The organism is Polaromonas sp. (genome assembly GCF_029945685.1).
GTDB lineage: Bacteria > Pseudomonadota > Gammaproteobacteria > Burkholderiales > Burkholderiaceae_C > Polaromonas.
On sequence record NZ_JAQSDA010000007.1, the window covers coordinates 167242 to 265430 of the forward strand.

The following is a 98189-nucleotide window of genomic DNA, read 5'->3' on the forward strand; positions in this document are numbered from 1 at the left end:
TCACCGGCCGACGCGGTGATGGCTGTCGAAGCCGCCGCCGAAGCCTTCAAGACCTGGAGCGAAACCGGACCGAGTGCGCGCCGCGCGCTGCTGCTCAAGGCCGCCGATGCGCTGGAGGCCAAGACGCCGCAATTCATCGAAGCCGTGGCCGCCGAGACCGGGGCTTCCGGCATGTGGGCCGGCTTCAACGTGATGCTGGCCGCCGGCATGATCCGCGAGGCGGCCTCGCTGACCACGCAGATCAGCGGCGAAGTCATTCCGTCCGACGTGCCCGGCAGCCTGGCCATGGGCGTGCGCCAGCCGGCCGGCGTGGTGCTTGGTATCGCGCCGTGGAACGCGCCGGTCATTCTCGGCGTGCGTGCGATCGCCACGCCGCTGGCCTGCGGCAACACCGTGATCTTCAAGGGCTCGGAGAACTGCCCGCGTACCCACCAGCTGATCGTGGAGGCGTTTGCTGATGCCGGCTTTCCCCCCGGTGTCGTCAACTACATCACCAACGCGCCCGCCGACGCCGGCGCCGTGGTTGAGGCCATGGTGGCGCACCCGGCGGTGCGGCGTGTCAACTTCACCGGCTCAACCAAGGTAGGCAAGATCATCGCGATGACCTGCGCGAAATACTTGAAGCCTGTGGTGCTGGAGCTCGGCGGCAAGGCGCCTCTGGTGATCCTGGACGACGCCAACATCGACGACGCGGTCAACGCCGCCGCCTTCGGCAGCTTTGCCAACAGCGGCCAGATCTGCATGTCCACCGAACGCATCATCGTGGACCAGAAAATCGCCGACGCCTTTGTGAAGAAGTTCGCTGCCAAGGCCGGCACCTTGCCGGTGGGCGACCCACGCAACCCCGAGCCGGTGGTGCTGGGCTCGGTGATCGGCATGGGGACGGTCGAGCATTGCAACGCGCTGATCGACGACGCGCTGGCCAAGGGCGCGAAGCTGGCCTGCGGCGGCAAGGCCGAAAACACGCTGATGCCCGCCACCGTGCTGGACCATGTGACGCCGGCCATGCGCATCTACCACGAGGAGACCTTTGGGCCGGTCAAGTGTGTGGTGCGTGTCAGCGGCGTCGAGGAAGCCGTGGCCTGCGCCAACGACAACGCCTACGGCCTGTCGGCCGCTGTGTTCGGTGGCGACATCGCGCGTGCCTTCAACGTAGCCAGGCGCATCGACTCCGGCATCTGCCACGTCAACGGCCCGACGGTGCACGACGAGGCGCAGATGCCGTTTGGTGGTGTGAAGGGTAGTGGGATTGGGCGCTTTGGTGGCAAAGCGGGGGTGGCCGAGTTCACCGAGCTGCGCTGGATCACGATCCAGACGACACCGCGGCACTACCCTTTCTGATCTGGTGTTCAACGGCGGGACGGGGATTCATTGCATCACGCTGCGACTGCGATGCGCTCTGGATAGTAGGGTGGACTCCCCACTCCCTCCCCCCGCCCCTCCCTCGCCCCGCTGGGCGATGGCGGGGAGCTTCATTTGGCCACGTGTGTTGCGTCCACGTGCAAACATGACGGCCGCTTGACTCCGACATGACGCGCTTTGCGTGTCATGTCTCCCCGCCCCCGATCCCGAATTCGTTTCCCCCACCCGTCGGGCTGGGCCGAGGAGCGCAGCCAAAAGCGGATCAGGGCGAGCGATTGTCTGAGCCGAAGGCGAGTTCGAGCTCGACCCCGCTTTCGGCGAGCACCGGAGGTTGCCTGCAGCGAAGCGGAGGGACCCAGACCATCGGAGCGCCTTTCTTTTCCTTAGGTTTCTTTGGCGACGCAAAGAAAAGTAAGTCGCCCGCCGGGGCGAGACCCGGCTTGTTAGCGAGCCATCAAGCCGGAGCTTGCAACGGTTCCCACAGCGACACCGCGTCAGGCGCAGTCGCCAACTCCAACCGCGTCAACCAAACCAACGCAGCCGGCGCACTCGCACCACACATCTCCACCGACGGCATCAACTGCCCACACACCGCCGGCCGCTCAGGCTGACCAAAGATGCGGCAGGCATTGGCCTCATCCAGCTGCACACAGCGCACTCCGGCCGGCTTGCCCTGTGGCATGCCTGGAATGGCGGAGCTGATGGAGGGCGCGATGCAGCAGGCGCCGCAGCCTGGGCGGCAGTTCATGGATTACCGGTCGCTATTAAAACAATAGCTGCTTGCGCCCATCCCAAAAGGGCTTGGAGCACATTGAATGCAGAGGAAACGGGTAAACCCATCAAGCCGCCTTTAATCGGGCTTGATCTTCGCGCGCGCCACCACCTGTTTCCAGCGCGCCTGCTCCTGGGTGATGAAGGCGGCGTACTGGGCGGGGGTGTCGCCGACCGGCTGTGCGGTGTCGCCGCGCAGGCGCTCGGTGGCCAGCGGGTTGCGCATGGCCTTGGCGCAGGCTTCGGCAATCCTGTCGATGGCGGCTTGCGGCATGCTCGGTGGCGCGTTCAGGCCGTACCACTGGGTCATCTCGAAGCCGGGGTAACCGCTTTCCGCCACCGTGGGCACATCGGGCAATTGCGGCAGGCGCTCCCTGGTGCCGGTGGCGATGCAGCGCAGGCGGCCGGACTTGATGTGCCCGAGGATGGCCGGCGCACCGACACTTGCGGCGTCGAGCCGGCCGGCCAGCAGGTCGGTCAGTTGCGGGCCGGTGCCGCGGTAGGGCACATGCAGTACAAAAATATTCGCCGCCATCTTGAGGTACTCGAAAGCCAGGTGGCCGGCGCTGCCGTTGCCGGCCGAGCCGTAGTTGAGCTGGCCCGGCTTGGCCTTGGCCAGCGCGATGAACTCCCGGAGGTTTTTGGCCGGCACGTCGCTGTTGACCACGTACAGGCTGGGTACCTTGGCGAGCAGCGAGATCGGCCGGAAGTCGCGGTTGGTGTCAAAAGGCAGCTTGTCGAAGATGTAGGGGTTCACCGCCAGCGTGCCGATGTGGCCGAGGATCATGGTGTGGCCGTCGGTGCTGGCCGCGCATTCCTGCATCGCAATGTTGCCGCTGGCACCGGGCTTGTTTTCGACAAACACGTTCTGGCCCAGGCTCTTGCTGATTTCACCGGCGGCCGAACGCGCCACGATCTCCGAGCTGCCGCCGGGCGCAAAGGGGACCAGCAGGCGAATCGGCTTGGTGGGCCAGGCGGCCTGGGCGTGAGCGCTGCTCCACAAACCAGGGAAGGCCGTGGCCGCGACCAGCGCGGTGCCGGTGCGCAGGCCGGTTCGAAGGGCGCTGCGGCGGGATGGGGGGGTGTTCATTCGGACCTCGGGGTGTAAGACGGTGGGGCTTCGACTATAGAGGGCCGGGTGGGCGGCCTGCTAGGGATTTGCGAGCAGCCGCAGGCCGTCAGGGCGCCAGGCGTCCGGCCGCAAACAGCACCTGGTCGATCACCGCCTGCACGTTCTTGCGGTGGGCTTCGTTGACCAGTTGGCCGTCGGCGTCAAACGCGTCACCGGCGCGGCCCAGTGCAAAGGCTTTGGGCGCGACCCAGCACTGCGCATTGAGCAGCAGCGGCACCAGGTGGCTTTGCGAGCGCAGGCCGCCCAGGGCGCCGGGCGAGGCGCTGAGCATGCCCACGACCTTGCCGCTGAAGGACTTGAAGCCATCCTGCCAGGCCGGGTCGGCCTTGACCGGGCTGGAGACCCAGTCGATGGTGTTCTTGAGCAGGGCGGTGTAGCTGCCGTTGTATTCGGGTGAGCAGATGATCCAGGCCGGGTGCTCGAACATCAGCTGCTTGAGCTTCATCACGTCGGCCGGTGTGCCTCGGGCTTCGAGGTCGGCGTTGTACATCGGGATGTCGAAATCCGCCAGCTCGATGTGGGTGACGTCGGCGCCGCTGTTGCGCGCCAGCTCGGCGGCCGCATGGGCGAGTTTGCGGTTGAAAGAGGCGAGCCGGGTGCTGCCGGCGAAGATCAGAAATTTCATGCCCCTATTGTGCTTGTGTGCCGGTGCCTCCGCCCTCTTGCCGGGCTGAGCACCCCTGTTGCCATGTTTCAATGGCTGTTTTGGGTTTGAGCCTTATGCAGTAAGCGCGAGCAGCTATTAAAAACATAGCAACTCATTGGTCGTGCCAATAGAAGGAAGAGCATGGGCCTTGTTGGGGGCCGGCAGCACAAAAAAGAGGCACCCTGATAAAATCATGCCTTTCGTCCCGTGAAAGCGGCAAGCCGTTTGCTGACTCCGCCGGTTCAGCCGGTCTTTTCCAGGGCGCGCAGGCATCTCGCCTGACGACTGCTTTATTGAAGGAGGCGTGATGCACTCGCCTTATGTATATCCGCAAGAATTTGACGTGATCGTGGTCGGTGGCGGCCATGCCGGCACCGAGGCCGCGCTGGCTGCTGCCCGTATGGGCTGCAAGACCCTGCTGCTGACACACAACATCGAGACCCTGGGCCAGATGAGCTGCAACCCCTCGATTGGCGGCATCGGCAAGGGCCACCTGGTCAAGGAGGTGGACGCCATGGGCGGCGCGATGGCGCTGGCCACCGACGAGGGCGGTATCCAGTTCCGCATCCTCAACAGCTCCAAGGGCCCGGCCGTGCGGGCCACCCGGGCGCAGGCCGACCGCATCCTGTACAAGGCGGCGATCCGCCGCAGGCTGGAAAACCAGCCCAATCTCTGGCTGTTCCAGCAGGCGGTGGACGATTTGATTGTCGAAGGCGACCGGGTGGTGGGCGCGGTCACGCAGGTCGGCATCAAGTTCCGCTCGCGCACCGTGGTGCTGACGGCCGGGACCTTTCTGGACGGCAAGATCCATGTCGGGCTCAACAACTATGCCGCGGGCAGGGCGGGTGATCCGCCGGCGGTGTCGCTGAGCGCGCGCCTGAAGGAACTCAAGCTGCCGCAGGGCCGTCTGAAAACCGGCACGCCGCCGCGCATCGACGGGCGCAGCATCGACTTCAGCAAGTGCACGGTGCAGCCGGGCGACGGCATGCCGGGGGGCACACCCGGGCCGGTGCCGGTGTTCAGCTTCATGGGTGGGCGCATCCAGCACCCGAGGCAGATGCCTTGCTGGATCACGCACACCAACGAACGCACCCACGAGATCATCCGCTCAGGGTTTGACCGCAGCCCCATGTTCACCGGCAAGATCGACGGCGTGGGCCCGCGCTACTGTCCGAGTGTGGAAGACAAGATCAACCGGTTTGCCGGCAAGGAAAGCCACCAGATTTTTCTGGAACCGGAAGGCTTGAGCACCCACGAGATTTACCCCAACGGCATCTCGACCAGCCTGCCGTTTGACATCCAGTACGCCCTGGTGCGCTCCATGGCCGGCATGGAGAATGCCCACATCCTGCGGCCCGGCTATGCCATCGAGTACGACTACTTCGACCCGCGTGCACTGAAAACCAGCTTTGAAACCCGGGCCATTGGCGGACTGTTTTTCGCCGGGCAGATCAACGGCACCACGGGTTACGAGGAAGCAGCGGCCCAGGGCATGTTTGCCGGCATCAATGCCGCGCTGCAATGCCAGGGGAAAGAAGCCTGGCTGCCGCGGCGCGACGAAGCCTATCTGGGCGTGCTGGTGGACGACCTGATCACCAAGGGTGTGACCGAGCCCTACCGCATGTTCACCAGCCGGGCCGAGTTCCGCCTGATGCTGCGTGAGGACAATGCCGACATGCGCCTGACCGAAAAGGGCAGGGCGCTGGGCCTGGTGGACGATGCCCGCTGGGATACCTTCAACCGCAAGCGCGACGCTGTTTCACGTGAAACAGAACGTCTGCGTTCTGTCTGGGTCAACCCGCGCAGCCTGCCTCTGGCCGAGGCTGAGCGCGTGCTGGGCAAGGCCATCGAACGCGAGTACACCTTGCTCGACTTGCTGCGCCGCCCCGACGTGGGCTACGCCGCGCTGATGTCGCTGGATGGCGGCAAATATGCAAACGCCGAGCTGGCACCTCCCGCCGAGGGTGTTTCACGTGAAACAGAGGCGGCCGACATGGCGGCCAGCGTGATCGAGCAGATCGAGATCGCCGTCAAATACGCGGGCTACATCGACCTGCAGAAGACGGAAGTGGAGCGTGCCTCGCACTACGAAAACCTCAAGCTGCCGGCCGACCTGGATTACCTGCAAGTGTCGGCGCTGAGTTTCGAGGCGCGGCAAACCCTGGCCAAGCACCGGCCCGAAACGCTGGGGCTGGCCTCGCGCATCTCCGGTATCACGCCGGCGACCGTGTCGCTGTTGCTGGTGCACCTGAAGAAGAACCTCTGGAAAAACACGGTTCCCCTCAAACCTGCCGAACAAGCCGAAGCCTGATGCGCAGCAGTGAACAGGATTTGCGCGCCGGCCTGCAGGCGCTGCAGCTGGACCTGGACGATCAGCAGGTGGGGCAGTTGCTGGACTACCTGGACCTGATTGCCAAATGGACCAAGGTCTACAACCTGACGGCCGTGCGCGATCCGGTGGAAATGATGACGCATCACCTGCTCGACAGCCTGGCGACCATCGGACCGCTGCGGCGTCATTTGCAGCAGGCCGGATTGGGGCAGGGCGCCACCCTGCTCGACGTCGGTTCGGGCGCCGGTTTGCCGGGCGTGGTCATCACTGTGTGTTGCCCGAGCGTGGCCGTGACCTGCGTGGACACGGTGGCCAAGAAAGCCGCGTTCATCAAGCAGGCGGCACTGGCCCTGAAGTTGCCTAAGCTGACCGGCCTGCATGCGCGGGTCGAGACCCTTCGCCAGCCTTTTGACGTGATCTGCGCGCGCGCTTTTGCGTCGCTGCCCGACTTCACCCAATGGTCGGCCGGGGCGCTGGCGCCGCAAGGCGTCTGGATGGCCATGAAAGGCAAACACCCGGCGGACGAAATAGCCGCACTGCCGGCCACGGTCGAGGTGTTTCACGTGGAACAACTGGTCGTTCCCGGGCTGGACGCCGAGCGTTGTCTGCTTTGGCTACGACCCAAAACCGCGGATTAGTCTTAGTCTCGGGTGAAAAATCTGCCCATCCGGCGGCAATGAAGGGTGCAGGCGGATTTTCAGCCTGTGCGCTGACGTAAACTCAAAACCCTGTTTCCGGAGGTCTCCATGTTGGGTTCATTTGCCGGCGTCGCCGATTACGGCGCGTTTGTTGTCGCCATCCTTGTTTTTCTGCTGATTCCCGGCCCCGGCAACCTGGCCCTGATCACCTCGACCAGCAAGGGTGGCATCGCCGGCGGACTCGGCGCCACTTTCGGCGTGATCGCTGGCGACCAGGTGTTGCTCTGGGCCGCCGTGGCCGGCGTGTCAGCGGTGATGGCGGCTTACCCGACGGCCTTTCATGCGGTGCAGTGGGCCGGTGCAGCGTACCTCGCCTGGCTCGGCGTCAAGATGCTGATGGCCAAACCCGGCGATGCCCCCATCCAGCAGATCAAGCCGCGCCATTACTTCCGCCAGACCCTCTTGATCACCTTGCTCAACCCCAAGGCCATCGTTTTCTACATGGCTTTCTTTCCCCTGTTTGTCGATCCGGCCCGGCACCAGGGCCTGAAAACCTTTGCCGTGATGGCTGCCACCATTGCGGGGCTGACCTTTCTGTACGGCCTGAGCTCGGTGCTGATCACCTACTTTCTGGCCGCGCGTATCCGCGCCAACCCCAAAATTTCCGCGGTGCTGAACAAGGCGGCCGGCGTGTTCCTCATCGGCTTCGGCATCAAGCTGGCCATCTCCAAGTAAACCTTCCGATTTCCAGAACCCAAAGAACAACATGGCCAAAATATTCTGCGTTGCCAACCAAAAGGGCGGGGTGGGCAAAACCACCACCACGGTCAATCTGGCGGCGGGACTGGCGAAGGTGGGTCAGCGCGTGCTGATGATTGACCTGGACCCGCAGGGCAACGCCACCATGGGGTCGGGCGTGGACAAACGCAAGCTCGAACTCACGGTGTACGACGTGCTGCTCGAATCCGCCTCGGTGCTGGAGGCGCGGGTGCGCAGCGAGAAATGCGGCTACGACGTGCTCGGGGCCAACCGCGAACTGGCCGGCGCCGAGGTCGAGCTGGTCGATGTCGAGCGCCGCGAAAAGCGGCTCAAGCTGGCGTTGGCGGACGTCGGCGAGCACTACGACTTCGTGCTGATCGATTGCCCGCCCTCGCTTTCGATGCTGACGCTCAACGGCCTGTGCTGTGCCCACGGTGTGATCGTGCCCATGCAGTGCGAGTACTTTGCGCTGGAAGGCCTGACGGACCTGGTCAACACCATCAAGCAGGTGCACGCCAACCTCAACAAGGACCTCGCCATCATCGGCCTGCTGCGTGTCATGTTTGATCCGCGCATCACCTTGCAGCAGCAGGTCAGCGACCAGCTGAAAGAGCATTTCGGCGACAAGGTGTTCAACACCGTGATCCCGCGCAACGTGCGGCTCGCCGAAGCGCCGAGTTACGGCCTGCCCGGCGTGGTGTTCGACCCGGCCTCCAAGGGCGCGCAGGCATTTGTGGCCTTCGCCGAAGAGATGGTGCAGCGCATCAAGGCCATGTGATGGCCGGAGTTTCAAGTCAAATCGGCCTTCAGCCCTTGTGTCACCTGCGCAAGCAGCTATCAAAAACATAGTAAGTTTTCTTCTGCCCATGAAATCCTCGAACGTCCTGATCCTTCCCGGCTGGCAGAACAGCGGGCCCGGCCACTGGCAAAGCCTGTGGGAAACCGCACATGGCTACCAGCGTGTCGAGCAACACGACTGGATGCAGCCGCTGCGCGGCGACTGGGTTGCGCGGCTGGAGGACGTGGTGCTGGCCAGCAGCGAGCCGGTCGTGCTGGTGGCGCACAGCCTGGGCTGCATCCTGACCGCCGCCTGGGCCGCGCATTCGCGCAACACACATCGTGTCAAGGGCGCGCTGCTGGTGGCGCCGCCCGACGTGGACCGCGAGGAAGTGCGGCAACTGCTGACCAGCTGGGCGCCGGTGCCCATGAACACGCTGCCCTTCGCTGGCGTGCTGCTGGCCAGCAGCCGTGACCCCTATTGCCGGCCTGAGCGCGCGCGCGCGTTTGCGGCCGCCTGGGGCGCCGAATTTGTCGATGCCGGTCCGCTGGGCCACCTCAACGCCGACAGCGGCCTGGGTGACTGGCCGCAGGCACATCTCCATCTGCAGCGTCTGCAGGGGCTGAGGGCAGGCGCCACCCAACAGGCCGAGCCATGAAACCATTGCTGCAACCCCGCTTTCCTGTTCGCCTTGCCCTGCTGCTGGTGGCGTGTGCTGCCCTGGCCGCGCCCGCCGGCGCCGAACCTGACGAAGACCTGCTGGGCAAGTCGCAGCACTACCCGCTGGGAACCGCCGCCACCTGGTACAACAACCCGAACCGTGTCGGCGCCTGGTCGGCGCTGGACAAGGTGCCCGGCATACAGACCCGCGTGGTCGCACGCCCGGCGCAAGCCAGCCCCCTGCCGCCCGCCGCACAACCGCCGGCCATCAGCTACCGTTACCGCAACATTGGCTACACGCTGGCCGAGTACCTGGAGCGCCAGCGCGCCACTGGCTTGCTGGTGCTGAAGAACGGCGAGATCGTGGCCGAACACTACCGCTACGGGCGCAAGGACGATGCGCGCTTCATCTCGTTCTCGATGGCCAAAAGCGTCACCTCCCTGCTCGTGGGCCAGGCCCATGCGCGCGGGCTGATCGCCTCGCTGGACGATCCGGCGGAAAGATATGTGAAGGCGCTGGCGGGCAGCCCCTACGGCGCCACCACGGTGCGGCAGCTGCTGCGCATGAGCTCGGGCCTGACGTTCACCGAGCGCTACGACGGGACGGACGACATTTCGCGGCTGTCGCGCGCCGGTGCCGGTGCCCCGGGAGCCGGCACGCCGGTCGATGTGCTGCGTTCCATCACGACCCGTCACACGGCCGCCGGTGAAAAATTTGTCTACGCCAGCGCCGAGACCGACGTGCTGGGCCGCGTGCTGGCAGCGGCCACCGGCAAGAACATGGCCGAACTCACCAGCGACTGGCTGTGGAAACCCATGGGGGCGGAACATGACGCTTTCTGGCGCGTCTCCAGCGATGGCCAGGAGCAGTCTTACGGCGCCTTCAATGCGAGCCTGCGCGACTGGGGCCGGCTGGGCCTGTTGCTGGCCCATGACGGCAAGGTGGGCGCACAGCAGGTGGTCCCGCAGGACTATGTGTTCGACGCCACCGACCCGGCCCGCCAACTCCCCGCCTTCAAGCCGCGCAAGGCCACGCCGTATTTCGGTTATGGCTACCAGTTCTGGCTGATGCCGATGAAAGCGCGCACCTTTGCCATGCAGGGCATCCACGGCCAGACGGTCTATGTGCAACCGTCCTCGGGCGTGGTGATGGTGCTGACCTCGGTGTGGGAAAACGCCAGCGGCCGGCAGGACCCGCAACCCTATGAAGAACGCGACGCGCTCTGGCGCGGCGTGTTGCAGTCGCTGGGCGGCAGCACGGCCGAATAATCCACTTTGAATACTGAGAGAAAAGAAAACATGGTCACCAAAAAACCCAAAGGCCTGGGCCGAGGACTCGAAGCCCTGCTGGGCCCCAAGGTCAGCGAATCTGCCAGCGCCGACAACACCAACAGCAGCGCCACCAGCCCCGGTCAGCCCGCCTCGCTGCTGCTGACCGACCTGGTCGCCGGCCAGTACCAGCCGCGCACCCGCATGGACGAGGGCGCGCTCTATGAGCTGGCCGAGTCCATCAAGGTGCAGGGCATCATGCAGCCGATCCTGGTGCGCCGGCTGACCAGCGGCGCCAACGACGGCAAGTACGAAATCATTGCCGGCGAGCGGCGCTTCCGCGCGGCCAAAATCGCCGGGCTCGACAGCGTGCCGGTGCTGGTACGCGACGTGCCCGACGAGTCGGCCGCAGCCATGGCGCTGATTGAAAACATCCAGCGCGAAGACCTGAATCCGCTGGAAGAAGCCCAAGGTTTGCAACGCCTTATCAAGGAGTTTGGGCTCACTCACGAACTGGCGGCCCAGGCCGTGGGCCGCTCGCGCAGCGCCGCCTCCAACCTGCTGCGCCTGCTGAACCTGGCTGAACCGGTGCAGACCATGCTGATGGCGGGCGACATCGACATGGGCCATGCGCGGGCGCTGCTCGCGCTGGACCGGGCCACGCAGATCACCGCCGGCAACCAGATTGCCGCCAGAAAAATGTCGGTGCGCGAGGCCGAAAGCCTGGTCAAGAAGCTCAGCGCCGAGTTCTCGCTCAAGCCGCAGAAAAACACCAAGGAAAAGTCCCGCGACACCCGCCGGGTGGAAGAAGAGCTGGCGGACCTGCTGATGGCCGACGTGGAAGTGCGCGTCAAAAAGCAGGTCAAACGCAATGGCCGGCGCGAGGACACCGGCGAAGTTGCCATCCAGTTTGCCTCCCTGGACGAGCTCAACGGCCTGATCGAGCGCCTGCGCGGCACAAAATAGGCAGCGCAGTCTTCCTGTTTCCACGGAGCAAGTGCGCCTGCGTCCTACGTCCGAACAGGGGCTGCGCAGGCGGGCGAGCGCACAGGCCCGCAGACATCATGGCGGCATTGACTATTTCAGGCCGATCCATGAACCCCACCGCCCCCCAGCCGATTTCCCGTCCCTCGCTGGCCTTGCTTGGCACCGAGCCCTGGCGCGCCGCCTATGAATTTGCGCAGCACAAACTGGCCCGCCGGGCGCCGGTGCCGCCCGGCGACGGACACCCGGTGATCATCTTCCCCGGCCTGGGCACCGATGGTGCGGCCGTGGCGCCGCTACGCGACTATTGCGACATCCTGGGCTACAGCGCGATGGACTGGGGCCGGGGTTTCAACACCGGTCCGCAGGGGGATATTGACACCTGGCTGGCCGAACTGGCGGAGCATGTGTCCGGCCTGCTGGACGGACATTCGCAGCGTGCGACGCTGATTGGCTGGAGCCTGGGCGGGATTTACGCGCGCGAGCTGGGCAAGCTGATGGCGCCCCGCCTGCGCCAGGTCATCACCATCGGCACCCCGTTCAATGGCACACCTGACCACACGTATGCTGGCTGGCTGTTTCGCCTGCTCAATGGCGCTGCGCCGGCGACCGACCCGGCTTTGAGCGAGCGCCTGCGTACCCCGCCGCCCGTGCCGACCACCTCGATCTACAGCCGCTCCGACGGCGTGGTTGCCTGGCAAAGCTGCCGCCATGACAAGACCGGTGCGCAGGTCAGCGATGTCGAGGTCAAGGGCAGCCACATCGGAATGGGCTGGAACCCGGCCGTGCTGCAGGTGGTGGCGGAGCGGCTCGGCAAGCCGCAGTAGTGCCCGGCGCGGCCTGACGGCTGGCCGGTTGGCCGATTGGATCAATCCCTGTCTCGGCGCGGCCACATCCCCCGGCGTGAATAAGTTGCAGCCGGCCAGGCGCTTCGGCCGGTCTGGTGGCGCGCGCACGTGTGCTTCTCGCGCGGGTCCCAGCGGGCTCACCTGTTCATGGGATGGTTGGCGCGGCGGCCCACGGCCATACTAATTTGTAACCGGCGGCTGACATTTGGAGTGATGGGTTGCCGGTGGCGTTCGTTGACCGGACGTTTGTGCCCCCGTTGTCAGGAAAGAACCCCCATGTATTCATCTTCCGCCAAAACCGCCTGCCTGTTGTTGCTGGCTTGCAGCCTGGCCGCCTGCCAGACCAACCCGCCCCTGCAAAACGCCACCGGCGTTTCGTCGATGGATGTCGACCCGGGCCGCAAGGGGCCGGTGTCCGGCGTCGGCGTCGAAAGCCAGGACATCCTGGCCATGACCGACCAGATGATGCGCGACATGCTGGCCGAGCAGGTCTTTGCCGAAACCGGCAAGCGCCCGCGCGTCATCATCGACAGCCAGTACTTCGTCAACGAAAGCTCGCAGGCGATCAACAAGAACCTGATCACCCAGCGCCTGATGGTCAACCTGAACCGCGCCGCGCGTTCGCGCATGCAGTTCATCAACCGCCAGAACACGGCCATGATCGAGCAGGAGCGCGCGCTCAAGCGCAGCGGCACCACCGATGTCGGCACCACCGGCCTGACCAAGGCGCAGCTCGGCGCCGACTACCGGCTCTCCGGAAAAATCGGCTCGCTCGACAGCCGCAACACCAGGACCGGAATGATCCAGCGTTACACGCAGATCGCCTTCGAGATGACGGACCTGGAGTCCGGCGAAATCGTCTGGAGCGGCATCTATGAATTTGCCCGCGCCGCGGCCGACGACGTGATTTACCGCTGACCAGAACCACAGGGAGCTTTGCGCATGATCCGTCTTCTTCTTCTTCTTGCAGGTGTGACTGTGGCCGTGCTGGCCGGCTGCGCCCAGACCCAGTCCACCCCCCCGACTTTTTCCGGCTGTCGGACCTGGGAGCAGCAGGCCGGTGCGCCGCACCTGGTGTCGGTGGCCGTGCTCTCGCCCGAACTCGCGAAGGTCATCGGCGTGCAGGAGATCTCCACCTCGCGCACCGGCACCGGCCTGGCCGCCGTGCAGACCACGGTTTACAACTGCTCCGATGTCGATGTGGTGCTGACCATGCGCACGCGCTTTACCGGCAACCGCGGCCAGAGCGAGCCGCCCAGCGCCTGGAAAACCGTGTTCCTGGCGCCCCGTGGTCAGGCGACCTACGGCGAGTCGGCCATCTCGCAGGCAACCGACAAGGTGGCGGTGGACATCAACGACGGCAACCGCGGCCAGTCGCAATTCGCACCGGGTCAGACCTACCAGGTGCCGCTCAAATAAAAAAGGCAGGCCGCCCGGCCGCCCCACCCAAAGAGGCTTTCCATGAAGCGTCCTGCCCTGTCCCTTGGCCTGGCCGTGCTGGCTGCCGCCGCGTTTGCGCAGGCCCCGGCCCCCGTCATTCCTGAAAGCGCTTACCGCCGGGACATGCCCGACACGCTCACGCCGCCCCCGGTGGTCGTCACCACCGGGCCGCAGTTCAACCGCGCGGCTTTCAGCAGCGCTTACGCGCGTGCGGGCCGCCCGGCCATGGCGGTGTTGTGGAACCGCGAGTTCACCGACGTGCTGCAGCAAGGCAGTGCCTCGCAGGTCAGCATAGACACCTTGCGCGCCGGCGCGTCGAGCGGGGAGGCGGTGCGTGTGCCCGGTTATGCCGCGGCGCAGGTCAGCGGCGCGGTGGTCGGCAACACCACCATCACCTCCCAGGAGGTCAAAAGCCAGCAGGCGCAGCGCAGCGGTCCCGTCGAACGTGTGGACCTGCAGATGCGCAGCGCCTTCATGCAGACCCTCGCGGCATCGGGTGTCCGGCTGGTGGACCGCAACGTGGTCATGCGCACCACCGCGGCGCGACAGAAGGGCGGCAGCCTGGACACGCAGCAGGTCGAAACCGAGGCCCTGACGCAGAACGCCAGGTTGTTGATGGAAGTGCTCAACACGCGTGATGCATCGTCGCCCACCGGGTGGGCCACCTATGTGTCGATCAAGCGCCTGGCCGACGGCGTGGTGCTGGCGGAGGGCTACATGAACGGCCGCCCGCCCGAAGACGCGCCCAGGGCCGCGCCCCGCTTCGAGGCCGACCCGCGCGGCGGCTTCCGTGAAATCGTCAAGCCCGTCACCGTGGGCGACACCGGCAAGCTGGTGGCCGAACAGACGCTGGCCCGGCTTGGCGAGGCATTGGCCCGATAACCAGACCAGCAGGGGAGTTTTCATGATGAAGCGGTCGTTCTTCAGGACCCACCGTGGCGCTGCCGTGCTGCTGGCGGCGGTATTGGCGAGCCCGGCGCAGGCCCAGTTTGGCGGCATGTTCCAGAGCCTGATGCAGGCGCCCCTGCAGCCGGCCCAGCAGCAGGCGGCGGCCCAGGCCGCCGCCCAGGGGCGGGCCAAGCCCGCCAGGCGCTGGGCACCGGCCGCGCCGGTGCCGCCCGACACACTGGCCGCTGCCGCGGTGTTTGCCGAAAGAATGCCCAGCGTCGAACTGCGGCCGCTGTTCCAGCGTCTGTACATCGAAGGCGAGCGCAATGCCACGCTGAACTTCCAGCGCATCGGCATGGCGGCGCTGTCGCTGGGCAACATCGACCTGGCAGAAAAGGCCTTCGACGCTGCCGTCACCCGCATTGAGATGATTTATGCCGACAACCCCGAGGCGCAAAAAGCCAAGTCGCTCTGGACGGCCGAAAAAATCAAGGACTACAAGGGTGAGCCTTATGAACGTGCCATGGCGCATTTCTACCGCGGCCTGGTGTACGCGGCCAAAGGCGACTTCCAGAACGCACGCGCCCTGTTCAAGCAGGCCGACTACCAGGACACGGTGGCCGAGGCCGAGCAGTACGCCGGTGACTTCGGCCTGATGCCTTTCATGGCCGGCTGGGCCAGCTACTGCGATGGCAACACCGGCATGGCCCAGGATTTCCTGCAGCAGGCCATCAAGGGCGATGGCAACTACAGCGCGGTCCGCGTTGACCAGCCGGTGCTGGTGCTGTTTGAAAGCGGCCGCTCGCCTTACAAATACGGCAGCGGCAAGTCGGGCGAGATCCTCAAGTGGCAGTCCCATGAGCTGCCGGTGCCGACGGCGAAAAGCGCCTGTACCGCCGCCGGCACGTTGGACTGTGCGGTTGGCAGCTTCGTGATGGGCGCCGACCTCGGCTTTCAGGCGACCACGCGCGGCGGCCGGCCCATCGACGGTGTGCTTAACGGCAAGGCCTCGTTCAAGGAGGGCGCGCAAGGCGTGGCGACGGTGGCCAGCGCGGTGGGCGACATCGGGCTGCTCGCCGCGGCCACCACCGGCAACCGCGATGCCGCAGGCATTGGCATGATCGGGCTGTTCGCCGGCCTGGTGGCGCAGGGCATGGCCAATGCCACGCAGGCGCAGGCCGACATCCGTGACTGGGAGCAATTGCCCGCCACCATATGGGTGGGAACGGGCGCGCAGAAATCAGCGGCCAGCAGTTTGAGTGTGGCCCTGGACACGGCCGGCAGCGCATCGCAGATGACGGCAGCGCGACTGGTCAATACCCCGTCGTGCCAGCTTTACTGGGGCCGCTCGCTGGCGCCGCTGAGCCTGCAGGCGGAGGCCGGCCCGATCGAGCCCGGCGCGCACCCGCGCGACCCGGTGTTTCGCCGCGAGATCGAAGCTTCGCTGGTGAATTGACCGGCTGACAGACCACCAGGACCCGCGTGCGGTTTCCTGCTCCTGACGCGGCGCCGTCCGCTTCTCCCCGTCGGTGCAAGGCCCCCGCAGTTACGCCAGAAAACGCTTTCAGGTAGGATGAAAAATCCTCGATAACAAGCCGGTACGGCTGAGCTTCGTGGCCCAAGGATTGACCCCTGGCCTTGGCGTGCAGCGCCATCAGCCTTGACATTTTCAGCGTGGCACCGTTCGCAGGCGTAAAAACAGAGACGATGAAAAACTCCCGCCTGATGCTTGTCGACAGCGACGACTACACCTCGTCGGTTCTTCTGGCTGGTTTGGCCGAGCGGGGCTTTGGCACGGTGCAAGCGGTCGTCAGCACGCTGGGGCTTCCCAGGGTGCTCGAGGCCGAACCGCCCGACGTGGTGATCTTCAACTACCACGCCGACCAGCCTGACAGCCTGAGCGCATGCAGCACGGTCAAGGCGATGGTTCCCCGGGCCGCCACGATTGTCATCGTGTCGCCTGGTCCCGCGCTCAAGGCTGTCCGAGCCTGGGCCAGGCAAACGCGGAGCATCGACGTTGTCATCGAAAAACCGCTTTCTGACGAACGTTTCTTCATGACTCTGGAAGAGATGCTCCGGGTCAGGGCGTCTTCCCGCGAGGCGACCAGCCGGGCAGAACGCCTGGCCAGACTGGTGCCTGAAGGCGCCTTGCCCCTGATTGAGCAGGGCTCCCACAGAGAAGCCGAAATGTTCGATGCCGCGGTTCTGTTTACCGACATCCGGGGGTCTTCCCAGTTGATCCGGGAAATGCCGCCGCGGGATTTTTTTGAAGACCTGAACCAGTTGCTCAGCACACAGGCGCGGCATATCCAGAAATACCGGGGATCGGTCATCAAGTACACCGGAGACGGTGTCATGGCGGTCTTCAGGGGCATGGGGCGGTCCTATCTGGCCTTGCGTTGCGGGCTCGAACTTGCCGAACTCCACAACAACGAGAAATTTCCGTTCGGCATTGGCATGGCCCAGGGGCTGGTGCTGGCGGGGCTGATCGGGGACTCGAATCAGGCCGGGCAACGAAGCCAGTACGACGTGGTGGGCGCCACGGTGCACCTGGCATCGCGTTTGTGCGGGCTGGCCAACGCCGGTGAAGTGGTCACCACCAGGAGCATGAATGTGGCGGCGAGGGTGTCGATGCCGGAACCCAGGCCGCTCCCGGGTGTGTCGGTCAGGGGGTTTGACAAGGACATCGACTGTGTTGTGTTTGCCCCTTCAGTGGGTTTCACCAGAACTTCAGGAGCAACGTGAATGAAAGAGCAATTCAATCCCGCGCAGATCAGCAAGGTCATTGACCAGGCGCTGGTCTACCAGTGCGCCTGCCCGGCGCAGGTCTGCCGCGCCATTTTCGAGTTGCGCGAGTTGTACGAATACCAGATGAATTGCGCCAGCGATTCGGCCAATGACGAACTCGTGCACAAGACCATCGCAGCGGCGACCGAGAAAGCGCACGAGCTGATGGAGGAATGCCTGAAGAAAATCCTGGACATCGAGGGCTGGGATCAAGCCACGTTTGCGATGCCCGAAGGGCTGAAGAAAAGACCTGCGAAACCGCTTTGAGCCGGGCGGCCTCGCCGTGTCAGGGCGGCAGGTCCTGCTACTCGCGCGGCACCGCCAGCCACGCGCCCAGCCCGGCACCCAGGGCGGCCGCTGCCGTGCGACCGCTGCCGCCGCCAAAGCGGCTGCCCACCAGCCCGCCGACCAGCGCGCCACCGGCCGCCTCGTTGCTGTAGCCGCCTTGCGCCGCCATGGCGCCGGCCGCCGCGCCCATGGCGGCACCGGCGACCTGCCCATTGCCCTGGCCAAAGCGGCTGCCCACCAGCCCGCCAATCACGGCACCGGCCGCGACGCGGCCCCCATCGTTATGAAGTGCGGGCGCTGCCTGGCTTGCCGCCGCCTGGGTCAGTGCCGGGTGCCCGTAGTTGACCGGGGGTGGACGGGGCGCGGCGCAACCGGCCAGCAGGCCAGCGCCGAGTAACAGGGAAAGGACGGAAAGGGCGGACAAGGTTTTCATGCAGGCTCCCGTGTTGGAATGACGAGAATACCGCGCCGGGCTTCACATTTCAAGCCGAAATGGCCTCTAGACCCCGTTGATCGGGCGCCGACAGCTATAAATTCAATAGCAATTTGAAGAAAACCCAAGGGCCTGTTCCGCTCGTCCGCATCGTGGTGTGCGGAGAAGGCGCGGCAGCAAGCGCGTCAGGTCGCCGCGGCCTTCACAGGGTGAAAATCTTGCCCGGGTTCATGATGTTGTGCGGGTCCAGTGCGCGCTTGATGGTGCGCATCATGTCCACCGCGCCGTTGCCCGCCTCGGTCACCAGAAAGTCCATCTTGTGCAGGCCAACGCCGTGTTCACCGGTGCAGGTGCCTTCCAGGCGCAGGGCACGCGCCACCAGCGTGTGGTTCAGCGCCTCGGCCGCCACGCGCTCTTCTGGCTTGTCGGGATCAATCAGGTAGCCGAAGTGGAAGTTGCCGTCGCCCACGTGGCCGACCAGGAAGTAGGGGATGCCGCTGGCATCGGCTTCGCTGACCGAGTCCAGCAGGCAGTCGGCCAGGCGCGAGATCGGCACGCAGGTGTCGGTCGAGATCGCGCGGCAACCCGGCCGCGACTGGATCGCCGCGAAGTAGGCGTTGTGCCGCGCGGTCCACAGGCGCGTGCGTTCCTCGGGAGTGCTGGCCCATTCAAAGGCGTTGCCGCCCATGTCCGTCGCAATCTCCTGTACCGTCTCGGCCTGTTCCTTGACGCTGTTGGGCGAGCCGTGAAACTCCATCAGCAGCATGGGTTCCTCGCGCAGGCCGAGTTTGGCGTAGGCATTGACCATGCGCACGGTGTTGGCGTCAATCAGCTCGACACGTGCAATCGGAACACCGAGCTGGATGATCTGGATGGTGGTGCGCACCGCCGCCTCGATGCTCGGGAAGGAGCAGATCGCGGCCGAGATCGCCTCCGGCAGCGGATACAGCTTGACGGTGATTTCGGTGATCACGCCCAGCGTGCCTTCGCTGCCCACCATCAGGCGGGTGAGGTCGTAGCCGGCCGATGATTTCTTGGCACGCGTGCCGGTGCGGATGACCTCGCCGCTGGCGGTCACTACTTCAAGCGCCAGCACGTTTTCACGCATGGTGCCGTAGCGCACGGCGTTGGTACCGCTGGCGCGGGTGGCGCTCATGCCGCCTATCGTGGCATCGGCGCCCGGGTCGATGGGGAAAAACAGGCCGGTACTTTTGACCTCTTCATTGAGCTGCTTGCGCGTGACGCCGGCCTGCACCGTCACGGTCAGGTCCTCGGCGTTGATGGACAAGACCTTGTTCATGCGGCTCACGTCAATGCTGATGCCGCCCTGCACGGCCAGCAGGTGGCCTTCGAGCGAGGTACCGACACCAAAGGGAATGACCGGCACCTGGTACTGCGCAGCGAGCCTGACCGCATCGGCCACGTCGGCCGTGCTTTCGGCAAACACCACAGCCGCCGGTGGCGGCGCTGCAAACGAGGACTCGTCGCGGCCGTGCTGCTCGCGCACCACGAGGGCGGTGGAGCAGCGCTCGGCAAAACGCTCTTTCAGGGCCTCGATCAGGGCCTGCGGCACAGCGCGCAGATTGAGTTGGGGCAGCAGGTGGTCGGGATGGGTGGGGGCGTTCATGGTGTCTCCGGTCTGAGGCCCCAGTTTACGACGAGTCCCGGGCCCGTGGGGGGCCGTGCGGCGCCATCCCACGGGCTGCCTGGCCACCCGCTTCAGGACTTCAGCGCGATTTCAAACTCTTCGCGCGATACATGGCTGTCCTTGTTCGTGTCAATCTGGTCAAAGCGCTGCTCGACGGCGGGAAAACGGGCAGCCTCCTGTCGGCTGAGCTTGCCGTCCTTGTTGGCATCGGCACGGATGAAGGCCGCGCCCACCTCCTGGCTGGGGGGGCCGGACTGTGGGGAAGCACTCTGGGTAGAGGGGGTGCCCGGGGCGGTGCCCTGCGCGTGCGCAACCAGCGCGGCACCGACAGTCAGCGCGGCGAGCAGTGCAACACTGCGGAGCTCGAAGTTGGGAATAGAATGAAAAGCAGACGTCATCGAGACAAGTCCTTGAAGTTGAAGAAGCCGTCATTGCAACGCAGCGAGCCCGCGCCGGCCAGCACTCTTGCACGCTGTTGCCTCATTGACATCATCGGACGTTCCCCAACATCTTCTTTCCCCGCGTAACCTGCCGGACATTCACCCATGGCCAATCGACTCACACAAATAGCCACCCGCACCGGCGACAACGGCACGACCGGGCTCGGCGACAACACCCGCGTGTCCAAGGACAGCCTGCGTGTGCATGCCATGGGCGATGTGGATGAACTGAACTCGCAAATCGGCGTGTTGCTGTGTGAAGAGATGCCGGCCGACGTGCGCGAACTGCTGGTCGAGGTGCAGCACCAGCTCTTCAACCTGGGCGGTGAGCTGTCGATTCCCGGCTTCGAACTGCTCAAGCCCGAGGCGGTGGCGCTACTGGATGCGGCACTCGAAAAATACAACGCCACCTTGCCGCGCCTGCAGGAGTTCATCCTGCCGGCCGGGTCGCGCGCCGCCGCGCTGGCGCATGTGTGCCGCACTGTGGCCCGGCGCGCCGAACGTGCGGTGGTGGCCCTGGACAAGGCCGAAACGCTGAACGAGTCGCCACGTCAGTACCTGAACCGCCTGAGCGACCTGCTGTTCGTGTTGTCGCGCGTGCTCAACCGCATGAACGGCGGCGACGACGTGTACTGGAAAAGCGAACGCATGGCCCGCACGGCGGCGGACTGAGCTGCGCATCGCTACTGTATTGATAGCTGTTTGCGCTCGTCCCATAAGGGCTCAAGGCCGATTTGACTCTTAACGAGGCGCCAGCATCGCCATGGTGATGCGCGAGACGCAGGTCAGTTCGCCGGCCTCGTTGGTCAACTCAATGGCCCAGACCTGGGTGCTGCGGCCGATGTGCACCGGACGGGTGGTCCCGATGACCCAGCCGCTGGTGACGCCCTTGAGGTGGTTGGCGTTGATGTCCAGGCCCACCGTGCGGTGGCCTTGGGGCGCCGCAAAGGCGGCGCCGCAGGAGCCCAGCGTTTCAGCCAGCACCACCGACACCCCGCCGTGCAGCAGGCCATAGGGCTGGCGCGTGCGTTCATCGACCGGCACGCGGGCCCGGATGAAGTCGTCGCCGACCTCCAGGAATTCGATGCCCAGGTGCGTCACCGCGCTGTTGGCGTTGTTGAGGGTCAGCAGCTCGACAGAAATGGCTTGTTTCCAGATACGCATCGTGGTTCCACAGGGCTTCAAAAAGGCTTGAAGCCCAGACTATAAAGAGATTGCGGCCTACAAGCGGCGCGCGGCCGGTCTCGTATGCTGGCAAAAACAGGTGACAGACGGGGCAACAACCGCGGAAGGCAGCATGGCACGCAGGCAAACATGGATGGTGGTGGCAGGAGGTCTGGTGGTACTGCTGGGGGCCTTGTGGCTGGTGCTGGTTTGGCTCATCCCCAGTGACGACGATCTGGCCGCCCAAGCCGCTGGCGAGTTGCAGGCCCGGCTCGGCGTACCGGTGCGGCTGGGTGCGTTGCACTGGCGCCTGCTGCCGGTGCCGGCCATCGTGATGGAAGACTTGGCGACCGACCAGCCGCAGCCCATCACCGTCAAAAAACTCACCGCCTATCCGGAGCTGGCTGCCTTGCTGCAGCGGCGTGTGGTGCTGGACCGTGTGGAACTCGACGGCGCGGTGGTGCCGCAGCTGTCCTTGCGGGCGCTGGACGGAGCGTTGCGCGGCGCCCCCGCAGAAGCTGCTGAAGCTGCGCAGGCCGGGGCCACGCCGTTGGCACGTTTCGAGTTTCGCGACTTGACCTGGCTGTCGCGTTATGGCGTGGCGGTGGTGTATGACGGTGAGATCGATTTCGATCCGGGCTGGCGGCCGCGCCTGGCGGTGTTGCGGCGCCCCGGTGTCACGCCGGCCACCGACCTGAGCCTGACCCGGCAAGGACAGGAAGACCGCTGGGCCATCCGCAGCCATGTGGGCGGTGGCACGGCCGATGGCGAGGTCCAGTTGCAGAGCCGTACCGACGGCCGCCTCGCGCTGAACGGCCAGTTGCAGCCCCGTGGGGTCGATGTGGCCAGCGCGGCCACCGCCTTCAACCGCAAGCCGGTCATCGCCGGCAAGGCTTCGGGGAACACCGTGCTGTCGGCACAGGCGGAGACGCTGGTCGGACTGGCGCAGTCGCTGCATACAAAAACAGTGTTCACCATGGGTGCGTCCACCCTGTTGCGCGTCGATCTGGACAAGGCCGTTCGCAGCCTCGGCGAGGATCATGCGGGACAAACACCGCTCGACACCGTGTCCGGCCAGCTCGACACCCAGAACACGCCGCGCGGCATGGTGATGCAATTCACCGGAATCAAGGCCCGTTCCGGGGCTCTGAGTGCTTCCGGCCAGGCCCGGCTGGCCAACCGGCACATCGAGGCCGAATTCGCGGTGGACTTGGTGGACGGCATCATCGGTGTGCCGCTGGTGCTCAGCGGGCCGGTGGACAGGGTGGCGGTGTCGGTCCCCCGCGGCGCGGTGGCCGGCGCGGTGCTCGGCACGGCGGTGCTGCCCGGCATCGGGACAGCGATCGGCGCGCGCCTGGGCGCCACCCTGGGCAGGATCTTCAACTCCGGGCCGGCTCGCCAGTCCGGCACGGCCACACCCGCTGCGCCGGGAACGGCCCCCTGAGCGGAACCGGCCCGCCGCTCCCGTCGATTCCAGACGGCGCCTGAAGCCCGGCCGTGTGGGCACCGCTGGCCCCGGAAAGTGCATCTGGTTAACATAGGGGACGCAGGCGTCTTTGTGGCGTTGCACCCGTCGGTCGTCGTGCGCTGCCAGATCACTCCCATTTTTCCCGAGGTGTTCATCATGTCCAAGCCGTCACAACCGTCCCCGTCGTCTGCCCCCTCTGGAGATACGCCGCTGGAGCGCGCGCTTGATCGGAACGAAACGGTCGAGCAAACCGTGAAACAGTCCGGCGCCGAACTGTTTGTGATCAACGCGGTGCTCAAACAGGAAATTCCCGGGAGTGTCCAAACCGGCGATGTGGCCCAGGCGCTACAAAAGACCAGCGAACTCGAAGGCAAGATCCAGGAGTCTGCCCAGGATCTCGCGCATGTCAACGAGCTGCTGGAACAGGAAATTGACGAACGCGCTGATGTCGAGCGCGAACTCGCGGATACCAAGGCAGCCCTGGCCAAGGCCAAGGCCAAGTAGCAGCGCACCCCGAGCCGGGCGGCCGCTGGGGCCGCTTCCTGCTACTTCCGGCGGTTCAGCAGGGCGTACAGCAAGATGGCGCCGAAGGTGGCCGTCCCTATGCCGCCAAGCGCAAACTGGCCGAACTTCAGTGTGAAGTCCCCGGTGCCCAGCACCAGCGTGATGGCTGCGACCAGCAGGTTCCGGTTGTCGGAAAAATCGACCTTGTTGTCGACCCAGATCTTGGCGCCGGCCACCGCAATCAGGCCAAACACCACGATGCTGACGCCGCCCATCACCGGCAGCGGAATGGCCTGGATCAGTGCACCGAACTTGGGGCTGAAGCCCAGCACCACCGCAATCAGGCCGGCGACCACAAACACCGCCGTTGAGTAAATTTTGGTGGCAGCCATCACGCCGATGTTTTCAGCATAGGTGGTGACGCCGGTGCCGCCCGAGGCGCCGGACACCATGGTCGCCACACCGTCGCCGATGAAGGCGCGGCCCATGTACTGGTCGAGGTTTTTGCCGGTCATCGCGGTCACGGCCTTGATGTGGCCGAGGTTTTCCGCCACCAGGATGATGGCCACCGGCGCAATCAACAGCATGGCATTGGCGCTGAACACCGGGGCGGCGAAGCCGGGCAGGCCGAACCAGGCGGCATTGGCAATCGGCGAGAGGTCCACCGGCTTGCCCAGCCCGAGTCCGTTGGTCAACACCGCATACACCAGCGTGGCGACGATCAGGCCGACCAGGATCAGCAGGCGTTGCACCATGCCGCGTGTCATCACGGCGACGAGTGCCACGCTGACAAAGGTCACGACCTGCATCCAGGAGTCAAAGTTGCTGGCGGCCATGTTCTTGATCGGGATGCCGGCCAGGTTCAGGCCGATCACCGCCACCACGGCGCCGGTAACCACCGGTGGCATGAAGCGCTCGATCCAGCCGGTGCCGATGGCCTGCACGATGGCGCCGATGACTGTGTACAACACGCCGCAGGCGATGATGCCCCCGAGTGCCACGCCGATGTTGGGGTTGGGCCCCTTGCCGGCGTAGGCGGTGGCAGCGATCACCACGCCGATGAAGGCAAAGCTGGAGCCGAGGTAGCTGGGCACCTTGCCGCCGGTAATCAGGAAAAAGATCAGCGTGCCCACGCCGCTCATCAGGATCGCGATGTTGGGGTCAAAACCCATCAGGATGGGCGCCAGCACCGTGGCGCCAAACATCGCAATCACGTGCTGCACACCCATCACCGCCGTTTGCGGCCAGGGCAGGCGTTCATCCGGCCCGATCACCCCGCCCTGCTGCAGCACCGCGCTGCTTTTCTCTGTCCAGTCCAGCATCCCCATGGCATTCCCTCCAGTTTTTGTCAAATGGGGCAATGCTAGGGGTTATGGCGGGCGCGCACAAGCTGTTTGATGGCTGTGCTGGCGCCGCAAGGGTTGCGTATTTTCAGGCGAAGTTTTGCTGAAACAGCCCTATCGCGTGCAGGCCCGCCGTGTCCGGTGCGCGCCCGGGCGAGGGTTTGGGCGCATGGCTGGTTTCAGGCCAGGAACGCGGCGACCTGTCCCAGCACCGCGTCGTCCTTGAGGAGCCTGCGATGGCCCAGGCCCTCGGTGGCCAGCAGGCGTGCACCTTCAATCGTCTCGCTGTAGGCCACGCCGTCGGCAAAAGGGTTGATGCTGTCCTGCCGGTCATGCACCACCAGCGTGGGCAGGGTGATACGCGGGCCGACAGCGGCGGGTTCGAACTGCGGCATCAGGATGGCTTCGCGCGCTTCAATGCGTTGCTGCATCGCCGCCCGGGTGGTTTCTCGCAGGCCAAACACATGCGCGAACAGGCGGGTGTATTCATGCGGGGAAGCCGGCGGTGCCAGCAGCACCAATCTATCCACCGGCAGGCCGCGGCTGACCGCGTAGGCGCTGGCGTTGGCAGCCAGCGAGTGCGCAACCAGCGCGTGCACCTGGTGGCCTTCTTGCCGCAGGCGTGCCACGGTGTAGTCGATGGCACGCGCAAACTGCGGCAGGTTGCTGGTCGAGCCCGCACTGCGTCCGTGTGCCGGCATTTCAAGCAGTACCGGCCGCAGCCCCTGCGCCCGCAAGGCATCCGCCAGTGCCAGCATCTGGCCGGCGTGGCCGCCCCAGCCATGCACCAGCAGCGCCAGCGGGCCATACGGCGCCACCGGCCGGTCATAGACGGTCAGGCAGGCGTGCTCGAAGGACCATTGGATGATGTGCCAGTCTTGCGACCAGCTTCTGCGCCGGTGCAGCCATCGGGGCGGCAGGGGTGTGCCAAACAGGCGATGGGCGGCGCGCACGGCCAGGGCCGGCCAGAGGTGCTGCGACGCGCGCAGGCCCCAACGGAACAGCCGGGTCACGGGGCTGGCGCCATAGAAGGCAGCGGTGGCTTCAAGTGAGGTGCGTGTCATGGAAAATTCCTGGTTGGTTTTTCCGGTTCAGTACCAGATCCAGTCTTCATTGCTGTGCGGCAGGCAGCGCAGCGATGCGAGGGCGGATTGCGCGGCACGGCCGGCCGCCAGCACGGTAATGGCGAGGAGGAGGAACAACATGGCAGTTTCCTTTCTTCGCACGATTGTGCGAAATATGGACCAACAAAAAGCCCTTGTGGGGCTGACAAAAAATCATGGCTGGAAACTTGGCTGGTAACTTTTGACCAGGCGCTGCCAGCTGGCCTGCGCCCGTTCCGAGGCGCGGGGGTCGCGCAGGAAGCGCGTGTCGTGGATCAGGCCCAGCATCAGGGCGTAGATTTCGGCCACCAGCTGCTCGGGGTCGGTGTCTGACCGGAGGTCGCCGCTTTCAACGGCCTGCACGATGGTGCGGCGCAGCGCGGCGCGCCAGCGTGTGATCTCGCCGTGCAGGTGGTCGCGCAGGGGGCCTTCGCGGTCGTCCAGTTCAAAGGCGCCGGCGCTGTACACGCAGCCGGTATGCGCCTCCACGTCCCGCGTGCGCACAATCCAGCGCTGCACAATCGCGTTCAGCCGCGGCAGGCCTTTGGGTTGCTGGACGGCGGGTACAAACACATCGGCCAGAAAACGCCTGCCGAACTCGTCGATCACGGCTTTCTGCAGGGCCTCGCGCGAACCGATACGTGAAAACACCCCGCTCTTGGACAGACCGAGGCGGTCGGCCACAGCCTGCAGTGTGATGGTCTCCAGTCCCTCGGCCAAGGCGAGATCCAGCGCCGCACCCACAATGGCGGCGCGGGTCATCTCGCTTTTCTGGGTTCTGGCATCCATGAGCAGATATTAGCACAGTCGTGCGATTTTTGGGTGGACACGCTTTTTTTGGCTGAGGGGCGAGGCCGAGGACCCGACAGACCCTGACGGTCGGCGCGGCGTTTCTCCTACAGCCAGGCCGCGCTGGTCGGGCAATGATCAGTTTGAGCACATCGCTCTCACATTTTTGGAGACCCCATGAAAAAGCAATCCCTTGTCCTGACCCTCGCCGCCCTGGCCTGTACCGCTGCCTTTGCCCAGGCACCCGCTGGCGTGGCTGCCACGCCTTCCGCACAAACCAACCCGACCGCATCCGGTGGCACCCCTGCCGCCAAGGCCGAGATGAAAGTTGACGCCAAGAAGGCCAATGGCTCGACCCTGTCCGCCCAAAACCCCGTGGCCGGTTCCGGCGGCGCTGCTGCCAACGCCCAGATCAATCCGTCTGCCTCCGGTGGCACGCCCGCCGCCAAGGCCGAGATGAAGGTCGGCGCCAAAATGGACAACACGGCCATGAACAGCATGGACACCAATGGCGACGGCATGGTTTCCTCGAAGGAGTGGAATCGTTATCAGATGGCGATGTGGAAAAGCATGAAGCCGACCAAAAACGGCATGGTGCCCATGACCGACGTTGAAATGATGATGAAGGGCACGCCCAAATAAGGGACGTGTTCTGCACCGGTTGCAGCGAGCGTCAACAGCGCCTGCTGCCATCACGCAGCGGGTCTTGACCCGCCTCTAGGCTGCCTTCTGGCGGCCTTCTGTTTTTGCGGTGATCAACCCGCCTGCCCGTCGCCAAGGCGGATGCCCGTGCGGCGGAGGGCCTGCTAAGCTTTACTCATGAGCGTCCCCTACCTTCCCCAGATCCGCCTGTACCAGAACTGGCTGCGCGACACGCACCAGCTGTCTTTTGACAACTATGACGCGCTCTGGCGCTGGTCGGTGACCGACCTCGACGCCTTCTGGCAAAGCATCTGGGACTATTTCAAACTGCAGTCGCCCACGCCGCCGACCGGCGTGCTGGTCGAGGCCAAAATGCCGGGTGCGCGCTGGTTTCCCGGGGCCCAGTTCAACTACGCGCAGCAGGTGTTCCGGCATGTCGACAGCGCCCATGCGGCGGGTTTTCCCGCATTGCTCAGCCACAACGAAAAAAGCCTGGACAGCTCGCCCGCACGCGAGCTGAGCTGGCCCGAATTGCGCCGCCAGGTGGCGTCGCTGGCGCTGCACCTCAAAGCCCAGGGCGTGCTGCCGGGCGACCGCGTGGCGGCCTACCTGCCCAACATTCCCGAGACCGCGGTGGCTTTCCTGGCCGTGGTCAGCATAGGCGGCGTGTGGAGCATCTGCGCCCCCGACATGGGCACGAATGCCGTGCTGGACCGCTTCCGGCAGATCGAACCCAAGGTGCTGATTGCCTGCGATGGCGTGAGTTACGGTGGGCGCGACATGGACCGCACGGCGGTGGTGGCGGAGATCCGCGCGGCCCTGCCATCGCTGCAGCATGTGATCGTCCACTACAACCTCGACGCTACAAATTTCATAGCTGACAGCGCACGGTTTGAAAGCGCTACCGCCCAAAATGATGCGAAAACTTCGGCGTTTGAACCGCTCTGGCTGCCGTTCGACCATCCGCTGTGGATCGTTTATTCGAGCGGCACCACCGGCCTGCCCAAACCCATCGTGCACGGGCATGGCGGCACGGTGCTGGTGGCGCTGGCGCTCAAGACCCTGCACAACGACATCGGCTGCAGCTACGCGGCCAACTCCCTCGGTGAGCGTTACCACTGGTACAGCTCCACCGGCTGGGTCATGTGGAACGCGCAGGTCAGTGGCCTGCTCAACGGCACGACCTGCTGCATCTATGACGGCAACCCCGGCGGCAGCAAGGACAAGCCGGACTGGACCACCCTGTGGCGTTTCGGCGCAAAACTGGGCGTGACGTTTTTTGGCGCCGGCGCGGCATTTTTTGGCAATTGCCTGAAGGCCGGTGTGGACCTGTCGACCTGTGGTGACCTCTCGTCCGTCCGCGCGCTGGGCACCACGGGTTCGCCGCTGTCGCCCGAGGCGCAGACCTGGGGCACCGAGCAGTTCCGGCGCATTGCCAGAACCGCAGCGCAACAGGACATCTGGTGGTGCAACATCTCGGGCGGTACGGACTTCGCGGGTGCCTTCATCGGTGGCAACCGAGAGTTGCCGCAGGTGCCGGGCGAGATGCAGTGCCGCCTGCTCGGCTGCGCGGTCGAGGCCTGGAACGAACAGGGCCAGCCGGTGATCGGCGAAGTCGGCGAGCTGGTCTGCAGCCAGCCGATTCCCTCGATGCCGCTGTACTTCTGGGGCGATACCGGCAACGCGCGTTATATCTCGAGTTATTTCGACATGTACCCCAATGTCTGGCGCCACGGCGACTGGCTCAAGATCACGCCCTCGGGCAGCTGCATCATCTACGGCCGCTCGGATGCCACCATCAACCGCCACGGCCTGCGCATGGGCACCAGCGAGCTGTACAGCGCGGTCGAGGCCCTGCCGGAAGTGATCGACGCCATGGTGGTGGACCTGGAATACCTGGGCCGCGAAAGCTACATGCCGCTGTTTGTGGTGCTGCGCGAAGGCGTAGCCCTGGACGATGCGATGAAGGCCAGGCTCAACCACGCCATCAAGACGGCACTGTCCCCGCGTTTTGTCCCCAATGAGATTTTCCAGGTGCCGGAGATTCCGCGCACCCTGTCGGGCAAGAAGCAGGAGCTGCCGATCAAGAAACTGCTGCTGGGCCAGCCGATCGACAAGGTGGTGAACCGCGACGCGATGGCCAACCCCGGTTGTCTGGACTGGTATGTGGCTTTCGCCGCAGCCCGGGCGTCCCAACCGGGCTGACCCGCAGGCAGGCCAGCCGCGTCAGGCCACCGGCTTGCGGTTGACCAGCACGATGCCCCGAGCCCCCGCACCAGCGCCGCCAGCAATCCGGGCGCCGCCGCTTCCTGCAGCAATAGCCTGCCAAACAAGGGCGCGAACGGCGGCGTCAAAAAATACGAAAACCGGAATCAGGCTCGCAGGCAAGCTCCCCACATGCCTATGCAGGTCAGGTAGCTGGCAAATACTCCGCCAGCCTCTGCCTGCCGCCGACCGCGCAGACCGGGGCCCGGCCACCTGAATCGAGTCGCCCCTGAGCTCCGATACGACGGCTCCAACCGGGTTGGGACGTGGCTCGGGCGTACTCGTCCTGTGTGGCGACTGTGGTCTGCGCGGTTACCGGCCGGACTCCCGCGCGCCATGCCGTGCCCTGTCGTGCCAAGTCACCCCTCCTCCTTCATGGCGAAGATGTCATGGTTGACTAAATTAGTCGGGATACTTATAGTTGACTAAATCAGTTGGGTATCCATTCTTTTATCAGGGATATCCCTCCCCGAAAGAATAACCAGGCGGTCGCAGACGGCGGCCCGGCAGCAACCCAGGAGTTTGAGCCATGACCATGACATTGACCGAGAACGCAGCCCTGCAGATCCAGCGCCGGCTTGAAAAGCGCGGCAAGGGCATTGCCCTGCGTATTGGCGTCAAAAAAGTCGGCTGCACCGGCCTGGCGCACACCTTTGAGCTGATCGACGAGCTCGGCCCGGGGGACCACAGCTTCGAGTCGCATGGCGCGCGCATCGTGGTCGATCCCGCCAGCTTTGAATTTCTCGACGGATCACGCATCGACTTTGTCACCGAGGGCCTGAAGCAGAGCTTCAAGTTCGACAACCCCAACGTCGACAGCGAATGCGGCTGCGGCGAAAGCTTCAACGTCAAGAAAAAAGCCGGCCCCGTCCCAACGCAAGCGACGTAACCGCCCCAGGCGACGTCAGGGCCTCACCGGCCGCGCTTTCTTCCAGCCATAACACAAGCCAGAAGGATCACCATGAGTGCAGTACTGCAGCAACTCGTCAACCAGCCCTACAAGCACGGCTTTGTCACGGACATCGAATCCGATGTCGCGCCCAAGGGGCTCAGCGAGCAAACCATCCGCATGATTTCGGCCAAGAAAAACGAGCCCGCCTGGCTGCTCGATTTCCGGCTCAAGGCCTACCAGGCCTGGCTGCAGATGACCGAGCCGGCCTGGCCCAACGTGCATTACCCGAAAATCGATTTTCAGGCCATCAGCTACTACGCGGCGCCCAAGCAAAAGCCCAAGCTGAGCAGCATGGACGAGGTCGATCCCGAGTTACTGCGCACCTTCGAGAAGCTCGGCGTGCCGCTGCACGAGCGCATGGCGCTGGCTGGCGTGGCGGTCGACGTGATTTTTGACAGCGTGTCGGTCGCCACCACTTACAAGGCCAGGCTGGCCGAGGCCGGCATCATTTTCTGCTCGATGTCCGAAGCCGTGCTGGAGCACCCGGAACTGGTGAAGCAGTACCTGGGCACGGTGGTGCCCACGGGCGACAACTACTACGCCGCGCTCAACTCGGCAGTGTTCACCGACGGCTCGTTCTGCTTCATCCCCAAGGGGGTCAAGTGCCCGATGGATTTGTCGACCTACTTTCGCATCAACACCGAGGAGTCGGGCCAGTTCGAGCGCACGCTGATCGTGGCGGAAGAGGGCGCTTCGGTGTCTTACCTCGAAGGCTGCACCGCGCCCGCCTTCAGCAGCAACCAACTGCATGCGGCGGTGGTGGAGCTGGTAGCGCTGGACAACGCCGACATCAAGTACTCGACGGTGCAGAACTGGTACGCGGGCGATGAAAACGGGGTGGGCGGCATCTACAACTTCGTCACCAAGCGCGGCCTGGCCAAGGGCGTGAACTCGCGCATTTCGTGGACCCAGGTCGAGACCGGCTCGGCCATCACCTGGAAGTACCCGTCGGTGATTCTGCGCGGCGACAACTCGGTCGGCGAGTTCTATTCGGTGGCGGTGACCAACCACCACCAGCAGGCCGACACCGGCACCAAGATGATCCACCTGGGCAAGAACACGCGCAGCACCATCGTCAGCAAAGGCATCTCGGCCGGACAGTCGAGCAACAGCTACCGCGGTCTGGTCAAGGTGGCGCCCACGGCCACTGGCGCGCGCAATTATTCGCAGTGCGACTCGATGCTGATCGGCGACAAGTCCGGCGCGCACACCTTTCCCTACATCCAGGTGCGCAACCCGAGTGCCCAGGTCGAGCACGAAGCCTCGACCTCCAAGATCGGCGAAGACCAGCTGTTCTATTTTGCCCAGCGCGGCATCAGCGCCGAAGCGGCGGTGTCCATGATCATCAATGGATTTTGCAAGGACGTTTTTCAACAACTGCCGATGGAATTCGCGGTCGAAGCGACCCAGCTGCTCGGCTTCAAACTCGAAGGAGCGGTCGGATGATTCACCCCAACAGCCCGGTTTTACTCGACGTGCGCGGCCTGTGCGCCAGCGTCAACGGCATCGACATCCTCAGGGGTCTGGACTTGACGGTCAGGCGCGGCGAGATCCACGCCATCATGGGCCCCAACGGCTCGGGCAAGAGCACCTTTGCCAAGGTGCTGGCCGGCCACACGGCCTACACGGTCACCGCCGGCAGCGTGCAGTTCGAAGGCCAGGACCTGCTGGCGCTGGCGCCCGAGGCGCGCGCCCTGGCTGGCATGTTCCTCGGTTTTCAGTACCCGATTGAAATCCCCGGCGTGGCCAACAGCCAGTTTTTGCGCCTGAGCTACAACACGCTGCAGGCGCAACGCGGCCGGGAAGAGCTGGACCCGCTGGAGTTTGACGACTTCGTGCGCGAGAAAATGTTGCTGCTCGAGATGAACCCCGACTTTCTGGACCGCAGCGTCAACGAAGGATTTTCGGGCGGCGAGAAAAAGCGCAACGAAATTTTGCAGATGGCGCTGCTGGAGCCGCGCCTGGCGATTCTGGACGAGACCGATTCCGGCCTGGACATCGACGCGCTGCGCATCGTCTCGCAGGGCGTGAACCAGCTGATCACGCCCGACAACGCCGTCATCCTGGTGACGCATTACCAGCGGCTGCTGAACTACATCGTCCCCGACTTCGTGCATGTGATGGAGGCCGGCCGCATCATCAAGACCGGCGGCAAGGAACTCGCGCTGGAACTCGAACAACGCGGCTACGACTGGGTCAGCGCCGAGCACGAAGCGGCGGACGGAGCGCGAGCCGAAGAGGTCAGCGCATGAGCAGCACCACCGCCCTTCGTCCGCCCGTGGTGGACCACCTGGGAACGCTGCTGGCCGGCCAGCAGCCGCGGGCGCCCAGCCCCTGGGCGCACGTCAACGCGCTGCGCGAACAGGCGCACACCGCTTTAGGCGCGCTCGCCATGCCGACGCTGCGCGACGAGGCGTGGCGCTTCACCGACCTGGCGCCCCTGCACCGGCTGACGTTCCAGCCGGTGCTCGCGGCTCCCCGGCTGCAGCCCGCCGACATCGCGCCGTTTGCCCTTGACGACGCTGCATGTCGGCTGGTGTTTGTCGATGGTGTTTATGCGCCGCAGCTGTCCAGCCCAGCCCCCGAGGGTGGCGTGGTCGTGACCGACCTCCCGACCGCCATGGCCACGCATGCCGCCGCGCTGGAGGCCCAACTGGGCGCGCGGCAGATGCTGGGTGACAACGTGTTTGCCGCGCTCAACACGGCTTTCTTGCAGGATTTGGCGGTCGTGATGGTGCCGCGTCATGTGGCGCTTGCCGCGCCGGTGCATCTGCTGTTCGTGGCCACGCAGGCGGGCGCGCTCAGCCATCCGCGCTGCCTCGTGCTGGCCGAAGCGGGCAGCCGCGTGACGCTGATCGAAGACTACGTGGCGCTCCAGGATGCGGCCAACCTCGCCTACCTGGTCAACGCGGTGACGGAAATCGTGCTGGCTGAGCAGGCGCAGCTCATGCACGTCCGCGTGCAGCGCGATGGAAGGCACGCGTTTCACATCGCCAACTGCGCGGTGTCGGTGGGGCGCTCGGCGAACTACCAGTCGGTCAGCGTGGCGATGGGCGCGCAGCTGTCGCGCTACCACCTGAGCGTGGTGCTGGGCGAGGGCGCCGAGTGCGCGGTCGACGGCCTCGCGCTGCTGGCCGGCAGCCAGCTGGCCGCCACCCACAGTTGCATTGACCACGCCCAGCCGCACGGCACCAGCCGCCAGCTGCACAAGTGCATTGCAGGCGAAAGCGCGCATGCGGTGTTCAACGGCAAGGTGATCGTTCGCCCCGGCGCGCAGCGCACCGACTCCGCGCAGTCCAGCCGTAACCTGCTGCTGAGCAGCCGGGCGCAAGTGGATACCCAGCCGCAGCTGGAGATTTTTGCCGACGACGTGAAATGCACGCACGGCGCCACCATTGGCCAGCTCGACGCCGAAGAAGTGTTCTACCTGCAGAGCCGCGGCCTGTCTGGGAGCGCCGCGCGCCAGCTGCTGACCTACGCCTTCGGCGCCGAGATCATCGAGCGCATTCCCGTGCCCTCGCTCAAGCACCAGCTGCAGCAGCGCATGCTGGATCAAACCGGCAACCAGCCATGAACGCACGCGCCGAGCCAACACACGTCACGCCGGCCTACGATGTCGAGCGTGTGCGCGCCGACTTTCCCATCCTGCAGGTCGAGGTCGAAGGCAAGCCGCTGGTCTACCTGGACAACGCCGCGTCGAGCCAGATGCCGCAGCCAGTCATCGACCGGCTGGTGCGTTACCAGACCACCGAGCACGCCAACATCCACCGGGCGGTTCACACGCTGTCTGAACGGGCCACCGCCGCCTACGAGGAAGCGCGCGCAAAGCTGCAGCGTTTCATCAACGCGCCCGACGTGCGTGAAGTGATCTTCACCAGCGGCACCACCGAGGCCATCAACCTGGTGATGCACGGTTACGGCCGCAGGTTCATCAAGGCCGGTGACGAGATTATCCTGACCACGCTGGAGCACCATTCCAACATCGTGCCGTGGCAGATGCTGGCCGAAGAAACCGGCGCCATCCTCCGCGTGCTGCCGATCAACGACGCCGGCGAGCTGTGCCTGGATGACTTCGAGCCGCTGTTCAACGCCCGCACCAAACTGGTCGGCGTGAGCCATGTTTCCAACGCGCTGGGCAGCATCAACCCGGTCAAGCAGATGATTGCGATGGCGCACGAGCGCGGCGTGCCGGTGCTGGTCGATGGCGCCCAGGCCGCGCCGCACTTGGCCGTAGACGTGCAGGACCTCGACTGCGACTTCTACGCCTTCTCGGGCCACAAGCTGTGCGGCCCGACTGGTATTGGCGTGCTCTACGGCAAGGCGGCGCTGCTTGAAAAAATGCAACCCTTCAAGGGCGGCGGCGACATGATTTTGTCGGTATCGTTCGAGAACACCGTCTACAACACGATTCCCTACAAGTTCGAAGCCGGCACGCCGCCGATTGCCGCCGCCATCGGGGTAGGCGCGGCGGTCGATTACCTGTTGGCCATCGGCATGGACACCATCGCCCGGCATGAGCACGCACTGCTGCAGTACGCCACCGGCCAGCTGAATGACTTGCCCGGCCTGCGCCTGATCGGCACCGCCCAGGACAAGGCGGCGGTGCTGTCCTTCACGCTGGACGGCATCCACCCGCACGACGTCGGCACGCTGCTGAACCAGGAGGGCATCGCTGTGCGCACCGGCCACCATTGTGCGCAGCCGGTGATGACGCGCTTCAAGGTGGCGGCCACCACGCGCGCCTCGTTTGCCTTTTACAACACCATGGCGGAAGTTGATGCGCTGGTGGCCGGCATCCGCGGCGTGCAGAAAGTGTTTGCTTAATGGCCGACTACAAAGCGCTCTACCAGGAAGTCATCCTGGACCACAACAAAAAGCCGCGCAACTACGGCACCCTGGAACACCCCAGCCACCACGCCGAAGGCCACAACCCGCTGTGCGGCGACCACCTCAGCGTGGCCCTGCAACTGCAGGACGAGACCATAGACGAGATCGCGTTCCACGGCGAGTCGTGCGCCATCTGCAAGGCGTCGGCCTCGATGATGACGGCCGCCGTGAAGGGCAAGACGCGCGAGCAGGCCCAGGCGCTGACCCAGGAGTTCCTGGCCATGGCCACCGGCAAGCTCGACCTGAGCCAGCCCAACCAGATCGGGCGGCTTGCGGTGTTTGCCGGCGTGCGCGACCTGCCCACCCGCGTCAAGTGCGCGATCTTGCCGTGGCACACACTGCAGGCCGCCTTCAATTCGCAGGGCACGGCCAGTACTGAAGCCTGATGTTGTTGATGACTGCCGACCCCCAGAAAGGACTCCATGCTGACTGCCCATGAACTGAAAAACTACATCGTCAACGGCCTGGCCTGCGACCACGCGGAGGTGCGGGGCGATGACGGCCAGCACTTCGAGGCCGTGGTCGTGAGCCCGCTCTTTACGGGAAAAACCCGGGTGCAGCAGCACCAGCAGGTCTACCAGGCGCTGGGTGATCGCATGCGCTCGGAAATCCACGCGCTGTCGCTGCAAACCTTCACGCCCGAGGCCTGGGCGAAATCAATCCCTCAATAACTCTGGAACCCCTCATGAACGTTCAAGAAAAAATTCACGCGCAGGTCAACGCCAACACCGTGGTGCTCTACATGAAGGGCACGCCGCAGTTCCCGCAGTGCGGCTTTTCAGGCGCCACGGTGCAGATGCTCCAGGCCTGCGGGCTGCGGGACTTCGCCGCCGTCGACGTGCTGGCCGACCCGGAGATACGGGCCGGCATCAAGGCCTATGCCAACTGGCCGACGATTCCGCAGCTCTACGTCAACGGCGAGCTGGTGGGTGGCGCCGACATCGTGCGCGAGCTGTACGAGCTGGGCGAACTCCAGGCGCTGGTCAACCCGGCAGGGACGCCCTGACCTTGACCTTGAAACTGCGCCCGCGCGGCCCCGCCAGGCGCTCATTTTTCAGGAGGCTTGAATGCCGAAAATTGCCGAAATTGACGACACCCCGAACCCGAATGCGGTCAAGTTCACGCTCCACGAGCCGTTGACCTGGGGGGTTTCGCATTCCTACGAGAACGCAGCGCAGGCCAGTGACGACGCGCTGGCCTCGGCGCTGTTCGCTATTCCCCATGTCAGCAACGTGTTCTACGTGGACCGCTGGCTCACGGTGACGCAAGACGGCGGCGCCGACTGGCCCGAACTGGTGCGGCTGATTGCTGTGCCGCTGCGCGCCGCACCGGCAGCGGCCGCACAGTCGGCCGCCGCCGTGTTTGCGGCGCGCGCGTCCATCGACGACATGAGCGAGGAGGACCAGGCGCGGCTCGACGTGATCAGCGAGCTGCTGGACCAGCGCATCCGGCCGTCACTCCAGGCTGACGGTGGCGACCTGCATGTGGTCGGGCTGGCTGGCAACTACCTCAGCATCCACTACCAGGGCGCCTGCGGCAGCTGCCCGAGCTCGATCTCGGGCACGCTGGCCGCCATCGAGAACCTGGTGCGCACGATCGAGCCGGACCTGGCCGTGGTCGCGGTCTAGCCTGCGGCCGCGACAGTCCGGCAGCCCACGACACGACATGCCGTGCCATGACCGTCCTTCAACCCCGAACCCACAAGGCAAGAAACACCGCCATGCAAACCACTGCCCCCGCACAACAGCCCACGCCAGGCGCGTTACCCCAGCCGGCCGCCGGCTCCGGGAAACTGCCGGGCATCCGTCACCTGATCGCGGTCGGCAGCGGCAAGGGCGGCGTCGGCAAATCCACGGTGAGCGTCAACCTGGCGCTTGCGCTGGCGCAGCGCGGGGCGCGTGTCGGGCTGGTGGACGCCGACATCCTGGGCCCCAGCATCCCCGGCATGCTGGGCATCCCGACCGGAGAGCCGCCCGAGATGACGGCAGACAGCCGGATGATCCCGGCCCAGCGCTACGGCCTGAAGGTCGTGTCCATGGGCATGCTGACCGGCGACGACCAGCCGGCCGTCCTGCGCGGACCGATGGTTGGAAAGTACCTCAAGATGTTTGTCGCTGGCGTGCAGTGGGGTGAGCTGAACTACCTGATCCTGGACCTGCCGCCCGGCACCGGCGACACCCAGCTGACGCTGGCGCAGAGCCTGCCGCTGTCGGGCGTGGTGATCGTGACGACGCCCCAGGCCGTGAGCCTGAAGATCGCTCGCCGGGGCTTGCGCATGTTTGAGAAAGTGCAGGTCCCGATTCTCGGCATCGTCGAGAACATGCGAACCTTCACCTGCCCGCACTGCGGCGAGACCACGGATATCTTCCGGCACGGCGGCGGCGAGCAGATGAGCCAGGAGCTCGGCGTGCCGTTCCTTGGTGCGCTGCCCCTGGATGCCGAGGTGGTGACCTGTGGTGACGAGGGCTGCCCGATCGTCGTTGACCAGCCGAAGTCGGCCAGTGCCCGCGTCTATGGCGCCATCGCCGGCGCGCTGGTGGCTCAGCTCGACACCGCGAACACCGGGCTCAAGCCCTTTGCCTGGAACTGGGACAGCAACGCGGGCGCGCCGGCATGGACGGAAGCCGCCGTGCAGCCGTCTGGCGCGCGCAATATCCCGGTCGGCCTGCTGCGCCGTGATCCGCGCACCTTGTCGCTGCTGTGGCAGGACGGCCATCGCGACGACCTGGATGTTCGCGACCTGCGCCTGGCCTGCCGCTGCGCCCTTTGCGTCGAGGAGATGAGCGGGCGCCCGTTGCTCGACCCCCGCACCGTGCGGGCGGATGTGAGCCCGCGCCGGATCGTCAGCATCGGCAACTACGCGATCCAGTTCGACTGGAGCGACGGCCACAGCAGCGGGATCTATGCCTTCAACGACCTGCGGGACCTCGGCGAGCACGCTGCCCTGCAAGGCGCCGAAGATGTCTGACGCCCCGGCGCCGGCCCTGGCGTGGGTGGATCAGCCGGTCAGCATTCGCGCCGAGGCTTCGCTCGCCGACCCCGACAGCTACAGGTTCATTGTGAGTTGCAGCCTGCATCCGGGCGGGCCCTGGTTTTTTGCCAGCCCGGAAGCGGCTGCCGGCTCGCCGCTGGGCGAGCGGCTGTTTGCGCTCGGCGGCGTGGCCAGCGTGCTGATGGCCGGCAACGTGGTCACCATCGGCAAGGCGCCGGGCGCCGCCTGGACCGGACTCAAGGCGGCCATCGGCGCGGCCCTGCGCGCGCAGCTGCTCAGCGGCCTGCCGGCGATTCTGGAGACGGCAGCCCCCGGCGGCGCGCCAGCCAGGTCAGACGCGGAGTTGGGTGCGGCGGTTCAGGAACTGCTGGACCGGGAGGTCAACCGCTCCATCGCCAGCCACGGCGGCAAGATTTCGCTGCTGGACGTGCAGGGCGGCCGGCTGTTCATCACCATGAGCGGCGGCTGCCAGGGCTGCGCCTCGTCGCAGGTCACGCTGCGCCAGGGCTTTGAAGTCATGGTCAAAAGGGTGGCGCCTGAAATCACGGCCATTGTCGATGCGACCGACCACGCAGCGGGTAAGCAGCCGTTCTACCCCCGGGCCGCGCCCGGTGTGCCGTCGGCCGCCTGATGGCCGCCCGCAGGCGGACCCCTATTTCAATCGCTGTATCAGTGCCCTGCACGTGACAACGCTAACCAGAACCCCTGCACCATGACCCTTGAGACCATCCGCTTCAGAAGCATCGTGTCGGTGCTGCCGCAGGCCGTTGGCATGTCCGGCCGGCCGGACCAGCAACGCGCCAGCCTCAAGACCAAGCGGGAACTGGCCGACCCCGATGACCGCCTGCCCAAGCCCGACTGGATCCGTGTCAAGGCGGCGATTCCCACGGGCCGATTTCGCGAGACCAAGGACATCGTGCGCGACCACCAGCTGGTCACCGTGTGCGAAGAAGCCTGTTGCCCCAACATTGGCGAGTGCTGGAGCAAGGGCACGGCGACCTTCATGATCATGGGCGACAAATGCACGCGCCGCTGCCGCTTTTGCAACGTCAGCACGGGCCGGCCGGACCCGCTGGACCAGGACGAGCCGGAGCGCCTGGCCCAGACCGTTGCGCTGATGAAACTCAACTACGTCGTCATCACCTCGGTGGACCGCGACGATTTGCGCGACGGGGGCGCCAGCCATTTTGTGCAGTGCATCCAGCGCATACGCGGGCTGGCGCCGGCCACCAACATCGAGATCCTGACGCCCGACTTTGGCGGGCGGCTGGACCTGGCGCTGGACATTCTGGGCGCCGCGCCGCCGGACGTGCTGAACCACAACATCGAGACCGTGCCGCGCCTGTACAAGGAGGCGCGGCCCGGCGCGGATTTCCAGAACACGCTGAACCTGCTGCAGCGCTTCAAGGACCGGCATCCGGCCATCCCGACCAAGTCCGGCCTGATGGGGGGGTTGGGCGAGACCGACGACGAAATTCTGGAGGTGCTGCGCGCGCTGCGAGCCCACCGCGTGGACATGCTGACCATCGGCCAGTACCTGCAGCCGTCCGGCGGCCACATGCCGGTGCGCCGCTATGTGCATCCGGACAGCTTCAAGCGTTATGCGGACGCCGCCTACGCGATGGGCTTTGTGCATGCCGCCTCGGGTCCGCTGGTGCGCAGCTCCTACCATGCCGACCAGCAGGCGCTTGCAGCCGGCGTGTTTTCAGTCCCGTCCCGCAACGCCTGTTGCCGCGCCAGGGCCGCCACAAGCCGCAGACTATCGGCTGGGGCACTGTGTTGGGGAACACCGGTTCTTGCACGGCGTGAGAGGCAACGCCGGCTATTGAGCCAGTTCGCTCGGCGCCGACCCGCCCGGCCAGGGCCGATTGCGTGGCCGCGTCGGACCCATCTCAGCTGCCGGGCTTGCGATTGACCAGCACGATGCCCGCCGCCACCAGCACCAGCGCCGCCAGCAGGCTGGGCGTGACGGTTTCCTGCAGCCACAGCGCCCCAAACAGCAAGGCAAACAGCGGTGTGAGAAACACAAACACCGAGATTTTGGTGGCCGGGTAATGCCCCAGCATCCACATCCAGGCCAGGTAGCTGGCGAAAGCACCGATCACCGTCTGCAACAACAGCGATGTGATGGCAAACGGGCTGAGGGTCCAGACCCATGGCTCTCCGAGCGCCAGCGACAGCACGGGCAAGGCCACGGTGCTGACCGCCACTTGGTAGAACAGCAGCTTTTCGGCGGACACCCGGCTCAGTGACGACGCGCGAATGACCACCGTGGTCAGCCCCCAGAACATGCCGGCGGCCAGCGCCAGCAGGTCGCCCGCCCAGGTGGACGCGGCTCCAGCGCTGAAACCTTCGCGCAGCGCAAAAACCACCGCTGCAAAAGCGCAGGCCAGGCCCGCCCACTGCAGGGTGCGCAGCTTCTCGGAGGCCACCCACAGCGGCAGCAAAATGGCCACCCAGAAGGGCGAGGTGTAGAGAAACACCGTCAGGCGCGAGGCGCTGGTGTACTGCAGGCCCACATACAGGCAGGCGAACTCGACGGCGAACAGGGCGCCGGCCAGCAACCCCGCGCCCAGTGTGCCGTCGCCGGAAAACAGCCGGACGCCGCGCCAGGCGCACCACAGCCACAGCAGCAAGGTGGCGCCGGCAAAACGGATGGACGCCTGAAACACCGGCGGCAGCTCGACCAGTGTGGCCTTGACCAGCACCTGCTGGAAACCCCAGAACAGGCAGCAGGCCAGCAGCAGGGAAATGGCGAGGGTGTCGAGATGGGTCTTGCGTGGCGTCATGCGTTCCGGAGGGTTATAGCCGGGGCTGTCAAAGCGGGTGCTCGGTATAAAACTTGCCACCGTGAAACAGCAGCGGCGCCGCGCCGGCTCGGTGGGCGCAGCGTTCGACCTCGCCGACAAAAATCACATGGTCGCCTTCGTCGTAGCGGCTGCGGTTGAAACACTCAAAGGTGGCCGCCGCACCCGCCAGCAGCGGCGAGCCACTGGCACCTTCGGTCCAGGCGACGCCGTCCCAGCGGCCTTCGCGCTGCGCCGCAAAACGCTCGGCCAGTGCTTTCTGGTCGGCCGCCAGAATGTTGATGGCGTAGTGCGAGCCGGTGCTCAGTGCGGGCATGGAGCCGGCCGCTTGCGCCAGGCTCCAGAGCACCAGCGGCGGCTCCAGCGAAACAGAGTTGAAGGAGTTGGCCGTCAGCCCGACCAGCTCGCCGCTGGCTGCACGCGCGGTGACAATCGTGACCCCGGTGGCAAACATGCCGAGGCAGGCACGAAACTCGCGCGGTGAAAAACTGGGGCGGCTGGCCCGGCGCAAGGCAATGGGAAGCGTCATGGGGGTAATTTACCCGAATGCCACGGGCCGTGATGGTGCCCAGGCCGTCGGGCGCCGCGCGTAAAATCGGGGCATGCGCTTGACCTGTACCGTCGCCCTCCTGACAGCTTCTTTTTTGATAGCGGCTGGCGCACAGGCTGCGGGGCCTTGTGATGATTTTGTTCGCAAACTGCCGAATCTCAAGCGCAGCCTCTGCGAGGCCGCCCGGCTGCAGCCCACGGCCGCCCGCTCGGTCAGGGGGCAGACCCTGTGGATGCGCGATGTCAAGCCCGAGGATGTTCGCCAGCGCGTGTTGGTGCTGGGCGCGATTCATGGCGATGAGCTGTCGTCGGCCTCGGTGGCCCTGCACTGGATCCGCCTGGCCGAGGAGACCACGGCGCCCTGGTCGCAGGCCATCCACTGGCGTTTCATTCCGGCCCTCAATCCCGACGGGCTGCTGGCCAGCCCGCCGCAGCGCGTCAACGCCAACGGCGTCGATCTGAACCGCAACTTTCCCACGCCCTTCTGGGAGCGCGACGCCAAGGTGTACTGGGAAAAACGCACCCGCAAGGACCCGCGCCGCTGGCCGGGCACCAAGCCGCTGTCCGAGCCGGAGTCGCGCTTCCTGTACCAGGAAATGCAGAGCTTCAAGCCCCACCTGATCGTCAGCATCCATGCGCCCTACGGCGTGCTTGACTTCGACGGGCCGTCGGTCCCGCCGTCCAGACTGGGGCGGCTGTACCTGGACCAGGTCGGCATCTTCCCCGGCTCGCTGGGCAACTACGGCGGTGTCCACAAGGGGGTGCCGGTGGTCACCATTGAACTGCCCAACGCGATGCGCACACCACTGGACGCCGAAATGCGCCAGATGTGGCTGGACCTGCTGCGCTGGATGACCGAGCGTGTGCCTGCGGGCGCCCCCGAGCCGTCGTCCCGCACACCCTGACGCACCACGGCCGCGTTCCGCCGGCTCGTCGCCCTTGGGTTGGATGTAAAAAGAAGCTGCAGCCCTTTTCCATTGTGCGTCAATAGCTATCAAATTAGTAGCAATCGACTGCCGAGGGGCGCTGTTTTACCGTTTGAGCCGGTCGTAGGTCTTGTCCATGGGAACACTATTGCCGGTGTCCTGCAGGCCCCGGCGCAGGTCCCGGCTGGCTTGCTGCACTTGCGGATCGGGCGGTGTATCGGTCATGTCGACGGACTGGTCACGTTCATGCGGCAGCGCCAGGCTGGCTTCGTCCGAGGCATCGCTGGGCGTTTCCGCGCGGCCGGGCCGCGGGCGTCCCGGTGCCGGGGTCTTGACCGGCATGCCTTCGCTCTGGCCGGGTTGGTCGCTGGCCTGCTTCCGCGCGGGTGGCGCAGGCTGGCTGGGCTGGGAGGTCTGGTCGGTCTGGTGGGGTAAAGGGCGGGCCACGAGCGTTCTTCCTGTAAGGGCAAGGGGTTCAGCGCCCCACTGTGCTGCCTTGGCCGGGGTGAATTTGTCGGTCTTATGAGCCTCCGGATGTAGGAGGACGGCGGTCGCTTGCCCGACGGGTGGTCATCGCCAGGTCAAAGTACTACGATGGTGCCGGGGTTTCAAAGTGCCGGTTTTGTAACAACCGTGGACCATGCGCGGTGAATAATGGCCCGCGCCGACCCCTGCAAGCGCAAGGCGCAAAGGAATGGCATGCTGAGTTCGCTGGGTCTTCGCACCCGTCTGCTGGTGTTGATCGTGGTGGCCTTGCTGCCGGTGCTGGCCCTGTTTGCCTGGGTCGCAGCCGACAAGCAGAGCGATGCCCTGAAGCTTGCGCGCTCCACACTGCAGTCCCAGGCGCTGCTGGCCGCCGCCAGCCAGCAGTCGCAGGTGGAGGCGATCAAACAGCTTCTGGGCGATCTGGCCAGCGCGCCGTCCATCAAGGGCCGGCTGCCGGGGCTGTGCAGCGAGTACCTTCGCAATTTGCATGCGGTGCACCCGCAATACACCGATCTGGGCGTGGTGAACCTTGACGGCACCGTGTTGTGCCACTCCGACGCGAGCGTCGTGGGCGCCGATGCCAGCGCCCGTCCATTTTTCAAACGTGTCCTCGCCAGCCGCCAGTTTTCGATCGGTGACTACGGGACCGGGAGGCGCAGTGGTCAGGCAGGCGTCGGTTTTGCGGCGCCCGTGCAGGACAACGCCGGGGCGCTGAGCGGGATGGTGTTTGCCGCACTTGGTGTGCAGGCTTTTGCCCCCCTGCTGGTGCAGGAGATGCCCACGCCTGGCGCCAGCATGGTGCTGACCGACCGTCAGGGCACCATCCTGGCCACCCAGCCAGCCATGCCCGGCGCGGTGGGCAGTCTGCAGAAAGATGCGAGCATCCGGGCCTTTTTGCAGGCCCCGCGCGCCGGCATCGTGGAGGCACGGGATGGTGACGGGGAGCAGCGCGTTTACGCCTTCGCCCCGGTCAGTGGTCCGGCGGCCGGCGCGCTGTTTGTGGCCGTCAGCATGACGCGCGCGCGGATTTCCGCCGAACCGACGGAGGTGCTGGCGCTGGAGCTGGCGGTCTTGCTGGCTGCTGTCATGACTGGCATGGCCTGCGCCTGGGTCATGGGCAAGCGCCTGATCGTCAACCCGGCCAGCGCCATGCTGCGCGAAGCCGACGAACTGGCCAGCGGCAACCTCGCGGCTCGCATTGAGCTCGGCCCGCTCTACCAGGGAGAGCTCGGGCACCTGGCACAAACCTTCAACCGCATGGCCGAATCGCTGGAGCGGAGCCACCACCAGCGCGACGCGTCGCTGGCCCGCATCGGCAAGGAGCGCGGCATGCTGGACATGATCATCAACAGCATGAGTGAAGGGGTGCTGGCGGTCGATGTCGAAGGCCGCTTTCTGCTGTTCAATGCGGCGGCGAAGAGGTTTTTTCCAGTCGACGCTGCGGGGATGTCACTGGCAGACTGGCGCGCGGACCACGAGGTGGTGCTGCTGGACGGCAAAACGGTATGTGCGCCGCACAATCGGCCGCTGAGCCGGGCCATTCGCGGCGAGAGCGTCGACAACTGGGATGTCCTGCTGCGCCGGCCTGGCGTCAGGGACCATGTGCTGCGCAACAACGTCCGTCCCCTGCATGACGAGGCGGGACAGCTGGTGGGCGGGCTGGTGGTGTTTTCCGATATCACCGAGCGAAAATTCACCGAGGAGTTTCTCCGCGACCAGGAGCAGGTGCTGGAGCTGATAGCCTACGGCGTGTCCCTGCCGCAGGCCCTTGAAGCCATTGTGGGCCTGATCGAGGGCCGTTCCGCCAATAGCCTGTGTTCCATTTTGCTGCGCGAGGGCCCGCGTTTGCGCCATGGCGCGGCGCCCAGCCTGCCGGCGGCCTTCAACCGGCAGATTGACGGGCTGGAAATCGGCGAAGACGCTGGCGCGTGCGGGACGGCCGCGTTCCGGAAAAAACCGGTCGTGGTGGAGCATTTCGCCAGTGATCCGCTGATGCGCAACTACCGCGAGCTCGGACGCGAATTCGACCTGCAGTCGTGCTGGTCCACGCCGGTGCTTTCTGCGGCGGGCGAGGTCCTGGCCACCTTCGCCATCTACCATCACACCCCGTACACGCCCCGGGCGGCGGACCAGGCCCTGGTGGACACGGCCGTGCGGCTGGCGCGCATTGCGATCGAACGCGCGCGCGCCGAGGCGGCACTGCTGGGCAGCGAGGCGCGCTTTCGCGAACTTGCCGAGAACATCAAGGACGTGTTTTACAACCGCGACTTTGCCACCGGACGTTTTCTCTATATCAGCCCGGCCTATGAGACCTTGTGGCGGCGTCGCCGGGAGGAGCTGTACGCAACTCCCGAAGCCTACCGCGAGTCCATCCATCCTGACGACCGGGAGGTGGAAGCGCAGACCAAACACCTTCAGGCCACAGGCGCCACCACCGACCTGGAATACCGGATTGTTCGCCCGGATGGCGAGGTCCGCTGGATTCGCGACCGTTCCTACCCGGTCCTCAACGAAGCCGGCGCGGTGGAACGCATTGTCGGCATCGCGCGTGACGTGACCGGCCGCAAACGTGCCGACCGTGAGCTGGCACGCACCAACCGGGCGCTGCAGATGCTCAGTCGCTGCAACCAGGCACTGACCCGCATTGACGACGAAGCCGAGCTGTTGCTGCAGGTGTGCCAGCTGGCGGTGGAAGTGGGCGGCTACCGGATGGCGTGGGTCGGGTATGCGCAGGACGACGCAGACCGCACCATCAAGCCCATGGCCCACGCGGGCCAGGAAGAGGGCTACCTGGCCAGGGTCAGGCTGACCTGGGATGCCGACCAGCCCACGGGGCGAGGGCCCGCGGGCCAGACCATACGCAGCGGGCAAGCCAGTGTCAGTGAAAACATTGCGCAGGGGGCCAACCAGTTTTACTGGAGCGAGGAAGCGGCAGAGCAGGGCTACCGCAGCGCGGTGTTCCTGCCGCTGTGTGATACCCATCGTGCATTCGGCTTGCTGGGCCTGTATTCGGAATCGCTTGAAAAGCTGGCCCCTGAGGAGATCCGGCTGCTGCAGGACATGGCCGACAACCTCGCGTTTGGCATTGGCAGCCTGCGCGCCCGGCTGGAGCGCCAACGCAGCCAGGAGGCGGTGCGGCTCGCGGCCGCCCAGGTGCGCGAGCAGGCTTCGCTGCTGGACCGGGCGCAGGACGCCATCATGGTTCGCAACCTGGACAGAACCCTTCGTTTCTGGAACAAGGGCGCGGAGCGCCTTTACGGCTGGACCTCTGACGAGGTGCTCGGCAAAACCATGGACCAGCTGATGTACCGCGACCCGCAGGTGCTGGTTGACGCCATGAACCAGACCCTGGCCAATGACGGGGACTGGACCGGGGAGATGGAGCAGGTGGCGCGGGACGGCACGACAGTCAGCATTGAGGCGCGCTGGACGGTGGTGCGCGACGAGCAGGGCCAGGTCAACGGCGTGCTGGGCATCAACACCGATATCCGCGAGCGCAAGCGGGCGCGCGAGGAAATCCTGCAACTCAATGCCAGTCTGGAAGACCGGGTTCAGCAGCGCACCGGCCAGCTCGAGTTTGCCAACAAGCAGCTTGAGGCCTTTTCCTATTCGGTGTCGCACGACCTGCGCACGCCGCTCAGTTCCATCGGGGGGTTCAGCAACCTGCTGGCCCGGGAGCTGGAGGACGGCGCGGCGGGTGAACGCAGCAGGCACTACCTGGCCCGCATACGTGCCGGCGTGGCGCAGATGGGCGAGCTGATCGACGCGCTGCTGTCACTGGCCCAGGTCTCGCGTACCAGCCTGCGCTGGGAGAGCGTCAACCTGAGCGCCATGGCGCAGAAGATACTGGAGGGTTGCCGCGAGCGTGAGCCTCACCGCACGGCCGTGCTCGACATCCAGCCCGAATTGATGGTCCAGGGTGATGCACGCCTGCTGCTGCAGGTACTGGACAACCTGCTGGGCAACGCCTGGAAGTTCAGCAGCCAGCAAGCGCAAACCCTGATCGAGTTCAGGCGCGAGCAAGGCCCTGGCGGTGAGGTCGTGTACGTGGTGCGGGACAACGGCGCGGGGTTTGACATGGCCTATTCAGAAAAGCTGTTCGGCGCTTTCGAGCGGCTGCACAACGTCGCGGAGTTTGCCGGAACCGGCATTGGCCTGGCGACGGTGCACAGAATCATCACGCGTCACGGTGGGCGGGTGTGGGCCGAATCCGCGCCGGGGCGCGGCGCTGCGTTCTACTTCACCCTGGGCGACGCCCCTGCCGGGGGGCTGGACGACGCCTGAGGGCGGTCTGGCTGCAAGGTCTCACGCAGCTTGTCCGCCTTGTCGGCGTCGAATGCGCCTTCGGCGCGGGCCAGCACGTCGCCCTGCCGGTTGATCACCACCGCATAAACCTCGTCGGTTCCGCGCAGGCCGGCGGAGCGGACAAAACGCTCTCGGTCGGTGAATACCGGCATCAGTCTCGTGCGCTCGGTGTCCGCCGGGTAGTTGCGCAGGAGTTTGGTCTCAATGGCGCTGCGAGCGGCGGTGTTGCCCGGGTCGTCGAGAACCGGCATGCGCAGCCAGGTGATCGAGGGATCGGCATGCAGGTTCAGGCCCTGGATCCAGCTGTCAATGTGGGCGCGCTGGCTGCTGCGAAAAGTGATGAGGGCCAGTGTCCGCTCGGCCGGCAGGCCGCCAGGCACCGCCATGGTCTGCTGGGCCAGGGTGCGTGCCATGAACGAGGGCAGCTGGCCCATGACACTGTTGTCATTGGGCGCTGCCAGCGCCAGGGCCAGTGCGGCAGAGACGGCCAGCAACCAGGCCACAGAGCCGGTCCAGGTGGTTTTCATGGTCTCGTGCTCCATCAGGAAGAAACAGGATGCCAGTGCCACACGGCATCAGCCACGCAAGGCAAGAGTAGGCAAGAGAATGCAAGATACATGCGCGCCACCCGAAGAGGCGCAACGATTGGGAATAAAGTGTCAGAAACTGTAAGGTTCAATTGTGACTGTACGGTAGAAAATAGATCAGTCACTCCCGATTCAGACGAGAGCGGCTAAAATATCGACATGACTACCTCTTCTACCGCGTCGGCCGTCAAGGCAAGGCCCGCTGCGCATGGCGGCCCCAAAATCTCTTTCAAGGCGCAAATGCTGGCGGCCCGCGAGGATGCCATTGTGAAGGCGGTCAACCGGCTGCTGGCGGAAAAGGGCTTTGACCTGATGACGGTGGACGAGGTGGCTGCCGATGTGGGCATTGCCAAGGCCAGCCTTTACAAGCATTTCCCCAGCAAGGAAGACCTCGCTGCAGCGGCCATGGTGCGCGTGGTGGGGCTGGCGCAGGCCTTTCTGGCCAGCCTGCCCCCGGACGCCCAGCCCCTGGCGCAGCTCAAGGCGATGGTGCGCTGGATGCTGCAGCTTCAGCTGGCCGGAGAAATGCCCTCACTGCCGCACCAGAACTCGAGCCTGCGCACCACGCTGATGAACAACAAGGCCTACCTCGACGGGCTGGTGCGTATCAGCGACCAGATTGGTGGCTGGATAGAACGGGCGCAGAAAGACGGCTCCCTGAGCACCAGCATTCCGCCGATTCTGGTGCTCTACACCTTGTATGCCCGGGCCTGCGACCCGGTGCTGGAGTTCCTGCGGGCCGGCGGTCAGCACAGTGATGAAGACATCATGGAGCTGGTGATTCGCACCTGCTTCGAGGGACTCTGCTCGCGCTAGGCACTGCAAAGCCGGCGGCCCCCCGGTGTTCGCAAAAGCCGGAATTTGAATTACATTGTGTAGTCCTTTGGTGTCTACTGTCCCTGTGGGTCAGCCTTCCGGTAAAAGGCAACTCGCTTCAACCCATGAGGTCGTCCGCTTTGCGCATCAACCCGCCCCAGCCGGCGCCTGACGTGGCCGTGCCGCACGACCGCGTCTCACAGGTGGTGCCGTACCGGCCATGACGCGTCAACTGGCGCCCTCGGACCCGCAGTCCGTCCGAAGCCAGCACCTGGCGATGGCCATGGCGGCGCTGGCCCTGGTGCTTGGCCTGCTTTTCACCGGCGTGGGCGTTTCCTTGTTGAACAACACGTTCCGGAGCCAGGCGAAGGAGCGTTTCGACCAGTTGGCAGACCGTGTCCAGAACGATGTGCAGGACCGCCTGAACGCCCCGCTGCGTGGTCTGCGCGGCGCCGCCGGGGTCTATGCGGCCAGCAACTCGGTCGAGCGGGGAGAGTTCCGCGCCTATGTGCAGTTCAGCGAACTGGGGCGCGACTTTCCGGGCGTGAGCGGCTTTGGCTTCATGGCCCGGGTCCTGCGGGATGACCTGGACCGCTTTGTCGCCGCCGAACGCGCCGACGACGAGCCGGCTTTCGCCGTCAGCACCATGCCCGGCTCGCCAACCACCAGCATGGCGACCGACCTGTATGTGGTGAAGTTCATGGAACCGCAGGCCCGCAACCAGGCGGTTCTGGGCCTGGACGTGGGGGCGGACCCTGTCCGGCGCGAGGCCATCGAACGTGCCGTGGCGACGGGCGAGCCCACCCTGACCAGAAAAACCATCCTCGTGCAGGATCCGCAGCAAAGGCCGGGATGGGTTTACCTTTTGCCGGTTTACCGCGCGGGTGGTGACATCTCCACGCCGGCGCAACGCCAGGCGCTCCTGATTGGCGTGCTGTTTGCGCCCATGGTGGTCAACGAGGTGTTGCAAGGGGCGGTCGAGGCCACCCAGGGGCAGGCGTATTTTGAGCTCTTTGACGCGGAACAGGTGAACGCCCAGACGCTGGTTTACGACCAGAGCCGGCATCTGGCGGCAGTCCGGGGCGAGTCTGCGCCGAACGACGCTGCCGGACGTCTTTTCAGCACCTTCCGGCCGGTGTCGGCTGGCGGGCGCACCTTGACCTTGCGGGTCAGCACCACGCCTGCGTTTGAAGCCGAGGCAGGCAGCCTCATGCCTGTCTTGCTGGGGCTGAGCGGGGTGTTGCTGAGCCTGCTGCTGGCCTTGTGCATCTGGCTGCTCGGCAGCAGCCGGGCCCGCGCGCTGTCTGTGGCCCAGCGCATGACACTGGACCTGGCCCGCGAGCAGCAGCGTCTGCTCAGCATTGTGGAGGGGACCAATGTCGGCACCTGGGAGTGGAATCTGCAGACGGGGGAAGCCCGCTTCGACGAACGCTGGGCGGCCATCAGCGGCCGCGCGCTCGACGAGTTGCGCCCCCTGAACATCCAGACCTGGCGCTCCCTGACGCATCCCGGGGACCTGCTCCACGCCGATCGGCTGCTTGAGCAGCACTTTGACGGCAGGACGCCCTACTTTGACTGCGAGGTGCGACTGCGCCACAAGGACGGCCGCTGGATCTGGGTGCTGTTGCGCGGCCGCGTCTGCGCATGGGTGGGCAACCGCCAGCCGGCGCTGATGGCGGGCACCTTGATGGACATCACCGAACGCCAGACCGCCCAGCTGGCCCTGCGCAACAGCGAGGAGCACTTCCGCCAGCTGTTCGAAACCAGCCTCGAATGCATTTTGCAGACCCGACCGGATGGACGGGTGCTCAATGCCAACCCCGCCGCCTGCGAGCTGTTTGGCATGAGCGTGGAGGAGTTGCGCGAGCGCAGCCGGGGCGGGCTGGTGGACCCTGGCGACGCACGTTTGCAGGCGCTGCTCGATGAACGCCAACGCGAAGGCAAGGCGCGCGGGGAGCTGCGCATGGTGCGCGGCGACGGGACGACCTTCGAGTGCGAGCTGTCGTCGTCGATCTTCCTGGATTCGAACAACGTGCCCTGCGCCAACATTGTCTTGCGCGACATCACCGCCCGCAAGCGTTCGGAAGCAGGCATCGCACGGCTCAACGCCGAGCTGGAGCAGCGGGTGGGGCGGCGGACCGCCCAGCTCGAGGCGTCCAACCGGGATCTGCAGGAATTTGCCCACTCGGTGGCCCATGACCTGCGTCAGCCCTTTATTGCGATTGGCGGCTTCAGTGGCCTGCTCGAGCGCCGGGTGACGGACGACCGCGCCAGGCATTACATCGACCGCATCAAGGCCGGCGTCAGGCAGGCCGGGGAGCTGACCGAAGCCCTGCTGGCGCTGGCCAACCTGTCGCGCGTGCAACTGCGTGTGCAGATGGTGGATCTCAGCGCCGTCGCGCACAGTGTGATGGGCGCCCTGCAACAGGAAGACCCTGCGCGCGCGCGCCGCATCAGCATCGAGGAGGGCCTGGTGGTGCAGGCCGACGCGATGCTGCTGCGGCTGGTGATGCAGGAGCTGCTGGGCAATGCCTGGAAATTCACATCGCGGCAGCAGCACACCGAGATCAGTTTTGGCCGGCAGTCCGCGCCAGCGGGCGACGGGCAAGCCGTCTACGTGGTCTGCGACAACGGTGAGGGTTTTGACATGGCCCATGTCGACAAGCTGTTTCGCAGCTTCCAACGTCTGCACGCTCCGCAGGATTTTCCCGGCGCGGGCGTGGGGCTGGCCAACATCCAGCGCATCATTGCGCGCCATGGCGGGCAGATCTGGGCAGAGTCGGCCCGTGGCGCGGGCGCCCGCTTCTTCTTCACGCTGGGCAGCCCCGCGGCGTAAGTTGTTTGCAGGAGGGCGCTATGTTTTATATAGCTGGGTACGCCCGCCACATATGGGCTAAGCCTAGATTTTTATCAATAAATCGGGCTTGAATCCGTCCTGTTCACCCTTGCGGGCGTAACCCAGCGGATTGGCCACCACCCGGCAGCCGTTTTTGACGTAGTCGTTGGGGCAATGCAGGTGACCGTGCAGCCACAGCTGCGCCTGTGCCAGCAGATCGTCCAGCGCATTGCAGAACCCCGCCGTGCCGGGCGCCAGGCCGTAGCGCGGGTCGCCGCTGAGCAGGCTGGGCGCAAAGTGCGTGACGACCACGGTCGGGCCGTCGAACGGGATCGCCAGCGCCTGCCGCAGCCAGGCCTGGCTTTGCAGCCCGAGTTCGCGTACGGCATCGGCCAGCATGGGCTGGCCGTCCCGGAAGGCGTGGTTTTTGCGAAGGTAGAAATTGGCGGCGCGAAAGGCCTTGTCACGCGCCTTCAGGACCTCGTCTGGGGTCAGGCTGCCGCCAGTCGCCTGCGCCGCCGTCAGTGCGTCAAAGTCGGTCCACAGGGTACAGCCGACAAAACGGACGCCTTGCCACTCAATCGCCTGGCGCTCCAGCCAGACCAGGCCCAGCCGCTCACAGGTCTCGCGCAGGCGTGTGTGGGTACTCTCAAAGTCCTGTCCGTCGTACTCGTGGTTGCCCGGCAGAAAAAAAACCGGCGTGGGCCATGCCGCGCCGCGCTGCGCCACCGGCAGGGGAGAAAAGCGGGCGAGGCCGAAGTCGCTGTCGTGCAGCTCTTCCAGCAGCGATCCCGGCTGGTAGGAGCCGATATCACCTGCCAGCACCAGCAGGTCAGCACCGGGGGCGGGTTGGGCCGGGAAATGCGGGTTGGATTCAAGGTGCAGGTCGGACAGAAGCTGGATGTTCACCTCACCGATTGTGCAGGAAGCCGGAGTCGGCAAGGGTCGGCGGCGTCTTGTCTGTCCGGGGATAGTCCACGGGCGCCGGAGGGCGGAAAGCCCTGCCCATGCCAGCTGGCAGGCTAACTATGCGTTCTGTGCATGGATATTGGCCCATACCGGGCTTGTAAACCTAGGGAAAACCCTTAATGTGGAGGTATCGCAATTTTCCGCCGCTGATTGGCGCCCATGACATGTACACGCTTCTTTCGCAGGTCTTCCGTTTTCTTCCTTTCCCCAGCGCCGTGGCGCCGGTTCACGGGGTGGCCCACAACCTGATGGAGCGTGCCGAAGCCCGTGCCGGACGCAACCCGCAGCAGGCCCTGGAGCTGCGCCGTGCGGCGCGCGCTTACCTCAGCGTGGTGCGCTAACGATTCCTGAAGCTTGATGCCGGCCCGGGTGCCCGCGAGGCCCGACCGTTGCTGCCTCGTTCGGCGGCGTCAGCCTGAAAAGGCCTTGTCGGCGGCCCGCACCAGTGCCTGGCGCAGCCAGACATGGGCGCCATGCTGCTGGGAGCGGCGGTGCCACACCGCATCGACGTGCACCGGGGACACGTCAAAGGGCAGCGGCCGCAGCACCAGTTGTTCGGCGATGCCGGTGACCCGCACAAAGTGGCGGGGCAGCACGGTGAGCAGATTGGAGTTGGCGACCACCCGGCCGGCGGTGAAGAACTGGTTGACGGTCAGCACCACCTTGCGTTCGCGGCCCAGCGACGCCAGTGACTCATCAATGAACCCGTAGGCGCGGCCGGAAAAACTCACCAGCATGTGGCGCGCTGCGCAAAACCGGTTCAGTGTGAAAGGGCCGCTGGCCAGCGGGTGGCCGGCGCGCATCACGCACACATATTCGCCGTCATACAGCCGCTGGTGCAGGAAAGGCATGACCTCGCCGCTCTGGGCACGGGCCGTCAGGTCCGCCAGCACGGCGGGAAAGTAGCCGATCGCCAGATCGCAGGCTTCCTCGTCCAGGAGTTTGCGCGGATCGCGTGTCGTCAGCGGCACCACGCGGATGGACACCCCCGACGCCTCATGCTCCATGATGTCCACCAGTCCGGGTATCAGCTCGGCGGCAGTTGCGTCGGCCATGGCCAGCACAAAGGTGGAACGGGCTTCGCCGGGCACGAAGGTGCTGGGAATGAGCGACTCCTGCAACTGTTGCAGCGCTTCGCGCACGGCCGGCCAGATCGCGAGCGCGCGGGGCGTGGGCGCCATGCCCTGGCCACTGCGCTGTACCAGCTCGTCGCCCAGCGTTTCGCGCAGGCGGCGCAGCGCATTGCTGACGGCCGGCTGTGTCAACGACAAGTTGCGTGCCGCCCGTGTCAGGCTGCGTTCGGCCATGACCTCGTCAAACACGCGAAGCAGGTTCAGGTCGAGGGTGCGGAAGTTCGGTGGGTTCACGAGGTAAGCCTGCGTCGGTCTCATGTCGTCGAAGTTATCACCTTAGTGAATATATCTAATCACAAAGATAAAGTTGAATAACACTAGTGTTAACCCTAATATCTCCTTGTGCCCAAGCCAATACCGGCCATGGTGCACTCATCAGGGGAACCATCATGACCAGCTTTGTCAACATCAACTATCCCGCCGAACATCCCGGTGTGGTCCGCTTTGAGTCTGCGGTGGGCGCGGCCCGTGAGCTGCGCAAAGGCTTTGACAGTACGCGTGGCCTCGCGGGCCTGTTGCTGGCGGCCATCGTGGCGGCCATGGTGGTGGTGGCCGACCAGCTTGTCGAGAACTGGGCTGAGGGCCACTTGCTGGTAGTCTGGGTCGCCATGTGGGCGGTCGCTTTCTCCGTCATGGCCCTGTTTGCGGGGACGGCCCGCCAGTTGGCGGCGCGAGTGCTGACCGCACTAGATGCCTGGTCCAGCGCCATTGCCCAGGCACGTGCCGATGTCCGGCTGTGGGAAGCAGCCAAGGCGGATCCCCGTGTGATGGCCGACCTGCAGGGCGCCATGGCGCGTCAGGAAAACATGGATGAAGCGGCCTCCCTGCCTTCCGTCGCGGTCGCCGCAGCGGTCAAAGTGCGGGAAGCCAAGCCGATCGACCTTGGCAGCCGCGTGCTGCGCGCTTACCCCAGCTACTACATTTAAGGGGTCAGGCTCGTTCACCGCGCCTGCGTTGCCGCGAAAAAAACCACCCGGTTGGGTGGTTTTTTTGCGTCCGGGCGGCTCGCCCATCACGCCTGTGGCGCAACGCAGATCATGCGCCGCGCCCTGACTTTTCCGGGGGCCGGTCAGGCCGCCAGACGGCGCTCAATCGCGGCTTTGGTCTCCCCCAGCTCTTTCGGCAGGTGATGTTCGAGTTGCTTGAACAGTTCGGCGTGCAGTTTCAATTCTTCAGTCCAGGCGGCCTTGTCAATGCTGGTCACGGTGTTGAACTGCTGGGCGCTGAAGTCCAGGCCGGTCCAGTTGATTTCGGCATATTGCGGTGCGACGCCGAAAATGGTTTCCCGGCCCTTGGCCTGGTTGTCGAGGCGGTCGATCATCCACTTGAGCACGCGCATGTTCTCGCCATAACCCGGCCAGACAAACTTGCCGGTCTCGTCCTTGCGGAACCAGTTCACACAGAAGATCTTGGGCAGGGTGTGGCCCAGGCTTTCGACTTTGTGCTCCATGTCCAGCCAGTGCTGGAAGTAGTCGCTCATGTTGTAGCCGCAGAAAGGCAGCATGGCGAACGGGTCGCGGCGTACCACACCCATCTGGCCGACGGCGGCAGCGGTGGTTTCGGAGCCCATCGTGGCGGCCATGTACACACCTTCCATCCAGCTGCGGGCTTCGGTGACCAGTGGCACGGTGGTGGAGCGGCGTCCGCCGAAGATGAAGGCGTCAATCGCCACGCCGTCCGGGTTGTCCCATTCCGGGTCGAGCGCCGGGTTGTTGACCGCTGCCACCGTGAAACGGGCGTTGGGGTGGGCGGCCTTGGCCCCGGTTTCTTTCGCGATCTGCGGCGTCCAGTCCTTGCCTTGCCAGTCGATCAGATGGGTCGGCAGGCTGCCACCATCCTTTTCCATGCCTTCCCACCACACGTCGCCGTCGTCCGTCAGCGCCACATTGGTGAAGATGACGTTCTTGTCCAGGCTCGCCATGCAGTTCGGGTTGGTGTGGAAGTTGGTCCCGGGAGCCACGCCAAAGTAGCCCGCTTCGGGGTTGATGGCGTACATCCTGCCGTCGGCGTGGGGCTTGATCCAGGCGATGTCGTCGCCAATCGTGGTGACCTTCCAGCCGTCAAAGCCGCTTGGCGGCACCAGCATCGAGAAGTTGGTCTTGCCGCAGGCGCTCGGGAAGGCCGCCGCCACATGGTATTTTTTGCCCTGGGGATTGGTGACGCCCAGGATCAGCATGTGCTCAGCCAGCCAGCCCTGGTCGCGGCCCATGTTCGAGGCAATCCGCAGCGCAAAACACTTCTTGCCCAGCAGCGCGTTGCCGCCATAGCCCGAGCCATAGGACCAGATCTCCCGCGTTTCCGGGTAGTGCACGATGTACTTGGTCTTGTTGCAGGGCCAGCTCACGTCCTTCTGGCCTTCGGCCAGCGGTGCGCCCACGGTGTGCACACAGGGGACAAACGCGCCGTCGACGCCGAGCACATCAAACACCGCCTTGCCCATGCGCGTCATGATCTTCTGGTTCACCGCCACGTAGGCGCTGTCGGTCAGTTCAATGCCGATGTGGGCGATGTGCGATCCCAGCGGACCCATGCTGAAGGGCACCACATACATGGTGCGACCCTTCATGCAGCCGTCAAACAGCGGCTGCAGCGTGCTGCGCATGTCGGCCGGGGCCATCCAGTTATTCGTCGGGCCGGCGTTTTCCTTGTCGGCCGAGCAGATGTAGGTGCGGTCTTCCACGCGTGCGACGTCGCTCGGGTCGGAGCTGGCCAGGAAGCTGTTGGGCCGCTTGGCTTCGCTGAGCTTCTTGAAAGTACCGGCGTCGACCAGTTGCTGGCACAGCCGCTGGTACTCGGCGTCGCTGCCGTCGCACCAGTACACGTTGTCCGGCTTGCACAGTGCAGCCATGTCGGCCACCCAGGCAATGAGCCTGGCGTTCCTGACATAACCGGGTGTGTTGAGGTTAAGCCCTTGCATCGCGGGGTGGTTCATCGGAAAGCTCCAAAGTTAAAAAGCGTCATTTCGGAAAACGCCGTCCCGCGGCCAACAGGGAGGTGGCTGCGAGGCGTTTGTCGAAATAAGGCTTGCGGGCGCGCATCACGCAAGGCTTCAAGCCATCGGACAGCAAGCAGGGCCTGCCATCGGCAAGTTCTGGTTTTGCAGGCGAGGCCACAGTCAGGATGTGCTGCGGGGCCAGGGTCGGAAAAAGCAGTTTGTGGCACGCTTTTCAGACGTCCGAGGGGAGGCTCGAAAAATCATTTTAAGAACATCGGCATGGGTTACCTCGACGTTACAGGCAAAAGATATGCAAAACCTGCATGATGTTATGCATATGCAGCGCGCAGGTTCGTGCAGTCGTGACCGGGAAAGATGAAATAGCGATTCGGCGCCAAAGCAGACGTTAGTGCGTGGCTTTGAACGCTCTGAGCCGGTCTCGGGGTGCAATGCCGCTTGTAAAAATCCGTCGGTCCAAACCCACCGGACTTGGGTTGACGGATGTTGGGACGGATAAACTCGCCGTGGAGGCGGTGGGTAGCGACGTGGGGCGGGGCCGCGTAAGTGGAGACGGCGTCGGTTGCGCCGAACGCCTCAACATGGGCAAAAATGGACTTGATGCGGCGCGATGAACCAAAGTCCAAGGGCGTTTAAATACCGACCCGGCCCTCCCTTATGCCTGGGGCCAAATCACGCCTGGCTTCATTCAACTCACGCCATGTAGATGGCGATAAAGGCCAGCAGGAACATCAAGACGCCGCCAGCGACCGGCAACACGATGGGCATCAGCGGCACAATGGCTTCTACCGCGTCCTGTTCCTGGGCGGGCGTAGGGCTGCTGTGGGCGGCGTTGGTGGAGCGATCGGCGGGGCTTGACATGGTGGTTCCTGCAAAACGGGGGAAACGGGATTGCGTGATTTTACCTTTTTTGGCCCGGGCGGCCGCAAGCTGCTGGGATGGGCTCACTCCGCAAACGCGAAAGGCAAGCCGTTGTTGTGCCGGCCGGCGGCATCCGGCTGGCGCTGCGGCAATTCACTCGGGAGTCGAAAACATGCACCGTAAGTTGAAACACCGGGCCGGCGCCTGTGTTCTTGCACTGGTACTGGGCGTCTTGCCGGGCTGCGCCAGCAATACCGGATCAGCCAGCCCGTCGGCGCGCCCCGTTCTGTATCCCAACGCCACGCTGAATCGCGTGGGCGACGCGCAGGGCCGGGCCGAGGCGGATGCCTGCATGGCCCGGGCTGCGGCTGCAGGATTGACGCCTGCCGAGAACACCAACGCGGTGGCCCGGGGGGCCGGGGTCGGTGCAGCCGCTGGCGGTGTGGCCGGCGCTGTGGGTGCCTTGATCACTGGCCGGGGTACCGAAGGCGTGATCCGCGCCGGTGCGGGCGCCGCCGCCGTGGGTGGTTCGGCAGGCGCTGTTCAGGGCGCTTTCCGCCATGACCGGCCCAGCAGCACTTACCGCACCTATGTGCAGCGTTGTTTGGGCGACAAGGGTTTCGACGTGATTGGCTGGAACTGAGCTTGTTGTCATCACAGCGACTGCTATCTGTGCAGCTTGCCACTGCCCGGCGCGTCAGCATGGGAGGGCGCCAGATACTCACGGCCATGGGCAAACAGGCCGTGGCCGGCCCGGTGCCCGTGTTGCCTATGGGCCTGCTCGGTGACGAACAGGCCGACCTGTCGGTGCACGGCGGGCTTGAAAAAGCCGTTTATGCCTACCCGGCCGAACACTACCCGTTCTGGCAGGCTGCGCGCAGGGAACGGGGACTGGATCAGATCGACGACAGCTTGCCCTTTGGCCGTCTGGGCGAAAACCTCACGTTGCAGGGGCTGCTGGAAAGCGACGTATGGGCCGGTGACGTGCTGAGGTTCCCGCACTGTGAACTGCAGGTCCGGATTCCGCGTGAGCCCTGCTACAAACTCAACGCGGCGATGGGTTTTCCGGGCGCATCCCGGTTGATGGCGCAGAGCGGCTTTTGCGGTTTCTACCTGTCCGTTCTCACGCCAGGCACCTTGAGCGCGGGGGACAGCTTCGAGCTCCTGCCCGGCCGGCGCAGCGTGAGTATTGGCCAGCTGTTTGCCGCCAAAATGGGCAAACACCTGCGTTAGAAAGACTTAAAGCAGGGCGTAGGTTGTCGTGGCGCGGCAAATGCTCTTGCCATCGTCCGCACCGCGAATGTCGATCTCCCCAAAGGCCAGTGACTTCCCGACGCGTACCACGCGCGCCTCGATCAATGCGTCCTGGTTTGACAGGGGCTTGAGAAAGCTGCTGTTCATCTGCACCGTGGTGCATGGTTTGAACGCGCCAAAATGGTTGATCAGCGCCAGCACCATGGCCGTGTCGGCGGCGGCCATCATGGCCTGGCCGCACAGCATGCCGCCCACCCGCGAGAGTTGCGGGCTCTGCGGCAGGCGCAAGGTCACGCTCTGGCTGTCAAGCGAAGCGACCTGCAGGCCCAAGGCCTGTACCCACGGCGCAAAATATTCGTGCACGGCGGCTTGCAGGGTGTCGGCGTCCATCATTGTTGCTCCACGGCTTCAAAGCCGGCGGTTTTCAGGACGTCCAGCACCTGCGCAATGTGCTCTCGCCCACGTGTCTGGATGACCAGTTCGATATCCACGTTCTGCGCAGCCAGCATGGTGAAGGCCCGCTGGTGATGCACCTCGTCGATGTTGGCGCCGGCATCAGCGACGGTGGCGGTGATTCTGGCCAGCGAGCCGGGCACGTCACGCGCGCTCACACGGATGCGCGCCAGCCGGCCGGCGCGCACCATGCCGCGCTCGATGATGGCCGCCAGCAGCAGCGGATCGATGTTGCCTCCGCAGAGCACCAGGCCGACCCTTTTCCCTTTGAAGCGATCGGGGTATTTGAGCAAGGCCGCGAGACCGGCCGCGCCCGCCCCTTCGACCAGGGTTTTCTCGATTTCGAGCAGCATGACGATGGCCTGCTCGATGTCGCCTTCTTCCACCAGCACGAGATCGTCCACCAGGCGCGCAATGATGGCTTGCGGGATCACGCCGGGCGTGCCTACGGCAATGCCTTCGGCAATCGTGCTGCTGCCCTGGGGGTAGTGGGTGCCCTTGATCGCATTGACCATGGCCGGAAAGCGCGAGGTCTGCACGCCTATGACTTCGATGCCGTGCCTCATCGCCTTGGCGGCCGTTGCCATGCCGGCGATCAGGCCGCCACCGCCAACGGCCACGATCAGCGTATCGAGGTCGGGGACGGCCTGCAGCATCTCCAGGCCCACCGTGCCCTGGCCGGCAATGATGGCTTCGTCGTCATAGGGGTGGATGAACACCAGGCCTTCACGCTCGGCCAGGGCCAGGGCGTGGCTGCGTGACTCCTCCAGCGTGTCTCCATGCAGCACGACCTCGGCGCCAAAGCCGCGCGTGCGCTCGATCTTGACGCCGGGTGTGAAACGCGGCATCACGATCACCGCGCGCAGGCCGAGGCGCTGCGCATGGTAGGCCACGCCCTGGGCATGGTTGCCCGCGCTCATCGCCACCACGCCGCGCCGGCCGTCTTCGCCTGAGAGCTGCACCAGCTTGTTGCAGGCGCCACGTTCCTTGAAGGAGGCGGTGTACTGCAGGTTCTCGAACTTCAGAAAAACGTCCGCCCCCGTGATTTGCGACAGGGTTTTGGATGCCACACAGGGGGTATCGAGCAACTGGCCCTGCAGGCGAAGCGCTGCAGCCTCAATATCGGGCAAAGCAAGCATGGGGAAGACCTCCGGAATAAGCGTTGATTGTGGCCGGGTTTGGGGCGCAATTCACACGGGGTATTCAGGCCGGCCCGGCTCACACTGTCTATGCCGGATGTATAAATGGTGTGAACAGGCCCTGGCGTCTTCCATCGGGCATGAAGCTGCGTTATGGTTAGGCATACGTTCTCACGGTGCATGTGTAACTGCTGTGGCCTTTTTCCGGGCCGGAGGTGTCTCAATGAGCAAGCGTTCGGGTAGTGCTGACAGGCATGGTCCGCTGCTGCTTTCTCCCGGCCTGAAAGAGGCGCCGGTGCTGGACCTGATGTGCTCGCATTTTGTGCTGACGCTGGCGGCCCGGCAGGGCGCCAAGTTCAATGTGCGGCGCGACTTGAACAGTCTGCTGTCGCTCTCGGGCCGCCACTTGGTGTGGCCTTTGCCTGCCCTGCAGCGCCTGCGGGAATTCCTCGCACGCCGTTGCCGGGACAATGAATTCTGGCAGGGCCACGAGGCCCTGGGTGACGCCGCGTTCATGAGCCGTCATGGAGCCTGGCGCGGCCCCTACGAGGAGGGCACACTGTTCTTTTACCTCGACGAATACGCCAAGGACCAGCCCCGGGACCTGCTGTCGGTTCTCTCGGCCACCGGCGACTGGCTGGCCCAGGCGCTCAAAAAACAGTCCACGCTGGTCGAGAAAAACATCGACGCCCTGGCCAATCTGCTGCAGTTGAACCAGGCAGAACGCGCCCTGCTGCTGTACGGGACGCTGGCGCGCTATCAGCGCGACCTGCGCTCCATGCTGGTGGAGTTCAAGGTCAGCAACGCGCCGGAAGCCTATGCCGCGATTGCAGAGGTGGCCGGCGTCAAGGCCAGCGAGGTGGCCGAAGCCTTGCGCGCGGGCTCGCGGCTGGAGCGTATCGGCATGGTTGAAAACCTGATTTCCGAGCACAACATCACCGACCTGGCGGACCTGATGAAGGTCAGCGAAAAACTGCCGCCGGTGCTGATGCGTGAGTACCGCGACCAGAACGAGCTGATGGCGGTGTTCACCCGTCCGGTGGACCGCAGCAGCCTGGCGCTGAACGATTTTGAATTCGCCCGGGACGATGTGCAGGTGCTGGTGGCGCTGCTGCGCAATGCGGTGGAGGGCAGGGAAATGGGGGTCAATGTGCTACTGTATGGTCCCCCTGGCACCGGCAAGACCGAACTGGCCAAGGTGGTCGCGCAGGCTGCCGGGCTCGATCTGTTCGAAGTCGAATACGCTGACCGTGACGGCAACTCCCTGAGCGGCAAGGACCGATACCGTTCACTGCAGATCGCCCAGGTCTTTCTGAAAGGCAGTGCCCATGCCGCGCTGCTGTTTGACGAGGTCGAGGACGTGTTTCCGGCGATTTCCAGCGAGGCCGCGCAACTGTTGGCGCGCTCCGACCAGATGACCGCGCCTGCGACCGGCTCCGTCAATGGCAAAGCCTGGGTCAACCAGATTCTGGAGTCCAATACCGTGCCCACCCTGTGGGTGACCAACCGCATCGAGCAGATTGACCCGGCCTTCCGGCGCCGCTTTGCCTACCACCTGGAGCTCAAGTCCCCGCCGCCGGGTGCGCGTGAAGCCCTGGTGCGCAAGACGCTGGAGGGCGTGCCGGTCAGCGAGGCCTTTCTTGCCAGACTCACCGCACGCAAGGGCCTGACCCCGGCGCAGATTCGCACGGCGGTACGTTTTGCCAAACTCGCCAGCGCGCCGGGCGCCGAAACCGATGGCGCCGGCATGGGCGCGATTTTGTCGGGTGGCCACGCTGCGTTGACCGAATCGCTGATCGAGCGGCAGCTCAAAAACGCCGACCAGGCGCTCGGCAACAAGGCCGACGCGGCTGGACGTCGCAGCGTCACCACTTACGACCTGGCCATGCTGAACGTGGAGTCGCGCTTTGAAATACCGCGCATCGTGGCTGCGCTGAAGGCCCGCGGTCATGGCGCCCTTTGTTTTTACGGTGCACCCGGCACCGGCAAGACGGCCCTGGCCGAGCACCTGGCCAATGCGCTGGAGCGCCCGCTGCTGATCAGGCAGGCGAGCAGCCTGATGAGCAAATACGTGGGCGAAACCGAGCAGAACATGGCCGCGATGTTTGCCGAGGCCGAAGCCGAAAAAGCCGTGCTGCTGCTCGACGAGGCCGACAGTTTTTTGCAGGACCGACGCGGCGCGCAGCGCACCTACGAGGTGACCGAGGTCAATGAAATGCTGCAAGGCATGGAGCGCTTCAGCGGCATTTTTGTCTGCACCACGAATCTGCTGGAAAGCCTGGACCAGGCGGCCTTGCGGCGCTTTACCTTCAAGATCAAATTCATGCCCCTGACCGCTGCACAGCGCGAAAAGATGTTTGTGACTGAAGCGCTGGCTGGCAACGCTTGCCTGATGGACGCCGGCTTGAGTCTGCGTCTGGCCCGCCTGGCACAGTTGTGCCCCGGTGACTTTGCCGCAGTCAGGCGCCAGACCGATATCCTGGCCGTGGAGTTCACCGCGGAAGAGTTTTTGAGCCAGCTCGAAGCCGAACACCGGATCAAGCCCGAAGTGCGGGAGGCGCGCAGCATGGGGTTTACTCCGTAAGAAACCAGCAGGCCTTTATGCTATACCTTTCATAGCTGCCTGCGCAATGCGCACCTGGGCTGCAGCCCGTTTTTCCTTCAAATCAGAGCTGGATCATGCGGATTGCCTTGCGCGAACCGTCGTTCATTTCCTTGGCCACCTGCATCATGCGGTCCAGGCAGGCCTGCGCCTGCTCAAGGGCAAGGCGTGCGGGCCCGGCCACGTAGCCGATCGCGATGTGGAACTGCAGCGGGTCGGCATCGGGCAATTCAGTCGTGGTTCGCAGGCCACTGGCCAGGATCTTGGTGGCCAGCCGGTTCACCGAGTCGCTGGTCATGGGCCCTTCCAGCAACAGGGCAAAGTGGCGGTCACCCACACGCGCCACCGTGTCGGTCGGCTTGGTCACGGCCAGTATCCGCGCTGCGGCCAGGACCATGGCGCGGTCACCGATTTCGCGGCCATGCTCGAGCTGCAGACGGGCGTGGTTGCTCAGGTCGATGACCAGCAGCGCGCAAGGCTGCTGGTAGCGCTCGGCGGTGCTCAGCGCCTGGCGCAGCCTGGCCAGCAGCGGCCGGGTGGTGAGCAGGCCGGTCAGCGGGTCGGTGGTGCGCAGGGTGCTGGCACGGGTGGAGGGTTCGACGCGCCGGGTCACGCGGCGCAGCAGGCCATAAAAAAGAATGGGCGCTTCGACGGCCGAGCCCAGAATCAGCGCGTTCTGGGTCAGGAAGCTTGACGCGATCAGACCAAAATTGCGCAGCAAGGGAAACAGGGTGGCCACAATGATGGGTAAAAAACCCAGCGCTATCCAGCGTGCATGGCGGTCGCCTTCCACCAGCGACACCCCGACCACCATCAGCAGCACCACCATGCCGGCGCTGACCAGAATGTTGATGAGTGCAAAACTTTCGGGCGTCGGGAAGGCGGCGTCAAGCAGTCCGACCAGCGGCGCCAGCCCCATCAGTGCCAGGATCAGCCAGTCCAGTGCCCTGAAAAAGCGTCCGGGGGTGGTGACGGTGCGCACAAACCATAACGCGGCTGCCGCGGCCAGTAGCGGCAGCAGGACAATCGTCATGTTGTTGAGCTGCGGCAGCTCCGGCCACAGGTAGAGGCCGCCCAGGCCTTTGAAGGCGGCCTGGGAGCCGGCAAATGTGCCCAGGTAAACCGCATAAGTCGCAAAACCACGGTCGCGGTAGGCCGCTGCATTGATCAGGGCCAATATCGTCACCAGCAAGGCCAGCCCGAAGTAGGCCCCCAGGAACAGGTGTTCCAGCTGGCGCGAAGTGGTCACCCGCTCGGCGCTCAGCACCCGGGGCAAGGCTGAGAAAGGAACGCGCGCATGCTCCACCCGCAGGTAGTACCGCACGCTGGCCCCGACCTCGTGGTTCAGGGAAAAAACCGGGTAACGGGCGGGCAGGGGCCATGCGCTGATGGGCAGGGTGTCGCCGGCCTGCTGCACCACCCAGCGGCCCAGGCTGTCACGGTAGTACAGCGCGACTTTGTCCACGCCGGACATCGGCAGTTCCAGTTTCCAGTGAACCAGGGGGTCTTGCACCGTGGCGTCGAAGCGCAGCCAGAGCGCCGCGTCGTCAAGCCAGTATTTTTTGTCGGGGACAACGGCGGCAAAGGGAAGTCGCCCGGCGCCGGCTTCAATTTGTTCCACCGGCGTCTTGCCGCCCGTATCCACCCAGTATTCCAGCGCCTGTGTCAGCGCCACCGGGCCGTTGTCGCGGCCCAGGGTCAGAGCTTCCCCGCCAGCCCATGCGGGGCCGGCCAGCAGCAGCACGTGAAGAAAAACAGCGCCCGCGAGGGCCTTCACCCCGCGTGCCAGTTCGGCACGCCAGAAGATGAGGGCTGGTACGTTGGACACGCGCCTATTGTGCCGCAGGTGCCTGGATTTCCCGGGCTCAGGCGGGCCCGCACACCCGCAGAACCTCGTTGCCGTAGGCTTCAAGCTTCTTCACCCCGATGCCGCTGATGCCCTCCAGGTCGGCCGTGCTTTGCGGCGCCCGCTCGGCGATCGCGCGCAGGGTCGCGTCGTGGAAGATGACGAAGGCCGGCAGGTTGTGTTCGCGCGCCACCTCGGCGCGCCAGGCCTTGAGCCGGGCCAGGCGCTCCAGCGCGCCGGCGTTGAGCGAGGCTTCGGCCAGGCCCTTGGCGGAGGTCTTGGTGCCTTTTTTGCTGCTGCCCTTGCGCCTGTCGGCCGAACCGCCCGGCGCCTGCTCGCGCAGCATCACGCTGACCTCGCCCCTGAGCACCTGGCGCGCATCGGGCAGCAACAGCAGGGTGTTGAAGGCGTCCGGATCGACCCGCACCATGCCCTTGGCGATCAGCTGGCGGAGCACGCCGCGCCACTGGACCTCGGCCAGGTCCGCACCGATGCCGAAGGTGCTGAGTTTGTCGTGGCCATGCTGCAGGACCTTTTCGGTCGCCTTGCCGCGCAGGATGTCCATCAGGTGGCCGGCGCCGAAGCTGATGCCGCTGGCCTGCTGCACGCGGTAGATGCAGCTGAGCATCTTGCGTGCGGCTTCGGTGGCGTCCCACACCTTGGGCGGATTCAGGCAGTTGTCGCAGTTGCCGCAGAAATATTGAGCCCCCACGCCCGTCACTGCGTGTACTTCGCTGCCCCCCGGGGGGGCTGGCCTTGCTAGGGGCGGCCCGTCGCTGCGGCCGCTCTCGAGGTCTTCGCCAAAGTACGCCAGCAGGCTGGCGCGGCGGCAGCGGGTGTCTTCGGCCAGCGTGAGCAGCGCATCGAGCTTGCCGCGCATCACCTGCTTGAACTCTTCGCTGGCCGCGTCGCTGGTATCTATCATGCGGCGCTGGTTGACCACGTCCTGCAGGCCGTAGGTCATCCAGGCATTGGCCGGCAGGCCGTCCCGGCCGGCGCGGCCGGTTTCCTGGTAGTAGCCTTCGATGTTTTTCGGCATGTCCAGGTGCGCCACAAACCGCACGTCGGGCTTGTCGATGCCCATGCCGAAGGCAATCGTCGCCACCATCACCATGCCCTCCTCGCGCAGGAAGCGGTCCTGGCGCTGCTGGCGCAGGCTGCTGTCCAGGCCCGCGTGGTAGGCCATGGCCTTGAGGCCGGCGTCTTCCAGCATGCCGGCAACTTCCTCCACGCGTTTCCTCGACTGGCAATAGACGATGCCGGCCTCGCCCGCGTGTTCGCTTTCGATGAAACGCAACAGCTGGTGCGTCGCGTTGGTTTTTTCGACGATGGTGTAGCGGATGTTGGGCCGGTCGAAGCTACTGACGAATTCGCGTGCGTCCTCGAGCTTGAGCCGCTCGATCATGTCCTGACGCGTCAACGCATCGGCGGTCGCCGTCAGGGCGATGCGCGGCACGTCGGGAAAGGTCTCGTGCAGCAGGCTCAGCGAGCGGTACTCGGGCCGGAAGTCGTGGCCCCACTGGCTCACGCAATGCGCCTCGTCGATGGCGAACAGGCTGAGCAGGCCGCGCCCGTGCAGCGAGCCCAGCAGGCCTTTCATGCGCGGCGTGTTGATGCGCTCCGGTGCCGCGTAGAGCAGGGTCAGCTCGTTGCGCAGCAGCTGCTTTTCCAGTGCACTGCTTTCTTCCTGTGTCTGGGTCGAATTGAGGAAGGCCGCCGCCACGCCGGCTTCGTGCAGCGCGCCGACCTGGTCGTGCATCAGCGCGATCAGCGGCGAGATCACCACCGTCACGCCGTGGCCGGCGTTCTGCCGGGCGATGGCCGGGATCTGGTAACACAGCGACTTGCCGCCGCCGGTGGGCATCAGCACCAGCGCGTCGCCGCCCTGCACCACATGGTCGACGATGGCCTGCTGCGGCCCGCGGAAATCCGGATAGCCGAAAACCTGGCCGAGGATCTCCCGCGGGGTGGGGTGGGGTGAAGTGTTCGGCAAGGTGGGGGGCGTCAAGACAGGCGGCAATATGCTACAAAAACAATAGCTGTTTGCGCCCGTGCAGTAAGGGATTTAGCCTGATTTTCCTCAGAATATCAGCTACATCTGCTCCCAGGGCAGACCGTCAAAGCGCCAGCCGCTCAGGGTCGAACGCTGGAACTGCTCGTCAAGCTCGCCTTCAAAACCGTGCACCACATTGATGACCTCGGCAAAACCCGCCGCCTCCAGCGCCTGGCCGGCGGCCAGCGTGCGCTGGCCCGAGCGGCAGATCAGCAACACCGGCTGGTCCTTGCCGCTGGCCTCGCGTTCGACAGCTTCGGCGAACCGGGCCGGGTCGGGGGTCAGGTCGGGGTACTCGTACCAGGGCACATTGACCACGCCGGGCGGACGGCCCACATACAGCGACTCGATTTCCATGCGCACGTCGACAAACAGGGCGTCGGGGTGCTGTTGCAGGAAGTCCCAGGCTTCTTTGGGTTGGAGGTGTTTCATGGCGGGGATTCAGACAGAAGCGCTATTGTCAGGGGAAAACAGGGCCCCCACGTTTTTCACCGCGTGTACTGCGCTGCCCCCCTTGGTGGGCGCCGCGCCTGCGGGCCCGCGAAACCGGACCCGCGGCCCCTGCGGGCAGGGCGCGGCAGGCCAATGGCCGCGTGTTTGTACGTCTATCGGTCGCCCCTTAAAATGGGGGCATGAAGCAAGCCATCTACACCCGCGGAGCCGCGCTCCCCGCCATCCTCGAAAAACGCATTGCCATTCTCGATGGCGCGATGGGCACGATGATCCAGCGCTTCAAGCTGAGCGAGGCGCAGTACCGCGGCGAACGCTTCAAGGACTTCCCCAAGGACGTCAAGGGCAACAACGAATTGCTAAGCCTGACGCGGCCTGACGTGATCCAGGACATCCACGAAGGCTACCTGGCCGCCGGCGCCGACATGATCGAGACCAACACCTTTGGCGCGACCACCGTGGCGCAGGCCGACTACGACATGGCCGACCTGGCTGTCGAAATGAACTACGAGTCCGCCCGCATTGCCCGCGCCGCCTGCGACAAGTTTTCCACGCCGGAAAAACCGCGGTTTGTCGTCGGTGCGCTGGGCCCCACGCCCAAGACCGCCAGCATCAGCCCCGATGTCAACGACCCGGGCGCGCGCAACACCAGCTTCGAGGAACTGCGCAAGGCCTATTACGAGCAGACCGAGGCGCTGGTCAAGGGCGGCGCAGACGTGCTGCTGGTCGAAACCATTTTCGATACGCTCAACGCCAAGGCGGCGCTGTTTGCGATTGACGAGTTTTTCGACAATTCCGGCGAACGCCTGCCGCTCATCATCAGCGGCACGGTCACCGATGCCTCTGGCCGCATCCTCAGCGGGCAGACCGTGACCGCCTTCTGGCACAGCGTACGGCACGCCCAGCCGCTGGCCGTGGGTCTCAATTGCGCACTCGGCGCGACGCTGATGCGCCCCTACATCCAGGAGCTGGTGCGTGTCGCCGGCGACACCTTCATCAGCTGCTACCCCAATGCCGGCCTGCCCAACCCGATGAGCGACACCGGTTTTGACGAGACACCCGACGTCACCTCGCGCCTGCTGCGCGAGTTCGCCCAGGAGGGCCTGGTCAACATCGTCGGCGGATGCTGCGGTACCACACCGGAGCACATCGGGGCGATCCACCAGGCGGTCGAGCCGCTGGCGCCGCGCGGCATCCAACGTGACTACTTCTACAAGGAAGCGGCTTAGGGAAGAATCCCCAGGTCTTCAGGCCCCTGGCAAGGTGAAGTAGATCGTCGCGCCCCGCTCAAGCTCGGCCTCGGCCCAGACACGCCCGCCGTGCCGCGCCACAATGCGCTGCACGATACTCAGCCCGGCGCCAATGCCCGGAAAATCCGAACTCACATGCATGCGCTGGAAAATGCCGAAGAGTTTTTCGGCATGGGCCATGTCGAAGCCCGCGCCGTTGTCCTTGAAGAAATAAACCGTCTCTCCGCCCGGCCCGGCCTGGCTGCCGACGGCAATGGCGGCGCGTTCTTTTTTCGCGCTGAATTTCCACGCGTTGCCGGCCAGGTGATCGACCAGCTGCTTGAGCAGTGCCGGGTCCCCCTGCGCAATGAGCGCCGGCTGCACCGTGATGCTGGCCGCCCGCTCGGGATCGACTTCCTGCAGCGCGGCAAACGCGGCCTCGGCCAGCGCGCCCAGGTCCACCGCCTGCGGCGCCAGCGGTGCGCGCAGCAGGCGCGAGACGGCCAGCAGAGCGGCGATCAACTCGTTGATGTTGCCCACGCCCAGGCGGATGCGTTGCAGGTAATGCGTGCTGCGTTCCGCATTGCCCTTGGCCACGGCACCCTCCAGCAACCGGCTGAAGCCGTCAATGGTGCTCAATGGCGCACGCAGGTCGTGCGAGACCGAATAGGAAAAGTTTTCCAGTTCCTTGTTGGCAGCCACCACCTGGGTACTGCGCTGGTTCAGCTCGTCTTCGAGAAGACCGGTGATGCGCAGGATTTCCTGCTCGGCCGCAGCCACATCGTCGCCATCACGTATTTTCTGCAGAAGCGCGGCCATGGCGGGCACGGCGCTGACGGCGACGGGTTCGGGGGGCTGGGTCATGACAGGCCTTGCGCTGGAGGGGTCGCTGCGTTAGGGCGACGGGTGCACGTTGTTGAGAGTGAGAAGGTCATCGGTGTCCCTGGATAACAGCGGGTGAGTGAGCCACTATGCATGGTGCCGTGCCCGGGCGTCAAGCAGCGGCGACCCCGACTTGGGCTCAGGGCGCACCGTCGTCGTCCGCCGCGCTGCCCGCACGGCGCCTGGCAGACGGGAGGCACTCGTCCGGGTTGGCGACCCACAGCCACCCGAGGGCCAGCGCCGCCGGAATGGCGAGGAACCACAACGGGTTGCCGGTGAACCACGTGCCCGCCATGCCGGCAGCGGCGCCTGCCGACAGGCACACGACGAACCACGCCAGACGGTTTCGGATGCTTCGGGGTTTTTTTCGTGAGGCGGACATGGCTCAGCCTTGCTTGCCTCAACTTGCGGCCGCCCGCTGCAGCCGGTCCCGCACACCATCCCAGGCCGAGTCGGTCGGCAGGTGTTCAATCCAGATCAGCTTGACGCCCTGGCCGTCGAAGCCGCGCAGCACGGCGAACAGCTGCTGCGCGGTGGCGGCGGCGTCGTCGGGCATGCGGCGGTACAGCACCTGCGCCGACTTGATGCGCACGATGCTGCGGGCATACACGGCAATGTGCGCGGCCTCTGCGCCGAGCACGTCGAGTGCGGTCTGGATCGCACCGGCGTCCATCAGGCGCACCCGGGCGTTGGGCGCGTAGTGCGAGACCAGCGTGCCGGACGCGCGCGGTGCCTCTCCCAGCGTGCTTTTTTCCTGCTGCCCATCGTCCTGGTCGAGCACCGGCTCGCCGCAGGCGACCTCGAGCTGCGTGCGTGTGAGCAGGCCGGGGCGCAGCAGCACCGGTCGGCCGCGCGTGCAGTCCACGATGCTGGACTCGATGCCGACGGCGCAGGGCCCGCCGTCAAGCACCAGCAAGGCATCGCCGAATTCTTCAGCGACATGCCGGGCGGTGGTCGGGCTGACGCGGCCGAAGCGGTTGGCGCTGGGGCCGGCGACACCGGTGGCGCAGGCCTTCAGAAAAGCCAGCGCCACCGGGTGCGAGGGACAGCGCAGGCCGATGGAGTCCTGCCCGCCGGCGGCGGCGGCGGCCACACCCGGCTTGCGCGGCAGGATCACGGTCAGTGGCCCGGGCCAGAAGGCCTGCATCAGGCGTGCGGCAAAAGGCGGCACGCTGCTCGCGTAGTCGGGTACCTGGGCGGCATCCGCCACGTGCACGATCAGCGGGTGATCGCTGGGCCGGCCCTTGGCGGCGAAGATGCCGGCCACGGCGCTGTCACTGGCCGCATCGGCGCCCAGGCCATACACCGTCTCTGTGGGAAAGCCCACCAGGCCGCCGGACCGGATCACGCGCGCGGCTTCCAGAATGGCCGCCGGGTCGGTGCCGTCACGAATCATGGCAAGGCATCCAGACCGGGCAGCCCCAGCCGCTGCGCGGCCTGGCGCGCGACCGCGGTGACGCCGGCCACGTCGGCGCCGGTGATGGTGAGGTGGCCCATCTTGCGGCCGGCGCGCGCTTCGAGCTTGCCGTACAGGTGCAGGTGCGTGCCCGGCAAGGCCAGCACGGCCTGCCAGTCGGGCGTGCGCAGCTGGTCGGCGGCGTCAAACCACAGGTCGCCGAGCAGGTTGAGCATGATGGCCGGCGAATGCTGGCGCGGCTGCGGCAGCGGCAAGCCGGCCATGGCGTGCACCTGCAGGTCGAACTGCGAGACGTCGCAGGCGTCCATCGTGTAGTGACCGCTGTTGTGCGGGCGCGGCGCCATTTCGTTGACCACCAGCGCGCCATCGGCACTGCCGTCGTCGATGACAAAAAACTCGACACACAACACGCCCACGTAGCCGATATGGTTTGCTATGGATTCCGTAGCTGCTCGCGCCCGCAGTGCAAGGGCTACAGGCATATTCCCCTCATAAGCCGCAGTGACGGCGAGGATGCCGTCCACGTGTACGTTGTACTGCGGCGCAAAGCCGGTGATGGCGCCGTCCCAGCCACGCGCAACGATGACCGAACATTCGGCCTTCAGCGGCAACCGTTTTTCCAGCACGCAGGGCACGCCCTTCAGCTCGGCCCAGGCCACCGCGAGTTCGGCCATGTTGGCAACGCGCACCTGGCCTTTGCCGTCATAACCCATGCGCGCGGTTTTCACAATGCCGGGCAGCAGATCGGGTGGTACGGCGGCCAGCTGCGCCGGCGTTTCGATAACGGCATACGGCGCGCAGGTCACGCCCGCCACACCGGCGCTGGCGGTGAAGTGGGCCTTTTCCTCGATGCGGTTTTGCGCAATGGCGACCGCAGCGGCGCCGGGCGCCACCGGCCGGTCCACGGCCAGGGTCTGCAGTGCGTCGGCCGGAACGTTTTCAAATTCGGTGCTGATGGCGGCGCACAGCGAGGCCAGCTGCGCCAGGCCGTTCTCGTCCCGGTAAGCGGTCTGGATGTGATAGTGGCTGACGCGGCCGGCCGGGCTGGTCGGATCGGGGTCGAGCACGGCCGTGAAATAACCGAGCCGCTGCGCCGCATGCACAAACATGCGGCCGAGCTGGCCGCCGCCCATCACGCCCAGGGTCGCAGGCTGACCCGCGGCATCCACGGAGCCGGGGAGAATCGGAAGACTCATGCCGGCGGCAGGGTCATGGCGCGGGCCGCGGCGGTCTGCTCGGCGCGGAAGGCCTGCAGCTTGTCGGCCAGGGTCTTGTCGTGCAGGGCCAACATGGCCACCGCAAACAGGGCGGCGTTGGCCGCACCGGCGTTGCCGATGGCAAAGGTCGCGACCGGCACGCCCTTGGGCATCTGCACGATGCTGTGCAGCGAATCGACCCCCTGCAGGTGGTTGCTGGCCACCGGTACGCCGAGAATCGGTACCGCGGTTTTGGCGGCCAGCATGCCCGGCAGGTGCGCGGCGCCGCCGGCACCGGCAATGATGGCGTGCAGGCCGCGCCCGCCGGCCTGTTCGGCATAGGCAAACAGTTCGTCGGGCATGCGGTGGGCCGAGACCACGCGCGCCTCGTGCGCCACCCCGAACTGCTGGAGAATCTGCACGGCATGCTGCATGGTGGTCCAGTCGCTGCTGGAACCCATCACCACACCCACCAGGGGTGGCTTGAGATCTTGCGTTGTTGTCATGTGTTGCCTTCCGGGCCTGCTGTGCGGTTAATCGTTGCCTGCCAGCGCTGATTTTACGGGCTGGTGGGCCGCCGGGGCCGGCCGCCGCATGCTATCGTGCCAGCGCGGCACCACCGTGCCTGTTGAAAACACCTTCACCCACCCCTATTTGTCCAGCACCATGATCGACGTCACCATTGCCAATTTTGAAGAGGAAGTTGTTGCGGCTTCCATGACCATCCCCGTGCTGATTGATTTCTGGGCGCCCTGGTGCGGACCCTGCAAATCCCTCGGCCCGATTCTGGAGAAGGTCGAGATCGCCTACGGCGGACGCTTCAAGCTGGTCAAGATCGACTCGGACCAGGAGCAGCAACTCGGCGCTGCCTTCGGCATCCGCAGCATCCCGACCTGCATCCTGATGATGAACGGCCAGCCGGTCGACGGGTTTGCCGGCGCGCTGCCCGAAGGCAAGGTCAAGGAGTTTCTGGACAAACACCTGCCGCCGGCCGAAGACCTGCCGCCCGCCGATGAAGCAATCGCCGAGCCGGAAGACACCAGCCCGGCCGCCGTGCTGGAAAAACTGCAGGCGGCCGTCGCCACCGACCCGGCCGACGACAACGCCCGTTTTGACTACATCCGCCTGCTGCTGCAGCACGGTCAGGTGGAACACGCCAGGGCCGCTTTTGCACCGGTGGCCAGCAAGGCGCCGACCGTGCGCAAGTTCGAGACCCTGCAACACTGGTTCAATGCTATTGAATCAGGAGCTGCTCACGCAGACGCGGCAAAGGCTCAAGCCGGATTTGACGCAAAACTTGCTGCCAACAAGCGGGATTTCGACACCCGTTACGCGCTGGCGCAGCTCCACATGAGCCAGCAGCGCTGGGTGCCTGCGATGGACGAGTTGCTGGAGATCCTGATGCGCGACAAGTCGTGGAACGGGGAGCTGGCGCGCAAGACCTTTGTGTCCATCCTGGAGATCATCGAGCCGCCCCGGGTCAAGGTCGCCGACGGCCAGATTCCGCCGGATGATCCTACCGTGGCGACTTACCGCCGGCGCTTGAGCAGCGTGGTGCTGAGCTGATTCCCTCCTTGGGCTTGTCATCCCAGGCTTGCTCCTGGAGCCATTTCTGGCAGCCTCGATGCTTGGTAGTTGGTGCGCGTCTGCTGGCCGGGGGTTGCCCGGCGGCAACTCACTTTTCTTTTGCGTCGCCAAAAGAAAAGTAAGCAAAAGAAAAGGCGACCCGATGGTCTGGGTCCCTCCGCTTCGCTACGGGCAACCTGCGGTGCTCGCCGAAAACGGGGTCGAGCTCGAACTCGCTTCGCTCAGACAATCGCTCGCCCTGATCCGTTTTCGGCTGTGCTCCTCGGCCCAGCCCGACGGGTGGGGGATGAAAGCGGGAGCGGATTCGGGGAGACGATGACGCGCTTTGCGCGTCATCGTCGGAGTCCGGGACCGTCATGTTTGCACGCAAGAGCAGCACACGCAGCCAAATGAAGTCCCCCTCCATCGCCCAGCGGGGCGAGGGCAGGGGTTAGGAGTGGGAGTGGGGAGTTGCGCCTACTGTCCATAGCGAACCCAAGCCGCAGCGTGATGCAACAACCCAACGCGGCGTCACCTCTCCTGCACCGCCCACTGGATCAATGCATCCAGCGCCGGCCGCGCCGCGATCGCATTCGGATGGTTGACCATGCCGACCACGATGTAACGCGCGCCGCTGGCGCCGTTGGCGTAACCGGCCACGGCCGTCACGTCGCGCAGCGAGCCGGTTTTCATGAAGGCCTGTCCGGTGACCGCGGTAGCGCGGTTGCGCATCGTGGCGTCCACGCCGGCGATCGGCAGGGAGTCGAGCAGGTCCTGCGCGACGCGGCCTTGCGCAGCGACCTGCAGCATGGCTGCCAGGCTGGCGGCGCTGATGCGTTCGACGCGGCTCAGGCCCGAGCCGTTGTCCATCACCGGGGCCTCCTGCCGGGGCAGGATTTTTTTCCACCAGGCCGCCAGCGCGGCACGGCCGGCTTCTGGCGTGCCTTGCGGGTTGTCGCCCGGCTGGGCGTTGCGCCCCAAGGTGAGGAAGAGGTGCTGGGCCATCACGTTGTTGGAGAACTTGTTGACGTCACGCACGATGTCGCGCAGCGGCAGCGAAGGCGCGTCCAGGCGCAGCGGCGCTTTTTCACCCGACAGCGTGCCGCGGGCGCGCAGCATGGCCAGCTCGGCCGGTGTGGCGTCGCGTGCGCTGCCGGTCAGCAGGCCGCCGAGCGCGCGCCACGAGCCTTCGATGGCGCGCGCCGCAAAGCTGGCGGGCTCGGCGTACGCCGTGGGCCAGAGGCGTTCGCCGCAGGCCGCCGAGTAGCTGCCGGCGAACTGGATGCGGTCGGGGCTGTGCACGCTGGCGCGCAGCTCGCTGCGCCAGTCACCGCAGCGGCTCACACGTGCCAGCGGCACCGTGTCATCCACCAGCAGGCCGGCCATGGGCGGCTCGCTCTGAACCCGCGCGTGGCCGTTGGCCGGGTCGGGCGTGAAGCGCATCACCAGCGACTTGAAGTTGATCAGCAGGGCATCGGGGCGCGCGTTGTAGGGTCGCAGCGGCTCGCCGTCGAACTCGCCGGCGTCCAGTGCCGGCACCAGGAAGGCGCTGCGGTCCAGCACGATGTCGCCGCGTATCACCTTCACGCCGCTGGCCTGCACCTGGCCCAGCAGCGCCTGCAGCCGCTCGACCACCAGCTTGGGGTCGCCGCCGCCGCGCACCACCAGGTTGCCGTGCAGAATGCCCTCCGACAGGCTGCCGTCCAGCGTCAGGCGGGTGTTCCAGGTGTAGTCGGGTCCGAGTACGTCGAGTGCGGCGTAAGTGGTCACCAGCTTCATGACCGATGCCGGGTTCATGGGCACCGTGCTGCGGTGTTCCAGGCGCGGCGGTTGCCGGCCCGAGGCGTCCAGCACCAGCAGCGTGACGGCGTCCGGCGGAACCTGCGCACGCACCAGGGCCTTGGCGATGGCCGGGGGCAGGGCCAGTTTGGGGGCGCGCACGGCTTTCTGGGCCAGTACCCAGCCGGGGGCCAGGCTCAGGGCGAGCGCGGCAGCCAGCCGGCAGAGCAACAGGGGAGAGGGGAGCATGGCTGATTATCGGCCTAGTACTGCAGCACGGAAGTAGCGAAACAAAATGAAAGAGATGACTTCGTGCCCAGGGCAAGGCGCAAGCCGCAGCGAAGGCTGTACGCCTTCGCAAGGATGGCAACGCCGCCATGGGTGCGAAGGCGCGCTTTCATGTTTCGATATTTTCGGGTTGCAGTACTAATCCTGCGAAGCAGCCGCTTGCCCGGATAATCGACCCATGCGTTTTTCTCCCAAGACGGTCGGCGTGCTTGCCGCCATCGTGACCGTCACCATCTGGACCTCCTTCATCGTGATTGCACGTGCCACGGCGCACCGCAGCCTCACGCCGCTGGACATCAGCCTGCTGCGTTTCATCGGTGCGGCGCTGGTGCTGCTGCCCTGGGGCGCCTGGCTGGTCTGGCGGCGCGCGCGTGACAGCCGCCCCGCGCTGGCGCCGCCGAGCTGGCTGGGCCTGTCGCCGCTGGGTTTCAGGCTCACCGCGCTGATCGGCCTGGTCGGCGGTGTCGGTTACGCCTGCCTGGCCTACAGCGGCTTTTATTTCGCACCGGCGGCCCATGCCTCGGTGCTGCTGCCCGGCACCCTGCCGCTGAGCACCACCCTGATGGCCGTGCTGATCCTGAAAGACCGTGTGACCCCGGTGCGCGCCATCGGCCTGGGCCTGATTTTTCTGGGCGACGTGATGGTGGGCGGCGCCAGCTTGCTGCAGGCCTGGACGCAGGCCGGCAGCCAGGTCTGGAAGGGCGACCTGCTGTTTCTCTGCGCCTCCACTTGCTGGGCCGTGTATTCGGTGCTGGTGCGCAAACATGCGCTGCAGGCGGTCTCCGCCACCATTGCCATCAGCGTGTTTGCCTTTGTGACCTATGTGCCGGTCTACAGCCTGCTGGCGTATTCGGGCGCCATCGCCACCCGGCTGGCCAGCGCGCCCTGGAGCGAGATTGTTTTCCAGATGGTGTTCCAGGGCGTGGGGTCGGTGGTGATTTCGGGCATCACCTTCACCAAGATGGTCCAGTCCTTCGGCCCGGTGCGCTCAACCATGATCACGGCGGTGGTGCCCGGCCTGTCGGCGCTGGGCGCGGTGATTTTCCTGGGTGAACCGCTCTACTGGAACCTGCTCGCCGGGCTGGCGCTGGTGACCCTGGGCATTGTGTTCGGCGTGCGTGTGCAGGCCCAACGCGTCCCGGCGGCCGCTCCTGATTTGATAGCTGGTGGCGCACGGCCCACAAGGGCTAAATCCTGATTTGATGCATCAACCCATGAAACTCCTGGCTTTTGACACCAGCACCGACAGCATGTCGCTGGCCCTCACCGACGGCCAGCGCATCTGGCAGCACACCGGACCCGGTGGCGCGCAGGCATCCAGCACGCTGATTCCGGCGATTCTCGAGTTGCTGGGCCAGGCCGGGCTGGCGCTGGCCGATCTGGACGCGCTGGTGTTTGGCCGCGGCCCCGGCTCCTTCACCGGCCTGCGCACGGCCTGCTCGGTGGCGCAGGGCCTGGCGCTGGGCGCGCGCCTGCCGGTGCTGCCGATGGACACCCTGATGGCGGTGGCCGAGGAGGCCCGCTTCCAGCACGAAGGACCGCAGGCCTCGGCCCGCCTGCAGGTCACGGCGCTGCTCGATGCACGCATGGACGAGATGTATGTGCAGCGGTTCGCCTGCGACGCCGGGCGCTGGACCGCGCTGGCCGACTGCGCCCTGATCCGCCCGGAAGACCTGCAGCCCGATCCGGCGGACGACCTGCTTGCCGGCAATGTGTTCGGTGTCTACGCGGCGCGCCTGCCGGTGTTTCCGGACAGCCTGCTGCGCCTCACCGCCTTGCCGACAGCGGGGGCCATGCTGCGGCTGGCGCCTGCGTTGCTGGCCGCCGGCCAGGGCGTGCCCGCCAGCCAGGCGCTGCCGCTGTATGTCCGTGACAAGGTCGCCCTGACCACCGAAGAGCGTGCCCGCGTCAAGGCCGGCATCGCCTCGGCGGCCGGCCGATAATGAGGCATGAGCGCCGTTCTCCAGCCCCTGGAAGCCCAGTTCGAACCCATGACCGAGTTGTGGTTCGATGCGGTGCTGCGGGTGGAGGAAAGCGCCTACGCCCACCCTTGGTCACGCGGCAATTTCAGCGATTCACTCCACGCTGGTTACCAGGCGCTGGTGCTCACCGGCGGCAGCGGGCCGGACGCGGAACTGCTGGGCTATTTTGTGGCCATGAAAGGGGTGGACGAAGTGCACCTGCTCAACATCACGGTGGCACCGGTGCACCAGCACCAGGGCTGGGCCCGCGTGATGCTCGATGCGCTGGCGCTCTGGTCGCGCGGGCAGGGCGCGCAGTGGCTGTGGCTGGAGGTGCGCGTGAGCAACGACCGCGCCAGGACGGTGTACGAGCGTTACGGCTTTCGCCACGTCGGCACCCGGCGTCAGTATTACCCCGCGGCCCATGCTACACGCGAAGACGCGGTGGTCATGAGCCTGGCCTTGTGAAGGCGCCGCGATGAGCCTGGACCTGGACAAACGCCAACGCGCCATGCTGCGCGAAATGGGTGTGCGTCTGTGGCAACCGCCCGCGCCCCCGCCGGCGGTAGTGGATATTGCTATCAATACAGTAGCTGTTGGCGCCCGTCCTGAAAGGGCTGAAGCACGATTGGATGCTGAGGCCGAACCGGCACGTGCGCCCGCACCCACCGCCGCACCGGCGCTGCGACCGGTACCGGCCCAAGCGCCGGTGTCGCGCCCGACGCCCGGACTGCAGCCGCGTCCGGAGGGCGTGGAGCGTATGGACTGGCCCGCGCTGCAGGCTGCGGTGGCGGGCTGCCGCGCCTGCGCCCTGTGCGAAAACCGTAAAAACACGGTGTTTGGTATCGGACCGGCGGCCGCCGACGGCGCCGCGCCGCAGGTGGACTGGCTCATCGTCGGCGAGGCCCCCGGTGAAAACGAGGACCTTGCCGGCGAACCCTTTGTCGGCCAGGCCGGCAAGCTGCTCGACAACATGTTGCTGGCCATGGGGCTGCAGCGCGGCAGCGACGCCAGCGTGCCGCGTGCCGGCCTGTCAACCAGCCTTTTCATCACCAACGTTCTCAAGTGCCGCCCGCCGGCCAATCGCAACCCGGATCCGGCGGAAGTGGCGCAGTGCGAGCCTTACCTGAAACGCCAGGTCGAGCTGCTGCAACCGAAAATCATTCTGGCGCTGGGAAAATTTGCGGCCCAGTCGCTGCTGCAGGACAGCGTGCCCGAGGTGCAGAAAATCCCGCTCGGCAAGCTGCGCGGCCAGGTGCACAGCTACCTCGGCGTGCCGGTGGTCGTCAGCTACCACCCGGCCTACCTGCTGCGCAGCCTGGGTGACAAGGCCAAGGCCTGGGATGACCTTTGCCTTGCCATGGATGTGGCCCCCACGCTCGCTCACTCCGTGTAGCTCGCTGCCCCCCGAGGGGGCGCTGCGCCTGCGGACTGGCAGAGCCAGATCCGCGGCCCCGGCTGGTTGGGGAGGAAATTCCTGCGCTGCGTCTTACTTGGCCGCTGCCCGCTGCGGCGCCAGCACCGAGGCAATCGCCACCACCATCAGCACCACGGCGGCCCAGTCCTGCCAGTGCAGGACCTCGCCCAGGCCCAGCGCGCCGGTGAACACGCCGAGGATGGGAATCATCATCACGCTCAGGGTGGAGGCAATAGGCGGCAGGCTGCGCGCCAGGAAAAACCAGGCCGCGTGGGCAAAACCGAAAATGATCACGGCGTTGTAGAGAATCGAGGCCCAGCTCACAGCCGGCGGCGCCTTCCACTGCGGCATTTCAAAGAGCGCGCTCAGCCCGGTCATCACCACCGCCGTCATCACCGTCATCCAGAAGGAAATCGTCAGGGTGGCGACCGGCATCGTGGTGTTGCGCAGTTTCTGTGTGCCGACGGCCCAGGTCGCCGCGGCGGCCAGCGCGCAGAGCACCCCGACGGGCCGGCCCGACAGGTTGGTCAGCTCGTGCCACAGCAGCAGCGACACGCCCAGCGCGGCCGCGGCCACACCCAGCCAGCTGCGGCGCTGGAGCTGGTTGCCGAAGAACCAGGCACCGAACAGCGCCGAAAAAATCGGCATGGTGTAACCCAGGATGGCAGCCCGCCCGCTGCTGAGATTTTTCACCGCCAGGATGATCAGCCCGTGCCAGACAAACATGTTGGAAAACGCCAGCCAGAACAGCTCGCGGTACTTCTCGCGCGGCACAAAAAACGGCACCTTCATCAGCAGCATGGCTGCGCCCAGCACCGGAATGCCCAGCCAGATCGACAGGGCGCGAAAGGTGAGCGGCGGAAAGTCGGCAACGCCGACTTTCATGATGGGCCAGTTGATGCCCCAGGCCAGTGTCAGCAAAACCAGCAGGACGAGTTGTTGTCGGCTCAGATGCATGTCTCCCGGTCTCCGTTGTAGCAAGTGGCTTGATTGTCCCGCTTTGGCGGGGCACGCGTTTCGGCCACCTTCTTACAATAAGGGATGACCTTTCTCGAGATGCTGGGCGCGGCTGAGCGCCAGAACCAATCGATGCTGTGTGTGGGCCTGGACCCGGACCCGGTGAAGTTTCCGGGCCGCTACAAGGGCGACGCCAACAAGATCTACGACTTCTGCGCCGCCATCGTCGACGCCACCGCCGATCTGTCGATTGCCTTCAAGCCGCAGATCGCCTACTTTGCCGCGCACCGCGCCGAAGGCCAGCTCGAACGCCTGATGGAGCACATGCGCCGCGTGGCGCCGCAGGTGCCCATCATCCTGGACGCCAAGCGCGGCGACATCGGCAGCACTGCCGAGCAGTACGCCATCGAGGCCTTCGAGCGTTACGGCGCCGACGCGGTAACGCTGTCGCCCTTCATGGGGTTTGACTCGGTCGCGCCCTATCTCAAGCACGCAGGCAAGGGTGCGTTTTTGCTGTGCCGCACCTCCAACCCCGGCGGCGACGACCTGCAGAACCAGCGGCTGGCCTCCATCGAAGGCCAGCCGCTGCTCTACGAACATGTGGCGCGCCTGGCGCAGGGCCCGTGGAACCTCAACGGCCAGCTGGGCCTGGTGGTGGGCGCCACCTACCCGGCAGAGATCGAACGGGTACGTGCGGTGGCACCGAGCTTGCCGCTGCTGATTCCCGGCGTCGGTGCGCAGGGCGGCGACGCGGTGGCGACGGTCAAAGCCGGCTGGCGGCCGGGCGCACCCATCATCGTCAACTCCTCCCGTGCCATCATTTACGCCTCGTCGGGTGACGACTTTGCCGAAGCGGCGCGGCGCGAAGCCCTGCGCACGCGCGATCTGCTGCAGGCTGCGCGGGGCTGAAGCCCAGGCTGCAACCCCGCGAGCCGACCTCCATGCAACTCAAATGGCTGGAAGACTTCGTGGCGCTCGCGCAAACCCGCAGCTTCAGCCGCGCGGCCGAGTTGCGCCACGTCACACACCCGGCCTTCGGGCGCCGCATCAAGGCGCTGGAGGCCTGGGCCGGCACGACGCTGATCGAGCGCGAGAAAACCCCGCTGACACTCACTGCCGCCGGCGCCAGCCTGCTGGACAACGCGCAGCAGATGGTGGGCAACCTGAAGTCCGCGCACGACGAGCTGCTCACTGCCGCCGGACGCCACGAGAACCTGGTCGCGCTCGCCACCGGGCGCACGCTGGCGCGCACCCTGGCGGCCGATCTGCTGCTGCGTTTCAGGCCGCTGCTGGGGGAGGGCGAGCTGCGCATCCTGACGCGCTCCCTGACCGACACCGCGCAGATGCTGGAACGCGGCGAGGTCGACTTCATGCTGATCTACCATCACCCACTGCTGGCCGTGCGCCTCAGTGCGCGCCAGTACGCGCACCTGACGCTGGCCCGGGACCGGCTGGTGCCGGTCACCCGGGCCAATGCCCAGGGGCGCGGGCAGCACCGCTTTGGCGCCAAGGCCGGCACGCCCTACCTGGCTTTTGCCGGCACCCTGGCGCTGGGCCGCCTGGTGCAGGACCATCTGGCCAACAACCCGCATGCTCCGCGCCTGCAACGGGTGATCGAGTGCGACTCGGCCGACGCCGTGTACGAATACGCACTCAAGGGCCTGGGGGTGGCCTGGCTGCCGTGGTCCATGGTCTCGGCTGCCTGCAAGGACGGCCAGCTGGTGGTGCTGGGCGACGCGCACCTGGAGGTCGGCTTCGAGGTGCGGGCTTACCGCGCCAAGCACCGCCTGAACGCGCTGGCCGAACGTCTGTGGCAGGTGATGGCGCAGCGCTGAGCTGTTGCCAAAACAGCCATGGATGGTGCCAGAACGGCACCAAACGGAAAACCGCCATCAAGACAATGAAAAGGTCTGTGTCCTTTCAGGTGTCGCGATGTCCGCCCATGCTACGCCAGGATCACCGACGGACCTCCCTTCCCCTGACTGTTGAAAGAAAAACCATGTCGTTCCTGCCTCTTTCGCGCCGTACCGCCGTGTGCACTGCCCTGGCTTTGCTGGCCTGCGCCAGCGTGAGCGCCCAGCCTGACAGCTATCCCAGCAAACCCATCACCATCGTGGTGGCCTACCCGCCTGGTGGCAGCACCGACCTCAACGGGCGCACCTTGGGCGCCGAGCTGTCGCGCAAGCTGGGCGTGCCGGTGATTATTGACAACGTGGGCGGTGCCGGTGGCGCGATCGGCGCGCAGAAGGTCGCCAATGCCGCACCTGACGGCTACACGCTGCTGGTCGGCGCCAGCAATGAAATCGCCATCACCCGGCTGGTGTCGAGCGCCGTCAAGTACGACGTCAAGGACTTCACGCCGATCGGCCTGATCGCCACCCAGCCCATGGTGCTGGTGGCCTCGCAGAAGTCGGGCGTCAAGACGGTGGACCAGTTCATGAGCCTGGTCCGGCAAAACCCCGGCAAGTACAGTTTTGGCAGCTCCGGCGTGGGCACTGCCCTGCATCTGGCCGGCGAGATGGTCAAGGACCAGGGCGGCCTCTTCATGACCCACATTCCCTACCGCGGCGTGGCGCCCCTGGCCAACGATCTGCTGGGCAACAACATTGACTTCGGTGTGTTCGTGCTGTCCAGCGGCCTGCCGCACATCCGAAGCGGCAAGGTGGTTGCGCTCGGCACCACCGAAGCCCGGCGCTCGCCGATGACTGCCGACATCCCGGCTCTGGCCGAGACGCCCAGGCTCAAGGGCATCGACATCAACATCTGGTTTGCGCTGATGGGACCGGCCCGCCTGCCCGAGCCGGTGGTGGCCAAGCTCAAGAAAGCCCTGAACGATTCCCTGCAGACGCCCGAGCTGCGCAAGAAGCTGGAAGATTCGGGTTCGACGGTTTCGCCCCTCAATGTGGACATGCCCCGGTTCCTGAGCCAGGAAACCGCCAAATACAAACGCATTGTCGAGTTTGCGAACATCAAGGAATGAGCACCGCCCTGCCATTTGATTTGCCCAAGCCCGACATTGCCGCCTGGCGCGCGGGCAACACCGGCACCGAAGGTGTCTGGCAGTTTGACTCGGGCCTGCCGGGCAGGCAGGTGCTGATCACCGCCCTGATCCACGGCAACGAGCTGTGCGGGGCGTGGGCGATCAAGGGGCTGCTCGAGGCCGGTGTGCGGCCCCAGCGCGGCCAACTGACACTGGCCTTGTGCAACCTGGCGGCCTTTGACTGCTTTGACCCCGCCCGCCACGACGCCTCGCGTTTTGTCGATGAGGACATGAATCGCCAATGGCAGGTCGATCGCATGGCCAGCGGCAACACGCTGGAACGCCGACGGGCCGCTGAACTCCGACCGTTCGTCGAGCAGGCCGACTGGCTGCTCGACCTGCACTCCATGCACGAACGCGCCGCCCCCTTGCTGCTGGCCGGCATGCAGCCACGCAACCTGGCGCTGGCCCACCGTCTGCGTGCGCCTGAACACGTGGTGGTGGATGCGGGGCACAAGGACGGCGTGCGTATGCGCGACTTCGGCCGTTTTGGAGAACTCAACCCGCAGGGCGAGGACGCGGCCTGCTCACTCCTGCTGGAATGCGGCTTTCATGGCGATCCGGGCAGCCGCGTGGTGGCGCAGGACATGTGCGTGCGTTTCCTGCGGGCCGCCGGAGTGCTGGACGAGGCGACCCTGCAACGCGCCCTGCCGGGCTGGCTGCAAGGAGATGCCCCGCGCCAGTGGGTGCTGGAAGTCACCGGCCCGGTGGTGGCGCGCAGCGACCGGTTCCGTTTTACCCACGCTTTCCAGGGGCTGGAGCTGATAGAGCACGCCGGCACCGTGATTGGCTGGAACGACAGCGAGCCTGTGAGTACACCGTACGACGACTGTGTGCTGGTGATGCCTTCGGTGCGCCAGGCCCGCGCCGGTGTCACCGTGGTGCGTTTCGCGCGCCGCCGGCCTTTGTAAAAAGCCTCGCCGCGCCGCTGCAGGGTTTCGCAGGCGTCGCAGCGGGCTGGCCTGCTATATTTTCAGTAGCGGTCGGCGCCCGTGTTTAAAGGGCTGGTGGCCGATTTGGTTCAATGAGCGACGGTAAACCGTTTCTGCACATGCCGCGGCGTCTCGATTTCATCAACGATGGCCGCGGCCAGGTCGGCCACTGAAATGCCGGCCGGCTGGCCGCCCTGGCCGGGCAGCAGGTCGTCGGCGCCGACGCGGTACTTCCCGGTGCGCTCGCCCGGTGCCAGGGCAATCGGCGGCGAGACAAAGCTCCAGTCGAGCGTGGTTTCTTTCCTGAGTTCGTTCAAGGCCTCGCGGGCCGCCAGCGCGCCCTGTTTGTACGGGGCCGGAAACTCGGGCGTGTCCACCAGCTGCAAGCCGGGTGCGACATACAGGCTGCCGGCGCCACCGACCACCAGCAGGCGTTTCAGGCCCGCCGCCTTGACGCCTTGCACGATGGCCCGGCTGGCCTGCAGGTGCAGGGCGTGGATGGCCGGCTCGCTCCAGCCGGGGTTGTAGGCGCTGATCACCGCGTCATGGCCGGCGACGGCTTGGGCCACCTGCGCCGAATCCAGCGCATCGGCTTTCACCACAGTCAGACCCGTTTGCGCGGGCAGCTTGGACGGGGAGCGGGCCAGCACGGTGACCTGGTGGCCGCGGCCCAGCAGCTCGGAAAGGACGGGGGCGCCGACAAAACCGGTGGCGCCAATGAGTGCGATGTTCATGAAAAGCTCCTGAAGGTAAAAAGAAGCCTCTAGTCTGATTACTTCATAAATAATTGAATAGTCGGGAAAAATTGCTAATACTGTGAAGTAGAACTAACCAATAGAGCCAAAAAATGAACTCCTACAAACGGATGGCGATTTTTGCCGAGGTGGTGGCTGCGGGCTCGCTGACGGCGGCGGCGCGCCAGCTGGGCATGACACCTTCGGCGGTCAGCCAGCATTTGCGCCAGCTCGAGGAGTCGCTGGGTCTGGCCCTGCTGCACCGTTCGACCCGGCGGCTCACGCTGACCGAAGCCGGAGAGCGTTATCACACCGGTTGCGCGGCCATGGTGGCCGCTGCGCGCTCGGCCGAACAGGCCCTGGCGCGCCTGCGTGACCAACCCGAAGGCGAGTTGCGGCTGGCGGCCCCGATTGGTTTTGGCGGCCTGCTCGCCACCGCGCTTGCGCCCTTGCGCGCGCACCCGAAGCTGTCTTTGCACCTGCTGCTGGATGACGCGGTGATCGACCTGATCGCTGCCCGCGTGGACATCGCCCTGCGTGTGGGGGCGCTGGCCGATTCAACGCTGGTGGCGCGCAAGCTCGGCAGCATGAAGCGGCAACTGTGCGCATCACCGGCCTATCTGGCCGGGCGGGGCTGGCCGGCGCAGCCGCAAGACCTGCTGCAACACGACTGGCTGGGCGGCCGGCCGGGTGCGGCCGGCGGCGAACTGCTGGACTTGCAGGGCCCGGACGGCGAGCACCAGACGGTGCGCATGCAGGGGCGCGTGCAGGCCACGCAGGTGACGGCCCTGCACGCCTTGTGTGTGGCGGGCTGGGGCATCAGCATGGTGGTCAGCGACGACGACCGCCGCGCGCTGGCCGACGGCCGCCTTCTGCCGGTCTTGCCCGGTTGGCAGCCGGCCGACCTGCCGGTGTATGCGGTGACGCCGCGGCGCGGCGAGCAGCCCGCCAAGGTGCGGCATGCGCTGGAGTTGCTGGCCGCGCATTTCAGTCAGCCAGCCACGGGGCCGACGCGTCTCAGCGCGGCTTGATCAGCCCGCCCAGCATCACACAGGCCAGCGCCGCCACCACCAGCGTGATGCCGGCCCACTGCCAGGGTGTGATGGCTTCGCCGAGCACCAGCATGCCGGTGGTCAGGCCCACCACCGGCACGCCCAGGCTGAAGGGCGCCACGCGGTTGGCGGGGTGGCGCTTGAGCAGGCCAGTCCACAGGCTGTAACCCAGGATGGTCGCAACCCAGCCGAGATAGGCCACCGCCAGCCAGCTGGAGGCGCGTGCCTGGGTCCACTGCCAGCGTATGGCTTCGGGGTCGAACACCAGCGACAGCAACACAAAAGGCAGGATGGCGAAGGCGCTGCTCCAGACCACAAAAGCCATCGGAGAATAGGCCCGGCCAGCCTGCTGCACATGGCGCGCCACGATGTTGGACATGGCCCACATGGCCGCGGCGCCCAGTGTCAGCACGAAACCCGCCAGCGTGGTGGCGGCGACAGCGCCCCCGGCGGCCGGCACCAGGTAGTTCATTGCAAAGCAGGCCAGGCCCAGCGCGGCGAGCACCATGCCTGCCTGCAGCGGCGGGCTGGCGCGCTCGCGCAGCAGTACAAAACCGAAAAGCGCAGTGAAAAACACCTGGGTCTGCAGCAGCACCGAAGCCAGCGCCGCCGTCATGCCGACTTTCAGCGCGAGGAACAGGATGCCGAACTGCCCGACACCCTGGAACAGCCCGTAGAGGGCCAGCCATTTCCACGGGATGGCGGGCGGCCGGACAAACAGCAGCAGCGGCAACACGGCAAAGACATAACGCGCGGCGCCCAGCTGCAAGGGCGTGAAGTCGCGCAGCGCGAATTTCATGACCACAAAATTGACGCCCCAGACCACCACCACCACGAGGGCGGCCGCGAGGTCGCGGCCAGTCAGGGCAGCGGGCCGCATCACACGCCCGGCAGCGCGGCGCGTGCAGCGTTCAGATGGGTTCGCACGTGCTGCGCCAGGGCAATGTCACCCGGGGTTTCGGGCAACCAGGGTTCCACGGGGATGGTTTTACCGTTCGGGTCCACCGCCGCAAACACCACCACACACTCGGTGATGACTTCCATCTCGCCGGTTTTCATGTCGCCGGCGCGCACCTCGACCGCGATGTTCATGCTGGTGCTGCCGGTGTAGGCCAGCCGCGCCTCAACCTCCACCAGGGCGCCGATCATGATGGGGCGCTGGAAGCGGATGCTGCCGACCGACACCGTGACGCAGTAGCGTTTGGCCCAGCGCGTGGCGCAGGCATAGCCGGCTTCGTCAATCCACTTCATGACGGTGCCGCCGTGGACCTTCCCGCCGAAGTTGATGGTGCTCGGTTCGGCCAGAAAACGCAGGGTGATCGACGACATACGGGTCCTTGTGAAGTGCTACAAAAATAATAGCTGTTTGCGCCCGTCCAATAAGGGCTTCAGCCAGTTTCTTTACAAAAGTCGCTTCAGGTAACGCCCGGTGTGGCTGGCCGGGTTGGCGGCGATGTCCTCGGGTGTGCCCACGCCCACCACGGTGCCGCCACCGGCGCCGCCTTCGGGGCCCATGTCGATCAGCCAGTCGGCGGTCTTGATGACGTCGAGGTTGTGTTCAATCACGACGATGGTGTTGCCCGCGTCGCGCAGCTGGTGCAGCACCTTGAGCAGCAAGTCGATGTCGGCAAAGTGCAGGCCGGTGGTCGGCTCGTCGAGGATGTAGAGCGTGCGGCCGGTGTCGCGTTTGGACAGTTCGAGTGCCAGCTTGACGCGCTGCGCCTCGCCGCCCGACAGCGTGGTCGCCGCCTGGCCGAGCTTGATGTAACTCAGACCCACGTCGAGCAGGGTGTGCAGCTTGCGCGCAATCACCGGCACGGCCTTGAAGAAATCGGCGGCGTCCTCCACCGTCAGGTCCAGGATCTGCGCGATGTTTTTGCCCTTGTACTGGACCTCGAGGGTTTCGCGGTTGTAACGCATGCCCTTGCAGACATCGCAAGGCACGTAGACGTCGGGCAGAAAGTGCATCTCGACCTTGACCACGCCGTCGCCCTGGCAGGCTTCGCAGCGGCCGCCGGCCACGTTGAAGGAAAAGCGGCCGGCGCCGTAGCCGCGTTCGCGCGCAGTGTTCATTTCGGCCATCAGCTCGCGGATCGGCGTGAACAGGCCCGTGTAGGTGGCCGGGTTGCTGCGCGGCGTGCGGCCGATCGGCGACTGGTCCACGTTGATGACCTTGTCGAAATGCTCGATGCCCTCGATGCTTTCGTGCGGCGCCGGCTCCTCATGGGCGCGGTACAGCGTACGTGCGACAGCGGCATACAAGGTGTCGTTGACGAGTGTCGATTTGCCCGAACCTGATACGCCGGTCACGCAGGTCAGCAGGCCGACCGGAAAATCGACGCTGACGCCTTGAAGGTTGTGGCCGCTGGCCTTGATGACCTTGATGGCCTGCAGGTCGCCCTGGGTCAGCAGGTGTTCGGCTTCGCGCGCGGCCCGTTTCACGCCGGCTGCACTGGGCGCAAACTTCGACGGCTTCTTCGGGTCGCGGTAAGGGGCTTTCACCACCGTCGGCAGCCACGGTGTGCGGCGCTTGGGGACCTCGATCTTCAGGACCTGCGACAGGTATTTGCCGGTCAGCGAATCGGGGTTGGCCAGCACCTGCGCGTAAGTCCCCTGGGCCATCACGCGCCCGCCGTGGATGCCGGCGCCCGGTCCCATGTCGATCACATGGTCGGCCGCGCGGATCATGTCCTCGTCATGTTCAACCACCAGCACGCTGTTGCCGATGTCGCGCAGATGCTTGAGCGTGCCGATCAGTCGGTCGTTGTCGCGCTGGTGCAGGCCGATGCTGGGCTCGTCGAGAACATACATCACGCCGGTCAGGCCCGAGCCGATTTGCGAGGCGAGACGGATGCGCTGCGACTCGCCGCCTGACAGGGTTTCGGCACTGCGGTCCAGGCTCAGGTAGTTCAGGCCCACGTCGTTGAGGAACTTCAGGCGCAGGCCGATCTCGCGCACCACCTTGCCGGCGATCTCGGCCTTGGCGCCTTCCATCACCAGCGTGTCGAAGTAGTCGAAACTTTCACGCAGCGTGATGTTGCTGATCTCGTAAATCGCCTTGCGTCCGCTGGCGCCCACCAGGTACACATGGCGGGCTTCGCGGCGCAGGCGGGTGCCCTGGCAGTCGGGGCAGGGCTGCAGGCTGCGGTAACGCGCGAGCTCCTCGCGCACGGCTGCCGAGTCGGTCTCGCGGTAACGCCGCTCGAAGTTGGTGATCACGCCCTCGAACGGGTGTTTTTTCGTGTGTTTTTTGCCGGCGTTGGCGCCCGAGTCGAGGATGTAGCTGAACTTGATCTCTTCCTCGCCCGAGCCGTGCAACACCACCTGCTGCACTGCATCGGGAAGCTTCTCAAACGCCGTGTCGATGTCGAAGCTGTAGTGTTTGGCCAGACTTTCGAGCATCGAAAAATAATAGGCATTGCGCCTGTCCCAGCCCTTGACGGCGCCGCTGGCCAGGCTCAGCGAGGGGAAGGCCACCACACGTGCCGGGTCGAAAAACTCCAAGTGCCCCAAGCCGTCGCAGCTCGGGCAGGCGCCCACCGGCGAGTTGAAGGAAAACAGGCGCGGCTCCATCTCGCTGAGCGAGTAGCTGCAGACCGGGCAGGAAAACTTCGCACTGAACAAATGCTCCTGGCCGGAATCCATTTCCATCGCCAGCGCCTTGCCGTCGGCCAGACGCAGCGCGGCTTCAAAACTTTCGGCCAGGCGCTGCTGCATGTCAGGGCGCACCTTGAGGCGGTCGATCACCACGTCGATGTTGTGTTTCTCGGCCTTCTTGAGCTTGGGCAACTCGTCAAATTCATACGCCGTGCCGTCCACGCGAAAACGCACATACCCGTGGGCCTGCATCTCGGCGAAGACGTCAACGAACTCGCCCTTGCGCTCACGCGCCACCGGCGCCAGGATCATCAGTTTGGTGTCTTCGGGCAGGGCCAGCACATGGTCCACCATCTCGCTGACGCTTTGCGCCTGCAGCGGCAAATCATGATCGGGGCAAAAGGGCGTGCCGGCGCGCGCAAAAAGCAGGCGCAGGTAGTCGTGGATTTCGGTGACGGTGCCCACGGTGGAGCGCGGGTTGTGCGAGGTGGCCTTCTGCTCGATGGAAATCGCCGGCGACAGGCCTTCGATCATGTCCACGTCGGGTTTGTCCATCAGCTGCAGGAACTGGCGCGCATACGTGCTCAGGCTTTCCACATAACGACGCTGGCCCTCGGCGTACAGCGTGTCAAAAGCCAGTGAGGACTTGCCCGAACCGCTCAGTCCGGTGATCACCACGAGCTGGTTGCGCGGGATGTCGAGGTCGATGTTCTTGAGGTTGTGCGTGCGCGCGCCGCGAATGCTGATGCGTTGCGCCGCCAAAGCCTGCGCCAGGTAGCGGCTGTGGTCGGGTTCGGCCACCGGCCTGCCGTCTGCAGCTGCGGGGGAGAGGTATTGGCCGTCGGTGGGAGAGTTCACTGTGTAGGGGCGCCGCAAAACCCTCCATCATAGACTGAAGTGCCTTTTTCGGCCTGCCCGGCTTGTGGGGCGGCATTCCTGCCGACCGGCGCGGGCGCGGTTCGTGCTTGCGCCAGGGCAAAAGAAGCGCAGTCAACTTCTAGGACAATAGGCCCAGCGTTTTCGCGAACGACCCGCCCGCCTTTTTTGCGCCCTCCAAATTTTCCAGCCATCCCCCGTGTCTCCAGCCCGCCCCGACCTGCCTTCCTTTCCCATGACCGCGACTGAGCGGCGCGCCAGCGCGTCGCTGGCCTCCATTTTTGCGCTGCGCATGCTCGGGCTCTTTCTGGTGCTGCCCGTGTTTGCGCTGGAGGCAGCACGTTACCCGGGCGGGGACGACCCGGCGCGTGTCGGTCTGGCCATGGGCATCTATGGCCTGACCCAGGGCCTGCTGCAGATTCCCTTTGGCATGGCCTCCGACTGGCTGGGCCGCAAGAAGGTCATCGTGTTCGGGCTGCTGGTGTTTGCGCTCGGCAGTTTTGTTGCCGCCTGGGCGCCCGACCTGACCTGGCTGATTTTTGGCCGGTCGTTGCAGGGCGCCGGCGCCGTCTCGGCCGCCGTCACCGCGCTGCTGGCCGACACCACACGCGATGAGGTGCGCACCAAGGCCATGGCGCTGGTCGGCGCCAGCATCGCCCTGATGTTTGCGCTGTCCCTGGTGCTGGCGCCGCTGCTGGCCGCACAGGTCGGCCTGGGGGGACTGTTTGCCTTCACCGGTTCGCTGGCGCTGGCCGGCATCGTGGTGGTGATCTGGTGGGTGCCGCCCGAGCCGGCGCAGCACGTGAACCGGCCGCGCGGCAGCCTGGCCGAGGTTTTGAGCCACCCGGCCTTGCTGCGCCTCGATCTGGGCGTATTTGTGCTGCACGCGGTGCAACTGGCCATGTGGGTTGCCACCCCCGCCTTGCTGGTGCAGGCCGGGCTGAACAAGGACAACCACTGGCAGATCTACCTGCCGGCGGTGCTGGGTTCTTTTCTGGTCATGGGGTTTTCACTGTTTCCGCTCGAAAGGCGCGGCTACCTGCGCGCTGTTTTCCTGAGCGCAGTGGGCCTGATTGCACTGGTGCAATTCGGCCTGATGGCAACGGCCCTGCAGGGCACGCCGACGCTTGTCAGCCTGGGCGTTCTGCTGTTCCTGTTCTTCTGCGGCTTCAACATCCTGGAAGCCAGTCAACCCAGCCTGGTTTCACGTCTGGCGCCGGCCCGCTCGCGGGGTGCGGCTTTGGGGGTTTACAACATGTTGCAGTCGCTGGGCCTTTTTGCCGGCGGTGCCCTCGGCGGCTGGCTGGCCAAGGCAGCGGGCCCACAGACGCTGTTTGCGGCCTGCGGCGGCCTGATGCTCTTGTGGCTGGTGGTTGCCTGGCCGATGTATGCCCCAGGCAAACAAGCGGCGGTGGTGCCGGCCTGAACCTGAGTCGCGTCAGTGCCCCGTCGGTCTGTCCGGCGCGAGGGCTGGCTCAGGTGGCTCGGCTGGCGCAGGAGGTGCTGAAGGTGGCAGCTGGCTGATCATGTAGTCGGCCAGCGTGGCATAAAGCGGACGGCTGATCATGCGCGAAACCAGGCTCGCAAGCATGGCCGCCATCATCAGGCTGAGCACCATGGCCCGGCCGTCCACCATCTCCATCACGATGATGAATGCCGTCAGCGGCGCCTGGGTGACCGCCGCCAGAAAAGCGGCCATGCCCATGGCGATCAGGGCCGCCGCGATGTCTGGGCTGGTCAATGCTGCAATGTTGTGGCCGACGCCTGCACCTATCGACAGGGCGGGCGCAAAGATGCCCCCCGGAACGCCGCACCAGGCGGCCAGCCACGTGGCCACAAACTTGAGCAGCACAAACAGGGATGGCACCGACGTTTCTCCGGCCAGCATCTGTTTGACGGCGTGCGAACCCGCGCCGAAGGTGGCGCCGTCGCTGACCAGCCCGATCACCGCAATCACCAGGCCCCCGGCCGCGGCAAAGCGCACCGGATAACGGCTGCGCCACAGGTTGAAACGTTCGGGAGATCCGGTCAATGAAGCCGCGAGCAGGCGCGCAAACAGGCCGCCGAGCACGCCGCAGCTCAGCGCCACGGCCAGGCCCGGCAAGAGCGATGCCCAACCCAGCACCGGGACACGGATCACGCCGAAATACGTCACATTGCCAAACGCCGACACCCCCATCAGGCCGGCCAGCACGATGGCCGTGATGATCAGGCCGCTGTTGCGCGACTCCAGCTTGCGCGACAACTCCTCGATGGCGAACACCACCCCGGCAAGTGGCGCATTGAAGGCCGCGGCGATGCCAGCGGCGCCGCCGGCCACCAGCAAGGCATGGTTGCTCATACTGGAATCCGGTCGCAGCCAGCGCCGCGCGTGTTGCATGACACCCGCAGCGACTTGCACCGAGGGACCTTCCCGGCCTATCGACAGGCCGGCCAGCAAACCCGCCGATGACAGGCCGATTTTTCCCAGCGTCAGGCGCAGGGACACAAAGCGGCGCCGTTCATGGGCGGGAAGGGCCGGGTCCAGCGCCGCCATCACCTGCGGGATGCCCGAGCCCCCGGCCCCGGGAAAATGGCGTCGTGTGAGCCAGACGATGGCCGCAGTCAGCGCCGGCGTCCAGAGCAACAGGAGCCAACGGTTGTAGTCATGGAGTTGCTCAAACAGGCCGAAAGCCCGTTCGCTCAGCAAAGTGAAGGCAACGACGAAGAGGCCTGCCGCCGCCGCATAGACCAGGACAACGCCGCGATCGAACCACAGTCGCCCATTCGACAATTCGGCCTGCAGGTTTTCGAGAAAGTTCGGTTCGCGGTGGTTCATGACGACGATTCATTGTGGCATGGGATACGAGCCCGCGTGGCTGCGCAAGGCAGCCATTGCGGCGCACGGAATGCGGCACAATCGTGTATCCGGTGCTTTCGGGCGCCTTTTCGAACTCTCCCGATTCCATCACATCAAGAGGCGGCATCCATGGCATCAGTCAACAAAGTCATTCTCGTCGGCAACCTGGGCCGCGACCCCGAAGTGCGTTACCTGCCCAGCGGCGACGCCGTGGCCAACATCGCGCTGGCCACCAGCAGCAAGTACAAGAACAAGGCCGGTGAGATGGTCGAGGAGACCGAATGGCACCGGGTCAGCTTCTTCGGTCGCCAGGCGGAAATTGTCGGTGAATATCTCAAGAAGGGCCGCTCGGTCTACATCGAGGGGCGCCTGAAAACCCGCAAGTACACCGACAAGGACGGCGTCGAAAAATACGCCACCGACATCATCGCCAGCGAAATGCAGATGCTCGGCAGCCGCGAAGGCATGGGTTCGCCCGGCGGTGAAGGTGACGGCGATGGCGGCGAACGCCCGTATTCCCGTCCGCCGGCGGCCGCGCCGCGTGCACCGGCGCCGGCCCCGCGCGCCCCTGCACCTGCGCCGACCAAGGCCGCCAGTGGCTTTGACGACATGGACGACGACATCCCGTTCTGACCCGCTTGCCCGTCTGGACCGTTCACGCAACGGTTTTTGTCAACCAGCACGCTGCGCCTCTGTAGGTGCGGGCCCCGTTTTGGCGGGGGTGCTGTTTCATGGGTCGGTTGTTGGCTAGGATGAAGGTCTGCCAACTGAGGAAAAGCCGCGATGATCCCCCCACTTGCCCTGAAAAAAAATGCTGCAGCACGCCTGTCCGCGCTGGGCGGTCTGCTGCTTTCCGCCAGCTGCCTGCTGGCGCCGGCGGCGCATGCGGGCAGCGACGAACTCGGGGAGCTGCTTGCCGGCGCGCCCGGCAGCGCAGGATTGGGGATGGCGGTGCGTGCGGAACAGTCGCCCTATGTCGGCGGCGGCGTGCGTTACGACCTGATGCCGCTCTACCTCTACGAAGGTGAACGGCTGTTCCTGCACACCAGCCGTATCGGGGTGAAACTTCTGAAGGACGACGCCCAGCGGCTGGATCTTTTTATCGACCAGCGCTTTGAGGGCTTCAGTGACGACCGCAGACCGGCCAGCCTGGCGGGCATGGCCGAGCGCGACGCAGGCCTGGACGCCGGCCTGTCCTGGCGGCAGCGTCAGCCCTGGGGCAACCTGAAGGCCGAATTCCTGCATGACATCTCCGGTTTCTCCAAGGGCAGTGAACTTCGCCTGGGCTACAGCTACGACTTCCGCTCCGGCCGGCTGGCACTGCGACCCAGCCTGACGGTCGCGGCTCGTGATGCCAGGCTCAACAACTATTACTACGGTGTGCGTCCGGGCGAAGCCACGGCCAGCCGACCGTCCTACCTGCCTGGCAGCGGCATCAACACCACGCTGGCACTGGATGCCGTCTATGCGCTGAGCGATGGCTGGCGCCTGATGGGCGGCATCTCCCGGACCGACCTGTCCGGCAGGATTCAGAGCAGCCCGATTGTCCGCAAGGGGGCGCAGACCGCCGTGTTTTTTGGCGCCTCCTATGACTTCGGTGTCCATCAGCAGAACTGGGACGAGGAAAGCTCGCCAACCCATGTCAAGGTGCTTTACGGCAAGTCCACCGCCGACGGCTGCCACCTGGTGAAAATTGTGACCCTGCGCTGCGCCAAGACGGCCACCGTCAACTCCACCCGCATCGCCGGTGTCCAGATCGGCAAACCCCTGATCGAGCAGTTCAATGGCTGGCCGCTGGACATCGTCGGTTACGTCGGCGTGCTGCAGCACGACGACCGCGGGCTGGCCACCAATGGCCTGCAGCTCGACGCGTTCATCAAGGCCTACTACAACGGATTTCCCTGGAGCCACCGGGTCAACACCCGGCTCGGTCTGGGCGTCGGCCTTTCGCTGGCGCAGCGCGTGCCCTACAGCGAGTCCAGCAGCCAGGCGATTCGCGGGCGTGGGACGTCCCGCCTGCTCAACTACCTGGATCCCAGCATTGACTTCAGCATGGGCGACCTGATCGGTTCACGCGCACTGAAGAACACCTATCTCGGCTTCGGCGTGTCGCACCGCTCCGGGATCTTTGGCGCCTCGCGCCTGCTGGGCAATGTCAACGGCGGCTCCAACTACATCTACACCTACCTCGAAACCGTGCTGTAGGGCACGCGTTGCTATCAATAGAGGAGCCGGTGGCGCCCGTCATAAAAGAGCGAGCGCCTGATTTGACTCCTGAAAACGGACGAAGTCGCGCAGATGCTATAGGCGCCAGTTTCCCTGCAGCCACAGGCGTGGCGACTTGTCGCGGTCCGACGTGGGCGCCGCGCTGCCGCCGCGCCAGGCCAGGGTGGCGCTGACACTGAAGGCATCAAATGCCGCTGACACACCGATGCCATAGCCGGAAAGCCTGCGCTGGTTGCTGCCGGCAATGAAGGGTTTCCGGTTGATATCCACGCCCCCGGCGTCGTAGAACACGGAGCCCTGCCAGCCGGGCATCAAGGCCTGGCGCAATTCGAGGGTGGCCAGCCATCCCTGGTCGCCGGCTGCTTCTCCCTGTGGGTAGGCGCGAATGCCATATACGCCGCCCAGCACAAACTTTTCAGAGGAGTCCAGATTTTTGCTGGCGCGTTGCGTCGTCACCGAGCCATACAGGCTGAGGCTGGAGGCCAGCCGCTGCTCGCGCGCCAGGTTCAGTGTCCATTTGGCATAGCGGCCAGCGGTACGCGCCGACGTCTGATCCGCTGCCAACGCCGCCGCGCTGTCAATCGACAGGTCGCCCAAGGTCGGGCTGACGCGCCAGGTGGTCAGCCCGCCTCCGCCCAGTCCATCCAGCAACTCGCCTGACAAGTCCACCAGCCAGGCCTTGGCGCTTTTGCGAACTGACGAGCCGATGACGTCGATATCGTCACGGATCCAGCGCTTTTCGACGCTGCTTCCCAGTCGCACGCTGGCGTCGGTCGCCAGTAGCAGCGGGTAACTCGCATAAACACCGCCGGTATTGGCCGTGCCGTGGGCCTGCAGTGCGGCAAAGTCACGCGCCAACTCGTAGCGCGATGCGCTGGCCGACATGCCGAGCCGCAAGCCGTTGCTGCCCACCGCAGCGTCCCAGGCCGCGCGGCCGGACAACAGGCCTTCGTTGCTGGTGGTGCCGCGCAGGCTCAACCGGTCGGCCAAACCGAAAGGGTTGTTCAGCGCCAGCTGGCCCGACAGGCGGGTGGCACCAGTGAAGCGGTTGCCGAAATTGTCCAGACTCACCCCGCCTTCCACAGCCTTGCCAGGCGCCACCGTCACCAGCAGGTCTGAACTGCCGAGGATGTCGCCTGGCCGGAGCTGGCCGTCCACCTTGCCCGCGCCGGGGAGCTGGCCCAGCAGAAGTAGCGCGCGGTTGGTGTTTTCTGTGCGCACCGGCTGGCCGGACGGCAGCGCGTCCACGATGGGTTGCACCTGCCCGGAAGGCAGGCCGGATTGGTTGTCGAGGGTCTTTTTGCCCAGCGTGCCTTCGACCACGTTGAGGGTTGCCACGCCGCCGCGGATGTCCTGCGCCGGCACAAAGGCGCGTGCCACGGCATACCCCCGCTCGCGGTACCAGGCGCTGATGCGCCGTGCGCCCGCTTCCAGGTCGGCCAGGCTTCTGTCGGGCCCAGGCAGGTCGCTCACCACGGCGGCCAACTGCTCGGCGGTGAAGGCCGTGCCGCCGGTCACGCGGACTTCGGTGATGGCAAACCGCGCGCTACTGCTGGAGGCGCCTGCGGGCTGCTCCTCCAAGCGCAGCGCGGGTGCCGCCGGCGGCGCGGACAGCACCGGCCGGGGCTGGTTTTCGCGCAATACCTGTCCGGCGTCGGGTTGGGTCTGCGCTGCGGCGGGCGCTGTTGCGCCCCAGGCACCGAGCACGCCCGCGATGGCCAGAGACAGAGAGCAGTAACGACGAGTGTGCGTGGAGCGTTTGGCAGAGGAGAAAGTCATGGAGTGTTTCATTCGTCGCGCTGGGCAGCTCCGGGCAGGCGGATGCCGGGACCGTCGATGGCAAACAGCGGTGTCATGGTGCCGGGGGTGGCACCGCTGCCGCCAGCGGGAGCCTGGCGAGCGGTCTCCAGGGCCTGTGCCAGGCGACGGCGATCATCGTCGGTAGCGCCTGCGTTTGCCGGCGCGGCTTGTTGGCCCTCCGCCGTTTGTCCGCTGTTCGTGGATGAGCTCAAGCTGGCAATGGCGGTGGTAAAAGGCGTGCTGCTGACCAGGGTTGCCGCGAACCCGGCCGTGGTAGCGGGGCTGGACGTTGTGGACGCCGCAGTAGCGCCTGCAGCCGCCGGCGCGGCCGTGATGTTGGCAGTGGTGGTGGCGCTGGTGTTCTGCAGGGCGTAGTTGCCTGCGTCGGTGCCGCCCAGCGCGATTCCGCTGATGCTGACGGTCTTGCCGGTCCCCGCCGCAGCGGTGGCGAAGGCGGCCGTCTGGCTGAAGCTGACGGCATCGCCGCTGATGATGTCGGCCGAACTGCCCGCCACGGTGGCGCTGGTGCCGCTGTCGAAGACCTTGTTTTGCGCCGTGTAACCGGCAGTCAGCGACTTGGCCGTGATGTCCGCGGCCAGACCCGCTGGCTGTGTCACGCTGTAGTTGCTGGCAAGACCCGTCCCGTTTGAAAGCGCCAGGCCAGTGACGGTGACGGCCTTGTTGCTGCCAACGTTCTTGTTGTTGAACTGCCCGCTCTGACCCGAAAAGCCCACCGTCTCGCCCAGTACCGTGCCCGACACGGCGCCGCCGTTGAGGGTGGACGCCGTTGTGCCATCGTAGGTTTTGGACGCTGCGGTCATGCCGGTGACGGTGACCGCCTTCGGGGTGATGTCTCCCGTGACGCTGGTCGGCTGGGTCACGCTGTAGTTGCTGGCCAGGCCGCTGCCGTCGGCCAGGGTCAAGCCGGTTACCGTGACGGCCTTGTTGCTGCCCGCGTTCTTGTTGTTGAACGCCCCGCTTTGGCCACTGAAGCTCAGGGTTTCGCCAGTGACCAGACCGCTCAGAGCGCCGCCAGTCAGCGCTGCGGTGGTGTTGCCGTCATAGGTCTTGGCCGTCGCGGCCATGCCGGTGACGGTCAGGGCTTTGGCGGTGATGTCTCCCGTGACGCTGGTCGGCTGGGTCACGCTGTAGTTGCTGGCCAGG

At 65.5% G+C, this 98189-nt stretch carries 91 protein-coding genes and 1 pseudogene (1 of these 92 running past the window's edge); 55 read left to right on the plus strand and 37 right to left on the minus strand.

Going from position 1 to position 98189, the window contains the following annotated elements:
• Nucleotides 1–1341 carry the 3' portion of an aldehyde dehydrogenase gene (locus PSV26_RS04810; RefSeq protein ID WP_300568375.1) on the plus strand. Its footprint begins 114 nt before the window's first position, so the window shows 1341 of its 1455 coding nt (coding positions 115–1455); its start codon lies off the left edge, out of view; it ends in the stop codon at nucleotides 1339–1341.
• A 475-nt stretch (nucleotides 1342–1816) separates the two neighbouring features.
• On the opposite strand, the gene PSV26_RS04815 is transcribed toward PSV26_RS04810, so the two are convergent.
• The 3 genes from PSV26_RS04815 to PSV26_RS04825 all read right to left on the minus strand — a co-directional run bounded on the left by PSV26_RS04815 (nucleotide 1817) and on the right by PSV26_RS04825 (nucleotide 3890).
• Nucleotides 1817–2110 carry a YkgJ family cysteine cluster protein gene (locus tag PSV26_RS04815; protein WP_300568377.1) on the minus strand — a complete coding sequence of 98 codons (294 nt, stop codon included), beginning with the start codon at nucleotides 2108–2110 and terminating at the stop codon, nucleotides 1817–1819.
• A 102-nt stretch (nucleotides 2111–2212) separates the two neighbouring features.
• Nucleotides 2213–3223 (minus strand): tripartite tricarboxylate transporter substrate binding protein, encoded by a 1011-nt coding sequence (locus PSV26_RS04820; protein WP_300515620.1) that lies wholly within the window; start codon nucleotides 3221–3223, stop codon nucleotides 2213–2215.
• Between the two features lie 88 nt (nucleotides 3224–3311).
• Nucleotides 3312–3890 carry an NAD(P)H-dependent oxidoreductase gene (locus tag PSV26_RS04825; RefSeq protein ID WP_300568380.1) on the minus strand — a complete coding sequence of 193 codons (579 nt, stop codon included), beginning with the start codon at nucleotides 3888–3890 and terminating at the stop codon, nucleotides 3312–3314.
• 328 nt (nucleotides 3891–4218) lie between these two features.
• Here PSV26_RS04825 and mnmG point away from each other — a divergent pair, with 328 nt between their 5' ends.
• The 14 genes from mnmG (at nucleotide 4219) to PSV26_RS04895 (ending at nucleotide 17561) form a co-directional block, all read left to right on the plus strand.
• Nucleotides 4219–6222, plus strand: coding sequence for a tRNA uridine-5-carboxymethylaminomethyl(34) synthesis enzyme MnmG (mnmG, locus tag PSV26_RS04830; protein WP_300568382.1), 2004 nt, complete (start codon nucleotides 4219–4221; stop codon nucleotides 6220–6222).
• Entirely contained in the window at nucleotides 6222–6881 is a 660-nt protein-coding gene (gene rsmG / locus PSV26_RS04835; RefSeq protein WP_300568384.1) for a 16S rRNA (guanine(527)-N(7))-methyltransferase RsmG, read from the plus strand. The genes mnmG and rsmG overlap by 1 nt, the downstream gene beginning before the upstream one ends.
• Before the next feature lie 108 nt (nucleotides 6882–6989).
• Nucleotides 6990–7616, plus strand: a complete 627-nt coding sequence (locus PSV26_RS04840; protein WP_300568411.1) for a LysE family transporter — start codon at nucleotides 6990–6992, stop codon at nucleotides 7614–7616.
• Between the two features lie 31 nt (nucleotides 7617–7647).
• Entirely contained in the window at nucleotides 7648–8418 is a 771-nt protein-coding gene (locus PSV26_RS04845; protein WP_300515635.1) for a ParA family protein, read from the plus strand.
• A gap of 88 nt (nucleotides 8419–8506) precedes the next feature.
• Entirely contained in the window at nucleotides 8507–9076 is a 570-nt protein-coding gene (locus PSV26_RS04850) for an alpha/beta fold hydrolase (RefSeq protein ID WP_300515638.1), read from the plus strand.
• Nucleotides 9073–10347, plus strand: a complete 1275-nt coding sequence (locus PSV26_RS04855; protein WP_300568414.1) for a serine hydrolase — start codon at nucleotides 9073–9075, stop codon at nucleotides 10345–10347. The genes PSV26_RS04850 and PSV26_RS04855 overlap by 4 nt, the downstream gene beginning before the upstream one ends.
• A gap of 30 nt (nucleotides 10348–10377) precedes the next feature.
• Nucleotides 10378–11313 (plus strand): ParB/RepB/Spo0J family partition protein, encoded by a 936-nt coding sequence (locus PSV26_RS04860; RefSeq protein WP_300568417.1) that lies wholly within the window; start codon nucleotides 10378–10380, stop codon nucleotides 11311–11313.
• Between the two features lie 128 nt (nucleotides 11314–11441).
• A complete protein-coding gene (locus tag PSV26_RS04865; RefSeq protein ID WP_300568420.1) occupies nucleotides 11442–12158 on the plus strand; it encodes an alpha/beta hydrolase in 717 nt (238 codons plus the stop codon).
• A gap of 297 nt (nucleotides 12159–12455) precedes the next feature.
• On the plus strand, nucleotides 12456–13097 hold the full coding sequence (locus PSV26_RS04870; protein ID WP_300515647.1) for a penicillin-binding protein activator LpoB: 642 nt from the start codon (nucleotides 12456–12458) through the stop codon (nucleotides 13095–13097).
• A 24-nt stretch (nucleotides 13098–13121) separates the two neighbouring features.
• Entirely contained in the window at nucleotides 13122–13598 is a 477-nt protein-coding gene (locus PSV26_RS04875) for a hypothetical protein (protein WP_300568423.1), read from the plus strand.
• 42 nt (nucleotides 13599–13640) lie between these two features.
• Nucleotides 13641–14501 (plus strand): hypothetical protein, encoded by an 861-nt coding sequence (locus PSV26_RS04880; protein ID WP_300568426.1) that lies wholly within the window; start codon nucleotides 13641–13643, stop codon nucleotides 14499–14501.
• A 22-nt stretch (nucleotides 14502–14523) separates the two neighbouring features.
• Nucleotides 14524–15963, plus strand: coding sequence for a hypothetical protein (locus PSV26_RS04885; protein ID WP_300568429.1), 1440 nt, complete (start codon nucleotides 14524–14526; stop codon nucleotides 15961–15963).
• Nucleotides 15964–16214: 251 nt separating this feature from the next.
• Complete coding sequence (locus PSV26_RS04890; protein WP_300515656.1) at nucleotides 16215–17252, plus strand: adenylate/guanylate cyclase domain-containing protein; 1038 nt, start codon at nucleotides 16215–16217, stop codon at nucleotides 17250–17252.
• Complete coding sequence (locus tag PSV26_RS04895; protein ID WP_300568432.1) at nucleotides 17253–17561, plus strand: hypothetical protein; 309 nt, start codon at nucleotides 17253–17255, stop codon at nucleotides 17559–17561.
• A 37-nt stretch (nucleotides 17562–17598) separates the two neighbouring features.
• Here the strand turns inward: PSV26_RS04895 and PSV26_RS04900 are convergent, their stop codons facing one another.
• From PSV26_RS04900 to PSV26_RS04910, 3 genes are all read right to left on the minus strand, one after another.
• Nucleotides 17599–18015 carry a glycine zipper 2TM domain-containing protein gene (locus PSV26_RS04900; protein ID WP_300568435.1) on the minus strand — a complete coding sequence of 139 codons (417 nt, stop codon included), beginning with the start codon at nucleotides 18013–18015 and terminating at the stop codon, nucleotides 17599–17601.
• Nucleotides 18016–18217: 202 nt separating this feature from the next.
• A complete protein-coding gene (locus PSV26_RS04905; RefSeq protein ID WP_300568438.1) occupies nucleotides 18218–19642 on the minus strand; it encodes an FAD-linked oxidase C-terminal domain-containing protein in 1425 nt (474 codons plus the stop codon).
• Between the two features lie 92 nt (nucleotides 19643–19734).
• Nucleotides 19735–20061 (minus strand): EF-hand domain-containing protein, encoded by a 327-nt coding sequence (locus PSV26_RS04910; RefSeq protein ID WP_300568441.1) that lies wholly within the window; start codon nucleotides 20059–20061, stop codon nucleotides 19735–19737.
• Nucleotides 20062–20208: 147 nt separating this feature from the next.
• Between PSV26_RS04910 and PSV26_RS04915 the strand changes: the two genes are divergently transcribed.
• Nucleotides 20209–20775: a cob(I)yrinic acid a,c-diamide adenosyltransferase gene (locus PSV26_RS04915; protein ID WP_300568444.1), complete on the plus strand. Its 567-nt coding sequence runs from the start codon at nucleotides 20209–20211 to the stop codon at nucleotides 20773–20775.
• 69 nt (nucleotides 20776–20844) lie between these two features.
• On the opposite strand, the gene PSV26_RS04920 is transcribed toward PSV26_RS04915, so the two are convergent.
• Complete coding sequence (locus tag PSV26_RS04920; protein ID WP_300515674.1) at nucleotides 20845–21267, minus strand: hotdog fold thioesterase; 423 nt, start codon at nucleotides 21265–21267, stop codon at nucleotides 20845–20847.
• A gap of 133 nt (nucleotides 21268–21400) precedes the next feature.
• Here PSV26_RS04920 and PSV26_RS04925 point away from each other — a divergent pair, with 133 nt between their 5' ends.
• Both PSV26_RS04925 and PSV26_RS04930 read left to right on the plus strand, forming a co-directional pair.
• On the plus strand, nucleotides 21401–22711 hold the full coding sequence (locus tag PSV26_RS04925; RefSeq protein WP_300568447.1) for a hypothetical protein: 1311 nt from the start codon (nucleotides 21401–21403) through the stop codon (nucleotides 22709–22711).
• 180 nt (nucleotides 22712–22891) lie between these two features.
• Nucleotides 22892–23239 (plus strand): hypothetical protein, encoded by a 348-nt coding sequence (locus PSV26_RS04930; protein WP_300568450.1) that lies wholly within the window; start codon nucleotides 22892–22894, stop codon nucleotides 23237–23239.
• A 41-nt stretch (nucleotides 23240–23280) separates the two neighbouring features.
• Here PSV26_RS04930 and PSV26_RS04935 read toward each other — a convergent pair whose 3' ends face one another.
• The 3 genes from PSV26_RS04935 to PSV26_RS04945 form a co-directional block, all read right to left on the minus strand.
• Nucleotides 23281–24567 carry a solute carrier family 23 protein gene (locus tag PSV26_RS04935; RefSeq protein WP_300515684.1) on the minus strand — a complete coding sequence of 429 codons (1287 nt, stop codon included), beginning with the start codon at nucleotides 24565–24567 and terminating at the stop codon, nucleotides 23281–23283.
• Between the two features lie 194 nt (nucleotides 24568–24761).
• Nucleotides 24762–25646, minus strand: coding sequence for an alpha/beta fold hydrolase (locus PSV26_RS04940; RefSeq protein WP_300568453.1), 885 nt, complete (start codon nucleotides 25644–25646; stop codon nucleotides 24762–24764).
• Nucleotides 25647–25859: 213 nt separating this feature from the next.
• Nucleotides 25860–26474 (minus strand): TetR family transcriptional regulator C-terminal domain-containing protein, encoded by a 615-nt coding sequence (locus PSV26_RS04945; RefSeq protein WP_300568456.1) that lies wholly within the window; start codon nucleotides 26472–26474, stop codon nucleotides 25860–25862.
• A 177-nt stretch (nucleotides 26475–26651) separates the two neighbouring features.
• Here PSV26_RS04945 and PSV26_RS04950 point away from each other — a divergent pair, with 177 nt between their 5' ends.
• From PSV26_RS04950 to lipA, 14 genes and pseudogenes are all read left to right on the plus strand, one after another.
• On the plus strand, nucleotides 26652–27116 hold the full coding sequence (locus tag PSV26_RS04950) for a hypothetical protein (RefSeq protein ID WP_300515693.1): 465 nt from the start codon (nucleotides 26652–26654) through the stop codon (nucleotides 27114–27116).
• Between the two features lie 177 nt (nucleotides 27117–27293).
• Nucleotides 27294–29321: an acetoacetate--CoA ligase gene (locus PSV26_RS04955; protein WP_300568459.1), complete on the plus strand. Its 2028-nt coding sequence runs from the start codon at nucleotides 27294–27296 to the stop codon at nucleotides 29319–29321.
• Between the two features lie 589 nt (nucleotides 29322–29910).
• Entirely contained in the window at nucleotides 29911–30270 is a 360-nt protein-coding gene (locus PSV26_RS04960) for an iron-sulfur cluster assembly accessory protein (protein ID WP_300568462.1), read from the plus strand.
• 72 nt (nucleotides 30271–30342) lie between these two features.
• Entirely contained in the window at nucleotides 30343–31779 is a 1437-nt protein-coding gene (gene sufB / locus PSV26_RS04965) for a Fe-S cluster assembly protein SufB (protein ID WP_300568465.1), read from the plus strand.
• Nucleotides 31776–32585, plus strand: coding sequence for a Fe-S cluster assembly ATPase SufC (gene sufC, locus PSV26_RS04970; protein ID WP_300568468.1), 810 nt, complete (start codon nucleotides 31776–31778; stop codon nucleotides 32583–32585). Before sufB ends, sufC begins: the two co-directional genes overlap by 4 nt.
• A complete protein-coding gene (sufD, locus tag PSV26_RS04975) occupies nucleotides 32582–33907 on the plus strand; it encodes a Fe-S cluster assembly protein SufD (protein WP_300568471.1) in 1326 nt (441 codons plus the stop codon). Before sufC ends, sufD begins: the two co-directional genes overlap by 4 nt.
• Complete coding sequence (locus PSV26_RS04980) at nucleotides 33904–35157, plus strand: cysteine desulfurase (RefSeq protein WP_300568474.1); 1254 nt, start codon at nucleotides 33904–33906, stop codon at nucleotides 35155–35157. The genes sufD and PSV26_RS04980 overlap by 4 nt, the downstream gene beginning before the upstream one ends.
• Nucleotides 35157–35606 (plus strand): Fe-S cluster assembly sulfur transfer protein SufU, encoded by a 450-nt coding sequence (gene sufU, locus PSV26_RS04985; protein ID WP_300568477.1) that lies wholly within the window; start codon nucleotides 35157–35159, stop codon nucleotides 35604–35606. The genes PSV26_RS04980 and sufU overlap by 1 nt, the downstream gene beginning before the upstream one ends.
• A gap of 36 nt (nucleotides 35607–35642) precedes the next feature.
• A complete protein-coding gene (locus PSV26_RS04990; RefSeq protein WP_300568478.1) occupies nucleotides 35643–35891 on the plus strand; it encodes a BolA/IbaG family iron-sulfur metabolism protein in 249 nt (82 codons plus the stop codon).
• A 14-nt stretch (nucleotides 35892–35905) separates the two neighbouring features.
• Nucleotides 35906–36226 (plus strand): Grx4 family monothiol glutaredoxin, encoded by a 321-nt coding sequence (gene grxD / locus PSV26_RS04995; RefSeq protein WP_300568479.1) that lies wholly within the window; start codon nucleotides 35906–35908, stop codon nucleotides 36224–36226.
• A gap of 61 nt (nucleotides 36227–36287) precedes the next feature.
• Nucleotides 36288–36848, plus strand: a complete 561-nt coding sequence (locus PSV26_RS05000) for a NifU family protein (protein WP_300568480.1) — start codon at nucleotides 36288–36290, stop codon at nucleotides 36846–36848.
• Nucleotides 36849–36940: 92 nt separating this feature from the next.
• Entirely contained in the window at nucleotides 36941–38188 is a 1248-nt protein-coding gene (locus PSV26_RS05005) for a P-loop NTPase (protein ID WP_300568481.1), read from the plus strand.
• Complete coding sequence (locus tag PSV26_RS05010; RefSeq protein ID WP_300568482.1) at nucleotides 38181–38843, plus strand: NifU family protein; 663 nt, start codon at nucleotides 38181–38183, stop codon at nucleotides 38841–38843. The genes PSV26_RS05005 and PSV26_RS05010 overlap by 8 nt, the downstream gene beginning before the upstream one ends.
• 141 nt (nucleotides 38844–38984) lie before the next feature.
• A pseudogene (gene lipA, locus PSV26_RS05015) lies at nucleotides 38985–39899 on the plus strand (lipoyl synthase); the annotation flags it as partial.
• 205 nt (nucleotides 39900–40104) lie between these two features.
• Here lipA and PSV26_RS05020 read toward each other — a convergent pair.
• Together PSV26_RS05020 and PSV26_RS05025 are read right to left on the minus strand one after the other, a co-directional pair.
• On the minus strand, nucleotides 40105–41001 hold the full coding sequence (locus tag PSV26_RS05020; RefSeq protein WP_300568483.1) for a DMT family transporter: 897 nt from the start codon (nucleotides 40999–41001) through the stop codon (nucleotides 40105–40107).
• 28 nt (nucleotides 41002–41029) lie between these two features.
• Nucleotides 41030–41548 (minus strand): flavin reductase family protein, encoded by a 519-nt coding sequence (locus tag PSV26_RS05025; RefSeq protein WP_300515702.1) that lies wholly within the window; start codon nucleotides 41546–41548, stop codon nucleotides 41030–41032.
• Nucleotides 41549–41621: 73 nt separating this feature from the next.
• Here PSV26_RS05025 and PSV26_RS05030 point away from each other — a divergent pair, with 73 nt between their 5' ends.
• Nucleotides 41622–42473 carry a M14 family murein peptide amidase A gene (locus PSV26_RS05030; RefSeq protein ID WP_300515704.1) on the plus strand — a complete coding sequence of 284 codons (852 nt, stop codon included), beginning with the start codon at nucleotides 41622–41624 and terminating at the stop codon, nucleotides 42471–42473.
• A 126-nt stretch (nucleotides 42474–42599) separates the two neighbouring features.
• On the opposite strand, the gene PSV26_RS05035 is transcribed toward PSV26_RS05030, so the two are convergent.
• A complete protein-coding gene (locus PSV26_RS05035) occupies nucleotides 42600–42836 on the minus strand; it encodes a hypothetical protein (protein ID WP_300568625.1) in 237 nt (78 codons plus the stop codon).
• Between the two features lie 357 nt (nucleotides 42837–43193).
• Here PSV26_RS05035 and PSV26_RS05040 point away from each other — a divergent pair, with 357 nt between their 5' ends.
• Nucleotides 43194–47264: a PAS domain S-box protein gene (locus tag PSV26_RS05040; RefSeq protein WP_300568484.1), complete on the plus strand. Its 4071-nt coding sequence runs from the start codon at nucleotides 43194–43196 to the stop codon at nucleotides 47262–47264.
• Here the strand turns inward: PSV26_RS05040 and PSV26_RS05045 are convergent.
• The gene (locus PSV26_RS05045; RefSeq protein WP_300515710.1) at nucleotides 47216–47812 is read right to left on the minus strand and encodes a hypothetical protein; all 597 of its coding nucleotides are present in this window, start codon (nucleotides 47810–47812) and stop codon (nucleotides 47216–47218) included. The two genes, PSV26_RS05040 and PSV26_RS05045, sit on opposite strands and share 49 nt — an antisense overlap.
• 300 nt (nucleotides 47813–48112) lie before the next feature.
• Here PSV26_RS05045 and PSV26_RS05050 point away from each other — a divergent pair, with 300 nt between their 5' ends.
• Entirely contained in the window at nucleotides 48113–48688 is a 576-nt protein-coding gene (locus tag PSV26_RS05050) for a TetR/AcrR family transcriptional regulator (RefSeq protein WP_300568628.1), read from the plus strand.
• 220 nt (nucleotides 48689–48908) lie between these two features.
• On the plus strand, nucleotides 48909–51524 hold the full coding sequence (locus tag PSV26_RS05055) for a CHASE domain-containing protein (RefSeq protein ID WP_300568485.1): 2616 nt from the start codon (nucleotides 48909–48911) through the stop codon (nucleotides 51522–51524).
• Nucleotides 51525–51587: 63 nt separating this feature from the next.
• Here PSV26_RS05055 and PSV26_RS05060 read toward each other — a convergent pair whose 3' ends face one another.
• Nucleotides 51588–52433, minus strand: a complete 846-nt coding sequence (locus PSV26_RS05060; RefSeq protein ID WP_300515717.1) for a metallophosphoesterase — start codon at nucleotides 52431–52433, stop codon at nucleotides 51588–51590.
• Nucleotides 52434–52657: 224 nt separating this feature from the next.
• On the opposite strand from PSV26_RS05060, the gene PSV26_RS05065 reads away from it, so the two are divergent.
• Nucleotides 52658–52834, plus strand: a complete 177-nt coding sequence (locus PSV26_RS05065) for a hypothetical protein (protein WP_300515720.1) — start codon at nucleotides 52658–52660, stop codon at nucleotides 52832–52834.
• Nucleotides 52835–52903: 69 nt separating this feature from the next.
• Here the strand turns inward: PSV26_RS05065 and PSV26_RS05070 are convergent, their stop codons facing one another.
• Entirely contained in the window at nucleotides 52904–53860 is a 957-nt protein-coding gene (locus PSV26_RS05070) for a LysR family transcriptional regulator (protein WP_300568486.1), read from the minus strand.
• A gap of 155 nt (nucleotides 53861–54015) precedes the next feature.
• Here PSV26_RS05070 and PSV26_RS05075 point away from each other — a divergent pair, with 155 nt between their 5' ends.
• Nucleotides 54016–54552, plus strand: a complete 537-nt coding sequence (locus PSV26_RS05075) for a hypothetical protein (protein ID WP_300515725.1) — start codon at nucleotides 54016–54018, stop codon at nucleotides 54550–54552.
• Nucleotides 54553–54695: 143 nt separating this feature from the next.
• On the opposite strand, the gene PSV26_RS05080 is transcribed toward PSV26_RS05075, so the two are convergent.
• Nucleotides 54696–56558 carry a phosphoenolpyruvate carboxykinase (GTP) gene (locus tag PSV26_RS05080; protein ID WP_300568487.1) on the minus strand — a complete coding sequence of 621 codons (1863 nt, stop codon included), beginning with the start codon at nucleotides 56556–56558 and terminating at the stop codon, nucleotides 54696–54698.
• A 714-nt stretch (nucleotides 56559–57272) separates the two neighbouring features.
• Nucleotides 57273–57440: a hypothetical protein gene (locus PSV26_RS05085; protein WP_293593445.1), complete on the minus strand. Its 168-nt coding sequence runs from the start codon at nucleotides 57438–57440 to the stop codon at nucleotides 57273–57275.
• 172 nt (nucleotides 57441–57612) lie between these two features.
• On the opposite strand from PSV26_RS05085, the gene PSV26_RS05090 reads away from it, so the two are divergent.
• Complete coding sequence (locus PSV26_RS05090) at nucleotides 57613–58083, plus strand: glycine zipper family protein (RefSeq protein ID WP_300568488.1); 471 nt, start codon at nucleotides 57613–57615, stop codon at nucleotides 58081–58083.
• Nucleotides 58084–58142: 59 nt separating this feature from the next.
• The gene (locus PSV26_RS05095; protein WP_300568631.1) at nucleotides 58143–58673 is read left to right on the plus strand and encodes an MOSC domain-containing protein; all 531 of its coding nucleotides are present in this window, start codon (nucleotides 58143–58145) and stop codon (nucleotides 58671–58673) included.
• Nucleotides 58674–58679: 6 nt separating this feature from the next.
• On the opposite strand, the gene PSV26_RS05100 is transcribed toward PSV26_RS05095, so the two are convergent.
• Both PSV26_RS05100 and PSV26_RS05105 read right to left on the minus strand, forming a co-directional pair.
• Nucleotides 58680–59084 carry a PaaI family thioesterase gene (locus tag PSV26_RS05100; protein WP_300568489.1) on the minus strand — a complete coding sequence of 135 codons (405 nt, stop codon included), beginning with the start codon at nucleotides 59082–59084 and terminating at the stop codon, nucleotides 58680–58682.
• Nucleotides 59084–60286 carry a threonine ammonia-lyase gene (locus tag PSV26_RS05105; protein ID WP_300568490.1) on the minus strand — a complete coding sequence of 401 codons (1203 nt, stop codon included), beginning with the start codon at nucleotides 60284–60286 and terminating at the stop codon, nucleotides 59084–59086. Before PSV26_RS05105 ends, PSV26_RS05100 begins: the two co-directional genes overlap by 1 nt.
• Nucleotides 60287–60509: 223 nt before the next feature.
• Between PSV26_RS05105 and PSV26_RS05110 the strand changes: the two genes are divergently transcribed.
• Nucleotides 60510–62870, plus strand: coding sequence for an ATP-binding protein (locus tag PSV26_RS05110; RefSeq protein ID WP_300515739.1), 2361 nt, complete (start codon nucleotides 60510–60512; stop codon nucleotides 62868–62870).
• An 82-nt stretch (nucleotides 62871–62952) separates the two neighbouring features.
• Here the strand turns inward: PSV26_RS05110 and PSV26_RS05115 are convergent, their stop codons facing one another.
• The 3 genes from PSV26_RS05115 to PSV26_RS05125 form a co-directional block, all read right to left on the minus strand.
• Complete coding sequence (locus PSV26_RS05115; protein WP_300568491.1) at nucleotides 62953–64716, minus strand: diguanylate cyclase; 1764 nt, start codon at nucleotides 64714–64716, stop codon at nucleotides 62953–62955.
• A 37-nt stretch (nucleotides 64717–64753) separates the two neighbouring features.
• Complete coding sequence (locus PSV26_RS05120; protein WP_300568492.1) at nucleotides 64754–66727, minus strand: RecQ family ATP-dependent DNA helicase; 1974 nt, start codon at nucleotides 66725–66727, stop codon at nucleotides 64754–64756.
• A 99-nt stretch (nucleotides 66728–66826) separates the two neighbouring features.
• Nucleotides 66827–67219: a rhodanese-like domain-containing protein gene (locus tag PSV26_RS05125; RefSeq protein ID WP_300568493.1), complete on the minus strand. Its 393-nt coding sequence runs from the start codon at nucleotides 67217–67219 to the stop codon at nucleotides 66827–66829.
• A 200-nt stretch (nucleotides 67220–67419) separates the two neighbouring features.
• Between PSV26_RS05125 and PSV26_RS05130 the strand changes: the two genes are divergently transcribed.
• Nucleotides 67420–68466, plus strand: a complete 1047-nt coding sequence (locus PSV26_RS05130) for a homocysteine S-methyltransferase family protein (RefSeq protein WP_300515748.1) — start codon at nucleotides 67420–67422, stop codon at nucleotides 68464–68466.
• Between the two features lie 18 nt (nucleotides 68467–68484).
• On the opposite strand, the gene PSV26_RS05135 is transcribed toward PSV26_RS05130, so the two are convergent.
• From PSV26_RS05135 to purE, 5 genes are all read right to left on the minus strand, one after another.
• Nucleotides 68485–69330 (minus strand): ATP-binding protein, encoded by an 846-nt coding sequence (locus PSV26_RS05135; RefSeq protein WP_300515751.1) that lies wholly within the window; start codon nucleotides 69328–69330, stop codon nucleotides 68485–68487.
• Nucleotides 69331–69487: 157 nt separating this feature from the next.
• Complete coding sequence (locus tag PSV26_RS05140) at nucleotides 69488–69730, minus strand: hypothetical protein (RefSeq protein WP_300568495.1); 243 nt, start codon at nucleotides 69728–69730, stop codon at nucleotides 69488–69490.
• A gap of 18 nt (nucleotides 69731–69748) precedes the next feature.
• Nucleotides 69749–70744: an L-threonylcarbamoyladenylate synthase gene (locus tag PSV26_RS05145; protein WP_300568497.1), complete on the minus strand. Its 996-nt coding sequence runs from the start codon at nucleotides 70742–70744 to the stop codon at nucleotides 69749–69751.
• Nucleotides 70741–71961: a 5-(carboxyamino)imidazole ribonucleotide synthase gene (locus tag PSV26_RS05150; RefSeq protein ID WP_300568499.1), complete on the minus strand. Its 1221-nt coding sequence runs from the start codon at nucleotides 71959–71961 to the stop codon at nucleotides 70741–70743. Before PSV26_RS05150 ends, PSV26_RS05145 begins: the two co-directional genes overlap by 4 nt.
• Nucleotides 71958–72467, minus strand: coding sequence for a 5-(carboxyamino)imidazole ribonucleotide mutase (gene purE / locus PSV26_RS05155; RefSeq protein ID WP_300515767.1), 510 nt, complete (start codon nucleotides 72465–72467; stop codon nucleotides 71958–71960). Before purE ends, PSV26_RS05150 begins: the two co-directional genes overlap by 4 nt.
• Nucleotides 72468–72627: 160 nt before the next feature.
• On the opposite strand from purE, the gene trxA reads away from it, so the two are divergent.
• The gene (trxA, locus tag PSV26_RS05160; RefSeq protein ID WP_300568634.1) at nucleotides 72628–73527 is read left to right on the plus strand and encodes a thioredoxin; all 900 of its coding nucleotides are present in this window, start codon (nucleotides 72628–72630) and stop codon (nucleotides 73525–73527) included.
• Between the two features lie 531 nt (nucleotides 73528–74058).
• Here the strand turns inward: trxA and dacB are convergent.
• Complete coding sequence (dacB, locus tag PSV26_RS05165) at nucleotides 74059–75555, minus strand: D-alanyl-D-alanine carboxypeptidase/D-alanyl-D-alanine-endopeptidase (RefSeq protein WP_300515770.1); 1497 nt, start codon at nucleotides 75553–75555, stop codon at nucleotides 74059–74061.
• A gap of 217 nt (nucleotides 75556–75772) precedes the next feature.
• On the opposite strand from dacB, the gene PSV26_RS05170 reads away from it, so the two are divergent.
• The 4 genes from PSV26_RS05170 to PSV26_RS05185 are packed head-to-tail and all read left to right on the plus strand — an operon-like array spanning nucleotide 75773 to nucleotide 78951.
• Nucleotides 75773–76792, plus strand: coding sequence for a DMT family transporter (locus tag PSV26_RS05170; protein ID WP_300515773.1), 1020 nt, complete (start codon nucleotides 75773–75775; stop codon nucleotides 76790–76792).
• Nucleotides 76793–76808: 16 nt separating this feature from the next.
• The gene (gene tsaB, locus PSV26_RS05175) at nucleotides 76809–77537 is read left to right on the plus strand and encodes a tRNA (adenosine(37)-N6)-threonylcarbamoyltransferase complex dimerization subunit type 1 TsaB (RefSeq protein WP_300515776.1); all 729 of its coding nucleotides are present in this window, start codon (nucleotides 76809–76811) and stop codon (nucleotides 77535–77537) included.
• Between the two features lie 6 nt (nucleotides 77538–77543).
• Entirely contained in the window at nucleotides 77544–78023 is a 480-nt protein-coding gene (gene rimI / locus PSV26_RS05180; protein ID WP_300568501.1) for a ribosomal protein S18-alanine N-acetyltransferase, read from the plus strand.
• 10 nt (nucleotides 78024–78033) lie between these two features.
• Nucleotides 78034–78951: a uracil-DNA glycosylase gene (locus PSV26_RS05185; RefSeq protein WP_300568503.1), complete on the plus strand. Its 918-nt coding sequence runs from the start codon at nucleotides 78034–78036 to the stop codon at nucleotides 78949–78951.
• Nucleotides 78952–79044: 93 nt separating this feature from the next.
• On the opposite strand, the gene PSV26_RS05190 is transcribed toward PSV26_RS05185, so the two are convergent.
• Nucleotides 79045–79929 (minus strand): DMT family transporter, encoded by an 885-nt coding sequence (locus tag PSV26_RS05190; protein WP_300568505.1) that lies wholly within the window; start codon nucleotides 79927–79929, stop codon nucleotides 79045–79047.
• A gap of 84 nt (nucleotides 79930–80013) precedes the next feature.
• Here PSV26_RS05190 and pyrF point away from each other — a divergent pair, with 84 nt between their 5' ends.
• The 4 genes from pyrF (at nucleotide 80014) to PSV26_RS05210 (ending at nucleotide 83880) form a co-directional block, all read left to right on the plus strand.
• Nucleotides 80014–80838: an orotidine-5'-phosphate decarboxylase gene (pyrF, locus tag PSV26_RS05195; protein ID WP_300568507.1), complete on the plus strand. Its 825-nt coding sequence runs from the start codon at nucleotides 80014–80016 to the stop codon at nucleotides 80836–80838.
• Between the two features lie 32 nt (nucleotides 80839–80870).
• Entirely contained in the window at nucleotides 80871–81764 is an 894-nt protein-coding gene (locus tag PSV26_RS05200) for a LysR substrate-binding domain-containing protein (protein ID WP_300568509.1), read from the plus strand.
• A 164-nt stretch (nucleotides 81765–81928) separates the two neighbouring features.
• Nucleotides 81929–82909: a tripartite tricarboxylate transporter substrate binding protein gene (locus PSV26_RS05205; protein ID WP_300568511.1), complete on the plus strand. Its 981-nt coding sequence runs from the start codon at nucleotides 81929–81931 to the stop codon at nucleotides 82907–82909.
• Entirely contained in the window at nucleotides 82906–83880 is a 975-nt protein-coding gene (locus PSV26_RS05210; RefSeq protein ID WP_300568513.1) for a succinylglutamate desuccinylase/aspartoacylase family protein, read from the plus strand. The genes PSV26_RS05205 and PSV26_RS05210 overlap by 4 nt, the downstream gene beginning before the upstream one ends.
• A 110-nt stretch (nucleotides 83881–83990) precedes the next feature.
• On the opposite strand, the gene PSV26_RS05215 is transcribed toward PSV26_RS05210, so the two are convergent.
• A complete protein-coding gene (locus tag PSV26_RS05215; RefSeq protein WP_300568515.1) occupies nucleotides 83991–84635 on the minus strand; it encodes an NAD(P)-dependent oxidoreductase in 645 nt (214 codons plus the stop codon).
• A gap of 113 nt (nucleotides 84636–84748) precedes the next feature.
• On the opposite strand from PSV26_RS05215, the gene PSV26_RS05220 reads away from it, so the two are divergent.
• A complete protein-coding gene (locus PSV26_RS05220; RefSeq protein ID WP_300568517.1) occupies nucleotides 84749–85666 on the plus strand; it encodes a LysR family transcriptional regulator in 918 nt (305 codons plus the stop codon).
• Here the strand turns inward: PSV26_RS05220 and PSV26_RS05225 are convergent.
• The 3 genes from PSV26_RS05225 to uvrA all read right to left on the minus strand — a co-directional run bounded on the left by PSV26_RS05225 (nucleotide 85653) and on the right by uvrA (nucleotide 90085).
• Complete coding sequence (locus PSV26_RS05225; protein ID WP_300568519.1) at nucleotides 85653–86567, minus strand: EamA family transporter; 915 nt, start codon at nucleotides 86565–86567, stop codon at nucleotides 85653–85655. The two genes, PSV26_RS05220 and PSV26_RS05225, sit on opposite strands and share 14 nt — an antisense overlap.
• Nucleotides 86567–87016 (minus strand): acyl-CoA thioesterase, encoded by a 450-nt coding sequence (locus PSV26_RS05230; RefSeq protein ID WP_300568521.1) that lies wholly within the window; start codon nucleotides 87014–87016, stop codon nucleotides 86567–86569. The genes PSV26_RS05225 and PSV26_RS05230 overlap by 1 nt, the downstream gene beginning before the upstream one ends.
• Nucleotides 87017–87088: 72 nt before the next feature.
• Complete coding sequence (gene uvrA, locus PSV26_RS05235; protein ID WP_300568637.1) at nucleotides 87089–90085, minus strand: excinuclease ABC subunit UvrA; 2997 nt, start codon at nucleotides 90083–90085, stop codon at nucleotides 87089–87091.
• A gap of 310 nt (nucleotides 90086–90395) precedes the next feature.
• Between uvrA and PSV26_RS05240 the strand changes: the two genes are divergently transcribed.
• On the plus strand, nucleotides 90396–91586 hold the full coding sequence (locus tag PSV26_RS05240) for an MFS transporter (RefSeq protein WP_300568524.1): 1191 nt from the start codon (nucleotides 90396–90398) through the stop codon (nucleotides 91584–91586).
• Nucleotides 91587–91598: 12 nt separating this feature from the next.
• Here the strand turns inward: PSV26_RS05240 and PSV26_RS05245 are convergent, their stop codons facing one another.
• Nucleotides 91599–92978: a chloride channel protein gene (locus PSV26_RS05245; RefSeq protein WP_300568554.1), complete on the minus strand. Its 1380-nt coding sequence runs from the start codon at nucleotides 92976–92978 to the stop codon at nucleotides 91599–91601.
• 150 nt (nucleotides 92979–93128) lie between these two features.
• On the opposite strand from PSV26_RS05245, the gene ssb reads away from it, so the two are divergent.
• Nucleotides 93129–93632 carry a single-stranded DNA-binding protein gene (gene ssb, locus PSV26_RS05250; RefSeq protein WP_300568557.1) on the plus strand — a complete coding sequence of 168 codons (504 nt, stop codon included), beginning with the start codon at nucleotides 93129–93131 and terminating at the stop codon, nucleotides 93630–93632.
• Between the two features lie 150 nt (nucleotides 93633–93782).
• Nucleotides 93783–95204 carry a MipA/OmpV family protein gene (locus tag PSV26_RS05255; RefSeq protein ID WP_300568559.1) on the plus strand — a complete coding sequence of 474 codons (1422 nt, stop codon included), beginning with the start codon at nucleotides 93783–93785 and terminating at the stop codon, nucleotides 95202–95204.
• 96 nt (nucleotides 95205–95300) lie between these two features.
• On the opposite strand, the gene PSV26_RS05260 is transcribed toward PSV26_RS05255, so the two are convergent.
• A complete protein-coding gene (locus PSV26_RS05260) occupies nucleotides 95301–97004 on the minus strand; it encodes a ShlB/FhaC/HecB family hemolysin secretion/activation protein (protein WP_300568561.1) in 1704 nt (567 codons plus the stop codon).
• 8 nt (nucleotides 97005–97012) lie between these two features.
• Nucleotides 97013–98189: YDG domain-containing protein (locus tag PSV26_RS05265; protein WP_300568563.1), on the minus strand; the 1177-nt coding region annotated here is incomplete at its 5' end.

Bases quoted from the DNA above. Each gene is read 5' to 3' on its own strand.
- PSV26_RS04815 (WP_300568377.1), bottom strand. From the start codon at position 2,110: ATGAACTGCCGCCCAGGCTGCGGCGCCTGCTGCATCGCGCCCTCCATC.
- PSV26_RS04820 (WP_300515620.1), bottom strand. From the start codon at position 3,223: ATGAACACCCCCCCATCCCGCCGCAGCGCCCTTCGAACCGGCCTGCGC.
- PSV26_RS04825 (WP_300568380.1), bottom strand. From the start codon at position 3,890: ATGAAATTTCTGATCTTCGCCGGCAGCACCCGGCTCGCCTCTTTCAAC.
- mnmG (WP_300568382.1), top strand. From the start codon at position 4,219: ATGCACTCGCCTTATGTATATCCGCAAGAATTTGACGTGATCGTGGTC.
- rsmG (WP_300568384.1), top strand. From the start codon at position 6,222: ATGCGCAGCAGTGAACAGGATTTGCGCGCCGGCCTGCAGGCGCTGCAG.
- PSV26_RS04840 (WP_300568411.1), top strand. From the start codon at position 6,990: ATGTTGGGTTCATTTGCCGGCGTCGCCGATTACGGCGCGTTTGTTGTC.
- PSV26_RS04845 (WP_300515635.1), top strand. From the start codon at position 7,648: ATGGCCAAAATATTCTGCGTTGCCAACCAAAAGGGCGGGGTGGGCAAA.
- PSV26_RS04850 (WP_300515638.1), top strand. From the start codon at position 8,507: ATGAAATCCTCGAACGTCCTGATCCTTCCCGGCTGGCAGAACAGCGGG.
- PSV26_RS04855 (WP_300568414.1), top strand. From the start codon at position 9,073: ATGAAACCATTGCTGCAACCCCGCTTTCCTGTTCGCCTTGCCCTGCTG.
- PSV26_RS04860 (WP_300568417.1), top strand. From the start codon at position 10,378: ATGGTCACCAAAAAACCCAAAGGCCTGGGCCGAGGACTCGAAGCCCTG.
- PSV26_RS04865 (WP_300568420.1), top strand. From the start codon at position 11,442: ATGAACCCCACCGCCCCCCAGCCGATTTCCCGTCCCTCGCTGGCCTTG.
- PSV26_RS04870 (WP_300515647.1), top strand. From the start codon at position 12,456: ATGTATTCATCTTCCGCCAAAACCGCCTGCCTGTTGTTGCTGGCTTGC.
- PSV26_RS04875 (WP_300568423.1), top strand. From the start codon at position 13,122: ATGATCCGTCTTCTTCTTCTTCTTGCAGGTGTGACTGTGGCCGTGCTG.
- PSV26_RS04880 (WP_300568426.1), top strand. From the start codon at position 13,641: ATGAAGCGTCCTGCCCTGTCCCTTGGCCTGGCCGTGCTGGCTGCCGCC.
- PSV26_RS04885 (WP_300568429.1), top strand. From the start codon at position 14,524: ATGATGAAGCGGTCGTTCTTCAGGACCCACCGTGGCGCTGCCGTGCTG.
- PSV26_RS04890 (WP_300515656.1), top strand. From the start codon at position 16,215: ATGAAAAACTCCCGCCTGATGCTTGTCGACAGCGACGACTACACCTCG.
- PSV26_RS04895 (WP_300568432.1), top strand. From the start codon at position 17,253: ATGAAAGAGCAATTCAATCCCGCGCAGATCAGCAAGGTCATTGACCAG.
- PSV26_RS04900 (WP_300568435.1), bottom strand. From the start codon at position 18,015: ATGAAAACCTTGTCCGCCCTTTCCGTCCTTTCCCTGTTACTCGGCGCT.
- PSV26_RS04905 (WP_300568438.1), bottom strand. From the start codon at position 19,642: ATGAACGCCCCCACCCATCCCGACCACCTGCTGCCCCAACTCAATCTG.
- PSV26_RS04910 (WP_300568441.1), bottom strand. From the start codon at position 20,061: ATGACGTCTGCTTTTCATTCTATTCCCAACTTCGAGCTCCGCAGTGTT.
- PSV26_RS04915 (WP_300568444.1), top strand. From the start codon at position 20,209: ATGGCCAATCGACTCACACAAATAGCCACCCGCACCGGCGACAACGGC.
- PSV26_RS04920 (WP_300515674.1), bottom strand. From the start codon at position 21,267: ATGCGTATCTGGAAACAAGCCATTTCTGTCGAGCTGCTGACCCTCAAC.
- PSV26_RS04925 (WP_300568447.1), top strand. From the start codon at position 21,401: ATGGCACGCAGGCAAACATGGATGGTGGTGGCAGGAGGTCTGGTGGTA.
- PSV26_RS04930 (WP_300568450.1), top strand. From the start codon at position 22,892: ATGTCCAAGCCGTCACAACCGTCCCCGTCGTCTGCCCCCTCTGGAGAT.
- PSV26_RS04935 (WP_300515684.1), bottom strand. From the start codon at position 24,567: ATGGGGATGCTGGACTGGACAGAGAAAAGCAGCGCGGTGCTGCAGCAG.
- PSV26_RS04940 (WP_300568453.1), bottom strand. From the start codon at position 25,646: ATGACACGCACCTCACTTGAAGCCACCGCTGCCTTCTATGGCGCCAGC.
- PSV26_RS04945 (WP_300568456.1), bottom strand. From the start codon at position 26,474: ATGGATGCCAGAACCCAGAAAAGCGAGATGACCCGCGCCGCCATTGTG.
- PSV26_RS04950 (WP_300515693.1), top strand. From the start codon at position 26,652: ATGAAAAAGCAATCCCTTGTCCTGACCCTCGCCGCCCTGGCCTGTACC.
- PSV26_RS04955 (WP_300568459.1), top strand. From the start codon at position 27,294: ATGAGCGTCCCCTACCTTCCCCAGATCCGCCTGTACCAGAACTGGCTG.
- PSV26_RS04960 (WP_300568462.1), top strand. From the start codon at position 29,911: ATGACCATGACATTGACCGAGAACGCAGCCCTGCAGATCCAGCGCCGG.
- sufB (WP_300568465.1), top strand. From the start codon at position 30,343: ATGAGTGCAGTACTGCAGCAACTCGTCAACCAGCCCTACAAGCACGGC.
- sufC (WP_300568468.1), top strand. From the start codon at position 31,776: ATGATTCACCCCAACAGCCCGGTTTTACTCGACGTGCGCGGCCTGTGC.
- sufD (WP_300568471.1), top strand. From the start codon at position 32,582: ATGAGCAGCACCACCGCCCTTCGTCCGCCCGTGGTGGACCACCTGGGA.
- PSV26_RS04980 (WP_300568474.1), top strand. From the start codon at position 33,904: ATGAACGCACGCGCCGAGCCAACACACGTCACGCCGGCCTACGATGTC.
- sufU (WP_300568477.1), top strand. From the start codon at position 35,157: ATGGCCGACTACAAAGCGCTCTACCAGGAAGTCATCCTGGACCACAAC.
- PSV26_RS04990 (WP_300568478.1), top strand. From the start codon at position 35,643: ATGCTGACTGCCCATGAACTGAAAAACTACATCGTCAACGGCCTGGCC.
- grxD (WP_300568479.1), top strand. From the start codon at position 35,906: ATGAACGTTCAAGAAAAAATTCACGCGCAGGTCAACGCCAACACCGTG.
- PSV26_RS05000 (WP_300568480.1), top strand. From the start codon at position 36,288: ATGCCGAAAATTGCCGAAATTGACGACACCCCGAACCCGAATGCGGTC.
- PSV26_RS05005 (WP_300568481.1), top strand. From the start codon at position 36,941: ATGCAAACCACTGCCCCCGCACAACAGCCCACGCCAGGCGCGTTACCC.
- PSV26_RS05010 (WP_300568482.1), top strand. From the start codon at position 38,181: ATGTCTGACGCCCCGGCGCCGGCCCTGGCGTGGGTGGATCAGCCGGTC.
- PSV26_RS05020 (WP_300568483.1), bottom strand. From the start codon at position 41,001: ATGACGCCACGCAAGACCCATCTCGACACCCTCGCCATTTCCCTGCTG.
- PSV26_RS05025 (WP_300515702.1), bottom strand. From the start codon at position 41,548: ATGACGCTTCCCATTGCCTTGCGCCGGGCCAGCCGCCCCAGTTTTTCA.
- PSV26_RS05030 (WP_300515704.1), top strand. From the start codon at position 41,622: ATGCGCTTGACCTGTACCGTCGCCCTCCTGACAGCTTCTTTTTTGATA.
- PSV26_RS05035 (WP_300568625.1), bottom strand. From the start codon at position 42,836: ATGCCGGTCAAGACCCCGGCACCGGGACGCCCGCGGCCCGGCCGCGCG.
- PSV26_RS05040 (WP_300568484.1), top strand. From the start codon at position 43,194: ATGCTGAGTTCGCTGGGTCTTCGCACCCGTCTGCTGGTGTTGATCGTG.
- PSV26_RS05045 (WP_300515710.1), bottom strand. From the start codon at position 47,812: ATGAAAACCACCTGGACCGGCTCTGTGGCCTGGTTGCTGGCCGTCTCT.
- PSV26_RS05050 (WP_300568628.1), top strand. From the start codon at position 48,113: ATGCTGGCGGCCCGCGAGGATGCCATTGTGAAGGCGGTCAACCGGCTG.
- PSV26_RS05055 (WP_300568485.1), top strand. From the start codon at position 48,909: ATGACGCGTCAACTGGCGCCCTCGGACCCGCAGTCCGTCCGAAGCCAG.
- PSV26_RS05065 (WP_300515720.1), top strand. From the start codon at position 52,658: ATGTACACGCTTCTTTCGCAGGTCTTCCGTTTTCTTCCTTTCCCCAGC.
- PSV26_RS05075 (WP_300515725.1), top strand. From the start codon at position 54,016: ATGACCAGCTTTGTCAACATCAACTATCCCGCCGAACATCCCGGTGTG.
- PSV26_RS05080 (WP_300568487.1), bottom strand. From the start codon at position 56,558: ATGAACCACCCCGCGATGCAAGGGCTTAACCTCAACACACCCGGTTAT.
- PSV26_RS05085 (WP_293593445.1), bottom strand. From the start codon at position 57,440: ATGTCAAGCCCCGCCGATCGCTCCACCAACGCCGCCCACAGCAGCCCT.
- PSV26_RS05090 (WP_300568488.1), top strand. From the start codon at position 57,613: ATGCACCGTAAGTTGAAACACCGGGCCGGCGCCTGTGTTCTTGCACTG.
- PSV26_RS05095 (WP_300568631.1), top strand. From the start codon at position 58,143: ATGGGAGGGCGCCAGATACTCACGGCCATGGGCAAACAGGCCGTGGCC.
- PSV26_RS05100 (WP_300568489.1), bottom strand. From the start codon at position 59,084: ATGGACGCCGACACCCTGCAAGCCGCCGTGCACGAATATTTTGCGCCG.
- PSV26_RS05105 (WP_300568490.1), bottom strand. From the start codon at position 60,286: ATGCTTGCTTTGCCCGATATTGAGGCTGCAGCGCTTCGCCTGCAGGGC.
- PSV26_RS05110 (WP_300515739.1), top strand. From the start codon at position 60,510: ATGAGCAAGCGTTCGGGTAGTGCTGACAGGCATGGTCCGCTGCTGCTT.
- PSV26_RS05125 (WP_300568493.1), bottom strand. From the start codon at position 67,219: ATGAAACACCTCCAACCCAAAGAAGCCTGGGACTTCCTGCAACAGCAC.
- PSV26_RS05130 (WP_300515748.1), top strand. From the start codon at position 67,420: ATGAAGCAAGCCATCTACACCCGCGGAGCCGCGCTCCCCGCCATCCTC.
- PSV26_RS05135 (WP_300515751.1), bottom strand. From the start codon at position 69,330: ATGACCCAGCCCCCCGAACCCGTCGCCGTCAGCGCCGTGCCCGCCATG.
- PSV26_RS05140 (WP_300568495.1), bottom strand. From the start codon at position 69,730: ATGTCCGCCTCACGAAAAAAACCCCGAAGCATCCGAAACCGTCTGGCG.
- PSV26_RS05145 (WP_300568497.1), bottom strand. From the start codon at position 70,744: ATGATTCGTGACGGCACCGACCCGGCGGCCATTCTGGAAGCCGCGCGC.
- PSV26_RS05150 (WP_300568499.1), bottom strand. From the start codon at position 71,961: ATGAGTCTTCCGATTCTCCCCGGCTCCGTGGATGCCGCGGGTCAGCCT.
- purE (WP_300515767.1), bottom strand. From the start codon at position 72,467: ATGACAACAACGCAAGATCTCAAGCCACCCCTGGTGGGTGTGGTGATG.
- trxA (WP_300568634.1), top strand. From the start codon at position 72,628: ATGATCGACGTCACCATTGCCAATTTTGAAGAGGAAGTTGTTGCGGCT.
- dacB (WP_300515770.1), bottom strand. From the start codon at position 75,555: ATGCTCCCCTCTCCCCTGTTGCTCTGCCGGCTGGCTGCCGCGCTCGCC.
- PSV26_RS05170 (WP_300515773.1), top strand. From the start codon at position 75,773: ATGCGTTTTTCTCCCAAGACGGTCGGCGTGCTTGCCGCCATCGTGACC.
- tsaB (WP_300515776.1), top strand. From the start codon at position 76,809: ATGAAACTCCTGGCTTTTGACACCAGCACCGACAGCATGTCGCTGGCC.
- rimI (WP_300568501.1), top strand. From the start codon at position 77,544: ATGAGCGCCGTTCTCCAGCCCCTGGAAGCCCAGTTCGAACCCATGACC.
- PSV26_RS05185 (WP_300568503.1), top strand. From the start codon at position 78,034: ATGAGCCTGGACCTGGACAAACGCCAACGCGCCATGCTGCGCGAAATG.
- PSV26_RS05190 (WP_300568505.1), bottom strand. From the start codon at position 79,929: ATGCATCTGAGCCGACAACAACTCGTCCTGCTGGTTTTGCTGACACTG.
- pyrF (WP_300568507.1), top strand. From the start codon at position 80,014: ATGACCTTTCTCGAGATGCTGGGCGCGGCTGAGCGCCAGAACCAATCG.
- PSV26_RS05200 (WP_300568509.1), top strand. From the start codon at position 80,871: ATGCAACTCAAATGGCTGGAAGACTTCGTGGCGCTCGCGCAAACCCGC.
- PSV26_RS05205 (WP_300568511.1), top strand. From the start codon at position 81,929: ATGTCGTTCCTGCCTCTTTCGCGCCGTACCGCCGTGTGCACTGCCCTG.
- PSV26_RS05210 (WP_300568513.1), top strand. From the start codon at position 82,906: ATGAGCACCGCCCTGCCATTTGATTTGCCCAAGCCCGACATTGCCGCC.
- PSV26_RS05215 (WP_300568515.1), bottom strand. From the start codon at position 84,635: ATGAACATCGCACTCATTGGCGCCACCGGTTTTGTCGGCGCCCCCGTC.
- PSV26_RS05220 (WP_300568517.1), top strand. From the start codon at position 84,749: ATGAACTCCTACAAACGGATGGCGATTTTTGCCGAGGTGGTGGCTGCG.
- PSV26_RS05225 (WP_300568519.1), bottom strand. From the start codon at position 86,567: ATGCGGCCCGCTGCCCTGACTGGCCGCGACCTCGCGGCCGCCCTCGTG.
- PSV26_RS05230 (WP_300568521.1), bottom strand. From the start codon at position 87,016: ATGTCGTCGATCACCCTGCGTTTTCTGGCCGAACCGAGCACCATCAAC.
- PSV26_RS05240 (WP_300568524.1), top strand. From the start codon at position 90,396: ATGACCGCGACTGAGCGGCGCGCCAGCGCGTCGCTGGCCTCCATTTTT.
- PSV26_RS05245 (WP_300568554.1), bottom strand. From the start codon at position 92,978: ATGAACCACCGCGAACCGAACTTTCTCGAAAACCTGCAGGCCGAATTG.
- ssb (WP_300568557.1), top strand. From the start codon at position 93,129: ATGGCATCAGTCAACAAAGTCATTCTCGTCGGCAACCTGGGCCGCGAC.
- PSV26_RS05255 (WP_300568559.1), top strand. From the start codon at position 93,783: ATGATCCCCCCACTTGCCCTGAAAAAAAATGCTGCAGCACGCCTGTCC.
- PSV26_RS05260 (WP_300568561.1), bottom strand. From the start codon at position 97,004: ATGACTTTCTCCTCTGCCAAACGCTCCACGCACACTCGTCGTTACTGC.